Below are 111,075 nucleotides of genomic sequence, written 5' to 3' on the forward strand. Positions count from 1 at the left end.
CACGCGCTACATGGCCATGCTCTACGGCTTCGCCTTCTTCTCCCACCAGGTCGGCGGCTTCCTCGGCGTGTGGCTCGGCGGCATCCTCTACGAGAGCATGGGCTCCTACACCTTCGTCTGGTGGCTGTCCGTCGCGCTCGGCATCGCCTCGGCGATCATCAACCTGCCCATCAAGGAGCGGCCGGTGGAACGCCCGGTGCCGCAGCCGGCGTGACAAAGGGGCAACACCTCCCGCGTCATGCCCGCGCTTGTCGCGGGCATCCACGCCGCGACGCTGGCTCTAGGCGTGGATGGCCGGGGCAGCCCGGCCATGACGGGTGGGGAGGTTGTGCTCCATGGTTTCTTGTTTTCGGTTTGTCTCAACAGCATGAGCATGGCGGTGAGCGTGCTCGCTGGCTCCGCCACTTCGCGCGTCCGGCCCCCCTTAGCCCAAGGGCTGAGGCGCCGCACACTTGCCCCTTGCGGCCGCCGCCGCGAGACTGGTGGCGACCGGGTTCCAAGGAGGAGAAGCGACCATGGGTGAGATCAGGGCGATCCTCGTCGACAAGGATGCCGCCGGCGGCTACCGGGCGGCAGTGACGCGGCTCGACGAGGCCGATCTGATGGAGGGGGACGTCACCGTCCGCATCACCCATTCCACGGTCAACTACAAGGACGGCCTCGCCATCACCGGCCGCGCGCCGGTGGTGCGGCGCTTCCCCATGATCCCCGGCGTCGATTTCGCCGGCGTCGTGGAAAGGTCCGAGCACCCGGCGCTCAAGCCGGGCGACGCCGTGCTCCTCAACGGCTGGGGCTGCGGCGAGACGCATTATGGCGCCTATGCCGACAAGGCGCGGGTGAATGGCGATTGGCTCATCCCGCTGCCCGCCGGCCTCTCGGCCGCCGAGGTCATGGCGGTCGGCACGGCCGGCTTCACCGCCATGCTGTGCCTGATGGCGCTGGAGAAGCACGGCGCGACGCCGGCCGACGGACCGGCCATCGTGACGGGCGCGGCCGGCGGCGTCGGCTCCACCGCCATCAGCTTTCTTGCGAGGGCCGGCTGGCACGTCATCGCCTCCACCGGCCGGCCCGAGGAGGCCGACTACCTCAAGGGCCTCGGCGCAAGCGAGATCATCGAGCGGGCGGAACTGGCCGGGCCGGTCAAGCCGCTCGCCAGGGAGCGCTGGGCGGCGGGCATCGATTCGGTCGGCTCCACCACGCTCGCCAATGTCCTGTCCATGACGCGCTACGGCGGCGCCATCGCCGCCTGCGGCCTTGCCGGCGGCATGGACCTGCCCACCACGGTGGCGCCGTTCATCCTGCGCGGGGTGGCGCTCCTCGGGGTCGATTGCGTGCTGGCAACCCGCGAGCGCCGCATCGCCGTCTGGGACCGCATCGCCCGCGATCTCGACAAGGCGAAGCTCGCGGCGATGACCGAGACCATCGGCTTCGACGACCTCATGCGCGTCGCCCCGGAGATCCTCGCCGGCAAGGTCCGCGGCCGCCTGGTGGTGGAGATGGGGTAGGGGCAGCAGGTCTTCTCGTCGGGTAGGGCGAAGCGCGACACGCTCCCCCCGCTTGCGGTGGGGAGGCTGGGGTGGGGGGCGGTGCCGCCCGCGCGACGCGAAACGCCGCTAAGCTCTTATTTGACCGCCGCCTGCCTGCGGAGCCGCCCCCCACTCCTAACTCCTCCCCGCCACTGCGTGGGGGGAGGGGAACAGGGTGGCGCCCGGCCTCTCGGCTACTCGGCCGGCAGCAGCTTCTCGCCCTCGATGACGATGCGGCGGCGGGCGATCTCGGCGCCGCAGAAATCGAGGAAGGCGCGCACGCGCGGCGAATGGCGCAGGTCCGGATGGGTCAGCAGCCACAGTCCGGCGGCGAATTCCGGCGCCGGGGCCGTCAGCCGCACGAGGGCCGGGCGCGTATCGGCGATGAAGCAGGGCAGGTGGCCGATGCCGATGCCGGCCTCGACCGCTTCGGCGAGGCCGAGCACCGTGTTGAGCTTGTAGACGATCCTGTCCGCCGGCACCTTGTCGCGCACGTAGCGCGCGACGTGCATCGTGGAGAAGTTGTCGCCGAGCGCCACCCACGGCCGCTCGAAGAGGGAGAGGAGGTCGAGATCGCGCCCGCCGTCGGGAAAGGCCTCGCGCCGGCCGTAGAGCGCCCAGTGGATCGTGGCGAGGCGCCGGCCGACGAGCGTCTCCGGCGGGTTGTCCGTGGCGCGGATGGCGATGTCGGCATCGCGCTTGGAGAGGTTGAGCGCCTGGTTGCCGATGACGATGTCGAGCCGGATATTGGGATAGGCTTCACGGAACGCGGCGAAGACCGGTGTCAGCAGGTGCATCAGCAGCGTGTCGTTGGTGGTGACGCGCAATTCGCCGGCCGGCGAGACGGCGCAGCCGGCAAGGCGCATGGAGACGCCGGCGAGATCCTCCTCGATGCGCTCGGCGAGCGCCGTGATCTCCTCGCCCGGCGGGGTCGGCGCATAGCCGGCCCGGTGCCGCTCGAAGAGCTTGACGCCGAGCAAGTCCTCCAGCTGGCCGAGGCGGCGGAACACTGTCGAATGGTTGATGCCGAGCCGCTCGGCGGCCCCGGCCATGCCTTTCGCCTCGGCGATGGCCTTCACGAGGCGGATGTCGTCCCAGGCGATCTGATGGACGGCTGCCGTGGAGACGAGGGTGGTTTCGGTCGACATCCTTGCGCCTGTGCAATCTTCAGCTTGCGATCATACTGCTGGCTTTGCGCGGCGGGAAACCCAAAATCCCCCTCACGTTGCACTTGTGCGAAAACCCCGTGACCTGGAGCCCTTCCGTGATCGATCCCCGCACCGCGCCCTATGGGCTGTTCCTTTTGCGCGTTTCCCTCGGCCTTATGTTCATCGCCCACGCGCTCCTGAAGTATGTCGTCTTCACCATCCCCGGCTTCGCCGGCTTTCTCGGCCAGGTCGGCTTTCCCGCCTTCTTCGCCTGGCCGGTCTTCCTCGCCGAGCTCCTCGGCGGCATCGCCCTCATTCTCGGCCTTTATGCCCGCTATGTCTCGGCGGCGCTCGTGCCGGTCCTGCTCGGCGCGCTGATGGTGCACGTGCCGAACGGCTGGCTCTTCACGGCGCCGAACGGCGGCTGGGAATATCCCGCCTTCCTCGTCGTCGCCGCTGCCGTCCAGGCCCTTGCGGGTGATGGTGCCTTCGCCCTCAAGGCCTCGCCTTCCCCGATCGCGGCGCGGCCCATTGCGGCACGCTGATCCGCCCCGCGTTCAAACCCACCCGGCAATTTGAGAGGTATGTCGCCATGACCAAGGTTCTCGTTCTCTATTATTCGTCCTACGGCCACATCGAGACGATGGCGCAGGCCGTGGCCGAGGGCGCCCGGGCCGCCGGCGCCGAGGCCGTCGTCAAGCGCGTGCCCGAGCTGGTGCCGGCGGAGGTGGCTGAGAAGGCCGGCTTCAAGCTCGACCAGGCGGCGCCGGTCGCCACGGTGGAGGAACTGGCGGAGTATGACGCCATCGTCTTCGGCACGCCGACCCGCTTCGGCAACATGACGGCGCAGATGCGCAACTTCCTCGACCAGACCGGCGGCCTGTGGGCCAAGGGCGCGCTCATCGGCAAGGTCGGCTCGGTCTTCACCTCCTCCGCCACCCAGCACGGCGGCCAGGAATCGACCATCCTGACCTTCATCCCCACGCTGATGCACCACGGCATGGTCGTCGTCGGCCTGCCCTATTCCTTCGCCGGGCAGAGCGGCCTCGACGAGATCAAGGGTGGCTCGCCCTACGGCGCCTCCACCATCGCCGCCGCCGACGGCAGCCGCCAGCCCTCCGCCGTGGAGCTGGAAGGGGCCCGCTTCCAGGGCAGGCACGTGGCCGAGATCGCAGCCAAGCTCAAGGGGTGAGCGCGTCGCGCAGACCGCACGGAAAGGCCCGGCTCGTCCGGGCCTTTTTCATCGTGGCGCCGCCGCCCGCCGCAGCCGGTCGTTGATGGCCTCGCCGAGGCCGTGCGCGGGGATGGGGACGACCGCGATGGCCGGCACCCGGGCATCGTCGAGCCCGCGCAGGTGGGCGAACAGATTGGCGGCGGCCTCCACGAGGTCGCCGCTTTCGCTGAGATTGCGGATGGCGCCCGCGTTCTCGATCCCCGGCGGCCGGTTGCGGCCGAAGAGGAGGGCGCCTTCGCCCGGCCGCACCTCCTCGGCATCGAGGCGCACCTCCGCCCGCGGGGCGTAGTGGGATTCGAGCATGCCCGGCGCGAGCGGCGCCTCCTCCTCCGTCGGGGCGGCGCCGTCGAGGAGCTTGCGTCCCAGCACCTCTTCGATCGCCTCGCGCGGCACGCCGCCCGGGCGCAGCAGGCGCATCTCGCCGTCGAGGCAGGAGATGATGGTCGATTCGAGCCCGACATTGGTGCCGCCGCCGTCGATCACCGCGTCGATGCGGTCGATGAGGTCGGCGAGGACGTGGTCCGCCCGCGTCGGGCTGATGCGGCCCGAGCGGTTGGCCGAGGGCGCGGCCACCGGCCGGCCGACGAGCGTGAGCAGGTCCCGCGCCAGCGGCAGGCCCGGCACGCGCAGCGCGACCGAATCGAGCCCGGCCGTCGCAAGGTCGCAGATGCGCGACGTCTCCGCCCGCGGCACTACCAGCGTCAATGGCCCGGGCCAGAAGGCCTCGGCGAGCCGCGCCGCATCCTGTTCGAACACCCCCTCCCGCTCGGCCGCCGCGATATCCGGCAGGTGCGATATGAGCGGGTTGAAGGAGGGGCGCTCCTTGGCGGCGTAGATGCCGGCCACCGCCCGCGGGTTTGTCGCGTCCGCGCCGAGGCCGTAGACCGTCTCCGTCGGGAAGGCCACGAGGCCGCCGAGCCGCAGCAGGTCGGCGGCGCGCGACAGGCCGCCGACGTCGGCCGTCAGCAGCTCGGTGACGCGTTGCCCATGCCCGTCTTGGGACGCGACGGGCGTTGATCGATCATCGTTCACGTTTAAACTATCTCTGGTCTTGCCTGCCTGCCTTTGACGCGGCTTATGATGCGCGTCAACGGGCCGCGTGGCACGCACTAAATGCACGGCCTCAAATGGCCGCACAGACAAGATGAGGGAGCGGCGATGACCTATCGGGCACCGGTCGAGGATCTGGCCTTCACCATGCGGCACGTGGCCGGGCTCGAGGAGAGCATCGCCGAGGGGCTCTATCCCGACCTCTCCGTGGAACTCGTGGAGCAGGTGCTGGAGGAGGCCGGGCGATTCGCCTCCGAGCGCATCGCGCCGCTCAACGCGCCGGCGGACCGGACGGGTGCCCGCTTCGCCGACGGGCAGGTGACGACCGCCCCGGGCTGGAAGGAGGTCTATACGGCCTGGGCCGAGGCGGGCTGGAACGCGCTGCCCTGCGATCCCGAATGGGGCGGCCAGGGCCTGCCGACCCTGGTGCAGACCGCCTGCGTCGAATTCTGGAACGCCTCCTGCATGTCCTTCGCCCTCGGCCCGCTGCTCACGGCCGGCGCCGTCGAGGCCCTGACGGCCCACGCCAGCGAGGACCTGAAGCGGCGCTATCTCGAAAAGCTCGTCTCCGGCGAGTGGATGGGCACCATGAACCTCACGGAGCCGCAGGCGGGCTCCGATCTCAACGCCGTCAGGACGCGCGCCGAGCGGGCGGGCGACGGCACCTATCGCATCACCGGATCGAAGATCTTCATCACCTATGGCGAGCACGACCTCACCGACAATATCGTGCATCTGGTGCTCGCCCGCCTGCCGGATGCGCCGCCCGGCACGCGCGGCATCTCGCTGTTCCTCGTGCCGAAGTTCTTCGTCAACGACGACGGCTCGCTCGGCGCGCGCAACGACGTGCGCTGCCATTCCATCGAGCACAAGCTCGGCATCCACGCCTCGCCCACCTGCACCATGGTCTACGGCGATGCCGGCGGTGCCGTCGGCTGGCTCGTCGGCGAAGAGAACCGCGGCCTCGCCTGCATGTTCACCATGATGAACAACGCCCGCCTCGCGGTCGGCGCCCAGGGCGTCGCCATCGCCGACCGGGCCTATCAGCAGGCCTTGTCCTATGCCCGCGAGCGCCGGCAGGGCCGGGCGCCCGGCGCGGGGGAGGGCATGAGCCCCATCGCCGACCATCCGGACGTGCAGCGCATGCTGCTCACCATGAAGGCGACGACCCACGCCGCGCGCGGCATCTGCCTGATGACGGCGGCCGCCATCGACCGCAGCCGCCTCGCGCCGGATGCCGAGGCCCGGCGCAAGGCGCACGAGCTCGCCTCGCTGCTGACGCCGGTCGCGAAGGCCTTCTCCACCGACATCGGCTGCGAGGTCGCGTCGCTCGGCGTGCAGGTGCACGGCGGCATGGGCTTCATCGAGGAGACGGGTGCCGCCCAGCACCTGCGTGATGCGCGTATCGCGCCGATCTACGAGGGCACCAACGGCATCCAGGCCATCGACCTCGTCCTGCGCAAGCTGCCCCTGTCCGACGGCACCACCGTGCGCGGCGCCATCGCCGAGATGCGCAAGGTCGGCGCCCGGCTCGTCGCGAGCCGCGACGAGGCCTTCGGCGCCACGGCGGCACGGCTGCGCGAGGCGGTGGAGGCGCTCGACGATGCCACCTCCTTCCTCCTCAAGGCGCTTTCCGGCAACAGCCCGGCCGACGCACTCGCCGCGGCGACGCCCTATCTGCGCCTCTTCGGCATCGCCCAGGGCGGCACGGCGCTCGCGATGGCCGCGCTCGCCGCAAGCGAGGCGCGCGCCGCCGGCGACACCAACCCGGCCCACGCTGGCCGCATCGCGCTCGCCCGTTTCTTCGCCGAGAACATCGCCACCGGCGCCCGCGGCCTGGCGCAGACCGTGATGACGGGCGCATCCGCGCTCGCCGACGCCGAAGCAGCCCTCGCGGGCTGATCGGCATGGCGGGCGGGCCCCTCTCGGACCGCATCTGCGTCGTCGCCGGCGCGTCCCGCGGCGTCGGGCGCGGCATCGCCCGCGGGCTCGCGGAGGCCGGGGCGACGGTGATCGTGACCGGCCGCTCGAGCGAGGCCGGCCCGCGCACCGACGGGCGGCCCGAGACCGTCGAGGAGACGGCGCGCCTCGTCGAGGCGCTCGGCGGCCGGGGCCACCCCTATCAATGCGACCATACGGTCGAGCGTGAGGTGGACGGCCTCGCGGCGTGGACGCTGCGCCGCTTCGGCCGCGTCGATCTCGTCGTCGATGCGGTCTGGGGCGGCAACGAGGGCTACGACGGCGAGCGCTATTCCGACGGCTCGGCCTGGGGCACGCCTTTCTGGCGCCGGCCGGCGGCGCGCCTCGGCACCGTGTTCGAGACCGGCGTCTATGCACAGCTCCTCCTGGCGAAGGCCTTCGCCCCGGCCATGGTGGGCGCCGGCTCCGGCCTTCTCGTCACCGTGCTCTTCGACGACGGCGGTGCCTATCTCGGCGATGTCTTCTACGACCTCGCCAAGGCATCGATGGCGCGGCTGACGCTCGCCATGGCGAGCGAGCTCGCCCCCCATGGCGTCACTGCGCTCGCCCTGTCGCCCGGCTTCGTGCGCACGGAGCGCGTCGCGGGCTCACCCCTGGCGGCGGAGGCGGGCGAGACCCCGCTCTATGCCGGCCGTGCAGTGGCGGCGCTCGCATGCGATGCCGGCGTTGCCCGTCACGCGGGCAGGGTTCTCCATGTCGGGGATCTCGCCGGCCTCTATGGCTTCACCGATGCGGACGGCCGCCGCCCGCCGCGCTATTCCATCAAAGAGACAGCCGAAGACGGGGAGACCTGAGCCATGTCATTGTCGGGCAAGACCTTGTTCATCACCGGCGCCTCGCGCGGCATCGGGCTCGCCATTGCGCTCAAGGCCGCGCGGGACGGCGCCAATGTCGCCATCGCCGCCAAGACGGCCGCACCCCACCCCAAGCTCCCCGGCACCATCTTCACCGCCGCCGCCGAGATCGAGGCGGCGGGCGGGCGGGCGCTGCCGCTCGTCGTCGACGTGCGCAACGAGGAGGAGGTGGCGGCCGCCATCACCCGGACGGCTGAGACCTTCGGCGGCCTCGACATCGTCGTCAACAACGCGAGCGCCATCCAGCTCACCGGCACGCGCGACACCGACATGAAGCGTTTCGACCTGATGCACCAGGTCAACACGCGCGGCACCTTCATGGTGTCGAAATACGCCATTCCCCATCTCGAGAAGGCGGACAACCCGCACATCCTCATGCTGTCGCCGCCGCTCGACATGAACGAGAAGTGGTTCGCCCCGCATCTTGCCTATTCCATCGCCAAATACGGCATGAGCCTGTGCGTGCTCGGCCTTGCCGGCGAATTGCGGTCGAAGGGCATCGCCGTCAACGCGCTGTGGCCGCGCACGACCATCGCGACGAGCGCCATCCGCAACCTCCTCGGCGGCGAGGCGATGGTGGAGGCGAGCCGCACGCCCGAGATCATGGCCGACGCGGCCTATGCCGTCTTCAGCAAGCCCGCGCGCAGCTTCTCGGGCCAGTTCCTCATCGACGACCTCGTGCTCGCCGCCGAGGGCGTCACCGATTTCGAGCAGTACCGCGTCGATCCCTCGAAGCCCCTGATGCCGGATTTCTTCGTGCCGGACGACACGCCCCCGGTGCCGGGCTCGGCGCATTGATCAAAGGCGGGAAGTGTGCCTGCGCCGTCGCTGGTTCTCCCTCCCCCCGCTTGCGGTGGGGAGGGTCGGGGTGGGGGGCGGTGCCGCAGTCGCATCCGGCGCGATTTGTTGTGCAGGCTAAAGGCGCAGCACCAATTCTTGGACCGTTGCGCCCGGAACCCCCACCCCCGGCCCCTCCCCGCAAGGGGGAGGGGAGTCAGGGCGCGCGCCGGATTTCGCCTCCGCCCCGAAATGCGATAGAGAGCGCCCGTAACAGGCTTTCGGAGCGCAGGGCATGATCGTCGTCTACCGCATGGTCGATCCGATGGAGCGGGACGACACCAATGTCTGCCGGCTCGAGCGGCAGGTCCTGCCGCCGGGCGAGGCCCTTCCGGCCGATGCGGTCTGGATCGATCTCGTGGCGCCGACCCGCGAGGAGGATCGCCTCGTCGAGCAGCACCTCGGCATCGAGATCCCGACCCGCGAGGACATGGAGGACATCGAGCCCTCCGAGCTGCTCTACAGCGAGAACGGCGCGCGCTACATGACGGTGCGCCTGCTCTTCGCCGCCGACAGCGATGACCCGGACATCACGGCGGTCACCTTCATCCTCAAGGGGGCGGCCCTCGTCACCGTGCGCTACGACGAGCCGCGTGCCTTCGGCATGTTCGCCAACCGGGCCGGCAAGCAGGGCGGCTGCGGCGCGAGCGCCGAGGAGGTCTTCGCCGGCCTCATCGAGACCATCATCGACCGGCTGGCCGAGGTCCTGCAGGCGACGGGCAGCAGCATCGACAGGATCTCCCGCGCCGTCTTCGACGTGGCCGACAAGATGACCGGCCGCCATGGCGAATACCAGAAGACCCTGCGCGACCTCGGCCGCTACGGCACGCTCATCTCCATGAGCCGGGAGAGCCTCGTCTCCATCGAGCGGCTGCTGCTGTTCCTCTCGGTCGTCTATCGCGCGACGCGGGTACCGGTGGAGCTGCGCGAGCAGGTGCGCACCACCCTGCGCGACCTGCAGTCGCTGGAGGAGCACGCCACCTTCCAGTCGGGCAAGATCCAGTTCCTGCTCGATGCGACGCTCGGCCTCGTCAACCTCGAGCAGAACAACATCATCAAGCTGTTCTCGGTCATGGCCGTCGTCTTCATGCCGCCGACGCTCATCGCCTCGATCTACGGCATGAACTTCAAGGACATGCCGGAGCTCGACCTGTGGTTCGGCTATCCCTCCGCGCTCCTCGCCATGGTGGCGGCCGCCATCGCCCCCTACCTGTTCTTCCGCTGGAAGCGGTGGCTGTGAGGCGTCTCTTCCCGCTCAGTGCCGGCCCCAATGGGCCATGAGCCGGTCGATGGTGCCCTGCATCTCGGCGTGGCTGAAGCTGCGCCAGTCGCGCCCCTCGGTGCGGATGAAGCTGGCGGCGGCCTCGATCATGCGCCGCAGCAGGGAGGACGAGGCGGCGGCGATCGCCGCGCGCTCCTCGGCCTCGCCCGCCTGTTTCAGCGCGCGGATGGCGCTCGTCACCACGTCGTCCATGGCGAGGCGCAGGTTCTCGAAGGCGAGCCGGCGCTCCGGCGCCAGCGCCTCGTAGGCCCTCAGCGCGTCGTCGGCGAAACGCAGCTGCGCATGCTTGGCGAAGTGCTGCCGGTAGCTGCGCGGCTGCCATTCGTCGAGGGTCTCCATCAGCTCCGCATCGTCGGCCGCGAGCTCGATGATCATCAGCACTTCGTTGTACTGGTTGAGGAAATCGGTGGAGAGCGACGGCGCGGGCTCCGCCGCGAAGGGCATGCCGCCGTCGACGTTCCCTTTGCCCATGGACATGCCCGCTGCCACTCCCGACCCCCGTCTTCCATGTGCACAACGCCTCGTCGTGCCTGCGGCCGTCTTGCCCTTGCCGGTGCCGCCACGTGACTGTGGCAGCATCAGGCAAATAAATTCGTAACGGTCAGGATCATGTGCGGTCGCTTCGCGCTGACGCTCTTTCCCGAACAGGTGCAGTCGCAGTGCGGCTATGAGGAAGAGGTCGAATTTCCGCCGCGCTACAACATCGCCCCCACGCAGCCGATCGCCGTCGTCACGGCCGATGCCGCGGGCCGGCGGCATTTTTCCCTGATGCGCTGGGGCTTCGTGCCGGCCTGGACGAAGGACCCGGCGGCGATGCCGCTCCTCTTCAACGCCCGCGGCGAGACGATCGGCGAGAAGGCCGCCTTCCGCGCCGCCGCCCGCCATCGCCGTTGCCTCGTGCCGGCGAGCGCCTTCTACGAATGGCGCCGCGACGGCGCGAAGAGCACGCCCTTCATGATCGAGCGGGCCGATGGCGGCTTGATGCTCTTGGCCGGCATCTGGGAGACCTATGCGAGCCCGAACGGCAGCGAGATCGACACCGTCGCCATCGTGACCACCGACGCCAACGGCACGCTCGCGGCGCTGCACCCACGCATGCCCATGATCGTCGCGCCGGACGACGCCGAATTGTGGCTCGACTGCACCCAGCCGGGCCTCGCCGCGCTCGGCCTCGTGCGCCCGGCCCCGGACGACCTCCTGACCATGCGCCCCGTATCGCAGAACCTCAACGATGCCCGCCGCGACGACGCGACCGTGCAGGGCCCGGCGGGCGAGGCCGTGCCGGCCCCCGCACGCGGCCATGAAAAAGGCGGGCGCAAGCGCCCGCCTGAAGCTCAGCTGTCGCTGTTCGACGAGGATGCGTGAGGCGCGTCAGACGCGCCGGCAGACACGCTCCACCGTGCAGCGCGGCGGGCCACGGCGCACCCAGCGCACCTCCTTCTCGCAGACGCGGCGCGGGCCGACGCCCGGGCGGTGCACCATGCGGCAGTTGGTGACGACCTCGCGCACCGGCTTCGGCTGCGTGCACACGCGCTCCGACCGGCAGACGGTCCGCGCTTCGGCGGAGGTCACGGCCGGGCCGGAGAAGCTGACGAAGGCCGCGGCCGCCGCGCCGAGGACGAAGGGCAAGGAGCGTTTCAGGGAAAAGGGCTGGAAAGAAACAGACGGCATCACAAATCTCCGCATCGCGAATCATGGGGCATTTCTGCCTGTCGCCGGGGCCCATGAAACATCGGGCAAGATGAACGGAAGATGTACGCCGGCCTCTTTTCCTATCGTTCCTGCCGCATCGCCGGCTGGCGACCCGGGTCGAGCCACTTCTCCATGTAGAGGCGCGGCTGGGCCTCGAAGCCGAGCTGCTCGTAGAAGCGCTGCACTGCCTCGTTGCCGGCCCGCACGAGAAGGTTGAGCTTCCAGATGCCTCGTGCCTTGAGCCACGCCTCCGCGGCCGCCATGATGGCGCGGCCATGGCCGGCGCCCCGCTCGGCCGGGTCGACCGCGACATAGTAGACGACCCCCCGGTGCCCGTCGTGGCCCACCATGCAGGCCGCGACGATGGCGCCGTCCGCCCTGCGCAGCACCAGCACCTCGCCGTGGCCCGAGGAGCGGCAGAAGGCGATGTCCTCGGCCGGGTCGTTCCAAGGCCGCGTCAGGCCGGCCGCCTGCCACAGGGCGACGACGGCCGGCAGCTCTGCCTCGGCCATCGGGCCGGCCGCGAGCGGGGCCGTCACAGCATCGCTCCGGGATTGAGCAGGCTTTCGGGGTCGAGCGCGGCCTTGAGCTTGCGCATGAGATCGAGCGCGACGGGATCCTTGACGGCGGGCAGCAGGTCGCGCTTGAGGCGCCCGATGCCGTGCTCGGCCGAGATCGAGCCGCCGTGCCGGAGCACGACGGCGTGCACGGCCTCGTTCATCGCCTCCCAGCGGGCGAGGAAGGCCTGCTTGTCGGCGCCGACCGGCTGGCTGACGTTGAAATGCACGTTGCCGTCGCCGAGATGGCCGAAGGGCAGGGGGCGGCAGCCCGGCACCAGCGCCTCGGCGGCCGCCGCCGCTTCCTCGAGGAACTGCGGCACCAGGGCCACCGGCACGGAGATGTCGTGCTTGATCGAGCCGCCCTCGTGCCGCTGCACCTCGGAGAGCGCCTCGCGCAGCTTCCAGAAGGCGTTGCGCTGGTCGAGGCTCGCCGCGATCGCCGCGTCGTCGACGAGGCCGCGCTCGAGCGCCGCCGTCAGGATGCGCTCCATCGCGTCGTCGAGCCCGGCTTCGGCGGCCGAGGACAATTCCATCAGCACATACCAGGCGTGCGGCTCGCCGAGCGGGTCGCGCGTGCCGGGCGCGTGCCGCAGCACGAATTCGAGCCCGAGGCGGGGCAGGAACTCGAAAGTGGTCACGGCGCCGCCGGCCTCCGCCTTGGCGAGGGCGAGGAGATCGAGCGCCGCCTGCGGCGAAGAAAGTCCGCAGAAGGCGGTGGCCCGCCCCTGCGGGCGGGGAAAGAGCTTGAGCACCGCGGCGGTGACGATGCCGAGCGTGCCTTCGGACCCGATGAAGAGGTTCTTCAGGTCGTAGCCGGTGTTGTCCTTGCGCAGCTTGCCGAGGCCGTTCCAGATGCGGCCGTCCGCCAGCACCACCTCAAGCCCGATGACGAGGTCGCGCGTGTTGCCATAGGCGATGACGGCGGTGCCGCCGGCATTGCTGGCGATGTTGCCGCCGATCGTGCAGGAGCCTTCCGAGGCGAGCGACAGGGGAAAGAGCCGGTCGGCAGCCTCCGCCGCCTCCTGCGCCCTGAGCAGGGTGACGCCCGCCTCCACCGTCATCGTGTCGGTCAGCGCGTCGACCTCGCGGATCCGGTCGAGCTTCTGCAGGTTGAGCACCACCATCGGCCGGCTCGCATCCGGGATCTGCCCGCCGACGAGGCCGGTGTTGCCGCCCTGCGGCACCACCGCGATGCCGGCCGCGCGGGCGTGGCGCACCACCTCGGCCACCTCCTGCGTCGTGCCGGGCCGGACGACGGCGAGCGCCTCGCCGCGGAAGAGGTCGCGCGGCTCGCGCAGGAAGGGCAGGATGTCGTCAGGGGCGGTGAGCACGTTGCCCGGGCCGGTGACGGCGGCGAGCCCCGCCAGAAAATCCTCGTTGGTCCCCTTGCTCACGGACGCCCTCCCTTGCCTTTGTTCTTGTGCTTCGCCGGGCGCGTGAAGACGCCGACGACCTCCACATGGTGGGTGTAGCGGAACTGGTCGACCGGCACGACCCGGGTCAGCTGCATGCCGGCCTCGACCAGGATGCGGGCATCGCGTGCGAAGGTGCCGGGATCGCACGAGACGGAGATGGCGAGCGGCACCTTGGACAGTGCGATCTGCCGCGCCTGCGCCTCCGCCCCCGCGCGGGGCGGATCGAGGACGACGGCGTCGAAGCGGTCGAGCTCCAGCGGCAGCAGCGGCCGGCGGAAGAGGTCGCGCACCTCCGTGGTGAGCGGCTTCAGCCCCTGCGTGTTGCGCGCGGCGCGCTGCAGCGCGGCAAGGGCCTCGGCGCCGTTCTCCACGGCGTGCACCTTGGCCTGCCGCGCGAGGCGCAGGGCGAAGGGGCCGCAGCCCGCGAAGAGGTCCGCCACATGGCGCGCGCCGGCACAGGCCTCCGTCACGAGGGCGGCGAGCGCCTCCTCGCCGGCGGCCGTGGCCTGCAGGAAGCCGCCGGGCGGCGGCACCACGGCGGCCGGCCCCATCGTGGCAGCGGGCGGGCGGCGCTCGATGAGGATCTCGCCGTGCAGCGACAGGCGCGCGAGGTCGAGCGTGCGGGCCGCCTCGACGAGCGTCATGCGCAGCCTGTCGTCGGCCTTGCCGAGGCCGCGGATGTCCATGTCGAGCCCGCCGAGCGTCTCGGTCGCCTGGATGTCGAGCGGCTTGCCGCGCGGCAGGATGAGGGCGGCGAGCGCCCGGGCCTTGTCCGGCGCCGCGGCGAGGCCGGGCGCCAGCACCGGGCATTGGGCGATGGGAACGAGCGCATGGCTGCGCGCCGCCATGAAGCCGACGGCGGCCTTCCCCTCGATCAGGCGGGCATGGAAGGTCACGCGCCGCCGCCCGGCGCCATGCGCATCGACGAGCGGCGAAACGTCGGTCTCGATGCCGGCATGGGCGAGGGCCTGCACGACGATGTCGCGCTTCCACGCCCCATAGAGCTGCGGCGCCACGTGCTGCGCCGCGCAGCCGCCGCAATGGCCGAAGAGCGGGCATTCGGCAGCCTGCCGGTCGGCCGATGCGGTCTCGACGCTGACGAGCCGGCCGCGCTCGCCGTCCACTTCGGCCGTGACGACCTCGCCGGGCAGCGCGAAGGGCACATAGACCGGGCCGTGCGGCCCCTCGGCGATGCCGTCGCCGCGGGCGCCGAGGCGGGTGATGGTCAAGGTTTCAGCCACGGCGTGCCCCGATCAGATATTCCACGTTGCCGTCTCCCCCGGCGATGGGGGAAGCCATGGTGCCGAGGACGGTGAGCCCGAGATCGCGCACGAGCGTGGCGATATCCTCCACCACCGCCTGGCGCACGGCTTCTTCGCGCACGATGCCCTTCTTGAGATGCGCCCGGCCCGCCTCGAACTGCGGCTTGACGAGCGCGACGAGATGGCCGCCATCGGCGATGCGGTCCGTCACCGCCGGCAGGACGAGCTTCAGCGAGATGAAGCTAACATCAGCCACCATGAGGCCGGCCGCTTCCGGCACCTCGGCCGCCGTCAGGGCCCGCGCATCGACCCCTTCGAGCGAGACGACGCGCGGATCGGCGGCAAGGCGCGGGTGCAACTGGCCGTGGCCCACGTCGACCGCATAGACCTTCGCCGCGCCGCGGGCGACGAGCACCTCGGTGAAGCCGCCGGTCGAGGCGCCGATGTCGAGGCAGGTGAGCCCGGCGGGATCGATGGCGAAGGCATCGAGCGCCGCTGCGAGCTTGACGCCGGCGCGCGACACCCAGGGGTGCGGCGCTTCCGCCGCGATCGCCGCACCGACCGGCAGCGCGTCGGACGCCTTGCGCACGGGGCGCCCGTCGGCCGTCACGCCCCCGGCGGCGATGGCCGCCTGCGCCTTGGCGCGGCTGTCGAAGAAGCCACGTTCGACGAGAAGAAGATCGGCGCGTTTACGCATGGGCTGAGCTTATGCGGCGAGCGCGGAGCGCACGTCCGTCTGCGAGAAGTCGTTGCCCTTATAGAGCAGAGGCGCGTCGAGCGACATGGCGAGCGCATAGGACGCACAGTCGCCGAGGTTGAGCCGTGCCGGATGGCCGGAGCCGCGGCCGAAGCGACGGTAGGCGTCGCTCGCGAGATTGGACTGAGCCGTATCGAAGGTGTGCAGGACGACGTTGGCGCTGGTGAGCAGATTGCCAAAGGGGATGAAATAGCGAGCATCGCCTCGCCGCAGCAGGACGACCCGTGTTTCATAGACCGTTACAGCCGAGACGTAGCGGGCGCCGGCGCCATAGAGCGCCAGAGCGAGCGCTTCGGCTTCCGGCTCATTGGTGAGCATGGCGATGAAGGCCGACGTATCGACGACGATCATTCCTGTTCGCCGTCGTCAAGTTCGCCCCACAACTCGTCGAAATCACGTTTCGTGATCTTCGGCAGCGGACCGAGGCGGCGGACATCCTCCTGAATCACGCGCAAAGCGGCCATCTGGCGCGCGATTTCCTTCTCCCGCTCCTCCCGCGCCTGTTCGAGGCGCATCTCGAGCGCCTTGCGCACGGCTTCGGTGATCGTCTCGCCGGTGAGCGCCGCGACCTCGCGGGCGAGACGCTCCGTCTCGGCGGATTTGATGTTGAGGGCCATGGCCGTTTCTTCCTGTCTCAGGATAGGAAGAATAGGCGCGCAAGGAAGACGCTACAAGGGTTCTTCCTTGGCGGCAGGGCGAGCGGCGCTTGCGAAAAAGGACCGGCTTGCGATCAAGGACCGGCTTGCGCCTTGGGAGCGCACCGGCGCCGGCGCGTCATGCCCGCGCGTCGTATGCGCACCGGCCCCTCACCGTCCGGCCCGGCTCGTCGCGGGCACCCACGCCGCGACGCTCGCGCGCAGGGTCAACGGTGTGGATGGCCGGGACGGGCCCGGCCAAGACGGATGGAGAGGGCCCTCCCAGGCACCCACGCCTTGGCTCGTGGCGTAGCGGCAAGGATGTGAGTGCGCGGGCCGCCAAGGCCCGCTTGCGTCCCGGGAGTGCACCGGCCCCTCACCGTCCTGCCCGCGCTCGTCGCGGGCATCCACGCCGCGACGCCCGCGCGAGATTGAAGACCTGGATGGCCGGGACAAGCCCGGCCAGGACGCGAAAGGAAGTCGGGCGTGCTCCCGCATGGTCCTTCGCCACAGGCAGGCCCGGCCAGACGGCCGCCTTCGGCGCCATCTTGCACTGGACGCCGGATCGCCTTTCGCTTCACTTCAGGCGTCCGGCGAACGAGGGTGCTCCTGCCGTCCCGGTCTTACGCCCTCAGCGCCGCCGCGTCGGTGCCGAGCGCGGAAAAGACCGTCGCCACGATGCCGGCGGCGTCGAGGCCGGCCTCGGCATACATCCGCTCGGGCTTGTCGTGGTCGATGAAGCTGTCCGGCAGCACCATCGGGCGCACCTTGAGGCCGTGGTCGAGCGCGCCGGCGCGGGCGAGCAGATGCAGCACCTGCGTGCCGAAGCCGCCGATGGAGCCTTCCTCCACCGTGACGAGGCATTCGTGCTCGCGCGCGAGGCGCAGCACGAGTGCGGTGTCGATCGGCTTGGCGAAGCGCGCATCCGCCACGGTGGTGGCAAGGCCCCGTGCCTCGAGCTGTTCCGCCGCCTTGAGGCATTCCGCGAGCCGCGTGCCGAGGGAGAGGAGCGCGACGCGCCCGCCCTCGCGCAGGATGCGCCCCCGGCCGATGGCGAGCGGCACCCCGCGCTCGGGCATGTCGGTGCCGACGCCCTCGCCGCGCGGGTAGCGGAAGGCGATGGGGCCCTCGTCATGGGCCGCGGCCGTCGCCACCATGTGCACGAGCTCTGCCTCGTCCGCCGCGGCCATCATGACCATGTTCGGCACGCAGCCGAGGAAGGCGATGTCGAAGGAGCCGGCGTGGGTCGGCCCGTCGGCGCCGACGAGCCCGGCCCGGTCGAGCGCGAAGCGCACCGGCAGGTTCTGGATGGCGACGTCGTGCACGATCTGGTCGTAGGCGCGCTGCAGGAAGGTGGAATAGATGGCGCAGAAGGGCTTGTAGCCCTCGGCCGCGAGCCCCGCCGCGAAGGTCACCGCGTGCTGCTCGGCGATGCCGACGTCGAAGGTGCGCTGCGGAAAGGCCTTGCCGAAGAGGTCGAGACCCGTGCCCGAGGGCATGGCCGCGGTGACGGCGACGATGCGCTCGTCCTCCTCGGCCTCGCGCACGAGGCTCTCGGCGAAGACCTTCGTATAGCTCGGCGCGTTGGCCTTGGGCTTGGCCTGCGCGCCGGTGACGACGTCGAAGGTGACGACGCCGTGGTACTTGTCGGCGGCGGCTTCGGCCGGGGCATAGCCCTTGCCCTTCTGCGTCACGACATGGACGAGGATCGGCCCCGCCTCGGCATCGCGCGCGTTCTTCAGCACCGGCAGCAGATGGTCGAGGTTGTGGCCGTCGATGGGCCCGACATAGTAGAAGCCGAGCTCCTCGAAGAGCGTGCCGCCCGTCCAGAAGCCGCGGGCGAATTCCTCGGCGCGCTGCGCCTTCTCGTAGAAGAACTTCGGCAGCCGCTTGGCGAGCTGCTTGCCCGCCTCGCGCAGCGTGCGGTAGGCGCCGCCCGAGACGAGCCGGGCGAGATAGGCCGACATGGCGCCGACCGGCGGGGCGATGGACATGTCGTTGTCGTTGAGGATGACGATGAGCCGCTCGTTCATCGCCCCGGCGTTGTTCATGGCCTCGTAGGCCATGCCGGCCGACATCGCCCCGTCGCCGATGACGGCGACGACATTGCGCCGCTCGCCCTTGAGGTCGCGCGCCACCGCCATGCCGAGCCCGGCGGAGATGGAGGTGGAGGAATGGGCCGCGCCGAAGGGGTCGTACTCGCTCTCGGCGCGCTTGGTGAAGCCGGAGAGGCCGCCGCCCTTGCGCAGGGTGCGGATGCGCTCGCGCCGCCCGGTCAGGATCTTGTGCGGATAGGCCTGGTGGCCGACGTCCCAGATCAGCCGGTCGTGCGGCGTGTCGAAGACGTGATGCAGCGCCACCGTCAGCTCGACCACGCCGAGCCCGGCGCCGAGATGCCCGCCGGTGACCGAGACGGCGTCGATCGTCTCGGCGCGCAACTCGTCCGCTATCTGGCGCAGGTCCGCCTCGGGCAGGCGGCGCAGGTCCGCGGGCGTCTTGATGGTATCGAGCAGCGGCGTATCGACGGGCACGGCAATCGTCCTCGCGCGCGGGTGGTGCGGGTTGGCTGCAACCGGACATAGGGCCTTGTCCGGCGTGGGTCAAAGGCGCCGTTGCCGCGCCGCTCACATCTCGGGCAGGGGAATGAACTCGTCGTCGCCCGGCACGCCGGCGAAGCGGCCCAGCTTCCAGTCCTCCTTCGCCTCCTCGATGCGCTCCTTGCGCGAGGAGACGAAGTTCCACCAGATGTAGCGCTTGCCGTCCATCGGCGCCCCGCCGAGCATGAGGAAGCGGGCCGGCGTCAGCGCGGTGATGGTGATCGCGTCGCCCGGCTTGAAGACGAGCAGGCGGTGCGCCTCGAAACGGTCGCCGGCGATGTCGATCTCGCCGGAGACGGTGTAGATCGCCCGCTCCTCGGCGACCGGATCGAAGGGAATGCTCGCGCCCGCGGCGAGGGCGACATCGGCATAGACCGCCTCGCTCGCCGTGGCGACGGGCGAGCTGGAGCCGAACAGCGTGCCGGCGACGATGCGCACGTGCTTGCCCTCGCCGACGATGTCAGGCAGGGCGTTCTCGTCGTAATGGCTGAAGGCGGGGGTATCCTCCTCCCGTTCGGCGGGCAGGGCGACCCAGCTCTGGATGCCGGCGAGACGGCCGCCGCGGACGCGCTCCTCGAGGCCCGTGCGTTCGGAATGGACGATGCCGCGGCCGGCCGACATCAGGTTGACGGCGCCGGGGCGGATGATCTCCTCGCTGCCGAGGCTGTCGCGGTGCACGATCGCCCCCTCGAAGAGATAGGTGAGGGTGGCGAGGCCGATGTGCGGATGCGGCCGCACGTCGAGCCCGTCGCCGACGGCGAAATCGGCCGGCCCCATCTCGTCCCAGAAGATGAAGGGGCCGACCATGCGCCGCCGCACGGTCGGCAGGGCGCGGCGCACGGCAAAGCCGCCGATGTCGGAGACCCGCGGCACGACCACGAGGTCCGCCGCATCGCAGGACGGCGCGTCGCCGGCCACGGGGTCCTTGCCACGAAGCCAGCTCATCGCACCCTCCTGTCCTGAAGGCTCAGCCCTCGACGTCGAGCGGCTCGCTGCTGGGCTTGCCGTCGGGCCCCATGGTGATCTTGTCGATGCGCGCCTCTGCCTTCTTCAGGAGCGCCTCGCAGTGCTTCTTCAGCGCTTCGCCCCGTTCGTAGATCGCGATCGATTCGTCGAGCGGCACGTTGCCCTTCTCGAGCCGGTCGACGATCTCCTCGAGTTCCTTGAGCGCGCGCTCGAAAGGCAGGGACGCGATATCGGACGGCGCGTGGTCGCTCATCATGCATTCCTCAAGGGACATGTGCTCCAGATGAGGGTTATCGCGTTCCCTTCGGCGCGAGGCAACCCCATCATGGTTGAAGCAGCCGCAGGTTGCACGTCGAAGGTGGGTGCTCCTCCTGCGGCGCGCGTCACGAAACCGTGCCGTCGGCTGCCGGCGCCGTGCCTCCGCTCCGGCGCAGCAGCTTCTGGTAGGCGAGGCCGATGCCGACGAGCACGAGGCCGAGGCCGATGAACGACAGGGCCCGGAGCACGCCCTCCAGGCTCGACAGGTCGACGACGAAGACCTTGACGACGGCGATGAGGATGTAGGGCGCCGAGGCGAGGCGCGCGAAGCGCCAGTTGCGCCACAGCCCGACGGCGAGGATGGCGACGCCGATGACGACGAGCGCGGCGGAATAGGTCCACAGCTCGGCCTCGCCCGTCTGCCGCCAGAGCGCGATCTGCGGCCCCTGGAAGAGGAAGCGGATGACGTTGACGGTGAAGGCGAGGTGCAGGAGCAGCGCCAGCGCCAGCGCGCTGCGCACGTACCAGGTCGGCCGGTGCGCCCGCGCGAGCCAGGCGAGGCCGGCGGCCATGACGGCCGGCACGAGATAGGCGAGGACGAGCGTGTTGAAGACGGCGCCGCCGAGGATGGGCTCGTCCGTGAACAGCGGATTTTCGCCGAGGAGGAGGCCGATGCCGGCGACGATGAGCGTCAGCACGCCGAAGGCGAGCCCGGCGAAGTGGTAGACCGGATCGGCACGGTGCAGCTCGAGCCGCATCAGCACGATCGAGAAGGCAAGGCCCGCCGTCGCCATCAGCCCCATCTCGACGAAGCCGGAATCGGGCGCGAAGGGATCGCCGTCGTGCAGCGCGTGGCGGATCTCGAAGAAGACCAGCAAGGCGGAGAACAGGATGGCGAGGCTCTCGCACAGCTGCGTCACCCGGTCCCGCCCGCTCATGGCGAGCACCCGGGCGGCCAGCGCGAAGGCGAGCGCGGGCACGCCATAGCCCCACAGCAGCCAGTTGAAGATCGGCGTGGTGCCGAGGGCGTCGCCCGCGATGGCCGGGTCCCAGACGACACGGCCGAGGACGAGGAGGCCGGTGGCGCCGACGGCATAGCGCAGCACCGGCACCGCGATGCGTTGTGAGACGAAGGCGGTGCCGAGCGCCGACAGGGCGAAGGCGACGGTGAGCATGCCCTTTTCGAGCGCGAAGGTGAGGCCGAGCGCGAGGGCCGCGAGCGCGGCCGCCGCCATCGCCCCCGTGCCGAGCGCCGCGACCGGCCGGGCTTCGCCGTCATCCCCGTGCAGCAGCCGGGCGGCACCCGTGAAGAGAAGTGCGAGGACGGCCGCGGCAAGCGCGAAGGGCACGCTCGTATCGAAGGCGGTGACGCGCCAATAGGCGATGACGAGCAGGGCGAGGACGCCGGTCGTGCCGGCGGCCGCATGGCACGCCGCCGAGACGAGCGGCAGGTCTTCGCCGCGCATCAGGCGTCGCACGGCTGCCGCGAGGAGCGCCAGCCCCGCCGCGACGGCGAAAACGAGATAGAGGCTGAGGGCCGCCGGCTGCTCGCCCGGCGCGAACGCCGGGCCGCCGGGCAGGGAGGCGCCGCCCGGGTCGAGCATGGCGAGGCGCGCGACGGGCCAGAAGGCGAGGCAGCCGGCCGCGACGAGGGCCGCGATCAGGCCCGCGCCGGCCGCTGCGGCATAGGCGAAGCCGGTGACGAGGAGGATGGCGACCATCGCACCCGAGAAGGTCGCCCGCCCGCCGCCGCCGGCGAGATCACCCGCGAGGATGGCGAGCGCGCCGAAGGCGCTCAGCACGGCGAGGGCCGGAATGTCGAGCGGCCAGGTCCAGAAGGGCGGCTCCGCCTTGGGTTCGGCCGGCACGGCCGCTTCGGCATCGCCGCCGTCCTCGCCGGTTTCGGCCGTAGGCTCTCCCTCCGCCTCGGCCACGGGAATGCCAGCCGTGACGGGCAGAGCGCCGCCGTGCGGCAGCGCGACGAGGAACACGACCGCGAGCACCGTCTGCGCCAGCACCAGCACCATGGCGGGCAGGGCATCGGCGCTGCCGACGCTCGTCACCACGAGCCAGCCCCACAGCAGGGCGCCGCCGGCTGCCGAATAGGCAAGCCACCGCCACAGGCGCAGCCGCGCGAGGCCATAGGCCGCCGCGACCACGGCGACGAGATAGATCACCACCGGCCATGGCTGCGGATCGTCGCTCGTGACGAGGAGCGGCGCCGCGAGCGCGCCGAGAAGGCCGAGGGCAGCGAGCGCCGGCCCGTGCAGGGCCGCCGCTACCATGGTCGCGACGCCGATGAGGCCGAGCAGCACGAAGGCGAAGGCCGGGCCGATGAAGCCGTAGAGCGCATGGGCGGCGTAGACGCTGGCGAAGGCCGTCATGGTGCCGGCGGCCGTCAGCACGCTCGGCACATGCGCGGTGGAGACGCCGGCGGTGGAAAGGGCGGACGCCTCCTCGCCCCGCTCGCGCCGCCGCAGCCATTCGCCGCCGGCGATCAGCGCCAGCGCCGTGGCGAGGCCGGCGAAGATGCGCGCGGCCGGGCCGAAATAGCCTTCCTCGATGGAATAGCGCACGAGCAGGACGCCGCCGAGCGCCAGGGCGACGCCGCCGACCCACACGGCCCAGCGCGAGCCGAGCCGCTCCTCGAGCCCGGCCTGCGGCGCAGCCGTTGCAGCCGCCGCGGGCACCAGGTCGGGTGCGGGCTCTTCCGCAGGCTCGTCCGGCGGGAGCGGGCCTTCGGGTTCGGTCGCCGGCTCGGGAGGCGGCGCGGCTTGCGGCTCTTCTTCCGGGGCGGGGGCCGGCCGTTCCAGGCCGGAGAAGGCGTCGCCGGAGACAACCGGCACCACGATGCCCGCCTCGGCGAGCTTCAGCTCCAGCACCCCGAGCCGCGCCTCGAGCGCCGACGTGCGGCCACGCAGCCCGAGCGCCATGAAGAAGCCTGCTATCGCCGCGACAGGCACTGCGAGCGCGATCAGAACGATGAGCGCAATGACCGAATCGTCGCCCACGGCGGTTCCCCCCAGAAAGATCAGTGCACTTTGCCGCGGGATGGTCGTCGATGCAAAGCGGCGCCCGCTGTGCGCAGGCGCACCTCAGGCCTCGTGGCGCGTAATCCCGATCCTGGGTCAGGCCCGCGTGCCGAGGCGCAGGCCCGGCGCCGGCCGCTCCTGCAGCACCTCGCGGCGGAAGCGGAAGAGCGCGGCGGGGCGCCCCGCCGTCGGCATCATCTCCCCGGTCGGCTCGACGAGGGAGGTCGCCTCGACGAGGCGGCGGAAGTTCTGCTTGTGCAGGTGGCGGCCGGTGATGGCCTCGACGCTCGTCTGCAGAGCCGTCAGGGTGAAGCGCTCGGGCATCAGCTCGAAGACGACGGGGCGGTACTTGAGCTTGGCCCTGAGGCGGCTGATGGCCGTCGCGAGGATGCGCCGGTGGTCATAGGCGAGCGGCTTGCCGAGCGGTGGCAGGCTGGCGCGCGCCAGCGCCGCCGGCCTGCCGTCGCGCGCCGCCTCGGCGACGAGCCCGGCCTCGTAGAGGAGTTCGTAGCGCTCCAGCGCCTTTTCCTCGTCCCACGGGCTGCCGTCGCAGCCGAAGCACAGGCGCAGCCGCTCCTCGCGCGTGAGCGCGCGGATCTGCTGGCCGTCATCGGCGTGCGGCGTCCCGGCCCATTCCTTCAGCTGCGGCAGGATGTGCGCCGGCAGGATGGCGGGCTGGCCCGTGCGCCAGTCCTCCCAGGGGAAGAAGTCGTACCACGGCAGGAAGCCGGCATCGCCTGCAGGGGCTGCCGCGCCGGCGAGCCCGCGGGTGAGCGCGAGATAGCCGACGGAGACGACGTGCGGGCCGATGTCGCCGGCGGCGGCGCCGCGCCCCCGGTCGCCGAAGGTGTAGAGCTGCTCGACATAACCCAGCGCCAGGCCCGTCTGTTCCCGCACCCAGGCGCGCAGGCCGACCTCGAAGGTGCGGTGGGCGAGCGGATCGAACGGCCCCGCCGGCAGGGCCGGCACCTCCGCGTCCGGATGATGCGCGACGAGGATCTGCGGCGTCTCGCCCTCGACGGCCACGATGGCCGCGGCGAGGCCGATCTCGATGGCAGGCCGCGGGAGGGGCGGGCTGGCCTCCGTCATGGCCGTTCAGCGGTCGAGAGGGAGGGCGAAGGGCGTGCCCTCGAAGGCATCCACGCCGCGGCCGATGGCGGCGACGGCCTCGCTCATGCGGCCGCGCCGGTCGAGCAGCTTGTCGGCCGCCGCCACGAGCCGGGCATTGGGGGTCGCGCTCGGTGCCGCCTGGCGCAGGCGCTCGGCGAGGAGGAGCTCGTCGAGGTCGGGCCGCAGCGCGCACAGGCCGATGTAGGCCGCGGCGGTGGAGCGGCTGATGCCCGCATAGCAGTGCACGACCATGGGCCTTGCCCGGTCCCAGCCGCGCACGAAGCCGATGACCTGCCGGGCGTGCTCCTCGCCGGGCAGGATGTGCCCGTCCATCGCCTCGATGATGTCGCTGACGCCGATGAAGAGGTGCTGTTCCGGCCCGATTCCGTCGGGCCGCGGCACGGGCGTCGCCGCATTGATCAGCGTCAGCACGTGGCTCGCGCGCACGGCAGCCACCGTTTCGGCAAGGCGCGAGAGGGGACACACGTGAAGGGCCGGCATCGTCGTCGAACCTCCGCAAACGCTCCCTGATCTCGATGACGATAGTGGGGCGATTCGATGACGGCGGCGATTCTGAGCTGTGGATCGGCGCGGCCGATCAGGGCGGGGCGGCGAGCGCGTTGAAGCGGGCGAGAAACCGCGTCTGCGCCTCATCGGCCGACCAGGGCGCGAGGAAGCGGTCGATGGTCGGCGGCAGCGGCGCCGGGCGGCCGAAGAACGCCAGCGCTTCCTCGCGGGCAAAGCCGGCCAGGCGCGTCGCCTCGAGGAAGGCGGCGATCCTGTCGGCGCGCTTCGTTGCCCTGACGAGCGCGGCCGGCGTGGTCGCCGGCAGGCCGAAGCGCAGGTGGATCGCCGCTGCCAGCCGGTGCTCGACGTCCTTGTAATTGCCGCCGAGCACCGCCTTGAAGGGCGAGATCATGTCGCCGATGACATATTCCGCCGCATCGTGCAGCAGCACGACGAGGCGCGCACGGGCGTCGAGATCCGGATGGACGTGCTCGGCGATCGCATCGACCAGCAGCGAATGCTGCGCGACCGAGAAGATGTGCGGGCCGACGGTCTGCCCGTTCCAGCGCGCGACGCGGGCAAGGCCATGGGCGATGTCCTCGATCTCGACATCGAGCGGGGAGGGGTCGAGCAGGTCGAGCCGCCGCCCGGACAGCATGCGCTGCCAGGCGCGCGGGGGCTTGGCTGGCTTGCCGCTCATCGCCCACCACGTGCTGCGGGCACGCATTCCACGGTCGGGCGGGCCGGAGAAAACGCTCGCGACAATCCGTGCAACAGGGATCTCCTCTTCCTTCCCGTCAGGCATGCCGAAACAGGCCGGAACCGCTCGGCTCGCTCCCTACCTAGCACCATGAAGCATGCGGGCAAGACGCCGGCGGCGGCATGGCGGCGGCGCTCGGCCTTGAAGACGAACGAGAGGGCGCCGTTTGCCACCGACCGTGACGCACATTGCGAGGCGCGAATAGAAAATTATTGTAATCGTCGCGCCACTACTTTGCGGATGAACCTGATTAACCCGAGAATTGATATATCAGGGCGGTCAAGGCCGCTCGATGGGGCGCCTATGCTTCAACTCCCATAAGCAATGGTGTCTTTCTTCTCTTCTCGGGGAGAGCGGGGTCGCGCGAAGAAGCAGCGATCAGGCGAGAAACATAATGAAACTTTCAGAGATGCGTTTCCGTGGCTCGTCGCCGCGGACGATCGAATTCGTCCCGACGATGCAGGTGCTCCTGCCGAGAAGGGAGGGAATAGGGATTCGGGCAATCGCGCTCAGGTATCTTGTCGCGTCGGTCGCGATTTTATCCTGCTTGAGCCCCGGGGAATCCCGCGCGCAACTCGCCTGCACCAACGGCGCAAACTATTCATGCGAGCCGCCATCCAAGAACGGCCTCACGCTCACGGCGAATCCCGATTCCATCGTGGCCGATGAGAACATGGTATTGCGCGGCGGTGGCGTGGCGGGTCAGCCGGTGCGCAACTATTTCGTCGGCAATGCCGACAACGCCAACCAGTCGAACGTCTGGATCGGCGATGCCGGCCACACCGATTCGACCACGACGATCTATGCCAACCACTTCGCTGTCGGTGACAGCACGACCTCGGCCTCCGGCGCCAATGCGGCCGCCATCAGTCCGGGCGCGGTGGCGAGCGAGGCCGATGCGCTGGCATTCGGCGCCGGCTCGCAAGCGACGGCGGAAGGAGCGGTCGCGCTCGGCGCCGGCTCGGTGGCCGACCAGGCCAATACCGTGTCGGTCGGCGCGGTCGGGGACGAGCGGCGCGTCGTCAATGTCGCTCCGGGCGTCGACCGCACCGACGCGGTCAATGTCGGCCAGTTGCGGGACGTGGAAAGTGCATTGAACGAGCGCATGACCATCCTGCAGGGGACCGTGCTTGAGACGCGCAGGGAAGCCCGCCAGGGCGTCGCCGCCGCCATCGCCATGACGACCGCGCCCATGCCGTCGGCGCCGGGGCGCATGAGCTGGGCCATGAACCTCGCCACCTTCAAGGGCGAATATGCCTCCGGCGGCTCGCTGGCCTATCGTTTCGACGCGCCGATCCCCATCGCCCTGACCGCCGGCTACGCCTATGGCGGCGGCAAGTCCCACGCCGCGCGCGTCGGCCTGCAGGGGGAGTTCTAGGCGGAAAGGCCGCTCGGCGCGCCCGGGGTCGTCCCCCGTGGCGCGCCGGGCCGGCCGCTCACCGCGTGTCGCGGGCGGCGCATGTCCGCTCTCTGGGTTTACCTGCAGGTGACGGCAGGGAACGATTTTGTGCCCGCAGACGTAGTGCAGCTGAGCGCCAATAAGCATGTCTGGTCTGCAGGATAATTATAAAAAGCGAGCATGATTAATGCCGGCTCAGTGGAATACTCTAACAAATAAGAAATACAAACTTGTATATGGATTTTGTGCGTGTTCATATCATGCAGCCGATATAAAATTAATTAAATAAATAATAAAAAGGAAAAACTCATGGCTATTATGATAAAAAGACACGTGAATTTCTCCGGCAATTTACATACTAGAGCACCCATAGCGGTGGCATTTAACTGCATAAACTATAGTGTATTTTATCCTGAAAAAAATTGTATGATGTATATCGTCAATAACACTGCGGAAATGATTGCTATTTTGTTCCAGCGATATTTGCGGATTTTGTTGGGAGATTATCTGGTTTGCATGTCCGATATTCTAACCGGGCGGCGAGGCGACGTCAGGGGGCTTGCGGTCGTTTCCTGTTTGGCGGCGGGACTAGGGGGATTGGTTCTCTCTTCGTCCGACGCCCAGGCGCAGCTTTCCTGCGCAAATGAGCCGGGGGCCTATGCCTGTGCGGCGCCGGGACAGAACGGCCTCACTTTTACAGCGAATCCCGACTCCCACGTGGCCGATGAGAACATGGTACTGCGCGGCGGCGGCGCATCGGGTCAGCCCGTACGCAACTATTTCGTCGGCAATGCCGACAACGCCAACCAGTCGAACGTCTGGATCGGCGATGCCGGCCACACCGATTCGACCACGACGATCTATGCCAACCATTTCGCAGTCGGGGACAGCACGACCTCGGCCTCCGGCGCCAATGCGGCGGCCATCGGGCCGGGCGCGGTGGCGAGCGAGGCCGATGCCTTGGCATTCGGCGCCGGCTCGCAAGCGACGGCGGAAGGAGCGGTCGCGCTCGGCGCCGGCTCGGTGGCCGACCAGGCCAATACCGTGTCGGTCGGTGCGGTCGGGGACGAGCGGCGCATCGTCAATGTCGCCGCGGGCGTCGACCGCACCGACGCGGTCAATGTCGGCCAGCTGCGGGATGTGGAAAGTGCATTGAACGAGCGGATGAACATCCTGCAGGGGACCGTGCTCGAGACGCGCAGGGAAGCCCGCCAGGGCGTCGCAGCTGCCATCGCCATGACGACCGCGCCCATGCCGTCGGCGCCCGGTCGCATGAGCTGGGCCATGAACCTCGCCACCTTCAAGGGCGAATATGCCTTCGGCGGCTCCCTGGCCTATCGCTTCGACACGCCCGCCCCCATCGCCCTGACCGCCGGCTACGCCTACGGCGGCGGCAAGTCCCATGCCGCGCGCGTCGGCCTGCAGGGGGAGTTCTAGGCGGACAGGCTGCCTGGCGCGCCCGGGGTCGTCCCCGTGGCGCGCCGGGCCGGCCGCTCACCGCGTGTCGCGGGCGAGCGCGGCGCATTCGTCGCGACGGTAGCAGCCGACGAGATGGTCGTTCACCATGCCCACCGCCTGCATGAAGGCATAGACGATGGTGGGGCCGCAGAAGTTGAAGCCGGCTTGTTTCAGCGCCTTCGACATCGCGCGCGATTCCGCCGTCTCGGCCGGCACCTGCGCCATGGCGGAGAAGCTGTTCTGCCGCGCCCGCCCGTCGAGGAAGCCCCAGAGGAAGTTGCTGAAGCCGTCGCGCTCCATGATGGCGAGCCAGGCGCGGGCGCTCTGCACGGTGCCGGCGATCTTGGCCCGGTTGCGCACGATGCCGGCGTCCTGCATCAGCGCCGCGAGCTTCGCATCGTCATAGCGCACGATGGCCTCGGGATCGAAGCCGTCGAAGGCTCTGCGGAAATTGTCGCGCTTGCGCAGGATGGTGATCCACGACAGGCCGGCCTGGAAGCCGTCGAGGATCAGCTTTTCGAAGAGCGCGCGGTCGTCATACTCCGGCACGCCCCACTCGGTGTCGTGGTAGGTCACGTAGAGCGGGTCGACGCCCGGCCAGCGGCAGCGCCACTTGCCGTCCTCGTGCAGGATGAGATCCGCCTTCACCACGTCGTTCATGCCCCCCCTCCGTCATCCCTGCGCCGTATCCGGAGCCGATCCGCCGGGGAAGGCGAAGGTGGCAAATCCCGGCTTCTCAAGGGTGAGGGCGAGGCCGCCGGCGGTCGGCGTCATGCCCGCGGCGAGCGCATCCGCCACGCGGTCGAGCCGCAGCATGGCGAGGCCGCGCCCGCGGGCGCAGGAGCCGACGTGGCCGAGCGTCTTCTCGCCGGCGACGACCGCGGCCCCGTCCTCCGGCACGAAGCCTTCGGTGAAGACGACGGGCACGATGCGCGTGCGGGCGGTGCCGCGGTGCTGCATGCGTGACACCACCTCCTGGCCGACATAGCAGCCCTTGTCGAAGGACACGCCGCCGAGCTGGTCCATCAGCACCTCGTGCGGGAAGGCTTCGCCATAGGTGAAATCCTTGCCGCCCTCCGGCACGCCCGCCGCGATGCGCATGGCGTGGTAGTCGGCGAGCGCCGCCTCACCGAAGGCCTCGATTTCCGCCCGCGGGCCAATGACACGTCGGCCGAGAGCGGCGAGGCGCGGGTCTTCGTAGACCTGGCCGGGCGCTGCCGTCTCGTCGCCCCACAGGGCGGCGACGGCGAGCGCCTCGCTCTCGTCGGCGATCGTCACCTTGGCGCGCAGCTTGTAGAAGGCGAGGCGCTTGACGAGGTCCTGCGCAAGCGCCCGCGGCGCTTCGAGCAGATAGCCGCCGCCATCGCCCTCCGGCACGGCGAGGACGAGGAAGTCGAAGAGGATCTTGCCCTGCGGCGTCAGCAGCGCCGCCCACCGGGCCGTTCCGGGCGCAACGTCCGCGACGGCGCTGGTGACGATGCCGTCGAGGAAGGTGCGGGCGTCCTCGCCCGCCACCCTGACGACGCCCCTGTCCGGCAGAAAAGTCCTCGGCATTCAGCCCTCCGTCCGATCTCGCTGGAGAGATAGGGGGAGGGCGTGCGCCGCTCAACCCGGTTTCGAGAGGATGCCCGTCTGGCCGGTTAGGTCAGTGCTTGCTGGCGGTGGAAAAGGCACCGCCGCGGATGCGCTCCGGCAGGCGCTCCGCAAAATCCGCCACCGCTTCCTCGCCATAGGTGCTGACGAGCTCCTGGAAGGCGGCGAACAGCGCGGCATGGGCCACGCAGTCGCCGTCGAGGCCGTCGAGCTGCGCCTCGGCGAAGGCCTCGCTCAGATAGGTGAGCGCAGCGCGCTTCTCCTCGGCGGCCCCGAGGAAGTCGTCGTCGTGCTGGTTGAATTCGTCCATGTTCCTGCCGTTACGCAACCCGTGGCGCGCTGCCGCCGGTCCACACACTCTAGCAGCCCCGGGCCGGCACTCTAGCGGCTTCTTTACGCGAGGTTAACAGCGCGGGGAAAATGCCTGCAATCCACAGGGCACATGGCTGGAGCGCCCGAGCGCACCTGGCTGCGACAGCTGCATCGTGCGGTCACTGGCCGAAGCGGGTCGCCAGAGTCCGCGTCAGGCGCTGGCCCTCGGCGACGTGCAGGGCGCGCGCCGCCCGCGCCGCATCGGTGCAGCGCCGGTAGGTCAGGGCATAGCTGCGATAGCCGCGGTTGTAGGCGCCGGCGAGGCGCTCGCGCCGTTGCGGGCTCGCGCCTTCTGCATCGAGCAGGTCCGCCATTCGCTCGCGCCATTGCTGCGCATCGGCCTCTTCGCACAGCCCGTCGATGAAGGTGAGCACGCCGAGCACGCGGGCGAGGCGCTGCATGTCGGCCTCGTAGGGCGGCGGTGCCTCCACGCCGCTCTCCGGCGCCTCCGCGGGCGGGCGCGGCTGGGCGAGGGCGGCCGGGGCAAGGGCCGCCGCAGCGGCGAGGCAGGCAGCGAGGATGGCGGGTCTCATGGTGGCCCCTCGTCGAGCATGGCGGCGGCGCGGGCGACGATGGCGGCAAGGCCCGGCGTCGTGCGCAACTGCGCCACCTCGTCCGGCAGGGCCCAGCGCACCGCCCCCGCTTCGGGACCGGGGGCCGGCTCGCCGCCGCGCCAGCGGGCGGCGAAGGCGGCGATGACGAAATGATGCACGACGCCGGTCGCGTCCCGCTCGATGATCTCGACATGGTCGACGAAGGCGGCGATCTCGGCCTCGACGCCCACCTCCTCGCGCAGTTCCCGGAGGGCGGCCTCGCGGAGGTTCTCCCCCGGCTCGACGAGCCCGCCCGGCAGGCTCCAGCACGCCTCCATCGGCGGGCGGCCCCGCGTCGCGATCAGCACCCGCCCGTCGCGGAAGGTCGCCACGCTCGCGGCGAGGAAGGGGCGGGCCGGATAGCGGCGGTCTTCGGGCATGGCCGAGCGCTCTACACGTGCTGGCCGCCGTTGATGTGCAGCTCGGCGCCGTTCACGTAGGAGGAGGCCTCCGTGCACAGGAAGTAGATGGCCTTGGCCACCTCGTCGGGCGTGCCGAGCCGGCGCAGCGGGATCTGCTCGACGAGCTTCTCCGTGCCCGGCGACAGGATGGCGGTGTCGATCTCGCCCGGCGAGATGGCGTTGACGCGGATGCCGCGCTGGCCGAAATCCGCCGCCATCTCGCGCGTCAGCCCGGCGAGCGCGGATTTGGAGGTGGCGTAGGCCGCGCCCGCGAAGGGGTGGACGCGCGAGCCGGCGATGGAGGTGACGTTGACGACGGAGCCACGCGTGCGGGCGAGTTCTTCCACCAGTCCCCGCGCGAGCATGATCGGGGCGAAGAAATTCACCTGGAAGACCTGCTTCCAGTCCTCGAGGCGCGTGTTCATGGTGCCGAGCCGCGAGCCGCCCGGGCCCTTCGGCGAGATGCCGGCATTGTTGACGAGCGCGTGCAGCACGGCGCCCTCGGGCTCGAGGCGGCGCTTGATCTCCTCGATCGCCTCCATGGTGTTCTCGGGATCGGCGAGATCGACCTGGATGTGGTCTTCCGGGCCCATCTCCCACGGGCATTCCTCCGGGAAGGAATGGCGCGAGCAGGTGATGACCCGCCAGCCGGCGGCCGAGAAGCGCTTGACCGTCGCATGGCCGATGCCGCGGCTCGCCCCGGTCAGGAGCATCACGCGCCGGGTCGCATTGGTGGATGGGGGCATGGCGGTTCGTCCTGGTGATGATCGGGGCGTCGAAGGGTTCGGCCTTCAGGGATATAGGCGCTCGCGCTGCCACGCGCCATCCGGCGCCGGGCGGTGGAAGCGGATGCGGTCGTGCAGGCGGAACGGCCGGTCGTGCCAGAACTCGATGGCGACCGGCCGCACCCGGAAGCCGCGCCAGTAGGCGGGGCGCGGGATCTCGCCGACGCCGAACTTCGCCGTATAGACGGCAACCGCCTTCTCGAGGGCGAAGCGGCTCTCGAGCGGACGGGACTGCTGCGAGGCCCAGGCGCCGATGCGGCTGCCGCGCGGGCGCGAGGCGAAATAGGCATCCGCCTCGGCATCGGTGACGTTCTCCACCGGGCCGCGCACGCGCACCTGCCGGCGCAGGCTCTTCCAGTGGAAGAGGAGGGCGGCCTTCGGCACGGCGGCGAGCTCGCGCCCCTTGGCGCTCTCGGCATTGGTGTAGAAGACGAAGCCCTGCCCGTCGAAGCCCTTCAGCAGCACCATGCGCGCGTCCGGCAGGCCGTCCGCGTCCACCGTGGCGAGCGCCATGGCGTTGGGATCGTTCGGCTCGCTCGCCGTCGCGTCCTCCAGCCAGCGGGCGAAGAGCCCGAAGGGATCGGTTTCGTTGGAGAAGTCACCGCTCGTTAACGCTTCCACGGCTTAAATTCCTGACGGATTCGGATGGATCGGCGAGGCGGCTCGTGACCCGGGGCGATATGCGCAGCTCTTATAAGAGAACAGCGTCGTTGTGCGAAGGCATTCACGCAGGTCGTGGCGTCGCACTCGCTGCCGCGCTCGCGGCGGCGCTGGCTGCGGGCGGCTGCAGCATCTCCTTTCCGCTCGGCTCCCTCGTCGGTGACGACGTGGCGACGACGAGTTCGGTCTCGCCCGCTCCCTCGCCCCTGTCGCCCGAGCTGACGACGGAGGACTGGCGGCGCGCCAGGAGCGCCCTCGAGGTCGCGCTCGACCCCTTCGGCAACGGCACGAGCGCCTCGTGGGACAACCCGGAGACCGGCGCCAAGGGGGCTTTCCTGCCGCTCGGACAGCCCTATGTGAAGGACGGCGACGTGTGCCGCGCCTTCCTCGCCGACCTGTCGCTGCAGGTCGGGGCCCAGGCCATGCAGGGCACCGCCTGCCGGCCGTCCGGCGGCGGCTGGTCCATCACCGAGGTGAAGCCCTGGCGCAAGCCTGCCTGAGGCTGCCCGGAAGCGCGCAATAACCGTTGCAGCCGTGCAACAGTTGCCCCATATGGGAGGGGATTGGTTGCGGTACCCCGCTCCCTGACAGGATATCCATGCGCGATCCATACAGCATTCTCGGTATTGCCAGATCGGCGAGCGACACGGACGTCAAGAAGGCGTTCCGCAAGCTCGCCAAGGCCTATCATCCCGACCAGAACAAGGATGATCCCAAGGCCCAGGAGAAGTTCGCCGAGGTCAATGCCGCCTACGAGATCCTCGGCGACAAGGAGAAGCGCGCCCAGTTCGACCGCGGCGAGATCGACGCCGAGGGCAAGCCGCGCTTCCACGGCTTCGACGGGTTCTCGGGTGCCGGCGCCGGGCGTGGCCAGCACGGCGGCTTCGACTTCCGCCGCTCCGGGCCGGGCGCAGGCGCCGGCTTCGACCCGCAGGACTTCTTCTCGGATCTCTTCGGCGAGGCGATGCGCAACGCCGGCCGGGCAGGGGACACCGGTCGCGGCCGCGCCCACCATCCGCGCGGCGAGGACGTGAAGGCCGACATCACCGTCACGCTCGAGGAGGCGGTGCACGGCGGCAAGCGGCGCATCAACTTCACCACCGGCCGCGAGGTCGAGGTCAACCTGCCCAAGGGCGTCAGCGACGGCAAGACCATCCGCCTGCGCGGCCTCGGCGAGCCGAGCCCCTTCGGCGGCGAGCCGGGCGACGTCCTGCTCACGGTGCACGTGGCGCCGCACCCGCAGTTCCGGGTGGAGGGCAAGAACCTGCGCCTGCGCCTGCCGGTGCCGCTGGCCGATGCGGTGCTCGGCGCCAAGGTGCGCGTGCCGACCCTCGACGGCGCCGTCAACATGACGATCCCGCCGATGTCGAGCGGTGGCAAGAGCTTCCGCCTGCGCGGCAAGGGCATCCCGGAGAAGGACGGGCCGGGCGACATCATCGTCACGCTCGACATCGTCCTGCCGGATGCCGCCGACCCGGCGCTCGACGCGCTCATGCGCAAGTGGCGCGAGGCGGCCTCGGCCAAGAGCTGAGCGGCACGGGCGAGCCTGCGGCTCGGCTTCTTGTGCTGGTTCCCGGCTCTCGCCTGCGCTTCGCGCATGCGGGCCGGGAAACGAGGGTGTTCGTCGAAAGAAACTCGTTCCCCGGACGCGTGCAGCGAAGCGGAATGCGAGCCGGGACCCAGCGCAAGACCCCGATGCCCGTAGGGCATCGCCACTTCTCCTGCCCACCCGAATCAGCCCGGCGCGCGCTGCCCGTCGCTCTGCCGCTTATGCCCAGGCGAAAGGCTTGCCACATCGAAGTCGCGCGCCGAGGCTTCCGTCCGCCGTCGCTCTCGGCTAATGATGCGCGTCCGCTCCGGACCATCCGGCTTTCAGACAGATCAGATTTCGAACGGCCATGGCAGACAACTCAGCGACACGCCCGTCCATCATGTCCGGCAAGCGCGGGCTCATCATGGGAGTGGCCAACAACCGCTCCATTGCCTGGGGCATCGCCAAGGCCGCGCACGCCCATGGGGCCGAGCTCGCCTTCACCTATCAGGGCGATGCGCTGAAGAAGCGCGTCGAGCCGCTGGCGGCGGAGCTCGGCGCCGAAGTGGTCGGGCACTGCGACGTCACCGACGGGGCGACGATCGACGCCGTCTTCGCCGAGGTGGAGAAGCGCTGGGGCAAGCTCGACTTCCTCGTCCACGCCATCGCCTTCTCGGACAAGGACGAGCTCACCGGCCGCTATGTCGACACGACGCCGGAGAATTTTTCAAAGAGCCTGCTCATCTCCTGCTACTCGCTGACGGCCATCGCCCAGCGTGCCGAGAAGCTGATGAAGGACGGCGGCTCGCTGCTGACGCTCACCTATTACGGCGCCGAGAAGTGGATGCCGCACTACAACGTCATGGGCGTCGCCAAGGCTGCGCTCGAGGCGAGCGTGCGCTATCTCGCGGCCGACCTCGGCCCGCAGGGCATCCGCGTCAACGCCATCTCGGCCGGGCCGATCAAGACGCTCGCGGCCTCGGGCATCGGCGACTTCCGCTACATCCTCAAGTGGAACGAGTACAACTCGCCGTTGCGTCGCACGGTGACCATCGAGGAAGTGGGCGAGACGGCCGCCTATCTCCTGTCCGACATGTCGCGCGGCGTGACCGGCGAGATCCACCATGTCGACGCCGGCTACCATGTCGTCGGCATGAAGAACCCCGACGCGCCCGACATCGTGCTCGGCAAGGAATGACGGCAAGGCCGCGTCTCTTCTTCGTCCGCCACGGCGAGACGGACTGGAACGCCGAGGGGCGCCTGCAGGGCAAGCGCGACACGGCGCTCAACGACGTCGGCCGCGGCCAGGCGCAGACGGTGGGGCGCCTCCTGCGCGATCTCGTGCCCGGTTGCGAGGGCCTCGACTTCATCGCGAGCCCGCTCGCCCGCACGCGCGAGACGATGGAGCTGCTGCGCCACGCCATCGGCCTGCCGCGGCAGGGCTACCACCTCGAGCCGCGCCTCGCCGAGATCTCCTTCGGCGAATGGGAAGGGCGGACGTGGAAGGAGCTGCGCACGAGCGAGCCCGACCTCTATGCCGCCCGCAAGCGCGACTGCTGGCACTTCACGCCGCCGGGCGGCGAGAGCTACGCCGCGGTCGCGGCGCGCGTGCGCCCGCTCCTCGAGGGCCTGACCCGCGACACGCTCGTCGTCTCGCACGGCGGCGTCGCCCGCGCCGTGCTGACGCTCCTCTCCCGCGTCGCGACGCACGAGGCGCCGCACATCGACATCTGGCAGGGCCGCATCCTCGTCTTCGACGCCGGCGCCCACCGCTGGGAGCCGGTCTGAGCGGGCTGGCATCTAGGCCAACGCGTCTGAAGCCGTGCTGATGGTTAGGCGCGTCGCGAAACGATGAGCCGCGAAACGATGAACCGTCGGCTCCCTCTTCTCCCTCCCCCCACGAAGTGGCGGGGAGGGGCAGAGGTGGGGGGCGGTGCCGCAGGCAGGCGTTCAGTCGCTGCCCGCCGAAAGATCCGAAACGCCATCGAGGGTGGTGAGGCCCCCACCCCCACCCCCCCCCGCCGCAGGCGGGGGGAGGGAGGCCCGGCCGCGCCGGTGGTCCGGACCGGGCCGTTTGACGATGCGTCCCCGCGCGCGTAAGACGCGGCGAGCATCAGCGCGGCGAGATCATGTCCCACAACAGCTTTGGCCACCTCTTCCGTGTCACCACCTTCGGCGAGAGCCACGGGCCTGCCATCGGCTGCGTCGTCGACGGCTGCCCGCCGCGCATTCCGCTGACCGAGACCGATATCCAGCACGACCTCGACCGCCGCCGGCCGGGCCAGTCCCGCTATACGACGCAGCGGCAGGAGCCGGACCAGGTGCGCATCCTCTCCGGCGTCTTCACCGACGAGAAGACCGGCGTGCAGATGACGACGGGCACGCCCATCGGCCTCCTCATCGAGAACGTCGACCAGCGCTCGAAGGATTACGGCGAGATCCGGAACAAGTATCGACCGGGCCACGCCGACTACACCTATGACGTGAAATACGGCATCCGCGACTATCGCGGCGGCGGCCGCTCCTCGGCGCGCGAGACGGCGATGCGCGTCGCCGCCGGCGCCGTTGCCCGCAAGGTCGTGCCGGGGCTCGTCGTGCGCGGCGCGCTCGTGCAGATGGGCCCGCACAGGATCGACCGGTCCCGCTGGGACTGGGACGAGATCGGCCGCAATCCCTTCTTCTGCCCCGACGCCGAGGCGGCGGCCTTCTTCGCCGACTATCTCGACGGCATCCGCAAGAAGGGCTCCTCCATCGGCGCCGTCATCGAGATCGTGGCCGAGGGCGTGCCGCCCGGCCTCGGCGCGCCGATCTACGGCAAGCTCGATGCCGACCTCGCCGCGGCGCTGATGAGCATCAACGCGGTCAAGGGCGTCGAGATCGGCGCCGGCTTCGAGGCGGCCTCCCTCACGGGCGAGGAGAACGCCGACGAGATGCGCCTCGGCAATGACGGCAAGCCGCTCTTCCTCTCCAACCATGCCGGCGGCGTCGTCGGCGGCATCTCGACGGGCCAGGCGGTGGTGGCGCGCTTCGCCGTCAAGCCGACCTCCTCGATCCTGCAGCCGCGCCTGTCGGTCGACCGCTTCGGCGCGGAGACGGATGTGGTGACCAAGGGCCGGCACGATCCCTGCGTCGGCATCCGCGCCGTCCCCGTGGGCGAGGCCATGGTCGCCTGCGTCATCGCCGACCATTTCCTGCGCCACCGCGGCCAGGTGGGCGAGACGACGCCCTGGCCGATGGGCGGTTGAGTGAAACTAAATAGTTCGGGCCCGTTTCCCGACGTCATGCCCCCGCTCGTCGCGGGCATCCACGCCGTGACGCTCGCGCAGGGGTGAAAGGCGTGGATGGCCGGGACAAGCCCGGCCATGACGCGGGAAGGTTGCGCTCCGCGGTACTCGAACAGCCGTGCGACGAGAACCGACAGGACGGCGAGCAGGGGCGGGAGCCAAGTCGGCGCCACCCTGCAACTCGGCGATTTTAGTTGAACTAAAATCCCGCCGGGTTTAGCGTCGCCCTCATGAGACTGGCCGACTGGCTTATCCGCGAGAACATGACGCGCGTGGATTTTGCGCGCCGCATCGGCGTCACGCCCGGTGCGGTCACGCAGCTGTGCCGCGACGATGGCGCCTGGCTGTCGCGCGAGACGGCGCGCCTCATCCTCGAGGTGACCCGCGGCGCCGTCACCCCCAACGATTTCATCGACGCCCGGACTGGGCGCGAGGAGGCTTTCATGACCCAGACGGTGACCGAGGCGATCGAGGCCTTCGCCCGCGGCGAGATCGTCATCGTGACAGATGACGACGACCGGGAGAACGAGGGCGACCTCGTCGTCGCCGCCTCGCTCTGCACGCCGGAGAAGATGGCCTTCATCATCCGCCACACCTGCGGCATCGTCTGCGCGCCGCTGACCGGGTCCGACGCACGGCGCCTCAGGCTCGACCCCATGGTCGCGGCCAACGACGCGCCGCTCGGCACGGCCTTCACGGTCTCGGTCGACGTGCGCCACGGCCTCACCACCGGCATCTCGGCCGAGCAGCGCAGCAACACGGTGCGTGCCCTCGCCAACAACAACATGGGAGCGGGCGATTTCGTGCGCCCCGGCCATGTCTTCCCGCTCATCGCCAAGGACGGCGGCGTGCTCATCCGCTCGGGCCATACCGAGGCGGCGGTGGATCTCTGCCGCCTCGCCGGGCTGCCCGAGGTCGGCGTCATCTGCGAGCTCGCCAACGACGACGGCACGGTGATGAAGGGCCCGCAGATCGACGATTTCGCCAAGGCGCACGGCCTGAAGCGCATTTCGGTGGCCGACCTCATCGCCTATCGCCAGGCTCGTGAAAAGCTTGTCGAGCGCGTCGCCACCTTCCCCGTGTCGACCGAGATCGGCGAGCTGACCGGCCATGCTTATGTGACGCCGTTCGACACGGTGAACCACTTCGCCTTCGTCTACGGCAACATCGGTGACGGTCGCGGCGTGCCGGCGCGCCTGCACCGGGCCAATGTGGTGGCCGATGTCTTCGGTGGCGGCAAGACGTTGAACAAGGTGCTCGGCCAGTTTGCGCAGGAGGGGCGGGGCGTGATCGTCTACCTGCGCGACGGTACGGCCGGCGTGCCCCTCACCGTCGTCAGCGAGGATGCGACCGGCTCCGAATTCACCCGCACCCAGCAGTGGCGCGAGGTCGGCCTCGGCGCGCAGATCCTGCGCGACCTCGGCGTCACCTCGATCCGCAACCTCGCTTCCAGCTCGCGCGCCTATGTCGGCCTCAGCGGCTTCGGCATCGAGATCGCGGATACGGTGATCCTGGAGGGGTGAGGGGCCTGGCAGGGCTCCGTCGCTTCATCCCCGTGATTGGCGATAACGACACACCGTTCCCCTGCGTCATGGCCGGGCTCGTCCCGGCCATCCACGCTTTTCCGCCTTGCGTAACGTCAGGGCGTGGATGCCCGCGACAGGCGCGGGCATGACGGGCCTGCTTCATGACGGGCCTGCTTTCTGTGACCGTCGGAAAAGGTCTGGCACCGCTCTTCTCCCTCCCCACCACGAGGGGGAGGGGAGGCAGCTCGCTCCGACAGCCGTCCCCTGCGATCGCGAAACTCACCCCCGCATCAGGCACTGCACGTGGGCGGCCACGGAGGCGGCGAGGCCCTGCAGGTCGTAGCCGCCCTCGAGCAGCGAGACGATGCGCCCGCCGCACTGCCGGTCGGCGATGTCCATGAGCTCGCGCGTCGCCCAGGCGAAGTCGTTTTCCGTCAGGTTGATGTTGGCGAGCGGGTCGCGCCAGTGGGCGTCGAAGCCGGCGGAGATGATGATGAGGTCCGGCCGGAAGGCGGAGATGCGCGGGAAGATGGCGATTTCGAGCGCCTCGCGGAAGCTCTCGCCGCCGTCGCCCGCGTGCAGCACCGCATTGACGATATTGTCGTGCGCCCCGCGCTCGGAGGCGGCGCCGGTGCCGGGATAGAGCGGCATCTCGTGCGTGGAGCAGTAGAGCACGCTCGCGTCGTCCCAGAAGATGTCCTGCGTGCCGTTGCCGTGGTGCACGTCCCAGTCGAGGATGGCGACGCGCCCGAGGCCGTGCCGCTTCTGCGCGTGCCGCGCGGCGATGGCCGCATTGTTGAAGAAGCAGAAGCCCATCGCCGTCGCCTTCTCGGCGTGATGGCCGGGCGGGCGCACGGCGCAGAAGGCATTGTCGGCCGAGCCGCCCACCACCTCGTCCACCGCGAGGATGGCCGCGCCGGCGGCGTGCACGGCCGCCTCCAGCGTGCCCGCCGACATCGTCGTGTCGGCGTCGATCATGACCAGCCCCTCGCGCGGCGCGGCGGCGATCAGCGCATCCACATGCACCGGCGGATGCGCGCGGCAGATGGCATCGCGATCGGCAGCCGGCGCGTCGCGGAGGCGCACGAGATCGGCGAACTTCTCCTGCTCCAGCGCCTGCTCGATGGCGCGCAGGCGCTCGGGCCGTTCCGGATGGCCCGGTGGCGTCGCGTGGGCGATCGAGGAAGGGTGGGAGATAAGGAGCGTCGTCACGGCGATATCCCAGGAGAGGATGCAGCTTTGCAGGCGGCGGGCGTTGTGTCTATGTCACGCTTGGCGAGTATTTGCCACGCGAGGCGGTTTTCTTGTCGGCGGCTGTTGCTCCGCCATTCTCATGTGCCATACAGCACGGCGAATCGGGCCATTGAGTCGCATTTTACGCCCGATTGATGATCGTTTTGGGGGCGATTGGCATGTTCTTGAGGATGTTGGGGGCCGTGGTGGTGATCGGCCTTTCGCTGGCCGGCTGCAATTTCAAGGGTGTGCCCGACCCGGACGTCTCGACGCGCGACCGCGAGTGGATGTCCCTTGTTCCCCAGGCGGATGTCGATCCCCAATACGGCCGCTACATGATCGACGATCCGACCGGCGAAGCGCCCGGCACCATCGTCGTCGACCAGAAGTCGCGCCTGCTTTACTTCGTTTTGCCCGACCGCAAGGCGATCCGCTACGGCGTCGCCGTCGGCGACGAGGCCTATGGCTGGACCGGGACGGCCGAGGTCGCCCGCAAGGCCGAGTGGCCCAACTGGCACCCGCCGGCCGAGATGCAGGCACGCTGGCCGCACGTGCGCTTCACCGAAGGCGGCCCGAACAACCCGCTCGGCGCCCGCGCGCTCTATCTCTACGAGAACGGCCGCGACACGCTCTACCGCATCCACGGCACCAACGAGCCGGAGAAGATCGGCCAGGCGGTGTCCTCCGGCTGCATCCGCATGCGCAACATCGACGTGATCGACCTCTACAACCGCACCAAGGTCGGCGCGCGCGTCGTCGTCAAGTAACGGCGCTCATGTGAGCGGCCCCGGCTGGCCGCCGAGGTGGACGAGCACGATCTCCGGCGGCACGCCGAGGCGCACGGGCACGATGCTCGTGCCGAGCCCGCCGGAGACGATCATCGTGCGGCCGCGCTCGGCCACGAGGCCGTAGGCGTAGCGGTTGCCGTAGGCCGACGGCACCACCGGTGAATAGCCCATCATACGCACCTGGCCGCCATGGGTATGGCCGGCCAGCGTCAGGCTGACGCGTGCCGGCACCGTGGGGAAGATGTCCGGCTCGTGCGCCAGCAGGATCACGGGCGCGGCGTCGTCGACCTGGGCGAGGGACGCCGGCAGGTCGTCGACCCCGCGGAACCTGTCCGGCCCGAGGATGTGGGCGATCTGGTCGCCGAGGCCGATCAGCCAGAAGCCGCGGCCGTCCTTCTTCAGCCGGACGGCGTCGTTCTCCAGCACCGGGATGCCGACGCCCTGGAGCGTGCGCCGCATGGTGCGCGCCCCGTCTGCCGGTATGCCGGGCGCGATCGCGTGCCACCAGTCGTGGTTGCCGAGGATGGAATAGACGCCGAGCGGCGCCGTGAGCCGGCCGAGGGGCTCGGCCCATTCTTGCGGTGCGAGACGCCGCGTGACGAAGCGGTGCGTGCCGATATAGTCCCCGAGCAGCACCGTCACGTCCGGCTTGAGCGCATTGGTCGCGGCGACGATCTCGGCGACGCGGGCGGCCGGCATGTGCGGTTCGCAGACGTGCAGGTCGGCGAGGGCGGCCAGCGTCAGCTCCATGTCCGACGGCCAGCCGCGCGGCGTGATCCAGTAGCGCTTGACGATGAGCCGCATGCCCGGCTCGACGGCGAAGGCGTAGGAGGCGAACCCTGCACCTGCAAGGACCGTCCCGGCGAATGCTTTGAGAAGAGTTCGCCGGGTCGGCATATTTCAGGAGGGTCCTGTCGGTCAGCTGGCGAATGGTCCGTCGCGCAGATAGTCGGGCAGCCGCTCGGCCTTCCTCTGCCTGCCACGGCGGAATTGCTCCACCGCGGCCGCCACCGCCGGAATCCCGATGGCACGAAACGTTGGCGCATCCGCCTTGCCTTGGCAAGCGGGGGTGATCCGGGCGGTGGCCACGGCCGTCTTCTCGGCCTTGTCTTCGGAACGTGAAGGGATCTCGGTCATCTGCTCGGTCTCATGGCTCTGCCGGCGGCCGGCCGGCTGGGTGCGCCGCCTGCCGTGCGGCGCGACGTTCGTCACCATCGCGCCCGATCGCGTCGGGCGCTTGGCGGCACTGCGGCAAAGGCGTGTTATATCGCGCTCGACTCCGCGACAGGGTTAACAGCCGTGCGGGTTGGGACGGTAGTGAACCGTCGCCTCGCGCGATGTGCGCTGGCGCTCCGACGGGCCGGAACTTGCCTTCAGGCGGTCCGCCCCGGCGGCACGAAGCGGCAGCCGCGCTCCTCCAGGAGGCGCGCCACCGCGATGGCCGTCGCATCGGCCCATTCCGCCGCCATGATCTGCACCCCGGTCGGCAGGCCGGCGGCCGTGCGCATGACGGGCGCCACCGCCGCCGGCAGGTGCGCGGCGCTCGCGAGCGAGGACCACAGGAGGAAGTCGAAGTAGGGGCGCTCCGTACCGTTGACGGCGATCGTGCGGGCATGGATGTCCGGCGCCTGATCGTGCGGGATGGCCGCCACCGGCGCTGGCGGCATCAGCACCACGTCCCAGTCCCTGAAGAAAGCGGCCCAGTGCTCCTTGAGGGCACGCCGGCGCTCCAGCAGCCGCTGCCAGGTGGCGACGTCGAGCCGCGCGCCGCGCGCCTGCAGGGCCCGGTGCGACAGGTCGCCGGGAGCGTAGTTGGCGGCATCGGCCGCCAGCCTGTCGCGCACCTTCTGCGGCAGGCCGGCCGCCACGATGGCGTGGTTGAGGAGCGCATAGACCTCGAAGGCTTCGGCGAAGGAAAAGCCCGGCCGCGCCCACTCGTCGACGATGGCTCCGGCCTCGGCCAGCAGGGATGCGGCATGGGCGACCCCGGCCGCCACCTCGGCATCGACCGGCGCCAGGGGCTCATCGAGCCAGACGGCGACCCTGAGGCCGCGCCCGTCGAGACGCGGCACGTCGATCGGCCGGCCGTCGCGCGCGATGACGGGCAGGATCAGCGCGAGGTCTTCCGCCGAGCGGGCGAGGGGGCCGGCGACGACGAGGTCGCCCTCCTTCGGCGTGCCGGGCGCCGGCGGCACGTGGCCGAGCGTCGAGACGAGAGACCACGTCGGCTTGAGGGCGAAGACGCCGCAGGCATGCGCCGGCCAGCGCAGCGAGCCGCCGAGGTCCGACCCGAGCTCGAAGGCGCTCATGCCGGTCGCGACGGCGGCCGCCGCCCCGCCCGACGAGCCTCCCGTGGAGCGCGTGACGTCCCAGGGATTGTTGGTGGTGCCGTGGACCGGGTTGTAGGTCTGGAAATCGCCGGAGAACAGCGGCACGTTCGACTTGCCGAGGATGACGCAACCCGCGTCGCGCAGCCGGGCGACGGCTGCCGCATCCGTCTCGGGCATCCGGTCGCGGAAGCTCGGCGCCCCCGCTGTCGAGACCATGCCGGCGACGTCGAAGGCATCCTTGATGGTGATGACGAGCCCGTCGAGCGCGCGGGCCTCGCCCGCGGCCCGGCGGGCGTCGCTTTCTTCGGCGGCGCCGCGTGCCGCGATCGTGTCGAGCGTCACGATGGCGTTCAGCGCCGGGTTCTCGGCGGCGATGCGCGCGAGCGTCATGTCGAGCAGCGCGACGCTCGACAATTCGCCGCGCTGGAGGGAGGCGAGGATGGCATGCGCGGGTTGCGTCAGGAGATCCACGGCCCCTCCCAGGGTTCATGCGTTCTTGTCTTGCGGCCCGTTCATTCGGCCGCGGGCGAGCGGATGCGCCCCGGCCTGCCGGCAGGGCCGCTCCGGTCCTCCTCGTCGCGGCGCAGGATATCGCGCCAGGCGAGGAGCACACGTTCCAATTCCGCGATATCGGTGTGCGGAAGAACGCCCAGGGTCCGCTCCACATAGGCGCGCTGGGCGGCGATGCCGCGCTCGGCGAGCGCGCGCCCCTTCTCCGTCAGGTGGAGCGCATAGGAGCGGCGGTCGCCGGCGATGGGCTGGCGCACGACGAGGCCGCTCGCGGTGAGCCGATCGACGAGGCCGGAGACATTGCCCTTCGTCACGTAGAGGCGCTCGGCCAGCTCCTGCTGCGTGATGCCCTCGCGCTCGGTCAGCGTGGACAGCACGTCGAACTGGGGAATCGACAGGTCGAGCCGGCGCAGCTCCTGGTTCATGGCCGCATAGAGCCGCTGGTTCATGCGGACGAAGCGCAGCCAGGTTCGCATCAGCGCGTCGCCCTGCTGAACGCCTTCAGTCATCAGTGTCGGCCCGTCCCCTTGCTTGCACCAAGGCCTTAAACCATCTGCGCGGCAATGGAAACACCGCGGGCGTGCGGCTGCCGATGATGCCGCCGCGGCGCCGATGCCGTTGCGCCCGCCGCCGTGCGATGCCATCCATGGCATCGCGGTCGTCCCGACCGTTCCCGCCGTCGTCTCCCCTGCCGCGAGCCTTCCCATGCGCCGCCTGATCGTCGAGGAGCCTTTGTCGCAAGCGGCCGTCTGGAGCCGCAGGCTCGGATGGTTCGCCCTGCTCGTGGCGGCGGCGGGCGTGCTGCTGACGCGCCTTCAGCTCGTCGAATGGTTCGCCGGCCTGTCGGTCATCGCGAGTGCCGTCGCGCTGGCGCTCCTTGCCCTCGCCCTGTCGGTCACGGCCCTCGTCTTCATCTGGCAGGAGGGACAGCAGGGGCTCGCGCTCGCCGTGCGGGGCGGCGTCCTCGCCCTCGTCGTGCTCGGCTGGCCGGCATTCCTCGGCTTCAAGGCCGTCGTCCTGCCGCGGATGAACGACATCAGCACCGATGTCGTCGACCCGCCGGCCTTCTCGCGCTCGGCGCAGGTGCTCGCGGCCCGCGCGGGCCACGTGCCCCGCGAGATCGCGACGGACGAGCGCCTGCCGCAGCGCGACGCCTATGCGGATGTCGTGCCGATCTATGCCGAACTGTCGCCCGAGGATGCGCTGTCCGTCGCCGAGAGGACGGCGCGCACGCTCGGCTGGGAGATCGCGGAGGTGCGCCAGCCCGGTGGGCGCACCGGCCGCGGCCAGATCGACGCCGTCGACCACACCCTGCTGCTGCGCTTTCCCGACGACATCGCGATCCGGGTGACGCCGCGCGCGGAGGGGACGAAGGTCGATGTGCGCTCGGTCTCGCGCTACGGCGTGCACGATTTCGGCGTCAACGCCGAGCGCATCGCCCGTTTCATCGCCGAGTTCGAGCTGCAGGCGAGGGCGGCCCAGTTCTGATCGTCAGGCCGGCCTGTAACGGGCCGTGAGCGTCGGCGCGCTGTCTGAGACGACGAGCCCGCGCGCCACGAGGTCTTCGAGATGGGCGAAGACGGAGAGGCCCGCGGCGCCGTAGAGCGCCGGCGCCAGCCCCTCGTAGAGCGGCGGGACGATCTCGGCGATGGTCTCGTCCCCGGCAGCGAGCCGGTTGAGGATCGCCGCCTCGCGCTGGCGGCGGTGGTGGACGAGCGCGCGCAGGAAACGCTGCGGCTCGCGCACGGGGCCGCCGTGGCCGGGCCGGTAGATCGCCTCCTCGCGCCCCCTCAGCTTCGCGAGCGAGGCCATGTAGGCCTGCATCGACCCGTCCGGCGGCGCGACGATGGTCGTGGACCACGCCATGACGTGGTCGCCCGAGAACAGGGTGTTCTCCTCCGGCAGGGCGAAGGCGAGGTGATTGGCCGTGTGGCCGGGCGTCGCGAGGGCCTGCAGCGTCCATTGCGGGCCGGTCACGGCCTCGCCCTCCTGGAGGACGACATCGGGCGCATAGGCGTGGTCCGCGGAGGCATCGAGCGCATTGGCCTCGCCGAGCGCCAGTGCGCGCGATGCGACATGGGGGCTGCAGCCGACGACGAGGGCGCCGGTGGCCGCGCGCACCGCGGCCGCGGCCGGGGAGTGGTCCCGGTGGGTGTGGGTGACGACGACATGCGTCACCGTCTCGCCGCCTACCGCCTCGAGCAGCCGCGCCACATGGGTGGCATCGTCCGGGCCCGGATCGATGATCGCCACCCGGCCGCGGCCGACGATGTAGCTGCAGGTCCCGCGATAGGTGAAGGGCCCGCCGTTCGGTGCGATGAGCCGGCGCACGAGCGGCGTGAGCGCCTCGGCCCGGCCTGTCGGAGCCTCCGTCTCCTGCTCGAAGGGAATGGATTGCGTCATTGATTCGGCTCCCCGGGGGCGCGAGGACCGGCCTTTGCACCACCCGAAGCGCTCTTGTAGCACGAGCGGTTGGCAAGGCGACCACCGACCATCAGCCGGTCTACAAACGGTATGCGAATGGCGCTGGAGATCGCTCGCATTCTATGCAAAGTTGCATAAATTGCTATTATTAGCGCAGTGGTTGCATTGCTGTATGAGCATTTGATGGTCAGTTTTGAGGGGTGACTTTTCGCTACGACGCCAGTCGAGAGAAATAAAATGATAAAACAAAATGAATTAAATGATGGCAATGTCGTAATTAGAACCACTTATAATAAAATAGATGGTGAGTTTCAGTCTGATATATCAACGCTTGTCGGTGTCGACAGGTGCGAATTTATGCTTGATGGCGAGTTCAGGGCGGGCATCGATTGGATCAAGTATAACGACATGCGCGTCTGCAGCATGGTGCTGCCGCCCGGGCGTCTCCTGCGCGAGGCTGCGCATGCTGCGAGCAAGACGCCATGCATCGTCATGGCGGCCGTGCAGAACGGTGCGATGCGGCTGGCGCTGGAGCACGGCTCCCTCGATGTCGGCGGCGAGCGCATCGTCGTCTTCGACGCACGGGCGCTGTCCTCGATCGACCTCATGGCGGGCGAGGACGGGCGGTGCACCTTCCAGTGGCTCGAACTGTCCTCGATGACGGATTTCGCCGGCGCGCTGAAGGGGGAGGCGGCGAGCATCGAATCCGTTTCCCTGCGCGAGTACATGCAGTTCTTCTCCCGCTTCCTGCTGAAGTACGGCAATTCGCACATCTCGGATTACGTCGACGTTTCGATCCGCCAGAACATCGTCGAGATGCTCAAGACGTTCCTGCGTGACCAGACGGCGCGCAGCGATGGCGGCAACAAGGCGCGCCTCGCCAACGACATCATCGAATACATCAAGAAGAACATCGACAACCACGATCTCGGCGCCGGGCGCATCGCACGCCAGTTCAACATTTCCCAGCGCAAGCTGTACAAGATCTTCGAGGAATCGGGCCTGTCCCTGCGCGACACCATCCTGCACTACAGGCTCGAGGCGGCGCGCAAGGAGCTGGCGTCGTCGTCCGAGAAGAAGATCATCAACATCGCCTTCGACAGCGGCTTCAACGACGTCTCGACCTTCTACCGCAACTTCAAGCGCAAATACGGCTACTCGCCACGCAGTTCCCAGTAGCGGAGGGGTCGACAGGGCGGCGTGGGGGGCGCGGCTTCCCACGCCAGAGCTGTCGCAACTGGCGCGGCATATCCAAATTTGCTAATTGTGTCTCATGAAAGAGAACAATTCGCGATTTTTGGAGATCGGCCTGCGCCTGCGCGCCTATCGCCTGGGGCGCGGCATCACAGCCGAGCAGGTCGCGGACCGTCTCGAGATGTCACGCGCGGCCATCTACCGCCTGGAGAAGGGGGAGGTGGTCAAGATCGAGACCATCCAGCGCATCGCCGACCTCCTCGATGTCTCGGTCGCCTCGCTGCTGGGCGTCAGCGTCGAGTATTACGACAATGCGGTGGCCTATTTCGAGCGCATGCGCCAGCTGGAGGAGGGCGCCGAGCAGATCCTCGCCCATTTCGCGCCCTTCTCCTACCTGCTGTCGTCGGACGAATATGCGCACGCCGTCGAGCTCGCCATCCGCGAGACCGTCATCGGCGATGTCGAGGAGGGCGAGGTCGCTCCGGAGGTCGAGGCGCTGGTGCGCATCCTGCGCGAGCGGCGGGGCCACGCCAGCCGCCGGCGGCCCGGCATCGTCAGCATCGTCGGGCTGCAGGACATCGAGCGGCTGCTGCGCAGCGGTGTCATCGGCCGCTTCGACCTGCCAGAGGAGGAGGCCGTCGAGCGGCGGGCGATCGCGCGCCGCGAGATCCTGCGTCTCGCCGATCTCCTCGAGGAGGAGCCCATCGGCATCCAGATCGGCATCGTCGAGGAAACCCTGCCGCAGCAGACCTTCCAGATCTTCCGGCAGAAGGAGCGCACCTTCGTCGCCATGAGCCCCTTCCGCTTCGCCGACCATCCCAACATCCGCAACGGCGTCGCCATGGTCACGGAGGCGCCGGACGCGGTGCAGCTCTTCGACAACCTCATCGCCTCCCTGTGGCGCAGGGCCGCGAAGGGCCGCGAGGGCGCCGAGCGCCTGCGGCAGGTTGTCGAGCGCGTGGAAGCCGGCGCGCGCGACGCGTAAAAAAAATTAGACAACACTCAAAAAAGCGATATCGTTTCGGCTTCCGTATAGCCGGAGGAAGAAACGGATGCTCACGCGCAGAGTCGTTCTGCTCGCGGCCGGGCTGGTCATTGCGGGGACCTTCGCCGCCCAGGCACAGCAGGCCAAGTACGTCGCCAAGATCGGCCATCTCGAGGCCGCCACCCAGCCGCGCCACAAGGGGCTCGAAAAGGTCGCCGCGCTCGTCAAGGAGCGCACCAACGGCGAGGTCGAATTCCAGCTCTATCCCGCCTCGCAGCTCGGCAATGCCCGCCAGATGGTCGAGGGCGCCCAGCTTGGCTCGTCCGAGGGCACGGTGATGCCGGCCGCCTTCCTCGGCGGCTTCAACCCCGTCGTCTCGGTGCTCGACATCCCCTTCATCATGCCCGAGGACCGCGCCAAGTCGCAGGCCCTGCGTGATGGCCCCTTCGGCCAGGCGATCCTCGATTCGTTCACCAAGCGCGGCCTCGTCGCCATCGCCATCTGGCCGAACGGGCGCAAGAGCGTCACCTCCGCCAAGCCGCTCGCCGGCGTCGACAGCTTCAAGGGCCAGAAGTTCCGCGTCATGGATTCGCGGATCCTCATCCAGCAGTTCGCGGGCGTCGGCGCCGCCGCCATCGCCATTCCCTTCGGCGAGCTCTACACGGCGCTGCAGACCGGCGTCGTCGACGGGCAGGAGAACCCGCTCGATACGATCTCGACCATGAAGTACTACGAGGTGCAGAAGGACCTCGTGGTCTCCAACCACGGCGCCATGGAGGACCTCGTCCTCTTCAACCCCGCCTGGTGGAACGGCCTGCCGGAAGGCCACCGCGACGTCATCGTCAAGGCCTTCCTCGAGGTGCGCCCGCAGGTCGAGGCGCTGAAGGAAGAGGTGCAGGCGCTCGCCTTCAACCAGATCAAGGAAGCGGGCGTGAACGTGCGCGTCCTCGGCGATCAGGAGCGGGCCGACTGGCGCACCAAGATGTTCCCGCCGGCCCGTGACGCCTATCTCGAGCGCGCCGGCGCCGAGGGCAAGGCCGTGATGGAGGCCTACGAGGCGGAAGCCAAGAAGCTCGGCCTCGCCAACTGAGCCTTGTGACGAAACCCGAGGGCGCGACCCCATGCTCCGCACCGCAATGACCGTCCTGCGCACCTTCGAGCGCAACATCATCGGCCTTCTGCTCATCGCCATGTCGGCCGGCTATGTGGTCAACGTGCTGGTGCGTGTCTTCGCGCCCTCGCAGTCCCTCCATTTCGCCTGGATGGAGGAGGCGACGCTGTTCATGCTCGCCTGGCTCGTCTTCCTCGGCCTCGGCCTGACGCTGGAGAAGGGCCGCCACATCGCCATGACGGCGCTCTACGGACGCATGCCGGCGGGCGTGCAGCGGGTCGTGGCCTTCGTCATCAATGCCGTCGGCCTCGTCTTCTGCGCCTATCTGACGAAGGTCGGCTACGATTTCGCGCGGTTCATCGTCAATTCCGGCCAGACGAGCCCGACGCTCGATGTGTCGATGGTCTGGCTCTATGCGGCCCTGCCGGTCGGCTTCGTGCTGCTGGGCCTGCGCTACCTGCTTGAGCTCGTCGGCGTCGAGAACCGCTTCGCGCTCGCCGACCGCGGCCAGGATCACTGAACCCAACCACCGCGGCAGACGGTCCGACGTTTCGAAGAGGGCGCTTTTCCCGTGTTGATCCTGCTCTGCATACTGGCTGCCCTGCTTCTCGTCCTCGGGTTCGAGATGCTGCTCGTCATGGGCGTGCCGAGCATCCTCGCCCGTCTGACCGAATTCCCGAACCTGCCGGACATCGTCATCGCGCAGAAGATGGTCGGCGGCGTCAATGTCGGCACGCTGCTCGCCATCCCGTTCTTCATCTTCGCCGCCGATCTCATGGCCCACGGCACCATCGCCGAGCGGCTCATGAACCTCGTCAAGAGGAACCTCGGTCACCGCTCCGGCGGCATCGGCCACACCACGGTCGTCTCGTGCATGGCCTTCGGTTCGGTCTGCGGCTCGGCGCCGGCCACCGTTGCGGCGCTCGGGCGCTTCCTCCATCCCGAGCTGGTGCGCGCCGGCTACAAGGAACGCTTCTCGCTCGGCCTCATCGCCGCGAGCGCGGAATGCGCGCTGCTCATCCCGCCCAGCATCACTCTCCTCGTCTATGCCTGGCTCACCGGCACCTCCGTCGCGGCGCTCTTTGCCGGCGGCCTTGCGGTCGGCGTGGTGCTCGCCCTCGCCTTCATGCTCTACGTGGCCTTCGTCACGCGGCGTGCGGGCATCGAGCCTGCCCCGCGGGCGAGCGCGGCGGAGCGCTTCGAGGCGGTGAAGGCCTCGCTGCTCGCGCTCGGCATGCCGGTGATCATCCTCGGGGGGATCTACTCCGGCTTCTTCACGGCGACCGAGGCCGCAGCGGTTGCCGTCGCCTACGCTCTCCTCGTGGAGATGGTCATCTACCGCCAGCTCGGCTGGCGGGACGTGATGCACGTCGCCGAGCAGAGCGCGCTCACCATCGTCGCCATCTTCATCCTGCTCGCGGTCGGCTCGCTGCTCGCCTATTTCGTCACGCTGGCGCGCCTGCCGGACCAGCTCCTGATGCTGCTCAACGACTGGCAGGTGAACTGGGTCGTCTTCCTGCTGATCATCAATGTCGTGCTGCTGATCGCCGGGATGTTCATCGATCCCAACTCCATCATGGTCATCCTGCTGCCCGCCATCTTCCCGGTGGCGACGGCGCTCGGCATCGATCCCATCCATTTCGGGCTCGTGGTCTGCCTCAACATCTGCATCGGCATGATCACGCCGCCCTTCGGCCTCGACCTCTTCGTGACGTCGTCGGCCTTGCGCAAACCGGTTGAGACGGTGATCGCGGGCATCTGGCCGTTCGTGCTGACGAACATCGCCGTGCTGCTCGTGATCTCCTACGTGCCGTCCATATCGACGGCGCTGCCGCGGCTGCTGGGCTACTGACCCGGCAAGCCAGGGAGAAAGACATGCTGCAAAGCTGTGAGACGCGGTCTGCATGGACCGCGAACGATGCCCCCGTTGCCGATGCCGAGACCATCGTCTCGAGCCACACGGCCGTCAACGACGAGTACCGGCATCTCGTGCTGCGCGCCGGCAGGCCGGCGACGCTCGCCGCCCCGGGCCAGTTCTTCCACCTCCTGTGCCCCGCGAGCAGCGAGGACAAGCCCTACCTGCGCCGGCCGATGAGTACCTACAAGGCCGATCCGGAGGCGGGCACGCTCGAATTCCTCTACAAGGTCGCCGGCCTCGGCACCCGCGCCCTCGCGACCTTGAAGCCGGGCGATCCCTTCCGCGTGCTCGGGCCGCTCGGCGTCGGCTTCACGCTCGACGACGGCTGGCGCCACATCGTGGTGCTCGGCCGCGGCGTCGGCCTCGCGACGCTCGCCCCGCTCGCCGAGGCCGCGGCCCGGAAGGGCATCGGCGTCACCGCCATCCTGAGCGCCCGCCGGCCGGATCTCATCATGTCCGCCGACCGCTTCGGCGCCATCGGGGCGGACGTACGCCCCGTCCTCGACACCGACGGCTCGAGCGCGCCCGAGAATGTACGGGAGATCCTCGCCGGGCTGGCCCGCGAGGGAAGGGCGGACGCCATCTTCACCTGCGGCTCCAACCGCCTGTTCCGCCTCGCCAAGGACTTTGCCCGGGAGACGGGCATCGCCGGCCAGGTCGCGCTCGAACAGCAGATGGCCTGCGGCATCGGCATGTGCTTCTGCTGCGTGCGCAAGTTCGAGGTCGACGGCGAACTCGTCGACAAGCGCGTGTGCTGGGACGGGCCCGTCTTCGACCTGAAGGAGGCCACCTCATGGTAACGGCCGTGTCTTCTCCCGCCGGTTCGTCCGTCTCCCTCGCCGTCGACGTCGGCGGGCTGCGGCTCGCGAACCCCGTCATGCCGGCCTCGGGCACCTTTGCCGAGGGGCTCGACAAGGTCATGGACCTCAATCGCCTCGGCGCCTTCGTGACGAAGACGATCACGCGCGAGTTCCGCGCCGGCAATCCCGTGCCGCGGGTGTGCGAGACCACCGAGGGGCTGATCAACTCCATCGGCATCCCCTCCAAGGGGCTCGATTATTTCCGCGACAACGTGGTGCCCTTCTACGGGGCCTTCTCGCCGCCGCTCGTCGTCTCGATCTCGGCCCCGACGGTGGACGACTTCGCCGCCATGGCGCGCGACCTGACCGTGGCCGGCGTCGCCGCCATCGAGGCCAACATCTCCTGCCCCAATATCGAGGAGGACGGGCGCTCCTTCGCCATGGAGCCGCGCCTGACCGAGACGGTGACGGCCGCCATGCGCAAGGCGACGCCCCTGCCGTTGTGGGTGAAGCTGACGCCGAACACCGGCGACATCGTCGCCGTCGCTCGCGCCGCGGAGGCAGGCGGGGCCGATGCGGTGGTGGTCGCCAACACCATCCTCGCCATGCGCATCGACACCGAGACCTTCCGGCCCAAGCTCGGCAACGTGCTCGGCGGCCTCTCGGGGCCGGCGGTGAAGCCCATCGCCCTGCGCATGGTCTACCAATGCGCCGACAAGCTCACCATTCCCGTCATCGGCTGCGGCGGCATCGCCACGCCGGAGGACGCGGTGGAGTTCATGCTCGCCGGCGCCCGCGCCGTGCAGGTGGGCACGACCACCTTCGTGCGTCCGACGGCGATGATCGACGTCATCGAGGGGCTCTCGGCCTTCTGCGCCCGCCGTGGCATCGCCGATGTCAACGAACTCGTCGGCGCGGTCGTCGACGGCAACACGGCCCCGGAAGAGGCGGAGGCCGTGCTGTGAAGCCGCTCGCCCATCCGATGCGCAACGAGCGCGACTGGGAGGCGCTGGCCGGGGAGGTCTTCGCCGAACTGCGCCAGCTCGGCTTCGACGGCGTCGGCATCACCCGCCAGGCCTTCGCCGAGGGCGAGGCGGCAGCGATGGCCGTGATGGAGCGCCTTGCCGGGCGCGAGGGCCTTCTCGCCGCGCGCGATGCCGGCGACAATCTCGTCGTCTCGCTGCCCGACGAGGCGCCCGGGCCCTACATCCTCGTCGGCTCGCATCTCGATTCCGTGCCGCGCGGCGGCAATTTCGACGGTGCGGCGGGCGTGCTCGCCGGGCTCATGGTGCTGGCGCGCATGAAGAGCGAGGGCGTCACGCCGCCGCGGCCCGTGCGCGTCATCGGCCTGCGCGGCGAGGAATCGCCCTGGTTCGGCAAGCCCTACATCGGCTCCTCCGCCCTGCTCGGGGCGCTGAAGCCGCAGGACCTCGACCTCAGGCAGCGTGACGGCGCGCGCAGCCTCGCCGAGGCGCTCGCGGGTGTCGGCATCGACGTCGAGAAGGTGAGGGAGGGCGCGCCCCTCGTCGACAAGCGCGACATCGCCGCCTTCCTCGAGCTGCACATCGAGCAGGGCCCGGTGATGGTCGCCCGCGAATGGCCGACGGCGGTCGTCACCGGCATCCGCGGCAACATCCGCCACCAGCGCATCCTGTGCCAGGGGCAGGCCGGCCATTCCGGCGCCGTGCCGCGCTGGCTGCGCAAGGATGCGGTCTTCGCCCTCGCCGAGCTCGTCTCGCGGCTCGACGAGCACTGGCGCGTGCTCTTGGAGCGCGGCCTCGATCTCGTCGTCACCGTCGGCATCGTCGCGACGGACCCCGAGGACCACGCGACGACGCGCATTCCGGGCGAGGTCGCCTTCTCCTTCGAGATCCGCAGCCAGAGCCGCGAGACGCTCGAAGCCTTCTACGTGCTCTTCGAGACGGAATGCGCCAATATCGCCCGGGAGCGGGGCGTGAAGTTCGTCTTCGACCGGCGGCAGGACGCTGCGCCCGGGCGCATGGACGAAGGCTGGGTGAAGCGCCTCGTCGAGGCCTCGCGCCGCCTCGGCCTGCCGGCCGAGACCATCGCGAGCGGGGCGGGGCACGACGCCGCCGTCTTCGCCAATGCCGGCATCCCGGCGGCCATGGTCTTCGTGCGCAACGAGCATGGCTCGCACAATCCGGACGAGGCGATGGAGATTGCCGATTTCCTTGCCGGCGTCGATCTGCTCTATGAGGCCCTGACGAAGGAGCCGTAAGATGACCGAGACCATCACCATCCGCCGCCCGGACGACTGGCACGTGCACCTGCGCGACGGCGCCATGCTGAAGGCGGTGCTGCCCTTCACCGCCGCGCAGTTCGGCCGCGCCATCATCATGCCGAACCTGGTGCCGCCGGTGACGACGACGGCGATGGCCGATGCCTATCGCGCGCGCATCATGGCCGCCCTGCCGGCGGGCAGCCGCTTCGAGCCGCTGATGACGCTCTACATGACGGACGACACCGACCCGGCCGATGTCGTCTCCGGCTACGAGAACGGGCGCATCGCCGCGGTGAAGCTCTACCCGCAGCACGCGACGACGAACTCGCATTTCGGCGTCACCGATATCGAGAAGATCCATCCCGTGCTCGCCGCCATGGAGAAGGCGGGGGTGCCGCTGCTCATCCACGGCGAGGTGACGCGGCCGGACGTCGACATCTTCGACCGCGAGGCGGTGTTCATCGACACGGTGCTCGACCCGCTGGTGCAGCGCTTTGCCGGCCTCAGGGTCACGCTCGAGCACGTGACGACGAAGGAGGGCGTGGACTACGTGACCGGGGCGCGCGAGCGCGTCGGCGCCACCATCACGCCGCACCACCTCATCTTCAACCGCAACGCCATCTTCCAGGGCGGCATCCGCCCGCACTACTACTGCCTGCCCATCGCCAAGCGCGAGGTGCATCGGCAGGCGCTGCGGCAGGCGGCGACGTCGGGCAATGCGCGCTTCTTCCTCGGCACCGACACCGCCCCGCACACCCGCGCCGCCAAGGAAGCGGCCTGTGGATGCGCGGGCCTGTTCGTGGCGCCCGTCGCGCTTGCGTGCTATGCGCAGGTTTTTGAGGAGGAGGGCGCTCTCGACAGGTTCGAGGCTTTCGCGAGCCTCAACGGCCCGCGCCACTACGGCCTGCCCGTCAACGAGGGAACGATCACCCTCGTGCGCCGGCCGCGGATGGTCGCCGAGGACGTCTCTCTTCCCGCAGGCGAGGCGGTGCACGTCTTCCGTGGCGGCGAGACGGTATCGTGGGCGGTCGCCGACGCGGACAGCGCCGTGGCCGCCGTCGCCTGATTGGACAACCGAACCGGGGGCCGAGGGACCATGGACAAGTCATTCATCGCTTCACAGACGGCCCGCATGATGCTGGAGGTCCAGGCCATCCAGTTCAACGCCGAGAAGCCCTTCATCTTCACCTCGGGCTGGGCGAGCCCGGTCTATGTCGACTGCCGCAAGCTCATCTCCTTCCCGCGCCTGCGCCGGCGGCTGATGGACTTCGCCGCCGAGCAGATCCTGTCCGAGATCGGCACCGAATCATTGGACGCTGTGGCCGGCGGCGAGACGGCGGGCATCCCCTTCTCCGCCTGGCTGGCGGACCGGCTGATGCTGCCGATGCTCTACGTGCGCAAGAAGGCCAAGGGCTTCGGCCGCAACGCGCAGATCGAGGGTGACATCAAGGAGGGCGCGCGCGTCCTGCTCGTCGAGGACCTGACGACGGACGGGCGCTCCAAGCTCGCCTTCGCCGAGGCCCTGCGCCGCGCCGGCGCCGACGTGCAGCACACCTTCGTCGTCTTCCACTACGGCATCTTCAAGGAGAGCACGGCGACGCTCGCCGAGCACGGCATCAAGATGCACGCCCTCGCCACCTGGTGGGACGTGCTCGCCGAGGCGCGCGAGCGCGGCTACTTCGCCACGAGCACCCTCGACGAGGTGGAGAAGTTCCTGCACGCCCCGGCCGAATGGTCGGCCAAGCACGGCGGCAAGTCGGATTTCTGAGAAGAGCGGCAGTGGGGAGGTGGGCAGTCGGGAGTGGGCAGTCGGGCAAGCGGCAGTCGGCAATAGGCGGTCTGGCGATCGGTAGTTGGGCGACCGGCGGTCGGGCGATCGGCAGGCCCCGCATGCAGCACGCCATGCGCAGTCCCTAGCGCGTCATGGCCGGGCTTGTCCCGGCCATCCACGCCTTTCCAGCTCGGGTGCCGGCGTGGGGGCATGGGATGGCCGTGACAAGCCCGGCCATGACGCTGGAAAGGCTCAGCCCGGGCGATTGGGGATGCTGCGCATGCGTCCTGGCCGATTGCCGATTGCCGTCTAAAAAATTTGATCCGTGTCGTCTTTTGGGATAGCGTCCCTTTTTAACGTGCACTGTGAGGGAGCGATGGACACGCGCGCGTTGCTTGAGTGGTTCCGCCAGCAGAACGAGGGTCTGCGCACCTATTCGTCCCTGCGAGAATTGTGCGCCAAGGACATGGCCCCGGGCGCTCCCGATGCGGCGGTGCGACAGCTCCTCGTCTGCGCGCTCGACGGTTTCATCGACCGCTATTTCGGCGAGCCCTTCACCAGCGAGGTGGCCCGCACGGCGCGCGAGAACACGCTCAAGATGCTCGAGGAAGCAGCGGCGGCGAGCGATGCGGATGCGGCCGGCAAGGTCGCCGCGCTCGACAAGCTGGCCTTCCGCCAGATCGCCGACTGAGCGCACCCGGCCACCACCTTCGGCTGAAGCCGTGACCGCTGCCGCGGTCGCGGCTTTTTGCGTTTTGGCGCCGCCGCCGCAAGGGAGACGATGCCCACCCAAGAGGCTGCGATTTTTGCGAAAGTCGCTTGAACACGACCTCGGGCCTCCCCTATTGTAACGATTTAAAGAACCAATTCGCCAGAAGGCGATGGACAAGGGCGAGCCGATGAACGGTCGCTCCAACGGGACCGGAAACATTCGAGAGAGGAGACCTTGATGCGCAGGACCTTCCTGAAAACGCTTGTTGCCGCGGCGGCCGCGGCGACGCTCGCCCTGCCGGGCGCGGCGCTGGCGGCCTATCCGGAGCGGCCGATCACCATGATCGTGCCGTGGGGTGCTGGCGGCGGTACCGATGCGACGGCCCGCATCGTCGGCTCGCTCCTCGAGAAGGAACTCGGCCAGCCGGTCAATGTCGTCAACCGCACGGGCGGCTCGGGCGTGGTGGGGCACGCGGCCATCGCCGACGCTGCGCCGGACGGCTACACCCTCGGCATCATCACCGTCGAGATCGGCATGATGCACTGGCAGGGGCTGACGCAGCTCACCTACGAGAGCTACACGCCGCTCGCCCTCATGAACATCGACCCCGCCGGCGTGCAGGTGCGTGCCGACGCGCCCTACAAGGACGTCAAGGAGCTGCTCGCCGCCATCAAGGCGAACCCGGGCAAGTTCAAGGCCTCGGGCACCGGCCAGGGCGGCATCTGGCACCTCGCCCTCGCCGGCATGCTGGCGATGGACAGCATCCCGCCGAACGCGGCGCCGTGGGTGCCGTCGAACGGTGCGGCCCCGGGCCTGCAGGATCTCGTGGCCGGGGGCGTCGAGGTCGTCACCTGCTCCGTGCCGGAGGCGCGCTCGCTCATCGACGCAGGCCGCGTCAAGAGCCTCGCCATCATGGCCGACAAGCGCAGCGACGCCTTCCCTGACCTGCCGACCCTGAAGGAAGCGGCCGGCATCGACTGGACGCTCGGCGCCTGGCGCGGTTTTGCCGCTCCGAAGGGCCTGCCGGCCGACATCCAGGACCAGCTCATCGCCGCGCTCGACAAGATCTACAAGAGCGCCGAGTTCCAGGACTTCATGAAGGGCCGCGGCTTCGGCGTGTCCTGGGCCCCCAAGGATGAGTTCGTCGACTTCATGAAGCAGAGCAACGAATCGCTCGGCACCGTCATGAAGGAACTCGGGCTCGCCAAGTAAGGCGCCCGACGGGTCAGGCGCCTCACCACTCAGGCGCGTCATCGAGGTCGCCCGTGGCACGGCTCGCCCATGCCACGGGCCACCGCATCGATCCGCCCCGGACCGTTCATCAGGCGCCGCGAGACGCAGTTCATGGTCAAATCGGACATCATCATCGGCCTCATCCTGACGGTGCTCGGGGTGACGGTCATCCTTCACGCCCAGTCCTTCCCCGCCATCCCCGGCCAGGAATACGGCGCCGCCGTCTTCCCTGTGCTGATCGCGAGCGCGCTCGCGGCCTGCGGCGTCCTTCTCGCCTTCGGCGCCTGGCGGCGCAGGGCCTCGCTCGCGGCGGTCGATGTCGAGCACAGGATGGCCGGCATCACGCCCGCCGGCTGGATGAAGGGGCTGGCGACGATCGCGCTCGTCGTCGCCTATTGCCTGTTCGCCGACCGCATCGGCTTCATCCCCGTGATGGCCGTGGTGCTGGTCGGGGGCATGCTCATGCTGGGCGTGCGCTGGTGGGTGGCGCTCCTCGTCAGCGCGGCAACGATCTTCGTGATCTACCAGCTCTTCGTCGTCCTGATGCGGGTTCCGCTGCCGCGCGGATTGCTCGCACCGTTCCTCTGAGGCGCCCATGCAAGCCATCGAGAAAGCCTTCGGGCTCGTCGCCACGCCGGGCGTGCTCATATCCGTTCTGCTCGCCTCGGCCTTCGGCATGGTCATCGGCGCCATCCCGGGCCTGACGGCGACCATGGCGATCGCGCTGCTCGTGCCGATCACCTTCTTCATGGATCCGCTGCCGGCCGTCGGCGCCATGATCGCCTGCTCGGCCATGGCCATCTTCGCCGGCGACATTCCGAGCACCTTGCTGCGCATCCCCGGCACGCCCGCCTCCGCCGCCTATACGGACGAGGCCTATGCCATGACGCGCAAGGGCGAGGCGGAGACGGCGCTCGGCGCCAACCTCCTGTTCTCGGCCATCGGCGGCCTGTTCGGCACGGCCGTCCTCATCGTCGCCGCGCCGGCCCTTGCCGAGGTAGCGCTCCGGTTCTCGTCCTTCGAATATTTCTGGCTCGCGGTGCTGGGCCTGACCTGCGCCATCTTCATCGGCGCGGTCTCGCCCCTGAAGGGCCTTATCAGCCTCTTCATCGGCCTGCTCGTCGCCACCGTCGGGCTCAACAACCCCGCCGGCGTGCCGCGCTTCACCTTCGGCTATACGGAGCTGATGGGCGGCGTCGATTTCATCCCGGCGATGATCGGCCTCTTCGCCGTCTCCGAGGTGCTGCGCGCCATGGTGCACGGCGCCACCGACCTCAAGGTGACGCAGAGCCGCGTGGGCAACCTCTTCCGCAACTGGGGCGGAATGGTGCGCACCTACTGGCGCCAGCAGGTGCGCGGCAACGCGCTCGGCACGGCCGTCGGCATCCTGCCCGGCGCGGGCGCCGACATCGCCGCCTGGGTTGCCTATGCGATGTCGAAGAAGTTCTCGAAGACGCCCGAGAAATTCGGCAAGGGCCATGTCGAGGGCATCGTCGAGAGCACCTCGGCCAACAATGCGGCGCTCGGCGGCGCGTGGGTGCCGGCGCTCGTCTTCGGCATCCCGGGCGATTCCATCACCGCCGTCGTCATCGGCGTGCTCTTCATCAAGGGGCTCAACCCCGGGCCGACGCTCTTCATCAACAATCCCGAGAGCATCTACGCCGTCTTCCTCATCTTCATCCTCGCCAATCTCTTCATGATCCCGCTCGGCTGGGCGGTCATGAAGGGGGCCACCGTCATCCTGCGCGTGCCGCGGCGCGTGCTGATGCCGCTCATCCTCGGCTTCTCGATGATCGGCGCCTTCGCCGTCAACAACACGGCCTACGGCATCGTCATCATGCTCGCCTTCGGCGTGCTCGGCTTCCTCATGGAGGAGAACGACATCCCCGTCGCGCCCTGCATCCTCGGCATCGTGCTCGGGCCGATGATCGAGGAGAATTTCGTGACCTCGATGATCAAGTCGGACGGCAGCTTCATTGCCTTCTTCGAGCGGCCGATCGCCGGCGTGCTGGGCGTCTTCACCATCCTCGTGGTGCTGAGCCCCCTCATCGGCATGGCGCTGCGGCGCATGCGGCGCCCGGCGGCGAACGCGGCGTGACGGGGAGGGGCCACGGCTCCCCAGCAGAAGAACCCTGTGCCCCGGACGCGCTGCAGCACGAAATGATGCGGCGCAGATCCGGGGCCCGTTCATTTGGAGCCTTCGGCAGGTTCTTGCGCTGGTTCCCGGCGCGCATTCCGCTTCGCTGCATGCGTCCCGGAAACGCGGTTGCGCGACTGCGGGTCGCCCCTCGGTCGTCACGGCCGGGCTCGTTGTTCAGCCCGGAGACATCGCCGAAGGCTGTTCGGGAAGATGAAGATCATCATCGCATCGATTGGGCTTGAGGGAGGCCATCCACGCCTTTCAACCCCGCTGCGCGAGCGTCGGCGGCGTGGATGCCCGCGACGAGCGCGGGCATGACGGCGGAAACAGCTGCGCAAATAGAACGGGAAGAGTGTGGCACAACCTCTCCACCCGTCTTGGCCGGGCTTGTCCCGGCCATCCACGCCTTTCAATCCTGCGCGCGTGTCACGGCGGGGATGCCCGCGACGAGCGCGGGCATGACGTGGAGACGGCTGCGCAAACGGAGCGGGGAGCGTGGCACAACCTCTCCACCCGTCTTGGCCGGGCTTTTCCCGGCCATCCACGCCTTTCAATCCCGCGCGAGCGTCACGGCCTGGATGCCCGCGACAGGCGCGGGCATCACGCGGCGGCGGCTCCTGGCTGGTTGCCTCACACCGGCGGCGTCTTGCCCGTGCCGAGGTCCCAGTAGAGCCCGGCCATGAGGCCGAGCGCCTCGCGGGCGATCGCGACCGGCAGGTGCTCGTTCGGCGCATGCTGCGAGCAGCCGGGATAGGAGTGCGGCACCCAGATGGTGCGCAGGCCGAGCACCTCCGAAAAGATGTCGTTGGGCAGCGAGCCGCCGAGATTGGGCAGGATCGCCGGCTTCTTGCCGGTGGTCTGCGCGATGGAGCCGACCGCCCAGGTCACCCACGGGTCCTCCGGGTCGAGCCGGGTGGCGTGGAAGATCTCGTCGCGGCTCTTCTCGACCTTGACCATCGCGAAGCCGTGCCGGGCGAGGTGACGGCGCAGGGCCGGCAGCACCTCCTCGGGGTCGACGCCGACGACGAAGCGCAGCTGGCAGCGCGCCCAGGCCTTGGGCGGCACGGCATTGACCGGCGTCTCCGGATTGCCGGCCTTCATGGCGAGCACGTCGAAGGAGCACCAGCCGAAGACCTGCTCGGCCGGGCTGAGGCCGGGCTCGCCCCAGTCGGGATCGATGGTCGGACCGTCCGGCCCGCCGTCCACCTCGCAATCGGCGAGCACGCGGCGCACGCCCTCGGACAGCTCCTTCGGCACCCACTCGTGGATGCGGATCTGCCCGGTCGGCGACACGATGGTCGCGATCGCGTGGGCGAGCTGGATGGCGGGATCCGACAGGAGGCCGCCCCAGTTGCCGGAATGGTGGCCGCCCTCGCGGGCATCGATCGTCATGTCGAAGGTCACGCCGCCACGCGAGCCGAGGAAGACCGTCGGCCGCTCGGCATTGAGCCGCGGCCCGTCGGAGCCGATGAGCACATCGGCCTTGAGCAGCTCCTTCTGCTCGGCGCAGAGCTCGCGCAGGCCGGGCGAGCCCATCTCCTCGCCCATCTCGATGAGGTACTTGGCGTTGAAGCCGAGCTTGCCGCGCGTCTCCAGCACGGCCTTCAGCGCCGCGATGTTGATGACGTGCTGACCCTTGTTGTCGACGACGCCGCGGCCGTACCAGCGGTCGCCCACCTCGGTCAGCTGCCAGGGCGAGAGACCCTCTTTCCAGTCCCTGTCGAGGCCGCGGATGACGTCGCCGTGGCCGTAGCCGAAGATGGTCGGCAGGGCGGGATTCTCGATGCGCTCGGCATAGAGGAAGGGGGCGCGCGCCTTCGGGTGTTCGAGGAGGCGGCAGGCGAAGCCGAGCGCCTCGAGCGCGGGTACCATCTCCTTGACGAGGTAGTCGCGCAGCACGGGCGCGCGGTCCGGGTTCTGGCTCTCGGTCGGCATGGCGACGAGGCGCGTCAGGTCGGTCTTGAGGGCTCCGGAATCGAAGTAGTCTTCGGCGCGGGCGATGGCCGCTTCACGGGTCATGGTGGCTGAAACTCCTTGCGGGTAGACGGCGGGGCTCAGGGCGCCACCGCCGGGAAGGGAGAGACCTGCTCGTAGGCGCGCACGAGCTGCAGCACGGAGAGGTCGTCGCGCGGCCGCCCCACGAGCTGCATGCCCATGGGCAGGCCGGCCGCATTGAAGCCGACGGGGACGGAGACGGCAGGGCAGCCGGAGAGGGTGACGGGCGCCACCACCTCCATCCAGCGGTGGTAGCTGTCCATCGCGCGGCCGGCGATCGCCTTCGGCCATTCCTCCTCGATCGGGAAGGGGAAGACCTGCGCCGTCGGCAGGGCGAGATAGTCGAAGCGCTCGAAGAGCCTGAGCACGCTCGCGTACCACGCCGAGCGCACGGTGCTCGCCTCGTAGAGCGCGTAGGCGCTCAGCCGCCGGCCGCCCTCGATCTCCCAGCGCACGGCGAACTTGAGCTGCTCGCGCTTCGCCGGATCGTCGTAGAGCGCCTTCAGCTTGCCGCCGACCATGAAATGGCGCAGCGCGACGAATGCCTGCCACAGGGCTTCGAAGTCGAAGGCCGGCACATGCGGCTCGACGATGAGGCCGGCGTCGGCGAGATGCCGCAGGCCGCCCTCGCACAGGGCGAGGATGCCGTCCTCCATGGCAAGGTGCCCGCCGAGGTCGCCGAGCCAGGCGATGCGCCTGCCCTTGAGGTCGGCATCGAGCGCGGCTTCGTAGTCGGGCCCGCCGCCGTCGAGCGACAGCGGAGCGCGCGGATCGTGCCCCGCCTGTACGGAAAGGAGCCGCGCGAGGTCCGCCGCATTGCGCGCCATCGGCCCCTCGGTGCCGAGCTGGGTGAAGAAGCCTTCCGGCGCCGGCAGGCTCGGCACGCGGCCCTGGGACGGGCGGAAGCCGAAGATGTTGTTGTAGGCGGCCGGGTTGCGCAGCGAGCCGCCGAAGTCGCTGCCGTCGGCGACGGGCAGCATGCGCGTGGCGAGCGCCACGGCCGCCCCGCCGCTCGATCCGCCGGCCGTGCGGGCGGGCGCATAGGCATTGCGCGTCGCGCCGAAGACGGGGTTGTAGGTGTGGGAGCCGAGGCCGAATTCCGGCGTGTTCGTCTTGCCGATGATGATGGCGCCGGCGGCGCGCATGCGGGCGACCGCGATGGCATCGGCCAGCGGCACGAAATCGGCGAAGAGCGGCGAGCCGAAGGTGGTGGTGAGGCCCTTCGTCGGCGCGAGGTCCTTGATGGCCTGGGGCAGCCCGTGCAGCGGACCCGCCGCCTCGCCCCGGGCGAGCGCGGCGTCCGCCGCATCCGCCTCGGCGAGGATGTCCTCGCGTGGGCGCAGGGACACGATGGCGTTGTAGGTCGGGTTGATCGCCGCGATATGGTCGAGGAAGGCGCCGACCACCTCGCGCGCCGAGACGTCGCGCCGCGCGATGAGGCGGGCGAGCGTCCCGGCGTCGAGGCGGCACAGCTCCGGCGCCTTGCCGGTGACGTCGCCCGTGGGGTTCGCTGCAGCAAGGCGCATGGCGCTTCTCCTTCAGTGGGGCGCCGGGGCCTGCCCGTGGAGATGGCAGGCGACGGCGCCGTTCTCGTCGCGCAGGATCTGCGGCACCACGCTCCCGCATTGCGGCAGCCGCTCGGGGCAGCGCGGGTGGAAGGGGCAGCCCGAGGGCGGGTTGAGCGGATCGGGAAAGGCGATGCCGAGCCCCGTGTCCGGGATGCCGAGCCCGGGCTCCGGCGTCAGCACCGAGGCGAGCAGCGCCTTGGTGTAGGGATGGCGCGGGGCCTTGAAGAGCGCCTCCGTCTCGGCGAGCTCGACGACGCGGCCGAGGTACATCACCGCGACGCGCGTCGCGATGTGCTCGACGACGGCGAGGTTGTGGCTGATGAAGACATAGGTGAGGTTGAGCTCGCGCCTGAGGTCCATCAAGAGGTTGAGGATCTGCGACTGCACCGACACGTCGAGCGCCGAGGTCGGCTCGTCGCAGACGACCACCTCGGGCTTCATGACGAGCGCGCGCGCGATGGCGACGCGCTGGCGCTGGCCGCCGGACAGCTCGCGCGGGTAGCGGTCGGCGAAGCGCTGCGGCAGGCCGACCTTGTCGAGCATCTCGATCGTCATCTTCCGCCGCTCGGCCGCCGTGCCGATGCCGTGCACCTCGAGCGGCAGGGCGACGATGGAGGCGATGGTGCGGCGCGGATTGAGCGAGGAATAGGGATCCTGGAACACCGGCTGCACGCGCCGGGCCATGCCCTTGCGGCCGAGGCTGCGGATGTCCTGCCCCTCGAGCGTGATCGCGCCGGCACTCGGCGGCAGGAGGCCGAGCAGCATGCGCGCGAGGGTGGACTTGCCGCAGCCGGATTCGCCGACGATGGCGAGCACCTCGCCCTGGCGGATGTCGAGCGAGATGCCGTTCACGGCATGGAGCGTGCGCTTGCCCTTGAACATGCCACGACTCACCTCGAAGGAGCGGGTGAGGTCGTGCGCTTCGATGAGAGCCGTCATGCCGCGTTCTCCAGGATGCAGCGCCAGCGGTGGCCGTCCGCGGTCTCGCGCACGGGCGGGGCGTCGAGGCAGGCCTGTTGGGCCTTGGTGCAGCGATCACGGAAGCTGCAGCCGCGCACCTCCCCGACGAGCGAGGGCACGACGCCCGGAATGACGCCGAGGCGCCCGCCGGGCTCGGTACGGCCGGGCACCGGGATGCACTCGATCAGCCCCTGCGTGTAGGGATGGCGCGGGGCGTTGAAGAGGGAGGTCGTCGGGCCCTCCTCGACGATCTGGCCCGCATACATCACCGCCACCCGGTCGGCGATGCGCGCCACGATGCCGAGGTCGTGCGTGATCAGCACCATGGCGATGCCGAGCTCCTGCTGCAGGTCGGCGAGCAGGCGCAGGATCTGCGCCTGGATGGTGACGTCGAGCGCCGTCGTCGGCTCGTCCGCGATGAGCAGTTCCGGCCCGCACATCAGCGCCATGGCGATCATGACGCGCTGGCGCAGGCCGCCCGACAGCTGGTGCGGATATTGCCCGAGGCGCTCGGCGGCATTGGCGATGCCCACCTTGCCGAGGAGGAACACGGCCCGCTCGCGCGCCTCAGCCTCCGAGGCCTTCTTGTGCAGGCAATAGGCTTCGACGAGCTGGTTGCCGATGGTGTAGGCGGGGTTGAGCGCCGTCATCGGCTCCTGGAAGATCATCGACATGCGGTTGCCGCGCAGCGCGTTGATACGGCTCTTGCCGGCGCGCGACAGGTCCTCGCCCGCGAAGGCGAGGCGCCGCGCGCTCTTCGTCGCGGCCTTCGGCAGGAGGTCCATGATCGCGAGCGAGGTCATGGACTTGCCGCAGCCCGATTCACCGACGAGGCAGAGCGTCTCGCCGCGCTTCACGGAAAAGGAGATGTCGCGCACGGCGTGCAGCGTGCCGCCCGCGGTCCTGATGTCGACGCTGAGGCCGTCGATCTCGAGAACGATGTCGCTGGAATTGGCCATGCCGTCAGCTCCGTCCTTCGGGGGCGATGATGTCGCGCAGGCCGTCGCCGGCGAGGTTGATGGCGAAGATGAGCAGCGCCAGCGCCGTGCCGGGGATGGCGATGAGCCAGAAGGAGAAGAACATGTAGGCCTTCGCCTCCGAGATCATCAGGCCCCAGGAGGGCAGGGGCGGCTGCACGCCGAGGCCGAGGAAGGAGAGGGCGGCTTCGAGCAGGATGGCGCTCGCCGCCTCCAGCGTCGCGACGACGATGAGGTGCGGGGCGATGTTGGGCAGCACTTCGCGCAGGACGATGCGCGTCGTCGAGGCGCCGGCCGCCTCCGCCGCCGCCACATAGTCGAGCGAGCGCACCTGTTGCGTCGCGCTGCGCATGACGACGGCGAAGCGGTCCCATTTCAGGAAGCCGAGCACCAGGATGACGATCCACAGCGAGCCGCCGATCATGGCGACGACGGCGAGCGCCACGAGGATCACCGGCATCGACAGGCGCGTGGTGACGAGGAAGGTGACGAGCATGTCGACCTTGCCGCCGAAATAGCCGGCCGCGAGCCCGAGCGTCGTGCCGATGAGGCCGGAGATGATGACGACGCTGATGCCGATGAGCAGCGAGATGCGTGCCCCGTAGATGACGCGCGAGAGATAGTCGCGCCCGAGCTGGTCGGTGCCCAGCGGGTGGACCCAGGAGCCCTTGGCGTACCAGAAGGGCGGCACGTTGCGGGCGCTGAGGTTCTGCAGATAGGGATCGTGCGGCGCGAGCACCGGCGCAAGGAGCGCGATGAGCACGATGACGGCGAGGATGCCGACGCCGATGACGAAGGCCTTCTGCCCCAGCACGCGGCGCATGAGGCGGGAGAAGGCGGTGGGCTCTGCCGCGGCGGGCAGGGAAAGCGGTTCGCTCGTCATGTCATGCCACCCGGATGCGCGGGTCGAGCCAGGCGTTCGCGATATCCGCCGCGAGCGTCAGCAGGACGTAGAGGACGGAGAGCATGAGGACGATCACCTGCATCACGGGAAAATCCTTGAAGGTGATGCTCTGGTAGGCGAGGTAGCCGAGCCCATCGAGGGCGAAGATGGTCTCGATGACCACCGAGCCGCCGAGCAGGAAGCCGAGCTGCACGGCCGTGAGGGCGACGACCGGCACCACCGCGTTGCGCAGGGCGTGCTTGAAGATGACCTTGCGCGTCGGCAGGCCCTTGGCGCGGGCGGTGCGGATGTAGTCCGCCGACAGCACCTCGATCATGCCGGCGCGGATGAGCCGCATGAAGGCCGGCGCGACGTAATAGCCGAGCGCGATGGTCGGCATGATGAAGTTCGCCCATGTCTTCGAGCCCGAGACCGGCAGCCAGCGCAGCGTGATGGAGAACAGCATCACGAGGATGAGGGCGAAGAAGAAGTTGGGCAGCGCCTGCCCGACGACGGCGATGGCGAGCGCCAGGCGGTCGATCCAGCTGTTGGCATAGACGGCGGCGAGCACGCCGAGCGGGATCGAGACGAGGAGCGCGAAGCCGAGGGAGAGGACGCCGAGCAGCAGCGTCGTCGGCAGCTTGGCGAAGACGAGCGTGGCGACATCGGTCTTGAAGTAGATCGACGTGCCGAAGTCACCCCGGAGCGTGTTCCACAGCCACTCGACATATTGCACCACGAGGGGCCGGTCGAGGCCGTAGGTGCGCCGCACGAGCTCGATGTCCTCCTGTCGCGCGCCCTCGCCGGCGATCGCGATGGCGACATCGCCCGACATGCGCAAGAGGAAGAAGGCGATGGCCGAGACGGCGAGCGCAACGAGCAGCGCCAGCCCCAGCCGTTTCAGAATATAGCCGATCATGGGCCGTTCTCCGGGCTCTTGCTCCGGTTGGGCGCCAACTCCCCTCCCCCTTGTGGGGAGGAGTAGGGGTGGGGGTCGTCACCGGCGAGTGTGCCGCCGTTCGTTTGGCACCACCCCCCTCCCTAACCCTCCCCCACAAGGGGGGAGGGAACAGGGCGCGCACGCTCCGACGTTCAGCTGGAATAGTCCCCAGCTACTCGGGCGGTCCTTACTTCTTCCAGGTCATTTCCCAGAAGCGCGGCATCTCGTCCGGATAGGCGCGGAAGTCGAGGTCCGCCGTGGCGACGTAATAGACCGGCAGCGAATAGAGCGGCACGGCATAGGCCTTCTCGGCGATGCGGGTCAGCGCTTCCTTGTAGGAGGCGTTGCGCACGGCCGGGTCGACCGAGTTGTCGCCCTTGTTCAGCGCGTCGCGCACTTCAGGATCGCGCGAGATGTCGTCGTCGCCCATGGCGAAATAGACCGGCGTCGAGGCCGAGACGTCGTTGACCGAGAACGAGCCCCAGGTCTGGTGCGTCAGCATCGCCTTGTTGCCGCGGATCTGCTCGCGCATCGCGGCATATTGCAGGAAGCGCAGGTTGGCCTTGATGCCGACCGCCTGCAGGTAGCCGATGATGGCTTCCGTCTGGTTGCGCTCGCGATAGGCGACGATGTCGAGCTCGAGCCCGTTGGGGAAGCCCGCTTCCGCCAGGAGCGACTTGGCCTTCTCCGGGTCGTACGGATACTTCGGCGCGCCGTGGTCGGTGCAGCCGAACTGCGAGGGGAAGCAGATCGTGTTGAGCACGCGCGAGCCCTTGCCGACGATCTCCTTCACCATCGTCTCGCGGTCGATGGCGTGGATGATGGCCTTGCGCACGCGCTCGTCCTTGAGCGCGGGGGCGGGCGTGCCCTCCTGCGAATTCATCTGCATGAAGACGATGCGCATCGTCTCGCCCGAGACGACCTGCAGGTGGGGCGCGGCCTCGAGCTGCTCGGCCTGGTCCTTCGGCACGTGCATGATGAAGTCGACGCCGCCCGAGATGGCCTCGGCCATCTGCGTCTGCCGGTCCGGGATGAAGCGGATCTCGACCTTCCCGATTGTGGGCTTCGGCTTCGGCGAATCGGCGAAATAATCCGGGTTCGTCTCGAGCACGATCGACTTGCCGGGGACGTATTCCGTCACCTTGTAGGGGCCGGAGCCGACCGGCTTGTCGTTCTGGCCGGCCGGGCCGACCTTCTCGTAATATTCGTTCGGGTGGATCACGACCGGCCCGGCGAGATATTCGATGGCCGCGGGGAAGACCTTCTTGGTGGTGATGCGCACCTTGTGCTTGTCGACCTTCTCGGCCTTCTCGATCCAGCTGACGTTCTGCTGGGTGGTGACCTTGTTCTCGGGCTTCGAGACGAAATTCAGCGTGTAGACGACGTCGTCGGCGTCGAATTCCTCGCCGTTGTGGAACTTGATGCCCTCGCGCAGCTCGACCTCGAGCGTGCGGTCGTCGACCCATTTCCAGCTCTTGGCGAGCTGGCCCTTGTAGTCGTTCGTGATGGGATCGCGGTAGATCAGCGTGTCCCAGACGTGCTGACCGATGATCACGCCGATGCGGACGTTGTTGAAGAACGGATCGACGCTTTCCGGCGCCTGGTCATAGGCCATGACGACGGAATTGTCGCTCTTGCCGGCGAAGGCCGGCGCGGAGAGCGCCAGGGCGCTGACCGCGGCAAGGGTCGTGAGCTTGATCAGGTTGCGCATGTTCACCCTCTTTCTGGCGGAACGTGGCAACCCCGACGCCAACCATGACGCAGCGCCTGCGCCCTCGCGCGGCGGCTCCGTCACCGGCTCTGACCGGCTGTTCCCCGTTCCCTTGGCTGGAGGGGGCATTTTCGCCCTCCTCCGTTGCGAGCCGGCCAGGCCGGTCCGAGTGCATATTTTCAGAACACGGCTACACTTTCTGCAATTATATTGTTTGGAAACTTTCATTGCCGATTTGGCAAGGCAGAGGATGAGGCATCATGCAAGGCACGGCCCTGCGCTATTTTCTCGAGGTCGTGCGCACCGGCTCGGTGAGCGAGGCGTCGAGCCGGCTCAACGTGGCGGCCTCGGCCGTCTCGCGGCAGATCGCCAAGCTGGAGCGTGACCTCGGCAGCCGCCTGTTCGAGCGGCGGCCGCGCGGCATGGTGCTGAGCGAGGCCGGCCGCCTGCTCGCCACCTATGCGCGGCGCATGACGCTGGAAGGCGAGCGGGTCGTGGGCCGCATCCGCGAGCTCGAGGGGCTCGCCCGCGGCGAGGTGCGGATCGCAACGACCGAGGGCTTCGCGCTCGACATGATGCCCGAGGCGATCGTCGCCTTCCGCCGCCGCTACGAGGGCATCCGATTCGACCTCGCGGTGGTGCCGTTCACGGCGGTGACGCGCCTCGTGCAGAACGGCGATGTCGACATCGGCGTCACCTTCGGTCTCGCACCGTCGCCGGATGTCAAGGTGCAGCGCGCCTGGCCGGCGCCGATCCTCGCCGTGATGACGCCGGACCATCCGCTCGCCGCCCGCGAGAGCCTGACGCTGCAGGACCTGCGCGACCATCCCATCACCTTGTCGGAGGCGAACACGACGCTGCGCCAGCTCGTCGACATGGCCTGCGCCGACGAGGGAGTGGCGCTGGAGCCGGTGCTCATCACCAATTTCGTCTCCGCGCAGCGCCGCTTCGTCGAGACGAAGGGCGGCATGCTCGTCGCTTCGCCCTTGTCGATGGTCTCGGGCCTCGTTTCGGGCCGGCTCGTCGCCCGACCGGTGCGCTCCGAGCTCCTCCACCGCCGCCGCTTCGAGATCCAGACGATGCTGGACCGCACGCTGCCGACGGCGGCCGAGGCCTTCGTCGCCTTCCTCAGCGAACATATCGACAACGACCTTGCCGCGCTGTCGCAGGTGCTCGGCTTCCTCGTCTATCTCGCGCATACGGAGGCGGAAGCCGAGATTTGATCGACCGCAAGGACGTCCGCCCGGGCTGCCGTCATGGTCGGGGCAACGCCGGGCCTTCGCGCCGGCTGGTCGTTCGAGAGGTTTGTCGATGAACGAGGACAAGGCGTCCGCCTATGGCGACGAGCGCCTGCCGCGCTATACGAGCTATCCCACCGCCCCGCATTTCTCCGATGCCGTGACATCGGACGTCTATGCGCGCTGGCTGGGCGAATTGTCGCCCGATCTGTCGGCCTCGCTCTATCTGCACGTGCCGTTCTGCCGGCAGATGTGCTGGTATTGCGGCTGCAACACCACCGTAATGCGCTCGGATGCGCCGATCTCGGCCTATGTCGCCGAGCTCTGCCGCGAGATCGACACGGTGGCCGGCTGCGTGCCGCATCCGCTCAAGGTCGGCCACGTGCATTTCGGCGGCGGCACGCCGACGATCGTCGCCCCGCACGAGTTCCTGGCGCTGATGGCGCTGCTGCGCCGGCGCTTCGATCTCGGCCCCGATGCGGAAATCGCCGTCGAGATCGATCCGCGGCGCCTCGAGCGGCCGATGGCGCAGGCCCTCGGCGAGGGCGGCGTCAACCGCGCCAGCCTCGGCGTGCAGAGCTTCGATCCCGTGGTCCAGCAGGCCATCAACCGCGTGCAGAGCTATGCCGTCACGGCCGCCGCGGTCGAGATGCTGCACGAGGCGGGCATTACGGCCGTCAATTTCGACCTGATCTACGGCCTGCCGCACCAGTCCGTCCAATCCTGCCGCGAGACGGCGCGCCAGTGCCTGGCCTTGCGGCCGGCGCGGCTCTCCGTCTTCGGCTATGCGCATGTGCCCGCCTTCAAGCCGCACCAGCGGCTCATCGACGAGGCGGCGCTGCCGGACGGTGCCGAGCGGCGGCTGCAGGCGGAGGCAATCGCCGAGGTGCTCTCAACCGGCGGCTACCGCCGCATCGGCTTCGACCATTATGCCCTGCCGGGCGACGAGCTTTCCATCGCCGAGCGGGAAGGGCGTCTGCACCGCAATTTCCAGGGCTATACGAGCGACGCCTGCGACGTGCTCGTCGGCTTCGGCGCCTCTGCCATCGGCCGCCTTCCCCAGGGTTATGTGCAGAACGAGCCGCTGCCGCGCCGCTATTCCAAGCTGATCGGGGAGGGGGGCCTCGCCACCGTCAAGGGCTACACCCTGACGGCCGACGACCGGCTGCGGGCCGACATCATCGAGCGTCTCATGTGCGACCTCGTGGTCGACGTGGGCGAGATCTGCGCCCGGCACGGCACGGATCCGGCGCCGCTCATGAACGCGCCGCGGCTGGGCGACGTCGTCCGCGACGGCCTCGCCCGCATCGAGGGCCACGTCGTGCGCGTGCCCGACGAGTCCCGTTTCCTCGTGCGCAACATCGCCGCCGCCTTCGACGCCTATCTCGGCCAGGGCGGCCGCACCCACAGCCGCGCGGTGTGAGGCGCGGGACGATCCCGCACACACGCGTTCCCCGGACGCGTTGATCGAAGCGCCGTGCGGGTGGGCCCCGGCTCAGCACCGCAACATTTCATGCTGCGGTGCGTCCCGGGCACGAGGGTGTGCTGTGGTGGAAGGCGACCCTTCGGCCAGACCATGCGCGGCCCATGCCGCACAACCCCGTTTCCCGGACGCATGCAGCGAAAGCGGAATGCGATCCGGGAACCAGCGCGACAACTCGCCGAAGGCACAAACATAGGGCCTGCGTTGCGCGCTGCCAGCCGTCCGAAAAGAAAAATCGTCCGAAAGGGTCTGCCACCTTTCGGACGATCAAGGGTCGGCCCGGCAGGACCGAGAGGGACTGGAGGTCAGCCGTTGAGGCGGGCGAGGGCGGCCTTGTCGCGCAGCACGATGGTGCGGCGGCTGGCCGGTACGTCGATGACGCCCTTGCGCTCCAGCTCGGTCAGCGAGCGCGACACGGTCTCGATGGTGAGGCCCAGGTGGTCGGCGATGTCGAGCCGCGACATGGGGAGCTCGACGGCATCGGCGCCGGCGAGCCGCTCGGCCATGTCGACGAGGAAGGTCGCGATCTTCTCGATGGCGGACTTGCGGCCGAGCAGCAGCATGTGGCGCTGGGCCCGCTCGAGCGCGTGCATCATCGCGCCGAGCACCTCGCGCGAGAAGGTCTCGTCGAAGAGGAGGTCGTCGAGATCGCGCCGGCGGTAGGCGATGACGGTGGCGGCGCTGGCCGCCTCGGCGCTGAAGCGGTGCTCGGCGCCGGCCTCGACGCCGAAGACGTCGCCCGGGAAGTGGAAGGCGTCGATCTGCCGCCGGCCGTCGCTGAGGAGCTTCGACGTGCGCACGACCCCCTGGGTGACCCGGTAGAAGGACACGGCCGGATCGCCCTCGGCGAACAGCTCCTCGTCCTTGTCGAGGGTCCGCACGGAGCCGACGCCGGCCGGGCGCCGGCCCTGCGCGACCGCGGCGCGGGACAGGACGGCTGCATCGAAGTGCCTGGCGGCCGGGGCGTTCATCACGATCTGCATCTGCACCTCCTCGAGGGCACCCAAATGATTTGTTGCATGATGGGTAGCCCGGACGCGGCATGCGGAAAATTCCGCTCGATACCTAAGGGAAACCCCTGATGACCGCCTGTCGCAGCCCAATGGCGCGCGCAGGCCGGCGCCACGCGGGCACCGGCCTCGCGCAGGGAATGAAGGAGGATCAGGGCGCGTCGGCGAGGGCCGTGCGGATACCGTCGAGCAGCTGGCTGTCTTCGAGCGGCTTCTCCAGCACCTGGCGGAAGCCGTGGCGCTCCGCCTGGCGGCGCAGGTCGTCGTTGACCTTGCCGGAGATGAGGATGGCGGGCAGGCCGATGTGGCGCAGGCGCAGGGCGTCGATGAGTTCGAGGCCGCTCATGCCGGGCATCGAATAGTCGACCACGATGCAGCCGTGCGGCGGAAGCGCCTTCTCCGCCAGAAGCTGCGGGGCGCTTTCGTAGAGGCGCACATCGAGCCCTTCGAGCTCCAGCGCGAACTTGAGCGAGGCGCGGACCGCCGCATCGTCATCGACGATGAGGACAGGCCCCCCAACCAGCGACATCAACACGTCCCGTATGGTCTTGGCGATTGGGAACACCCTACGCCGTCGACGCGAGCAACGGCTTGATGTGCCTCAAGACCGGGCCATGCTCCAATTACGGAAATCTACCTACTCGCCGCCTCGCCGGCGGCGCGGCTCACGCTTCCCGGCGCTCGCCGGCGCCCTCGCCGACGAGGACCATGCGCACGAGTTGGGACAGGCTCGCCGCCTGCATCTTGGCCATCACGTTGGCGCGATAGATCTCGACCGTGCGCGGGCTGATGCCGAGCTCGAAGGCGATGACCTTGTTGGCCTTGCCGTCGACGAGTCCCGCGAGCACCTGCCGCTCGCGCTCGCTGAGCGCCGAGAGGCGCTCGTTGAGCGCGCTGGCCTCCGCCACGCGGCGCGCCTCCTCGGCATTGCGGTCGAGCGCGGTGCGGACCGCGGCGAGGAACAGGTCGTCGTCGAACGGCTTCTCGAGGAAGTCGACGGCACCCGCCTTCATGGCGGATATCGCGAGCGGCACGTCCGCGTGACCGGTCATGACGATGACCGGCAGGGTGCTGCCGCGGCGCCTGAGCTCCTGCAGGAAGGCGATGCCGTCGAGCCCGGGCATGCGCACGTCGGTGACGATGCAGCCCGCCGGCGCCTGAACGGCGCTCGCGAGGAAGGCGGTCGCCGATTCGTGCAGGCGCACCGGCAGGCCGTCCGAGGCGAGCAGGAAGGACAGCGACTGGCGCACGGCGAGATCGTCGTCGACGACGTGGACCACCGCCTCAGGTGCCATGGGTGATTTCCTCCTCTCCGGCCGTCCGCAACGTGAAATGGAAGGTGGTGCCGGCGCCCGCCTCGGTCTCGGCCCAGATGCGGCCCCCATGGGCCGCGACGATCGTGCGGCAGATCGACAGGCCGACGCCCATCCCGTGCTGCTTGGTCGTCACGAAGGGCTCGAAGAGGCGGTTGCGCACCTCCTCCGACAGGCCCGTGCCCGTGTCGGACACCGCGATCTCGACGAGGTGCTCGTCGGGCAGCGCGCGGGTCGTGACCGAAAGCTCGCGCACGGGGGCATCCTGCATCGCCTCGATGGCGTTGCGGATGAGATTGAGCAGGATCTGCTGGATCTGGATGCGGTCGGCGAAGACCTCGGGGGCCTCCGGGTCGAGGCCGAAGGTCACGCGCACGCCCTTTTCCCGGGCGCCGACGAGGGCGAGGGCGCTCGCCTCCTCGATGAGCTTGGGCAGGCTCTCCAGCCGGTGCTCGCTCTCGCCGCGGGCGACGAACTCGCGCAGGTGGCGGATGATCTGCCCCGCCCTCAGCGCCTGCTCGGCGGCCTCGTTCACGCCGTCGCGCAGAAGCACGATGCGCTCGCCCTCCAGCTGCCCGAGCAGGCGGTGGCAGCCCTTGAGATAGTTGGTGATGGCGGTGAGCGGCTGGTTGATCTCGTGCGCCAGCGTCGAGGCCATCTCGCCGAGGGCCGTGTAGCGGGACATGTGGACGAGCTCGGCCTGCAGCTCCTGCAGCCGTGTCTCGGTCTTCTGCCGTTCGGTCAGGTCCCGGATGAAGCCCGTGAAATAGCGCGCCCCGCCCGACACCATCTCGCCCACGGCGAGCTCCATCGGGAAGGTCGAGCCGTCGCTGCGCTGGCCGACGACGACGCGGCCGATGCCGATGATGCGCCGCTCGCCGGTGGTCAGGTAGCGCTCGAGATAGCCGTCGTGCCGCTCGCGGTAGGGCGAGGGCATCAGCAAGCTGACGTTGCGGCCGATGACGTTGGCCGCCGACAGGCCGAAGAGGCGCTCCGCCGCGACGCTGAAGGACTGCATCAGGCCCTGCTCGTCGATGACGATCATCGCGTCGGGCACGGTATCGAGGATCGAGCGCAGATGGGCTTCGCGCGCCTTGAGCGTCTGCTCGGCCATGGCGCTGGCGGAAACGTCGCGGATGACGAGGGCGAAGCCCATCGGCGCGCCCTTGTCGCCGAGCGGCGTCAGGCTGGCCTGCGCGGCGAAGGTGCCGCCGTCCTTGCGCTGCATGGGCCGGCGCAGTTCATGCCGGCCTTCGGCGGCCGCGGCGGCGAGCGCCTGTGCGGACAGGCCGGCGGCCACCTCGTCGGGGGGAAGCAGTTTCGCCCAGTTCTCGTCGAGCAGCTCGTCCTCGCGCCAGCCGGTGATGGCGCGAGCGCCGGCGTTCACCGTCGTGATCACGCCTTCGGGGTCGAGCACGAAGAGCGCGATATCGGCGACGGCGTCGATCAAGAGTTCGGCGCGCTGGCCGCGCGAGGCGGCGAGCACCGGTTGGGCGCTGGCGTCGGTCAAGCGATCCCCCGGATGATCGGTCACGCCGATTGTATAACGCCCTGCGGTGCCGGGGGCCACCGTCCCGCGTGCGTGGCAGCCTTGCGGCGGCGCGTCGCACGCGTGGCGCGGGTCAGAGCCTGACCGACTGGCCGGACGCGAGCGATTTCACCGCCGCATCCGCCAGCCTGAGCGCGGCAAGGCCGTCCTCGCCCGTCGGCACCGCGATGTCCTCGCCGGCCGCCAGCCGGCAGAACGCCGCGAGCTCGAGCCGATAGGCCTCCGCATAGCGCTGCATGAAGAAGTCGAGCAGCGGGTCGCTGGTGAAGCCGGACGCATTGGCGCGCGTCAGCGTCGTCGCCGTCTCGTTGCCCGCCTGGATCATGCCCTTCTCGCCATGCACCTCGAGGCGCTGGTCATAGCCGTAGGTCGCCCGGCGCGAATTGGTGATGACGGCGATGCGCCCGCTCGCCGTCTTCAGCGTCGCGGTCGCCGTGTCGACGTCGCCCGCCGCGCCGATCGCCGCGTCGACGAGGGCAGCACCCGTGGCGAAGACCTCCGTCACCTCCTCGCCGAGGAGGAAGCGCGCCATGTCGAAGTCGTGGATCATCATGTCGCGGAAGAGCCCGCCCGAGCGCTTGATGTAGTCGACCGGCGGCGGGGCGGGGTCGCGGCTCGTGATCTGCACGAGCTCGACCTTGCCCACCGCGCCGGCCTCGACCTCCGCCTTGAGGCGGGCGAAGCTCGGGTCGAAGCGGCGGTTGAAGCCGAGCATGAGCCTGGCGTTGTGCTCGCGCACCACGGCGAGGCAGGCCTCGGCGCGGGCGCTGGAGAGGTCGATCGGCTTCTCGCAGAAGATTGCCTTGCCCGCGCGCGCCGCCTCTTCCACCTGCGTCGCATGCAGGTCCGTCGGCGTCGCCACGATGACGGCGGCGATGTCCTTGTCCGCCATGATCTCCTCGACGCTGGCGCGCCGCGCCCCCGTCAGCGCCTGCGCCGCCGCGGCGGCCGCGTCGACGGGATCGAAGACGGCGGTGATGCGCGCGTCGGGGAGGGCGGTCACGGCCCGGGCGTGGGTGATGCCGATGCGGCCTGCGCCGAGCAGTCCGATATTGAGCATGGGTGTCGTCCTTGGGTCGGGGGCTTCTATCTTGGCGGCGCGCCGCCACACCAACGGCCCTGTTTCCCCACCGTCATGCCCGCGCTTGTCGCGGGCATCCACGCCCTGAAGCCTGAGCTATGTCAGAGGCGTGGATGGCCGGGACAAGCCCGGCCATGACGGTGGAGGCGAGGGCCGTTTGCATCACTTGTCGCGCTGGAAAATCCAGTCGTGGTCCGGGTGGTTTTGGAAACGCCATTTGCGGATCGGGCCCGCCATGACGTTGAGGTAGTACATCTCGTAGCCGTAGGGCGTGCCGCAGGGATGGTGGCCGCGCGGCACCAGCACCACGTCGCCGTCGCTCACCGCCATGGTCTCGTCGAGCGTGCCGTCCTCGGTGAAGACGCGCTGGATGCCGAAGCCCTGCGCCGGGTTGAGGCGGTGGTAATAGGTCTCCTCGAGATAGGTCATCTCGGGATAGCGGTCCTCGTCGTGCCGGTGCGGCGGGTAGCTCGACCAGTTGCCCTGCGGCGTGAACACCTCCGTCACCAGCAGGCTGTCGGCGACGTCGCTGTCCTCCATGGCGATGGGATGGATGTAGCGCGTGTTGGCGCCCTTGCCGCGCGTGACCTTCTCGATGCCGGTCAGCACGCGGGCCTCGTGGCCGCCCTTGCCGGGCGCCGTGCAGACGGCGAGCGTGCACGGCGTCGTCGCCCGCGCCGACCAGGTGGCGCCGTTCGGCGCATAGACGCAATGCGGCGGGGTGCCCTCGAAGACGTTCATGCGCTGGCCGAGCTCGCCGAAGCTCTTGTCGCCGACGCCGATCTCGGCTCTGCCCTCGACGAGCACCAGGATCACCTCGGTGTCGCCCGTCGGCTCCGCCGCCGTCTCGCCGGGCACGAGCCTGTAGAGGCCGAAGCCGACATAGCCCCATCCGGCGCTGGTCGGCGTGATGTCGTGCACCTTGCCCGTGGTGCCGGTGGGCTTGCGCAAGAGCTGGGTCATCTCATGTCCTCCGGCTCACTTGGTGTTCCTCGATGATCGGGGATAAGGCACGTCAGATCCCTCCCCGTGAGGGGAGGGTGGGTCGGTCCGAAGAACCGAGACGGGTGGGGTTCGGCCTGGAGCAAGGCTCACGAGGTCCGCCGCGTCACCCCCTCCGTCACCGCTTCGCGGCGCCACCTCCCTCTGAAGGGGGAGGATCGGGCCGTACCAAACCCTTGGCCGCTTGTCCGTCGCCATCACGCCTTGTCCAGCCCCGCCTCGCGCGCCATGGCCTTCAGCGCCTTCAGCCCCATCGACTGGTATTCGTAAGGGTTGCGCACGGCCGGGTCCTGCTCGGCCTCGATGACGAGCCATCCCTGATAGCCGTGCTCTGCGGCGATCTTGAGCACGGGCGGGAAATCGACGCCCCCCTCCGGGTCGCCCGGCACGGTGAAGACGCCGCGGCGCACGCCCTCGAGGAAGGAGAGGCCTTGGCTCTCGACCTCGGCGCGGATGGCGGGCCTCACGTTCTTGGCGTGGATATGGGCGACGCGGCCCATGTATTTCTTCGCGACGCGCGTCGGGTCGCCGCCGCCGAACCAGCAATGGCCGGTATCGAGCAGGAGATGCGTCGCCGGCCCCGTATGCGCCATCAGGGCGTCGATCTCTTCCTCGGCCTGCACCACGGTGCCCATGTGGTGGTGATAGACGAGGGTGATGCCCTCATCGGCGCAATATTGCGCGATCTGTTCCACGGCGGCGCCGAAGGCGGGCCAGTCACCGGCCGGCAGCACCGGCCGGTCCCGCAGCGCCACCGCGTCGTTGCCGTGGATGGCGTTCGACGTCTCGCAGACGATGCAGACCTTGCATCCCATGGCTTTCAGCAGGTCGAGATGCGGCCTGATCGCCTTCTTCTCCTCCTCCACCGAATGGGCGAGCAGGTTGAGCGAGTGCCAGCCGGAGACGAAGGAAAGCCCGTGCGGCGCGAGCGCGGCCTTCAGCGCCGCAGGCTCGGTGGGCATCTTGTGGCCCTTCTCGATACCGTCGAAGCCGATCTGGCCGGCTTCGCTCAGGCACTGCTCGAGGCTGATGTTGGCGCCGAGGCTCTGGTCGTCGTCGTTGGACCAGGCGATGGGATTGGTGCCGTAGAGGATCATTGCGCTATCCGCGTGGGGGCTGGGTTGGCTGACGGTGATTGCGGCGATGCCCTCTCGGGCATCGGGTTGTCCGCTGGTTCCCGGCTCTCGCCTGCGCCTCGCGCATGCGGGCCGGGAAACGAGGGTGTGGTTTGAGAAGAGCCTTGTTCCCCGGACGCATTGAGCGAAGCGGAACGCGAGCTGGGGCCCAGCGCAAGAAGCGAGCCGGAGGCTCGCCGCCACGCCCGATCGGTCTCGATCTTGCTCCGCCCATCTCAGGCTCCGGGAAAGGCCCGGCGTCAATCCGCCGGGCGCTGGTTCTTCAGGCTCTTTTCGTAGGCCGCGCGGGCGGCGTTGACCTCCGGCCGCACGGAGACCTCCGGCACCGCCACGTCCCACCAGTGGCCGCCGGCCTCCGTCGCCGGCATCGGGTCCGTGTCGATGACGATGGCGCTCGGCCTGTCCGCCTTGCGGGCGCGGGCGATCGCCTCTTCCAGCTCGGCGATGTTCGCCACCTTCTGTGCATCAGCGCCCATGGAGGCGGCATGGGCGGCGAAGTCGATGGCGGAGGGCACCGCGTGGCGGGCGGTATCGAGCAGGTTGTTGAAGCTCTCGCCGCCGGTGGCGCGCTGCAGGCGGTTGATGCAGCCGTAGCCGCGGTTGTCGAGCACGACGACGATGATCTTCTGGCCGAGCATCACCGCCGTGGCGAGCTCCGAATTCGCCATCATGTAGCTGCCGTCGCCGACCATGACCACGACCTCCCGGTCGGGCCGCGCCATCTTGACGCCGAGCCCGCCGGCGATCTCGTAGCCCATGCAGGAGAAGCCGTATTCGAGGTGGTAGCCGTTCGGCCGGCCTGCCTTCCACAGCTTGTGCAATTCGCCCGGCAGGCCGCCGGCGGCACAGACGAGGATGGCGTCGTCACCGAGGCTGCGCTGCACGGCGCCGATGACCTGCGCGTCGGAAGGCAACGCGTTGTCGCCGGGAGCGGCGGTGGCGGCATCGACCGCCTTCAGCCAATCGGCCTTCAGCTGCGGCTCGGGCGCCGCCGCCTTGTGCCCGCCGAGCGCCGCGGAGAGTGCCTCGAGCGCCACTTTGGCATCGGCGACGAGCGGGATCGCCCGGTGCTTGCCGGCGTCGTAGGGCGCGACGTTGACGGCGAGGATGCGCCGGTCGGGATTGCGGAACAGGGCCCAGCTGCCGGTGGTGAAGTCCTGCAGCCGGGTGCCCACGGCGATGACGAGGTCGGCATCCTCCGCAACCGCATTGGCCGCCGAGGATCCGGTGACGCCGATGGAGCCGAGGTTGAGCGGGTGATCCCACGGCAGGGACGACTTGCCCGCCTGCGTCTCGGCGACCGGGATCTGGTGCGTCTCGGCGAAGGTGGTGAGCGTCTCCGTGGCGAGCGAATAGAGCACGCCGCCGCCGGCGATGATCAGCGGCTTGCGCGCACCGCGGATCGCCTCCGCCGCCTCGATGAGTTCGCGCGCATCCGGCTGCGGGCGGCGGATGTGCCAGATGCGCGGGGTAAAGAACGTCTCCGGCCAGTCATAGGCCTCGGCCTGCACGTCCTGGCAGAAGGCGAGCGTCACCGGGCCGCAGTCGACGGGGTCGGTCATGGTCGCCATGGCGCGGGGCAGAGCGGTGAGCAGCTGCTCCGGCCGGGCGATCCGGTCGAAATAGCGGCTGACCGGCTTGAAGCAGTCGTTGGCGCTCACCGTGCCGTCGCCGAAATCCTCCACCTGCTGCAGCACCGGGTCTGGCGCCCGGTTGGCGAAGACGTCTCCGGGCACCAGCAGCACCGGCAGGCGGTTGACATGGGCGAGCGCCGCGGCGGTGACGAGGTTGAGGGCGCCGGGGCCGATGGAGGTCGTCACCATCATCGCCCGCTGGCGGTTGAGCGCCTTGGCATAGGCGATGGCCGCATGCGCCATGGTTTGCTCGTTGTGGCCGCGCCACGTCGGCAGGGCATCGCCCGCCCCGTGGAGGGCCTCGCCGATGCCGGCGACGTTGCCGTGGCCGAAGATGGCCCAGCAGCCGGCGATGAAGGGCTCGCCGTCGGCCGTCTTCTGGGCGGCGAGCCAGCGGACCATGGCCTGGGCGGCCGTGAGGCGGATGGTGCTCATGACGCTTGTCCCTCTTGCGTGCGGACGCGGTCCCAGATGTCGCAGAGCATGCGGTATTTTTCGGCCATCTCCGTGACGGCGTCCTCGTCGCCGGTCTCGCCGGCGAGCCAGCGCCGCGCCACGTCGCCGAAGATGGTGCGGCCGACGGCGAAGCCCTTCACGAGATCGAAGGCCGCCGCCATGCCGAGGCTCGCCGACAGCTCCTCGATGGGCGCATCGAGCCCGAGGACGACGATGCCGCGCGTATGGGGATCGTTGCGCGAGACGGCCTCGACCGCGTTGCGCCAGGCGGCTTCGCTGCGCAGCGGCTCGAGCTTCCACCAGTCGGGGAAGACGCCGATCTCGTAGAAGCGCTCGATGACGCGGGCCGTGGTCGTGTCGTCCACCGGCCCTGCCTTCGAGGCGATGATCTCGAGCAGCAATTCGAGGTTGTTGCGCCGCGCCGCCTCGGCAAGGCGCTTCACCGTCTCCTCCTGCCGCGCCTTGAGGCCGGCGTCGTCGTCCGGATGGTAGAAGCACAGTACCTTGACGACATGCTCCACCGGCCATTCGGCGAGCGCCGTGCCGTAGTCGAGCCCCAGCTCCGCTTCGAGTTCGAGCGGCCGCGACCCCGGCCGTTCCACGGGGCGGCCGATCCACAGGCCGGTGCCGGCGGCGGCATAGAGCGCATCGCGCCCGAGGCGGCCGTCGCACAGGATGCCGTAGCCCGCCTGGCCGTCGGCGACGCGCTGCGCCGCCTTGAGGCACAGGGACTTGAAGGGGCCGATGCGCTCGTGCGGCACGCCCGCCTGGTCGGCCATGTCCTCGAGCTGCATGCGGTGATCGAAGGCGAAGACGCGCATGTGCGGCCACTTGCCCTTGCGCGTCGTCGCCCAGTGCACTTGTTCGAGCGCGCCGTCGTGGCGCAGCGCCGGGGTGACGATGCCGCGCTTGAGGAAGAACTGCAGCTCCTCCCAGCTCGGATAGGCCGGCGTGCAGCCGTGGCGCGAGACGGCGAAGGCGCCGCAGGCATTGGCATAGGTGAGGCTCGTCACCCAGTCCTCGTCGCGAAGCCAGCCGCGCAGCAGCCCCGACATGAAGCCGTCGCCGGCGCCGAGCACGTTGAAGACCTCGATCGGGAAGCCGGGGCCTGAGATGCCGTCGTCGAGGCTGTCCGGGATGTCGCCCTCGAAGGCCGCGGCCCCCATCGGCCCGCGCTTGCACACGAGCGTGGCTTTCGAGACGGCGCGCACGGCGCGGAGCGCGGCGATCGTGTCCGTCGTACCGCCGGCGATGTGGAATTCCTCCTCCGTGCCGACGATGAGGTCGAAGAGGGAGAGGGTCGATTGCAGCTTCTTCGTCACCGCCTCTGAGGCGATGTAGCGGCTCTCGCCGGCGCCGTGGCCGGCAAGGCCCCAGAGATTGGGGCGGTAGTCGATGTCGAGCGCCGTCTTCGCCCCGTTCTCCCGGGCAAGCCGCACGGCTTTCAGCACGGCCGCCTCCGTGCGCGGATGCGACAGGTGCGTGCCGGTCGCCGTCACGCAGCGGGTGCGGGCGATATAAGCGGGGTCGATGTCCTCCTCGCTCAGCGCCATGTCGGCGCAGTTCTCGCGATAGAAGATGAGCGGGAACTGGTGCTGGTCGCGGATGCCGAGGATGACGAGGGCGGTGAGCCGCTCCGGATCCGTCTTGACGCCCGTGACGTCGACGCCCTCGGCGATCAGCTGCTCGCGGATGAAGCGGCCCATGTGCTCGTCGCCGACGCGGGTGATGAGGCCGGACTTGAGGCCGAGCCGCGCCGTGCCTGCGGCCATGTTGGTGGGCGAGCCACCGATATATTTGCGGAAGCTCGCCATGTCCTCCAGCCGCCCGCCGACCTGGGCGCCGTAGAGGTCGACCGACGAGCGGCCGATGGTGATGACGTCGAGCATCACACGGTCCCTCCGAGCGAGCTTTCCAGCACCGCGAGTTCCTGGCCGCCGGCCATCAGGTCCTGCAGCGCCTCGGCCGTGATCTCGCCGCGCACGGCCGTGCCCAACGTCTTGCCGCGGTTGAGCACGGTGAAGCGGTCGCCGACGGCCATGGCATGGCGCACGTTGTGGGTGATGAAGACGATGCCGATGCCCGCCTTGCGCACCCGGTCGATGGTGGCGAGCACGTTGGCCGTCTGGCGCACGCCGAGCGCCGAGGTCGGCTCGTCGAGGATGAGCACCTTGGCGCCGAAATAGACCGCGCGGGCGATGGCGACCGTCTGGCGCTCGCCGCCCGACAGGGTGCCGACCGCCTGCTCCGGCTCGCGCAGGTTGATGCCCATGCGCGCCATCTCCCGCATCGTCACCTCGTTCGCCTTGGCGAAGTCGATGGTCTTGAACGGGCCGAAGCCCTTTTCCGGCTCGCGGCCCATCCAGAAATTGCGCGTCACGCTCATGAGCGGGATCATCGCCAGATCCTGATAGACCGTCGCGATGCCGGCCGCCATGGCGTCGCGCGGGCTGTCGAAGACGACCTCCTGGCCCTCCACCACCATGGTGCCGTGCGAGGGCTTGTGCACGCCCGACATGGTCTTGATGAAGGTGGACTTGCCGGCGCCGTTGTCGCCGAGCAGGCAATGGCACTCGCCGGAGCGCACGTCGAAGGAGACGCCGCCGAGCGCGATCACCGGGCCGAAGTGCTTCTCGATGTTGCGCATCTCGATGATGGGAGCGGACATCAGCGTTCTCCCGTGATGAGGCGGCGGATGTAGGTGTTCATGATCACGGCGAGGATCAGGATCGTGCCGAGGAAGACGCGGAACAGCGAGCTTTCGGCCCCGGCGAAGAACAGGCCCTGCTGCACCACGCCGAAGATGAGCGCCCCGAGCGCCGCCCCGATCACCGAGCCGTAGCCCCCGGTGAGCAGCGCCCCGCCGATGACGACGCAGATGATGGCCTCGAACTCCTTGAGGAGGCCGCGGTCGGCGGCGGCGGAGCCGAACTCCATCACCTGGCACATGGCGAACACCGTGGCGCAGAAGGCGGTGAACATGAACATCAGCACCTTCACGCGGTTGACCGGCACGCCGACGTAGCGCGCGGCCTGCGCATCGCCGCCCGAGGCGAAGATCCAGTTGCCGAAGCGCGTCCTGGCGAGGAGCCAGTGGCCGAAGATGATGAGGCCGATCGCCCAGACGATGAGCATCGGCACGCCCTCGACCACCGGCTGGCCGGCGCGCGCACCACGCGTGAAGGTGGTGAGCAGGCCGATGTCGCCGAGCCACTGGAAGAAGCCCTTGAAGATGACGCCGCCGAAGAGGGCGGCGATCCAGTCGCCCTCCGCCGCCTCGCGCACGCCGCCGATGATGGTCTGCCGCGTGGTCAGGATCGACAGCCAGATGGTGAGGCCGCGCAGGATGTAGAGGAAGGCGAGGGTGACGATGAAGCTCGGCAGCCCGGTGCGGATGACGAGCAGGCCGTTGATCGCGCCGAGCCCGATGCACACGGCGAAGGTGACGAGGATGGCGAGCCACGCCGGCAAGCCCCACTGCACGGTGAGGATGGCGGCGATGACGCCGGCAAAGCCGATCATGGAGCCGACGGAGAGGTCGAACTCGCCCGCGATCATCAGGAGGCAGGCGCCGACCGCGATGATGGCGAACTGCGCGGAGACGACGAGCCAGTTCTGGAAGCCGGCGGGCGCGAACATGCCGCTGTCGCCCGCGACCATCAGGAAGAAGGCAAAGACCAGGATGACCCCGCAGATCGCCCCGAGCTCCGGCCGGATCATGGCGCGGCGAAGCGAAGAGACGGGCATGAGCCGCTCGTCCGTCATGACGTTTCCCCGTTTTCGATGTTGCTTGGCATGCGGGGCGCGAGGCGCGCCCCGCCGCAGTCCTTAACCTCCGGGGCGCCCGGCGCCCCGTCGCAGTCTTGGCCATGCGGGGCGCTGGGTGCGCCCCGCGGTATCGGCAGCCGCCTCAGCGGTATTCGCCGGCGAGCTTCTCGACGAGCGCGATGTTGTCCTTGGTGATGAAGCCCGGACCCGAGTTGATCGCGTTCGGCGGAATGACGCCGTAACGGGCGTGGTTCGTCAGCAGGACGACGGGCAGGTAGCCCTGCAGGTAGGGCTGCTGGTCGATGGCGAATTCGATCGTGCCGTCCTTGATGGCGGCGGAGATGCCGGCCGACAGGTCGAAGGTGCCGAAGAAGACCTGCCCCGCCATGCCGTTTTCCTTGAGCGCGGCGATGGTCGGCTCGGCCGAGTTGGGTCCGAGGGCGATGATGCCGTCGGTCTCGGGATTGGCGCGCAGATAGGCCGAGACCTTGTTCTTGACCTCGGAAGGGTCGAGGCCGGTGTCGATCATCTGGTTGCCGAGATCGACGCCCAGCGCCTCGGCAAAGCCCTGGCAGCGTTCGACCGAGGCCGGATTGGTGATGTAGTGGTTGACGCACAGGAACTTCTTGACGCCGGCGGCCTTGGCGCGTTCGCCGGCGGCGAAGCCCGCGTCCTTCTCGGGCTGGCCGACATGCAGCAGCGCGCCGATCTCCTTCGACTGCTCGATGGTGCCGGAGTTGACGGTGATGACCGGGATGCCCTGCTCGATCGCCTTGGTGAGCGGCCCCTTGAGGACGTTGAAGTCGGCGATGGTCGAGATGATCCCCGCCGGGTTCGAGGCGGTCGCCTGCTCGACGATGCGGGCCATGTCGGCGAGGTCGCCGGTCGGCGGGTTGCGGTATTCCACCGTCACGCCCATCTGGCTGCTCGCCACCTTGAGCGCGTTCTTGATGGTGTTCCACCAGCTGTCGCTGTCCGGCGCGTGGCTGACGAAGACGAAACGCTCACCCTCCGCGTGAGCCGGCACTGCCAGGCCGCCCGCGAGCGCAAGGGACGCGACGGCGAGCGCCGCAAGTGTCTTTCTCATGGTTCCTCTCCCAGACTTTAGAAGCCTCAGTCCGTCGAGCTTGCGCGGGAAGACCCCGCCCGGCGCAGCCCCGCTTGGCGCGGCGTCTACGTGCGTCCGGGAGCTGCGGCCGCCATTCGTGACGGGCCGGCTCGCAGGCTCTTGGATAGAAATTTTGTTCCAAAAAAATCAGAATGCAATAAAAAAATTCCATATCATCGCGATTGCCGCGTGGCGCCCACGGCCACCGCGAGCGCGATGGCGAGCGACAGCGTGGCCGACAGCGCCCGGAACGAGCCGACATCCACCTCCGAGACGTTGAGGGCATGGACGCCGAGGCGCCTGAGCGGGCTGGTGACGGTGTCGGTGATGGCAACGACCTCGTTGCCGCGCTCGCGCGCATAGACGGCGAGGTCGATCGTCTCCTGCGTATAGGGCGCGAAGGAAATGGCGATCACGACGTCGCCCGGGCGGATGGCGTGGCGCCGCCCCAGCTTGCCGACGCCGTCGTGCAGGATGGAGGGGATGTCCATCTTCTCGAAGGCGTAGCTGAGATAGGTGGCGACGGGGAAAGCCCGGCGCATGCCCATGACGTGGATGGTGGGGGCGGCGGCGAGGGCGGCCACCGCGGCGTCGAGCGCTTCCGAATCGACGGTCGAGGCCAGACGCTCCAGTGACAGCCGGCCCGCCTCGATGAATTCGGCGAGCAGCGCCGCCGGGCTCTGCCCGCCCTCCGAGCGCAGGTTGTCGAGCCGCGTGGCATAATCGGGCCAGCGCTGGCCGTAGCTGTCGCGGAACAGGCGCTGCATGTCGCTGAAGCCGGCAAAGCCGAGCAGCTGGCAGAAGCGCATGAAGGCGGATGGCTGCACGCCGGCGCCCGCCGCCAGCTCTGCGACGGTCGAGAGGGCGATCTTGTCCGTGTTGTGCGCCACGAAGTCGGCACACTGGCGCAGGCGCTTGGGCAGCGTGTCCGCGATCTGGACGAGCCGCTCCTGGAACTCGTCGACGGAGGCGGGCGCGGCGGGCTTCTTCATGACATTGTCCCTTGACAGAACCGGCGTTCTATAATCATCGATTGAATAGAATATATATTCCATTTCCTCGGGAGGGGAGCCTGAAAATGGAGAGCCTGGGCATCGGCCTCATCGGCACGGGTTTCATGGGCAAGTGCCACGCACTCGCCTTCGGCGCGGTCAAGGCGGTGATGGGGGACGTGCCGACGCCGCGGCTGGAGCTCCTGTGCGAGACGCCGGCCGACAAGGCGGCGGCCATGGCCGGGCAGTTCGGCTTCGCCCGCGCGACCGACGACTGGCGCGCGCTCGTCGCCGATCCCGCCGTCGACATCGTCTCGATCACGACGCCGAACCGTCTGCACCACGAGATCGCCATGGCGGCCATCGCGGCCGGCAAGCACGTCTATTGCGAAAAGCCCATGGCGCTGACGCTGCACCAGGCCGAGGAGATGGCGGCGGCGGCACGCGCAGCCGGCGTCAAGACCATCGTCGGCTACAACTACATCAAGAACCCCACCTTCATGCATGCGCAGCGCCTCGTGCAGGAGGGTGCCATCGGCCGCATCGTCCACTTCCGCGGCTGGGTCGACGAGGACTATCAGGCCGATCCCGACCTGCCGTGGACCTGGCGCGCGCGCCATGCCGAGGCCGGGCTCGGGGCGCTCGGCGACCTCGGCTGCCATCTCGTCTCCATGGCCTACGTCCTCGCCGGCCCGATCGACAGCCTCGTCGCCGACATGCAGACCATCCACCGCACGCGCCCGCTCGCCGACGGGTCGGGCGAGGCGGCGGTGGAGAACGAGGACGTCGCCACCGCGCTCGTGCGCTTCAAGGCCGGCTTTCACGGCAGCCTCGCCACCTCGCGCAGCGCCTTCGGCCGCAAGAACCGGCTCGGCTGGGAGGTGCACGGCACCAGGGGCATGCTGATCTTCGACCAGGAGCGCATGAACGAGCTGCAGCTCTACGAGAACGAAGGCCCGGGCGCGCAGCAGGGCTTCAAGACCATCCTGACCGGCCCCGCCCATCCGCCCTTCGGCGCCTTCGTGCCGGCGGCCGGCCACCAGCTCGGCTTCAACGACCTCAAGGTCATCGAGGCCGCCACCCTGCTGCGCGCCATCGCCGAAGGCGGCCGCCCGGAGCCGGATTTCGTCGCCGCGCTCGCCTTCGAGCGCGTGATCCACGCCATCGCGGAAGCGGCCCACACCGACCGGCGCGTGATGCTGTAGGAGCGGCGGCAAGGTCCTGGATTTTTCGCCCCACAGGGGGGCAGAGCGTCCGCCGATCGTGAACGAAAGCGGAACATGGAGTCGGGAAAATGTGGACGTGCGGGGCGTCGTATGTTGACGAATGCCCCGATGTGGCGCCCTATAACCCTTGTCGGTTTCGAATCATCATTTTGGTGAGAGGACCGACTTGTGAAGACCGACCCCCCTCAAATTGCCGTTAAGATTATTGGTATTGTCGAAGCCCACGCATCAGGGTGGTTCGGCGTTGCCGCCGTTCTTGTAATCGTTATTGCGGTGCTGGTGTTGTTGACTGCAGCCAGTGAAGCGTCACGATCAGCGCGGCGAACACGACGATGAAACCTCGCGTCTTTCGAGCGTGCTTCGTTGGTCAAAACCCTTCAGCCGATCAAATGCTATGTCGTTCCGAGATTCGATAAATATACGGGTTTGTTTCGCCTGACGTCGGCCGACAGACACCGTCGGCCTGGATACACCGAAGCGGCGTCGGCGGCGCTGCTGACAGAAACCGTCAGCATCGATGCTATGCTGGCGCCATGTCGCGCACGCACCGCCTGTTCGATCTGCTGCAGATGCTCCGCCGTCACCGCCGGCCGGTGAGCGGGGCGGCGCTCGCCGAGGAAGCCGGCGTCAGCCTGCGCACGCTCTATCGCGACATCGCCGCGCTGCAGGCCATGGGCGCCGAGATCGATGGCGAGCCGGGCGTCGGCTATGTCCTGAAGCCGGGCTTCCTGCTGCCGCCGCTCATGTTCTCCGCCGAGGAGATCGAGGCGCTGGCGCTCGGCCTCAAATGGGTGGCGCAGCGCACGGACGAGGGCATGGGCGCGGCGGCGCGCGATGCGATGGCCAAGCTCGCCGCGGTCCTTCCGCGTGACCTCGGTGAACGCATGGAGGACGATGCGCTCGTCATCGGCCCCGGCTGGGAACGCCCGAAAAGCGTCGCGCTCTCGCTGCTGCGGCAGGCGCTCAATGCCGAGCGCAAGCTGGCGCTCACCTATGTCGACGAAGCCGGCGCGAAATCCGAGCGCGTCGTGTGGCCCGTGACGCTCGGCTTCTTCGAGACGAAGCGAGTGCTGGTGGCCTGGTGCGAGCTGCGCAACGCCTACCGCAGCTTCCGCGCCGATCGCATGCTCGCCGCTGAGATCCTCGCCGACCGGTCGCCGCGGCCGCGCCGGCAGATGATGAAGGAATGGCGGCAAACGCTGCTGACAAAAACTGTCAGTAAGCCGTCCTATCGTGGGGCTACGTCAACCGACGTCACCAGAGACCGCGAGGAGGTCCCCATGAGCAAGGAATTGATTTTCTACACGAATCCGCAGTCGCGCGGCTATATCGTCCACTGGATGCTGGAGGAGGTCGGCTGCCCCTACACCGTCAGGGTGCTCGATTTCGGCACGACCATGAAGGCGCCGGACTATCTGTCCATCAATCCCATGGGCAAGGTGCCGGCGATCGTCCACGGCGATGAGGTCGTCACGGAAGCGGCCGCGATCTGCGCCTATCTCGCCGATGCGTTTCCGGAGGCGGGCCTCCTGCCGTCGCCCGAGCATCGCGGCGCCTATTTCCGCTGGCTGTTCTTCACCGCCGCCTGCCTCGAGCCCGCAGTTTCCAACCATTCCGAGGGATGGGACCCCTCGCCGGAAAAGCAGCGCGGCTTCGGCTACGGCTCCTACGAGATGGTTCTCGACACGCTGGCGGGCGCGCTCAAGGGGCGGCGCTATATCGCCGGCGATCGCTTCAGCGCGGCCGACCTCTATCTCGCGAGCCACCTGCAGTGGGGCATGATGGTCGGCATGATCGAGAGGCGTCCCGAGTTCGAGGCCTATTGCGGACCGCTTGCCAGCCGCCCGGCCGCGCAGCGCGCCGAGGCCGAGGTCAAGAAGCTCGAAGCGCAGAAGGCGTGGTCCGCAGCCTGAGGACAGATGCCCACGCGAGTCCCTGGGTCCCGCCGTCCGGCGGCGGGACCTGCTGCGGTTTGGCCCGCGTTCCTCATGCTCCGGGAAGCTTTTGCGCCTCGCGTCGGCGACATGAAATGCGCAGGACGAGATGCGAGAGAAGGCGTCGCATATCGACCGTGATTGATAACCACGGTTGACACCCTGAGAGGTGATAACTACAGTTCACATATGATCGAGTTGATCAAGAGCGCCACGTTCGATCGCTGGCTCCGTAGCTTGCGCGACAGACGGACCGTGGCACGCATCCAGGCGAGACTTGATCGACTTGCAGGTGGAAATCCCGGCGATGTCAAACCCGTCGGAGGCGGCATTTCCGAGATGCGGATCGATTATGGACCTGGCTATCGAGTCTATTACATGCAGAGAGGGCCAATTGTTGTCATCCTGCTTTCCGGCGGTGACAAGTCTTCGCAAAGAGCTGACATCGCCAAGGCTATGGAAATGGCCGCGCAGTGGAAGGATTGAAGGCCGCGTCTTGGGTGATCAGAGACTGGAGAAATAAGATGCTTTCCGGAAAAAGCGAGACCTTCAGCCGATATGATACGGCAGACTATCTCAAGAACGACGAAGATATCCTTGCTTACCTGGAAGCGGTGATGGAGGAAGGTGGCGACGATCCCGCCTATATCGCGCGTGCGCTCGGCGTCGTTGCCCGCGCGCGCAACATGAGCCAGCTCGCGCGCGATACCGGGTTGAGCCGCGAGGGGCTCTACAAGGCTCTTTCAGAAGACGGCAATCCCACCTTTGCCACGATTGTGAAAGTCGCGCACGCGCTGGGATTGCGGGTAAGCTTCAGACCGGCCGCATAATCACGCTTCAGCGCCTATTTGATTGCAGATCTGGCTGGGGCGGCAGGATTCGAACCTGCGAATGGCGGTACCAAAAACCGCTGCCTTACCACTTGGCGACGCCCCAACAGCGCTCAGGCGGGGCGGACCATAATTCGAGCGACGGCGTGACGCAACGCCGATGCGGCGGCCGGGCCGGGCGGATGGCGCCGGCCGGGCGTTGTCCACAAGCGGCTGGCGAAGCGGAAAAGCGGCCGCGGCCGCGCCCGCTTAGCGGCCTTTGCAGCGCTTGCCCCACTGCAGCATGTGGATGCGTGAAAAGAAGTTGCGCAAGGACGCTTGCCGGCCGCAGGCGTCGAGTCTATAAGACCGCCTGCCGACGGGCACATGTCGGAGTGTAGCGCAGTCTGGTAGCGCACCTCGTTCGGGACGAGGGGGTCGCAGGTTCAAATCCTGCCACTCCGACCATTCTTCCAAAAGCCTTGGCTTGATTGCGGCTGCGTGCACGGCAGCATCGGCCTGCCCGCGGGTTTCCGGCCCCGGCGGCGCTGAAAGCAGCCGCCCTGATGGAGCCGGTGTTTTTCTCCATCATCTCCACGCGTCTGACATCTCCACACGTCTGAGCGAGCCGTCACCGGCTCCTGCTCGCTTTTCGGGGCGGGCAGGGGGAACCGGCCGCCGCCTAAGCGCGGGGCCCGACGCCCAGGATGCGGCGCCAGATCGTTCCGCCCAGGAACCTGTTGAAGATGATGAAGTAACCGAAGAAGAGCAGGAAAAAGACCACAGCCGACAGTCCGGAGAGATTGAAATTGAAGCTGGCCCCTTCGGTCTCGACGCCGCGGCCGCTGAACAGGGCGACGGCGATGCCGAGGCCGAAGAAGGCGGTCAGGAAATCCAGAAGAAACGAGAAGACGCAGCGCCAATAGGGCAGCCCGCTTGCCTGTTCGTTCATCAAGTTCCCCCACAGCCGGAATCGCCGGGAAGAGGTTCTCCCGGTCGCGCGCAATCTTCAATCCCGGCGAACAGGCTGCGCGTCCGCCGGAGCTTCGATCGAGCGGCGGCTCGTCACGCGCCCGGCGTTTCGTGCGGCGCCCCCGTCTGCAGGATGGCGAAGGCATAGAGCCGCGCCACCTCTTCCAGCCGTTCGAAGCGCCCGGCGGCGCCGCCGTGGCCGGCTTCCATGTTGGTGTGGAGGACGATGGGGCCGCCGCCGGTCATGCGCTCGCGCAGGCGCGCCACCCATTTGGCCGGCTCCCAATAGGTGACGCGCGGGTCCGACAGGCCGGCGACGGCGAGGATGGCGGGATAGGCCTGCGCCTGCACCTGGTCGTACGGCGAATAGGAGAGGATGCGCCGGAAGGCCGCCTCGTCCCGAATCGGATCGCCCCACTCCGGCCATTCGGGCGGCGTCAGCGGCAGGCTGTCGTCGAGCATGGTGTTGAGCACGTCGACGAAGGGCACCTCGGCGAGGATGGCGCGGAACAGGTCCGGCGCGTCGTTGGCGACGGCGCCCATCAGCATGCCGCCGGCGCTGCCGCCATGGGCGACGAGCCGCCGCGGCGCCGTGTAACCGAGTGCCGCGAGGTGCCGGCCGGCGGCGATGAAGTCGCTGAAGCTGTTGGTCTTCTTTTCGCGCTTGCCATCCGTGTACCAGCGCCAGCCCTTCTCGGTGCCGCCGCGGATATGGGCGATCGCATAGACGAAGCCGCGGTCGACCAGCGACAGCCGGTTGGTTTCGAAATCGGCGGGAATGGCGATGCCGTAGGCGCCATAGCCGTAGAGCAGGCACGGCGCCGTGCCGTCGAGCGCGAGGTCGCGGCGGTGCAGCACCGAGATCGGCACGGTTTCGCCGTCCGCGGCGGTGGCGAAGAGGCGCTTCGTCACGTAGCGGGCCGGATCGTGGCCGGACGGCACCTCGCGGCGCTTGATGAGCTGCCGCTCGCGGCTCGCCATGTCGTAGGCATAGGTCTCCGCCGGCGTCGTCATCGAGGAATAGGTGAAGCGCACGACCGACGTGTCGTATTCGTGGCCCGCTTCGTAGCGCAGGCCGTAGGCCGGCTCGTCGAAGGCGATGGCGTGTTCCTCGCCCGTGGCGAGCGCGCGCACGACGAGGCGCGGATTGGCGTCCTCGCGCTCGAGCCGCACCAGGAAATCGCGGAAGGCCGTGTGCTTCAGCAGCATGATGCCCGGCCGATGCGGCACCAGTTCGCGCCAGTTCTCACGCCGGGGCGCGGCGAGCGGCGTCGTGACCAGCTTGAAGTCCTCCGCCCCGTCCGCGTTGGTCGAGATGACGAGGTCCTCGCCCGCGTGCTCCACGCTGTAGCGGTGGCCCGTCTCGCGGGCGACGACGAGGCGCGGCCGGGCGGAAGGATCGGCGAGGTCGATGAGATGCACCTCGCTCGTCTCGTGATCGGAGACGCTGATGAGGCCGAACGCGCCGGACTGGGTGCGCGACAGGTGCACGAACCAGCCAGCGTCATCCTCGCGGTAGATCTCCTCGTCACCTGCCGGATCCGTCCCGAGGATGTGGCGGAAGACGCGCGAGGGCCGGTGGTTCTCGTCGAGGCGCACATAGTAGAAGCTGCGCGAATCGCCGGCCCAGACCACTTCGCCGGTGGTCTGCTCGACGGCGGCATCGCCGTCCGTGCCGGTCTCGAGGTCCCGCAGGCGGATGGTGTGCAGTTCGCCGCCCGTCTCGTCGGCGCTCCAGGCGAGCAAGCGGTGGTTCGGCGAATGCTGCGCCTCGGCGAGGTCGAAGAAGGCCTTGCCCGCCGCCAGCGCATCGGCGTCGAGCAGGACCGCCTCCTCGCCGCCGTCGCGCGGTTGGCGGCAGACGAGCGGATGCTGCCCGCCCTCCCGGAAGCGCACGTAGTAGCTGTAGGGGCCGTCCGGGCTCGGAACGGACGAATCATCCTCTTTGATGCGCCCGCGCATCTCGGCCACGAGCCGCCGCCGCAGGTCCTCGACCGGGGCGAGGATCGCATCGGCATAGGCATTCTCCGCGACGAGGTGGTCATGGATGTCCGCCGGCAGGAGGGCGGGGTCGCGCAGCACGTCGCGCCAGTTCTCGGCGCGCAGCCAGCCGTAATCGTCGGTGACATCGGTGCCGTGGATGGTCCGGGTGACGGGGCGGGCCTGTGCGCGGGGCGGGAGGGGCTGTGTCATCGCTCGTTCCATATCGTCTCGTCGGCCCCTCTGTCGTCCCCTTCGGGCTCGAAGGCAAGCGCGCCGCCGTTGGTGCGACAGCGCTGGCCCGTCGGCTGAGGTCCGTCCGGGACGACGGGCCGGAGACGGCCGCCGCACCGGGCGCATCGGGTCTCGCTGCGCGACATCGCAAGCTTGTGATCAAGTGCCTCGGCGACGGCGGAGCCTGACGCATACTTGGCATTGCTGGCGAACAACACCTCGCCACAGCAGACGCAGCGGTAGAAACCCGGCCGCTTCTCGTCGTCGTGGGGGCCCGAGAACGGCGGTTCCGTGCCGCCGAGACGAGCGATGCGGTACCGCTCCGGCGAGAATTTGGCGCGCCATTGCGCCGCACTCTTCTCCATCTTGCCGCCGCGGGCCAGTGCTGGCATGGGTTTTCCCTTCCTGTTTGCGCTGACGATATGTTCAGAGGCCAAGGCCGGCGCAAGCCGGCGCGCGCAAAGATCGCAATGCTCGGAGGCAGGATAGCGCACGCGCGGGGCGCGCGCGCATTCGGGAGCTTCAGCTATTCAGGGTTGTTCACGCAGGTGCGCCTGATTACGAGAATTTCGAAGAAGTGAAAAACTTGTCTTGCGAAATTCTCAACTTTGCCATACTTCATGAGTGTGATTGGAACACGAAGATGCCAGTGTTCGCGGGGCGACTGTTCAACTCTCGCCGGCGCCACGGTGGGCGGTTTGGTGTTGTCACCGGTTACCTGCCGCACTTGGCTGGTATCCGGACGATCGGGATAAAAAGAGGAATTCGGGTTCAATGAACGACAATGCAGCGTCAGCGAACTATATCGAGCTCGCGGCCGATATCGTTTCCGCCTACGTGAGTAACAATTCTGTCGCCTCCGCAGACCTGCCCGGGCTGATCGGCGAAGTGCACGGCGCGCTGATGCGCGTCGCCGGCGGTATCGTCGAGGCGCCGGTCGAGGCGCCCAAGCCGGCCGTTCCGATCAAGAAGTCGGTTACGCCTGACTTCATCATCTGCCTGGAAGACGGCAAGAAGTTCAAGTCGCTCAAGCGTCACCTGCGCACGCAGTACAACATGACGCCGGAGCAGTACCGCGAGAAGTGGGGCCTGCCGGCCGACTATCCGATGGTGGCGCCGAACTACGCCAAGGCGCGTTCGCAACTCGCCAAGGAGATGGGCCTCGGCCAGCAGCGCCGCAAGCGCCGCACCTCGAGCCGCGGCTGATCAGGCTCCGCCTCGCCGCGGGCCGGTCGGGAGAACGAATGACGGGGCAGCCGCAGGCTGCCCCGTTTTCTTTTGGCGCCCGTGTTCTCCTGTCCGCCGGAGGCGGGCCACGGCCCGCCTTCAGGCCCCATGCTCCTGGGCGATGGGATGATTGCCCATCACCCGGTCCCGGCCCTGCCGCTTCGCTTCGTAGAGATGCCCGTCGGCATGGGCGACGAGGTCGCGAATGGTGCTCGCATCGTCGGGAAAGGTCGCGATGCCGAAGCTGACCGTCGGCGCAGCCGCAAATTCCCGCGCCAGCGTCTGGTGCAGCGAGAGGCGCATGCGTTCGGCCGAGGCCAGGGCCGCCGCATGCGGCATGTTTTCCCAGAGGATCACGAATTCCTCGCCGCCGTAGCGGAAGATGAGGTCCTCGGTCCGGATTTCCGTCCGCAGGCACGCGACCACACGCCGCAGCACCTCGTCGCCGGTGACATGCCCGTAGCGGTCGTTGATGCTCTTGAAATGGTCGACGTCGAGAATGGCCAGGCTGACGGGCCGCCGGGCTGCCGCGTTGCGACCGAGGATCACCTGCCCCAGGGTCTCGAATCGCTCCCGCGTCAGCGCGCCGGTCAGGGCGTCGTAGCGGGTCTTGCCGAGGAGCTCCTCGTATTTGTGGCGATAGGTCAGCTTGTCGAAGATGTCCGATATCGCCTGGGGCGCCAGGCTCCGCGCATTCCGCTCGAAGAAGGCGAGGTATAGCCCGATCAGGCCGCTGTAGACGACGGCCGCCCCCATCTTCGCGATCCAGCCGCCGATCAGCGCGTCGAAGGGCGTGCCCGTCACGAAACGAAGCCCGATGAAGAAGAAGATCTGGTCGAAGGTCAGGATCACCGCCAGGGTGGCGCAGGCGCGCAGGACGACCGCGTTCTTCAGCAGCGAGCGCAGTTTCTCGTAAAGCAGGATGAGCGCGATCGCATCGATGAAGAGCAGCGTCGTTCCCCAGATCATCAGCGCCCCCATCTGGTCGATCAGCACCAGATCGGGGTTGTAGCCGGGCAGGGGCACGGGCGGGCCGGCAAGGCGCAGCGTCGCCACGAGGGCGACCATCAGGAAGTTGCCGATCAGGAGACCGTAGATCGGCTGGCGAACCGTCTCGGCGTCCTCGCGGATGTAGAACAGCAGGATGATCGCCAGCTTGCCCGAGAACAGGACCGTCGAGCCCGGCGACAGGAGGCCGAAGGGCAGCTCGATGAAGAAGACGGCCGCGAGATAGGTCTCGAGGAAGTGCATGACGCCGAGGGCGCACAGGAAGGCGCCGAGGCCCATCCGGTGACGCAGCCGGAACAGGGCCGCCATCACGCCGAAATAGATCAGCGCCTGAGAGAGAAGAAGAACGGTGCCCGGCATGAGGTGCGGCTGCTGGAGGGATGACGTCCCCTACAGCACGCCCGCGAGCGGACCTGTCAACTGCCTGCGGCAGTGCCCGGCGAATTCGCTGGCGCTCTGTGCTGCACGAGGCACGGTTCGCGCCGCCTTGCGGACGATGGAAGCGCGCCCGCAAGCAGCCCCTGGTCAGGCTGGCGATGAGCGCCGTTTCCTGCACGGCGCCCTTGCCTTGGCGATAATAGGAATATATACCTTATATCCGGCCTCGGGCGGGCGGCGGCGATGGTCGGTTATGAGAACATATAGTGAACATGAATGGTGGATCGCGCAATGCCCGGTGTCGCGGCTCCGGTCGTTGCACGCGCCGCCGGCTCCTGGCGAAAGGATGGATCATGCCTCGACACGATGAGAACCTGGGCGCCGCCGGCCGGCGGCTGCTCCTGCACCTGGCCACGGCGGAGGCCTTCGCCCGGGCGAGCACGGACGATCCCGGCCACGTCGCGCTCTATGCCCGGCGCGGCAGGACCACGCTCGGGGCGGGCCGCGTGCCCATCGCGGCGGCCGAGCGGCTGGTGGCAGAAGACCTGGCCTGCTGGGAGCGGCCGTCGCGCGGGTACCGTCTGCTCGTCGCGACGGAGGCCGGCCGTGCCCGCGTCGCGCGCCTGCGCGCCGGCGGCGGCGCCGAGGGGTTCCAGGCCCAGCACCGCGACATGGTCGAGATGGTCGAACGGTCGCCCGGGGCGGGCGAGGCACGCCGGCTGCGCGTGAACGCGGCCGAAAGCCCCCTGCAGGCCCTGGCGCGAAGGCGCGGTCGCGGTGGCGCGCCGCTCGTCGATGCCGCCGGGCTGGAGGCGGGTGAGCGTCTGCGGCGTGACATCACCATGGGCCAGATCCTGCCGAGCGTCACCGCACGCTGGGATCCGGTCGGCGGGCAAGGGGCAGGGGGCATGCGCGATCCGGCCAGCGCCAGCGACGCCGTCATCGCCGCCCGCCAGCGCGTTCAGCGCGCCATGAAGGCGGTGGGGCCGGAATTCGCCGATCTGCTCCTCGACGTCTGCGGCTTTCTCAAGGGGCTCGAGACGGTGGAGCGCGAGCGTGGCTGGCCGGCCCGTTCCGCCAAGCTCGTGCTCGGCATGGCCCTCGTCCGGCTTGCGGAGCATTACGGCCTCGCCGCCGAAGTGCGCGGCGCGGCACGGGCGCGCTCCCTGCGGCTGTGGCGTGACGACGGTGCGCGGATCTAGGCCGCTATGCGTCAGGCCGTCGCCAGCGCGGCGCGGGCCTCGCTCTTGATGCGCTCGACCATGGAGCGCAGGCCGTTCGAACGCTGCGGCGTCAGGTGCTCCGACAGGCCGAGCCGCTTGAAGATGGCGAGTGCATCCGTGTCGATGATCGTCGTGGCCGGGCGGCCGGAGAAGATCGCGAAGGCAAGCGCGACGAGGCCGCGCACGATATGGGCGTCGCTGTCGCCGTGAAAGTCGAGCACCGGCTCGCGGCCCGGCTCGCGCACCACGTGGGTGTCGAGCCAGACCTGGCTGGCGCAGCCGCGCACCTTGTTGGCGTCGGTGCGCGCCGCCTCCGGCAGGGGCTCGAGCGTGCGGCCGAGTTCGATCAGATAGCGATAGCGGTCGTCCCACTCGTCGAGCAGTTCGAAATTGTCCAGGATCTCGTCGAGAGGAGGCTGCATCACCAATCGTCCATCGCCCGGTCCGTCACAATGCGGCGCCGGCTTTCTGTCATCGAGACTTATATAGACGATCGGCGGCGGATTGCACGGTGCGCAGGGTCGCGCGCGGCGACAACGGCCGCAGGATCAGCCCCGGCCGGCATCGGGGCCGCGCCACGGAACGCCGCGGTCACCCTCGTTCAGGGTGTCGCGGCTGTCGGGCCCGGCAGCCGGCGGAGCCTTCGTGGCCGACTGGCCGGTCAGGGCCTCGACGAGGCGGCGGCGGGTGTCGTCGTCGAGCATCTGCCACAAGGCGAGCGCCCGCTGTGCCGCATCGGCGGATTTCGCAAACTCTCCGGTCAGGGCTTCGGCGATGGCGGGGGAGGGAAGCTCGGAGCCCGGCGTTGCGGCGGAACGTCCGTCATCAGCTCCCTCGCGCACGGGGGAGAGAAAGAAGATCACGCCGATGACGAGCGCGCTGCGCAGCAGGAAGGTCATGGGATCGTGCGTCCGTCGCCGTGGGTCCGTCATCTCGCGCGGCTGATCCGCCGAGCCTGCCGCCGCGCCCGCAAGGGCGGGTGAACGGGATTGCTACAATTTGAATGATCCTGGGCCGCGCTGCGGCGGCATGCCTTGCAACGGGCTGCGCGGCGCCGGCCAATCCTTTGTCGGGCAGGGCCTCACGCATCTTCACCCTTCGTTAACGGCGATGTGAGCCCGCAACCGATTCATGGTTTCCTCCGCCGGAAAAGCGTGACGCGGCCAGCCGTCGCGGCGGCGCATTTTCGGCTCGGCCTTTAGGGTTCGCTTAATCGCGGGGTGGCAAGCTGCGGGCACGAGTTGGAGGAGCGCGCGAGGGGCCTCGTGCGGACGTGTGTAGAGTGGCTGCAGCGCAGATCCTGTCGATCCTTCGGGCGCGCATCGGCGTCCTCGTCCACCCGGCGGTCGAGGACGAGGCCGCGCGTCTGCGCCATGTCGACTTCATGCTGACGCGCCTTGCCGCCGGCCTTGCCGCCCTTGCGCTCGTGCCGGTCTATCTCGTCGTCTGGGGTGCGCCGGGGGCCCTGGCGGCGCTCGCCCTGTCCAGCCTCGCCCTGCCGGTCGTCGCGGCCGCGGTCCTCTCCCGCACCGGGCGACTGCTGCCCGCCCATGCCATTTCGTCGCTGGCGCTCGCCGGCCTCATCCTGACCGTCAGCCGCGGCACGGGTGGGATGGCCTCGCCGGCGCTCATTTTCCTGCCGCTGATGCCCCTCGGGGCGCTCGCCTGGGGCGAGCGGGGCGCCGCCCTCGCCGCCGCGGCGATCGCGGCAGCGACGGCCGGCGTCGTGCTCGCCGCCGAATCGCTCGCCGGTCCCGCCGCCAGCATCCTGTCCCCGCTGGTCGGATGGCCCTTCGCGGCCGCCGTGGCGATCGCCTACACCACCGCCCTCGTGCTCCTTGCCCAGCGACGCGACAGGGAGGGGCGGCGGCGCGAGATGGCGCGCCACGTGCGCGACCGGGCCGTCCTCGGCGCGCTGAACGATCTCGTCACCTGGCATGACACGGCCGGGCAGGTCGTGTTCGCCAGCGAGGCGGCCTGCGCCCTTCTCGGCGAGGCGCCGGAAGGCCTCGGCGGCCGTGGCCTGTTCGAGCGCGTGCACGTGGCGGACCGGCCCGCCTTCCTCAAGGCATTGGCGGATGCGCGCCACACGGCCCGGCCGGTGGAGGTCCGCTATCGCCTGATGACGCCATCGCCCGAGGGGCGCGGCGCGCCCACGGTGCGCTGGGTCGAGATGCGAGCCGCGCCGGCGGATGCGCAGGCGCCCGACGGCTGTGCCGTGATCGCGGTGACGCGCGACGTGAGCGACCAGCGCCAGCGCGAGCTCGAGCTCGAGGAAGCGCGTCGCGCGGCCGTTTCGGCGAGCGAGGCGAAGGACCGCTTCCTGGCCGTCGTCAGCCACGAGCTGCGTACGCCGCTCAATGCCATCATCGGCTTTTCGGAGATGCTGGCGAGCGATTCGCTGTGCCCGGCGGACGAGGCGCGCCGGCGCGAATATGCCGGCATCATCGCCGGGTCCGGCCGGCACCTGCTGGACGTGGTCAATTCCCTGCTCGACGTCTCGCGCATCGAATCGGGCAACTTCACCATCGCGCCGGAGCCGTTCGACCTCGCCGCGCTCGCGCGCGACTGCTGCGACCTCATGGAGGTCAAGGCCCGGGCGGCCGGGGTGTGCATCCGCCGCGAGATCGGCACGGATGCGTGCATGATCGTGGCCGACCCGCGCGCCTGCCGGCAGATCCTCCTCAATCTTCTCGCCAATGCGCTCAAGTTCACCCCGCAGGGGGAGGTCGCGGTGCGGCTCGCCCATCGCGGCGCGCAGGTCGCGCTCGTCGTCAGCGATACCGGCATCGGCATCGCGGAGAGCGACCTGCCGCAGCTCGGCAAGCCTTTCTTTCAGGCGCATTCGTCCTATGATCGGCCGCACGAGGGAGCCGGCCTCGGCTTCTCCGTGGTGCAGGGGCTTGCGGCCCTGCACGGCGGCTCGGTCGAGGTGGCGAGCCGCAGCGGCGAAGGCACGACGGTGACCGTCTCGCTGCCGCGCGACGGCCACTGCGCCCGGCCGACGCCGGCGGCTGCCGTCGAGACCATCGCCCGCCCGCGCGGCACGGTTCACCCCTTCAAGGAAGAGATGAAGAAAAGTGCGTGAAGCCCTCGCCCGTTCGGACCACGATTTCGTGCTCTATGAGCGCCCGCAGGGGCGGACGCAGCAGCGCGGGCGGATCGTTGCCGCCTCGCGGCGAAACGCCTTCGCCAGCCGCCTGATGGGGCTCGTGCTGCACCGCCCGAGCCGCACCCTCGGTGTCGTGCTGGCGGGTGGCTTTGCCGTCGCCGTCGCGGTCAATGCGCTCGTCCTGCAGCCGCGCCCTCATCCCGCGCCGCTCTTCACGGCGCGGGGAAGCGAAGGGCCTGTGCGCACGGCGCCGCCCGCACGGACCGCGCCGCAGCCCGCGGCCGTCGTCGACACGGCCGCGCCGGCGCCCCCCGCGGTGGCGGAGCCCGCGCCGCCGTCGCGCCCCTCGGCCCTCACGCAGCATCTCATGGAAGGAACCGGCGAGGTGATGCCGCGCCCGCGGCCGGCCGACCCGATCGGCGATCTCATCCGCACGGGCCTCGGCGGCGGTGGGGGCGACAAGGCCGTTCTCGACGCGCAGAAGGCGCTCGCCAAGCTCGGCTACGGCGTGACGCCGGACGGCCTGTGGGGTCCCCAGACCCGCCAGGCCATCGAGCAGTTCGAGCGCGACCGCGGCCTGCCCGTGGCCGGCGAGCTCACCGACAAGATGCGCTCCCTGCTCGCGGCGGCAGCCGGCAACGCCGGCCGGTGAGCGGCGTGCGGCTGCGCAGCGACATCTGGGTCTCGGCCTATATGCGCCGCTGCCGCATCGAGGGGGCCTTTGCCTATCTGCGCCGCCGCGGTGCGGAGGAGGCCGGCGCCATCTTCATCAAGCTCGATGCGCTCGACGGCTCGGTGCGGCTCTTCGGCCCGGCGCCGCAATATGCCGTCGAGGACAGGGGCGCGGACCGGCTCTTCATCGAGCTGCCGCTCAAGGGCGACATCCCGGCGCTGGCGGCGGAGGAGAAGCTGCAGCGCGAGATCTCCTTCGATCCCGACCTGTGGGTGGTCGAGGTCGAGGACCGGGCCGGGCGCCATTTCCTGAACGTCGTCGAAGTCTGAGGCCTTCGCCGGGCGCCGCGAGGCCGGTCAGCCCTGCCGACGCACCGGTTCCCTTTCGACCTTCGCGGGCTGCGAGGCGTCCGTCGCCGCGCGCTCCGGCGATCCCGACGGCGCCATCGCCGGCACGTGGCTCGTGCCGCGGCCGCCTGCACGGTCGAGGCGCCTGCCGAGGCAGGCTTCGAGCGCGAGGAGGGCGGTTTCGGCATCGGTGGTGCGGACGCGCTCCGTGAGGGTGAAGACCGTCTCCACCGAACGGGCGATGGTGGGTTCGAGGGTGAGGAAGATGCGCACCGCCTCGTCCGGCGTCAGGCCGGCGACGATGAGTGCCAGCGCCAGAAGCTCGCCGGACGGGTCCGTCAGCACCCGCGCGGCCCCTTCCGCATCGAGCCCGATCGTCGTCGCGATGACGACGCCGAAGCCGAGCCGGTCGTGATCGGAGGCATGGCCGATGAGCGCCCGGGTCACGGCCGACCCGGCGGGGCGCGTACGGCGCGGCGCGACGCGGGCCTGTTCGGCAAGCCGCGCGAGAATATCCTTGCGCTGCCCGGCCGGAGCGAAGGGCAGAAGAGCCGCCGCGTCCAGTGCGGGCAGGTCGGGGCGGGCGAGCAGGGCGCAGGCGAGGGGGGCGTGCTGCCGCGCCCGCGTGGTCAGGTCGCGCAAGACCTCGTCGGGTACGGGGGCGGCGGTATTGCGCGCGATCGCCAGCATGATCGCTTCGTCGCCCAGCGCGGCGAGTTCCCGGACAGTAGCGGCCGGCAGGTCGGCGCGCGTCGCCAGAGCGGGAAGAAGCTGCCGGTCTCCTGACGCCAGCACCTCCCCGCGCCACCGGTCCGGCAGGGTAGGCATCGCCGCGATGACGGCCGCCGCCGCATCGCCGCCGCTGCGCAGGAGTGTCTCGAGCACCGCCCTTGGCGCAGCCGGATGGCCGGCAAGCGCCTGCGCCACGAAGGCGCGGGTATCGGCATCGACGAGGGGGATGAGGCCGCACGCCAATGTGGTGAAGGTCACGATGTCGTCGCCCGAATGGGAGGCGGCGTCGAGAAACAGCCGTGTATGGACGCGCAGCAGCGTCGGGCGAGCCTCGGCCGCGCCCGAGCCGGCGAGGTCGGCCAGGCCCGACAGATCACGATCGCGCAGCGAAGACTCGTCCATGAGGGTGAAACAAAACTGTGAACGCGGCGTTCGATAATGGCAGCCCCTGCTTAGCGTCGGGTTAACCATCGCGGGCCGGGCCGTCGCGCAGGACGCGTCAACGATTTGTTAACCTTGACGAATGCTTAATGCCGACGATGTCGGCGTGGGGATTCTCGAACCGGCTTGGAGGGCGAAATGAGCGACATCGCCGGCCACAGTGGAGACAATCTCGTCGCCTTTCCGATGGCACGCCGCCTCGAACGCGCACCGGCTCCGCCGGAGGAGTGCGGCACGATCCTGCTGTTCACGGGCGTGCGCTACAGCCGCTGGGGCAGCGACGATGCCGATCCCGCCGGCCGCTCTGGCGGCGGCGCGACGCCGGGACGCTCGCAGCGGACCGGGCGCAGCCTCGTCCGCGGATCCTGAGCCCGGCTAGTCGGCTTCGCCCATGCACTCCATCGCCGCCGCGCGCTCGCGCGCCTCGGGCAGGCCGCTCGGGTAGGCGGCGAGCGCCCGCACCACCACCAGCCCCTGCATTCGCGGCGAGACGAAGCGCAGCTCCTGGCTCGCCTCGTCACCGCGCCCCGTGGCCAGCGCCTCGTCGTGCTGCTGGCGGGTCATCACGATGAGGGACACGACGCCGTCCACCGCCGTGCGATCGGTGACGGAATAGAGGACGGTGCCGTCGCGCCCGTGGACGGAGAGGGAGCCGAAGCCCTCCGGCATCGGCGCCGAGACGCGCAGCGGCGCATCGGTGATGTCGAATGCACACACCGCCATCGCCACAGCGGGGTCGGCAAACGGTACGCCCCCATCATCCGCCTGCTCGGTGAGAAGCCGCGTCTCGCCGGGAGCGAGCGCCGCGGCATGGCGGTCGTAGGCGCTGTTGCCGGCCAGCGTCGGCATGGCGAGGACGATGGCGAGATGCGTCATGCCGCCGAGCACGAGGCCGGCGGCGAGCGCGATCGCGAAGGAGCCGACAAGGCGTCTCACGTGCAGTCTCCGCGGACGATGCGCGGCATGGCCGCCGGCTCGATGGCCGCCGCATCGGCCGACTGGGGCGAATCATAGAGCCGCAGGGCGAGGACAAAGCGGCCGGCGGGCGGCAGAGGCAGCCAGTTTCCCGGCGATACGCGACGCGAGAGCGCGATCTGCGCTTCGCCGCTCGGCGCCCGCAGCACCTCCGCCGAGGTGAGGCCGGCACGCGGACCGTGCATCCTTCCGGCGGTGTCGTAGACGGTGAGCGTCCAGGCGCGGGCGGCCGGCATGGCGCCGCCGACCCTGTAGCTGCACGCGGCCTGTAGCGGTCGCCCTGCGTCATCCCAGGCGGCGAGGAACTCGAGGCCTTCGCCGGTGCCGAGCGGCAGCGCCCCCGAGCGCACCGTGATCGCGCGTGCGTAAGGATCGACGTCGCGCCCGCCGAGGGCAGGCCACGTGACCCAGGAGCCGACCGACAAGGCGCCGAGCGGTGGGCGGCCGGATGTCGCCCAGTCCGCACTCAGGACGCCGGTGAGGGCGCCGATGGCGAAGGTCATGAGGATGCACAGGATCGCAGGCACGGATCTCGTCGCGTGAGGCCGCCGGGGGAGGGGGGCATACCAGCCCGCCGAGGCCCCCCTCGTCAACCGCTCCGCAGGCGCCTTTCCGGCATCGGCTTGGGTGATCACTGCAGCGTCTCAGGGAAGGGCGATGCGCCCGCCGAGCGCCCGCACGCCGTCCTGCGCCATCTGGGCCGATCCCCCGGCCCGGGCGTCGGTGGCTTGCCGGTCCGGACGCGCCGGCTGGCGCAGGAGGTTGCCGATGCTCTCGATGACTTCGAACGAGCGCCGGGAGAGATTGCCGCCGCTCGACGGGGTGGCGCCGGCATCCTTGTTGTCGCCGGCCTGGGCGACGGCGCCGGCCCCGCCGTCGAGGCCGGGCAGCAGGCCGGTTTCGGCTTCGGAGCCCTGATGCGCGAAGGCCATCACTTCGCGCCAGGTCATCGCCGGCAGGGTGCCGCCGGTCATCCGGTTGGTCGAGGTGTAATCGTCGTTGCCGAACCATACGGCCGTGACGAGACGCCGCGAGTAGCCGACGAACCAGGCGTCGCGATAGGCGTTGGTCGTGCCGGTCTTGCCGGCGGCCTGCAGGCCCTCGATGATGGCGCGGCGGCCGGTGCCGGCCTCCACCACCTTGTTCAGCATGAAATTCATGTCCGCGACCACGGAGGTCGCCACCACCTGCTCGGCCGGCTTCGCATTGGCGTCGTGGCGCCAGATCGTCTCGCCGTGGTTGTTGCGCACGTCGAGCGCGACATAGGGCCGGGCGCGCCGCCCCCCGTTGGCGAGGACGGCATAGCCGGCCGCCATGTCGAGGACCGTCACCTCGGCGGCGCCGATCGGCAGGGAGGTCGTATCCTTCAGCTCGGTCGTCAGCCCCATGGCCCGGCACATCTCGATGATCTTGGCGCGCCCGGCCTTGGCATTGCCCTTGCCGAGCGCCAGCGACATGCGCACCGGAATGGTGTTGATCGAGCGCGCCAGGGCCGAGGTGAGCGGCATCGCCCCGGCATAGGAGCGGGTGTAGTTGTTGGGGCACCAGTTGCCGATGCACACCGGCGCGTCGACGACGGTGCTGTTCGGCTTGTAGAGCCCCGCGGCGAGCGCCGCGGTATAGACGAAGGGCTTGAAGGCGGACCCGGGCTGGCGAAGGGCATCCGTCGCCCGGTTGAACTGGCTCGTGCCGTAGTCGCGGCCGCCAACCATGGCGCGCGCCGCCCCGTCCGGGTCGAGCACGACGATGGCGCCCTGCTTCGCGCCATAGGTCTTGCCGTGCTGGCGCAGGCCGTTTTCGAGGGCTTCCTCCGCGCGCTTCTGGATGGCCGGGTCGAGCGGCGTCTTGACGGTGAGCACGCGTTCGGGGCCGAACAGGCCGTCGCGCGCCATCTTCTGCACCTCGCCGAAGGCCCAGTCGAGATAATAGTCGGGGCTGAGGTCGCGATGCCGGTCCACGGGCGTCGCCGGGTTGCGCCGCGCCGACAGCATCTGGCCTTCGGAGATGAAGCCGGCCTCGACCATGTTGGCGAGCACGTCGTTGGCGCGGGCGCGCGCCGCCGGCAGGTTGACGTGCGGTGCAAAGCGCGTCGGCGCCTTGAAGAGGCCGGCCAGCATCGCCGCCTCCGCGATGCTGATGTCCTTGACGTTCTTGCCGAAGTAGAACTCCGCCGCCGCCGCGACGCCGAAGGTGCCGCCGCCCATATAGGCCCGGTCGAGATACAGCTTGAGGATCTCGTTCTTGGTGAGGCGCGTCTCGAGCCAGACGGCGAGGAAGGCTTCCTTGACCTTGCGCTCGATGGAGCGCTCGTTGTTGAGGAAGAGGTTCTTGGCGAGCTGCTGCGTGATGGACGAGCCGCCCTGCACCACGCCCGAGGCGCGGGCGTTCGCCGACAGGGCGCGCATGGTGCCGATGAAGTCGATGCCGAAATGGCTGTAGAAGCGGCGGTCCTCGGTCGCCAGAACCGCCTTGATCAGGTGGTCGGGCAATTCCTCGAGCTTGAGGGAATCGTCGTGCAGGATGCCCCGCTTGCCGACTTCGTTGCCGTAGCGATCGAGGAAGGTGACGGCCAGCTCCTGCTGCTTCAGCCAGTCCTCGCTCGTCTCGCGGAAGGCGGGCAGGGCGAGCGCCAGCATGACGACGCAACCGGCCGTGCCGATGTTCACGGCCTCGCTGGCGCCTTCGAACGCAAGACGCCAGCCGCCGCGCACGGCGAAACGGTCGAACAGGCTGGAAAAATTCACCCACGCCTCGCCCGCGCGCTGGCCGGCGGTGTAGAGGGAGGCATCGATCCACGAATCGACTGCGAGCGCGGCGCGCTTGATGCGCATCAGAAGCGTCGTCTCGCCGAAGAATGCCACGGTGGTCTACTCTTAAGTCCGGACGCGAATATAAGACGCCGATCCGGCGCCTCATTCTGCTGATAGCAGCACTTATCGTATTGCGCGACGGAGGCTAAAGCAAAAGGTGCATTCGCACATTCAGGACAACGAAAGGGGCGGCCAGAGGCCGGCCGGGCACGCATGAAGGACGACACGCCGTTCTGGCGCCTCAAGACGCTGGAGGAGATGACGGCCGGCGAATGGGAGAGCCTGTGCGACGGCTGCGGCCGCTGCTGCCTCGTCAAGCTGGAGGACGAGGACAGCGGCGACATCCTCTTCACCGACGTCGGCTGCACGCTGCTCGACGGCGAGAGCTGCCGGTGCCGCAACTACCCCGAGCGCCAGGGCATCGTCCCCGATTGCGTGCGCCTGACGCCGGACGTGGTGCGCACGCTCACCTGGCTGCCGCCGACCTGCGCCTATCGCCTGGTGCGCGAGGGAAGCGACCTCTACTGGTGGCATCCGCTCGTCTCGGGCGATCCGGAGACGGTGCACATGGCCGGCGTCTCCGTGCGCGGCCGCGTCTCGGCCAGCGAGGACGACGTCAGCCTCGACGACATCGTCGATTACATCGTGACCTGGCCGATGCGCGTGCCCAAGGCGGCCCGAAGGTCCGGGCCGCGCTAGCTGGGCTGGGGCTTCGCCGTCCGGGCTGGGCGCCCGGACAGGAAACGGGACGAAGAAAACCTTCGCGTCGCTCACCGGCCCTCGAGGCAATGCTGCCCGCTGCCGAAAAGTACCTTGAACGTCAGGCCGGATGCGCGGGGGCTCCTTGCCTACCCCGCCCATTCCGCATAGGCCTTCACCAGTCCTTCATACTGGTCCATTTCCGGGAAGGTCTCGAAGCTCTCCACAGCGCCCGTCTCCGCGAACGGCAGCTTCGCCGATGTGTAGGTTTCCATGAACGGCCGGAACCAGCTGGTATCGTCGAACAGCGTCGGCCGCACGTTGACGAACCAGTCCATGCCCTCCGGCTTCGTGAACATCCACGTCATGCAGTGGCCGCAGAAATAGTGGTGGACATCGGGCCCGTGCAGGCCGCCGATCACCGGATCGCCCTTCGTCACCGCGAAGCCGTCGGCGGGAATGATCGCCGTCAGCGAATAGGCCGAGGACGACATCTTCTGGCAGCCCCGGCAGTGGCAGGCGCTGGTCGCGAGCGGCGGCTTCGTCACGCGGATCTCCACGCGCCCGCAGCGGCACGATCCTGAAAGCGGCAACGGAATCGGTTTCATGGCAATCTCCCGATGTGGGCGACCGGTATAGCCTATCGGGCAGCCTTGTGCCTCCGCCCCGCATGCCGCTTCATCGTATTTCTTCCGTCCTTGCAGAGGCATCAACGCCAGACGGCGATCTGCGCCTGGCCGTCGATCTCGGGAATGTCGGTGACCGCGAGGTCGGGGTTGACGCCATCGTCGCCCGGGAAGGGAGCCACCGCGTCGTTCGATGCCACCCGCGGGCTGCCGGAGCTGAGCACCGTGACCCGCGTGCCGATGGGGACGCGGCGGTGGAGGTCGATGATGTCCTGGTTGATGAGGCGGATGCAGCCGCTCGATACGGACTGGCCGATCGACCACGGCTCGTTGGTGCCGTGGATGCGGTAGAGCGTGTCACGGTCCCCCTGGTACAGATAGAGCGCGCGGGCGCCGAGCGGGTTGTCCATGCCGCCGGGCATGCCGGCCGCCCATTCGGCGAGCTCCGGCTGACGGCGAATCATCGAGGCGGGCGGCGTCCAGGTGGGCCAGGCGGCCTTGCGGCGGATGGTGGCATTGCCGCTCCAGCCGAAGCCCTCGCGTCCCACGCCGACGCCGTAGCGCATGGCCTGTCCGCCCTCCATCACGAGGTAGAGGAAATGGCGGTAGGGATCGACGACGATCGTGCCGGCTTCCTGAGGGCCGGCGAAGGACACCACCTGGCGCAGGAAGGTGGGATTGATCTGCGTGAGGTCGACCGCCGGGACCGAGTAGGGTTCGGTGGTGATCTCGTCATACATGTCGAAGTACATCGGGTCGATGCTGGGCCCCTGCGCTACCGGGGGCGGAGCCGTCGTCGTGCAGGCGGCCAGCGCTGCCGGCGCGCCGATCAGGAACGAGCGGCGGCTGATGGAATGCATGTGATGTCACCTCGATCGTTGCTTTCGGTTCGTATCGAACGTGAAAATGCCGACAATGGGGCCGGGGTGCAGACCCAGCCGGAATGGTGAATGGCCCACGCCGCGCGAAAGTTCCAGGCCGTGGCGGGCCGGACCATGCCCCTGATCGCCTGCCGCGACATTGCACCGAACGCTGAAGACATTTGAACGCCGTGCATTGACCGAACCTTGCGAGGCGCCGGTCGCGCAAGCCCGAACCGTGCTGGATTCACCCGAACGTGAATGCGCGATCGCTTATTAGGAATTTAATCATTGACTTGCGGGCGGTCATAGGATAGTGTTCATGCATGCTCCGGATCTGCGCCCGATGGGCCCCTCCGGTCGGTTCATTCCTTTCCCATCGCCGATGCCGCTTCGCTGCCCTCCGGGGTCGGTCGGAGCATCGTTGCGAACGAGGCAGAACCCGCATGACGACAGATGATGGTGACGCCGCCGGCCGGATGAGCGCCGGCAGAAGCCGCTGCGCCGGCGAGGCGAAGCGGCGCTCGACGCTCGTGGCACGCCTGTGGCGCGCTGCCGAGCGGCAGGTGCGCGAGATCGAGGCGCGGGCGAAGACGGTGCGCGGCGATGCCGCCGGGGCCGAGCGCGATGCCCGGGCGCTGGCGACGCTGGCCCGCACCCTGCGCGAACTGACGGAATTCTCCGCCGAGGCCGGCGGCAAGGCGGCCGGGCGGGAGGGAGACGAGGATGGCGGCGCATTCCGCGAGCTCGATGATTTCCGACGCGAGCTTGCGCGCAAGCTTGATCGACTGCGCGAGGAGCGGGGCGCTGCCGACCCTGCTCAGCCGTTGTGACGAGCCGCTGCTGCGCTGGATCGCGCATCACTGGCCCTTCTTCGCCCGGCCGGACCAGATGCCGCCGCCCGGCGAATGGACGGTCTGGCTGGTGCTCGGCGGGCGCGGCGCGGGCAAGACGCGCACGGGCGCCGAATGGGTGAGGGCGCAGGCCCTCGGCTGCGACGGGGCTCCCGTCTCGCCGATCGCCCTCGTCGGCGAGACGATGGCAGACGTCCGCGACGTCATGGTCGAGGGCGTCTCCGGCCTGCTCGCGGTGCATCCGCGCGACGAGCGGCCGCAATGGATCCCCACCCGCCGCCGGCTCGAATGGCCGAACGGAGCGGTGGCCATGGTCTTCTCGGCGGAGGATCCGGACGCGCTGCGCGGACCGCAGTTCGCCGCGGCCTGGGCGGACGAATTGTGCAAATGGCGCCATGCCGAGGAGACGTGGGACATGCTGCAGTTCGGCCTGCGCCTCGGGACACGCCCGCGCGAGGTCGTCACCACGACGCCCCGTGCCATGCCGCTCCTGAAGCGGCTGATGGGCGATGCGCGCACGGCGCTCTCCCGCGCGGCGACGCACGAAAACGCACTGAACCTGGCGCCCGCCTTCCTCGAGGCGGTGGTCGGCCGCTACGCCGGCACCCGCCTCGGACGGCAGGAACTCGACGGTGAACTCATCGAGGAGAGGGCCGACGCCCTCTGGTCGCGGGCCATGATCGAGGCCGCGCGCAT

Annotated in this window: 109 protein-coding genes, 2 tRNA genes and 1 pseudogene (2 of these 112 cut by a window edge); 49 read left to right on the top strand and 63 right to left on the bottom strand. The window is 69.2% G+C overall.

Features of this window, described 5'->3' with window-relative positions:
- Together GGR16_RS01650 and acuI are read left to right on the top strand one after the other, a co-directional pair.
- Positions 1-214, top strand: the 3' portion of a protein-coding gene (locus tag GGR16_RS01650; RefSeq protein ID WP_019401158.1) for an MFS transporter. The gene continues 1,031 nt to the left of window position 1, outside the view; the window shows 214 of its 1,245 coding nt (coding positions 1,032-1,245); its start codon lies off the left edge, out of view; it ends in the stop codon at positions 212-214.
- 301 nt (positions 215-515) lie between these two features.
- A complete protein-coding gene (gene acuI, locus GGR16_RS01655) occupies positions 516-1,505 on the top strand; it encodes an acrylyl-CoA reductase (NADPH) (protein WP_183315526.1) in 990 nt (329 codons plus the stop codon).
- 215 nt (positions 1,506-1,720) lie between these two features.
- Here the strand turns inward: acuI and GGR16_RS01660 are convergent, their stop codons facing one another.
- The gene (locus GGR16_RS01660) at positions 1,721-2,674 is read right to left on the bottom strand and encodes a LysR family transcriptional regulator (RefSeq protein WP_183315527.1); all 954 of its coding nucleotides are present in this window, start codon (positions 2,672-2,674) and stop codon (positions 1,721-1,723) included.
- A 116-nt stretch (positions 2,675-2,790) separates the two neighbouring features.
- Here GGR16_RS01660 and GGR16_RS01665 point away from each other — a divergent pair, with 116 nt between their 5' ends.
- Positions 2,791-3,219 carry a DoxX family membrane protein gene (locus GGR16_RS01665; RefSeq protein ID WP_183315528.1) on the top strand — a complete coding sequence of 143 codons (429 nt, stop codon included), beginning with the start codon at positions 2,791-2,793 and terminating at the stop codon, positions 3,217-3,219.
- 47 nt (positions 3,220-3,266) lie between these two features.
- Positions 3,267-3,866, top strand: a complete 600-nt coding sequence (wrbA, locus tag GGR16_RS01670) for an NAD(P)H:quinone oxidoreductase (RefSeq protein WP_183315529.1) — start codon at positions 3,267-3,269, stop codon at positions 3,864-3,866.
- Between the two features lie 48 nt (positions 3,867-3,914).
- On the opposite strand, the gene GGR16_RS01675 is transcribed toward wrbA, so the two are convergent.
- On the bottom strand, positions 3,915-4,940 hold the full coding sequence (locus GGR16_RS01675; protein ID WP_425486550.1) for an L-threonylcarbamoyladenylate synthase: 1,026 nt from the start codon (positions 4,938-4,940) through the stop codon (positions 3,915-3,917).
- Positions 4,941-5,066: 126 nt separating this feature from the next.
- Between GGR16_RS01675 and GGR16_RS01680 the strand changes: the two genes are divergently transcribed.
- The 4 genes from GGR16_RS01680 to GGR16_RS01695 all read left to right on the top strand — a co-directional run bounded on the left by GGR16_RS01680 (position 5,067) and on the right by GGR16_RS01695 (position 9,869).
- On the top strand, positions 5,067-6,860 hold the full coding sequence (locus GGR16_RS01680; RefSeq protein ID WP_183315530.1) for an acyl-CoA dehydrogenase family protein: 1,794 nt from the start codon (positions 5,067-5,069) through the stop codon (positions 6,858-6,860).
- A gap of 5 nt (positions 6,861-6,865) precedes the next feature.
- The gene (locus GGR16_RS01685) at positions 6,866-7,732 is read left to right on the top strand and encodes an SDR family NAD(P)-dependent oxidoreductase (RefSeq protein WP_019401738.1); all 867 of its coding nucleotides are present in this window, start codon (positions 6,866-6,868) and stop codon (positions 7,730-7,732) included.
- 3 nt (positions 7,733-7,735) lie between these two features.
- On the top strand, positions 7,736-8,590 hold the full coding sequence (locus GGR16_RS01690; RefSeq protein ID WP_026015062.1) for an SDR family oxidoreductase: 855 nt from the start codon (positions 7,736-7,738) through the stop codon (positions 8,588-8,590).
- Between the two features lie 274 nt (positions 8,591-8,864).
- Positions 8,865-9,869 (top strand): magnesium transporter CorA family protein, encoded by a 1,005-nt coding sequence (locus GGR16_RS01695; protein WP_183315531.1) that lies wholly within the window; start codon positions 8,865-8,867, stop codon positions 9,867-9,869.
- A 15-nt stretch (positions 9,870-9,884) separates the two neighbouring features.
- Here GGR16_RS01695 and GGR16_RS01700 read toward each other — a convergent pair whose 3' ends face one another.
- A complete protein-coding gene (locus GGR16_RS01700) occupies positions 9,885-10,388 on the bottom strand; it encodes a hypothetical protein (RefSeq protein WP_156332754.1) in 504 nt (167 codons plus the stop codon).
- Positions 10,389-10,520: 132 nt separating this feature from the next.
- On the opposite strand from GGR16_RS01700, the gene GGR16_RS01705 reads away from it, so the two are divergent.
- Positions 10,521-11,276, top strand: a complete 756-nt coding sequence (locus tag GGR16_RS01705) for an SOS response-associated peptidase (protein ID WP_183315532.1) — start codon at positions 10,521-10,523, stop codon at positions 11,274-11,276.
- A gap of 6 nt (positions 11,277-11,282) precedes the next feature.
- On the opposite strand, the gene GGR16_RS01710 is transcribed toward GGR16_RS01705, so the two are convergent.
- From GGR16_RS01710 to GGR16_RS01775, 14 genes and pseudogenes are all read right to left on the bottom strand, one after another.
- A complete protein-coding gene (locus tag GGR16_RS01710; RefSeq protein WP_183315533.1) occupies positions 11,283-11,582 on the bottom strand; it encodes a hypothetical protein in 300 nt (99 codons plus the stop codon).
- A 101-nt stretch (positions 11,583-11,683) separates the two neighbouring features.
- Positions 11,684-12,172, bottom strand: a pseudogene (locus GGR16_RS01715) (GNAT family acetyltransferase); the annotation flags it as partial.
- A complete protein-coding gene (locus GGR16_RS01720) occupies positions 12,139-13,557 on the bottom strand; it encodes an FAD-linked oxidase C-terminal domain-containing protein (RefSeq protein WP_183315535.1) in 1,419 nt (472 codons plus the stop codon). The pseudogene GGR16_RS01715 and the gene GGR16_RS01720, both read right to left, overlap by 34 nt.
- On the bottom strand, positions 13,554-14,819 hold the full coding sequence (locus GGR16_RS01725) for a class I SAM-dependent RNA methyltransferase (RefSeq protein ID WP_343059488.1): 1,266 nt from the start codon (positions 14,817-14,819) through the stop codon (positions 13,554-13,556). Before GGR16_RS01725 ends, GGR16_RS01720 begins: the two co-directional genes overlap by 4 nt.
- The gene (locus GGR16_RS01730; protein WP_183315536.1) at positions 14,812-15,537 is read right to left on the bottom strand and encodes a TlyA family RNA methyltransferase; all 726 of its coding nucleotides are present in this window, start codon (positions 15,535-15,537) and stop codon (positions 14,812-14,814) included. The genes GGR16_RS01725 and GGR16_RS01730 overlap by 8 nt, the downstream gene beginning before the upstream one ends.
- 9 nt (positions 15,538-15,546) lie before the next feature.
- Positions 15,547-15,948 carry a type II toxin-antitoxin system VapC family toxin gene (locus tag GGR16_RS01735; RefSeq protein WP_183315537.1) on the bottom strand — a complete coding sequence of 134 codons (402 nt, stop codon included), beginning with the start codon at positions 15,946-15,948 and terminating at the stop codon, positions 15,547-15,549.
- Positions 15,945-16,214 carry a type II toxin-antitoxin system VapB family antitoxin gene (locus GGR16_RS01740; RefSeq protein WP_019401460.1) on the bottom strand — a complete coding sequence of 90 codons (270 nt, stop codon included), beginning with the start codon at positions 16,212-16,214 and terminating at the stop codon, positions 15,945-15,947. Before GGR16_RS01740 ends, GGR16_RS01735 begins: the two co-directional genes overlap by 4 nt.
- Positions 16,215-16,855: 641 nt before the next feature.
- Positions 16,856-18,763, bottom strand: a complete 1,908-nt coding sequence (gene dxs, locus GGR16_RS01745) for a 1-deoxy-D-xylulose-5-phosphate synthase (RefSeq protein ID WP_183315538.1) — start codon at positions 18,761-18,763, stop codon at positions 16,856-16,858.
- Between the two features lie 93 nt (positions 18,764-18,856).
- Entirely contained in the window at positions 18,857-19,774 is a 918-nt protein-coding gene (locus GGR16_RS01750) for a pirin family protein (protein ID WP_183315539.1), read from the bottom strand.
- A gap of 22 nt (positions 19,775-19,796) precedes the next feature.
- The gene (locus tag GGR16_RS01755; protein ID WP_019401463.1) at positions 19,797-20,051 is read right to left on the bottom strand and encodes an exodeoxyribonuclease VII small subunit; all 255 of its coding nucleotides are present in this window, start codon (positions 20,049-20,051) and stop codon (positions 19,797-19,799) included.
- A gap of 127 nt (positions 20,052-20,178) precedes the next feature.
- A complete protein-coding gene (locus GGR16_RS01760) occupies positions 20,179-23,064 on the bottom strand; it encodes a DUF2339 domain-containing protein (protein WP_183315540.1) in 2,886 nt (961 codons plus the stop codon).
- A 117-nt stretch (positions 23,065-23,181) separates the two neighbouring features.
- The gene (locus GGR16_RS01765) at positions 23,182-24,174 is read right to left on the bottom strand and encodes an NUDIX hydrolase (protein ID WP_183315541.1); all 993 of its coding nucleotides are present in this window, start codon (positions 24,172-24,174) and stop codon (positions 23,182-23,184) included.
- Positions 24,175-24,180: 6 nt separating this feature from the next.
- A complete protein-coding gene (locus GGR16_RS01770; protein ID WP_183315542.1) occupies positions 24,181-24,696 on the bottom strand; it encodes a tyrosine phosphatase family protein in 516 nt (171 codons plus the stop codon).
- A 97-nt stretch (positions 24,697-24,793) separates the two neighbouring features.
- Positions 24,794-25,402, bottom strand: coding sequence for a YfbR-like 5'-deoxynucleotidase (locus GGR16_RS01775; RefSeq protein ID WP_183315543.1), 609 nt, complete (start codon positions 25,400-25,402; stop codon positions 24,794-24,796).
- A 718-nt stretch (positions 25,403-26,120) separates the two neighbouring features.
- Here GGR16_RS01775 and GGR16_RS01780 point away from each other — a divergent pair.
- Both GGR16_RS01780 and GGR16_RS26370 read left to right on the top strand, forming a co-directional pair.
- Positions 26,121-26,840, top strand: a complete 720-nt coding sequence (locus tag GGR16_RS01780; protein ID WP_343059489.1) for a YadA family autotransporter adhesin — start codon at positions 26,121-26,123, stop codon at positions 26,838-26,840.
- 447 nt (positions 26,841-27,287) lie between these two features.
- Positions 27,288-28,298, top strand: coding sequence for a YadA family autotransporter adhesin (locus GGR16_RS26370; protein WP_281380516.1), 1,011 nt, complete (start codon positions 27,288-27,290; stop codon positions 28,296-28,298).
- Between the two features lie 57 nt (positions 28,299-28,355).
- On the opposite strand, the gene GGR16_RS01790 is transcribed toward GGR16_RS26370, so the two are convergent.
- The 7 genes from GGR16_RS01790 to pdxH form a co-directional block, all read right to left on the bottom strand.
- Complete coding sequence (locus GGR16_RS01790) at positions 28,356-28,979, bottom strand: DNA-3-methyladenine glycosylase I (RefSeq protein ID WP_183315544.1); 624 nt, start codon at positions 28,977-28,979, stop codon at positions 28,356-28,358.
- 12 nt (positions 28,980-28,991) lie between these two features.
- Positions 28,992-29,873, bottom strand: coding sequence for a CAF17-like 4Fe-4S cluster assembly/insertion protein YgfZ (gene ygfZ, locus GGR16_RS01795; protein ID WP_183315545.1), 882 nt, complete (start codon positions 29,871-29,873; stop codon positions 28,992-28,994).
- Positions 29,874-29,964: 91 nt separating this feature from the next.
- A complete protein-coding gene (locus tag GGR16_RS01800; protein WP_019401472.1) occupies positions 29,965-30,222 on the bottom strand; it encodes a hypothetical protein in 258 nt (85 codons plus the stop codon).
- A gap of 181 nt (positions 30,223-30,403) precedes the next feature.
- A complete protein-coding gene (locus GGR16_RS01805; RefSeq protein ID WP_183315546.1) occupies positions 30,404-30,817 on the bottom strand; it encodes a TIGR02301 family protein in 414 nt (137 codons plus the stop codon).
- Positions 30,814-31,257: an NUDIX hydrolase gene (locus tag GGR16_RS01810; RefSeq protein WP_183315547.1), complete on the bottom strand. Its 444-nt coding sequence runs from the start codon at positions 31,255-31,257 to the stop codon at positions 30,814-30,816. The genes GGR16_RS01805 and GGR16_RS01810 overlap by 4 nt, the downstream gene beginning before the upstream one ends.
- An 11-nt stretch (positions 31,258-31,268) precedes the next feature.
- Entirely contained in the window at positions 31,269-32,024 is a 756-nt protein-coding gene (locus GGR16_RS01815; RefSeq protein ID WP_183315548.1) for an SDR family NAD(P)-dependent oxidoreductase, read from the bottom strand.
- Positions 32,025-32,069: 45 nt separating this feature from the next.
- Positions 32,070-32,684: a pyridoxamine 5'-phosphate oxidase gene (gene pdxH, locus GGR16_RS01820; protein WP_183315549.1), complete on the bottom strand. Its 615-nt coding sequence runs from the start codon at positions 32,682-32,684 to the stop codon at positions 32,070-32,072.
- Positions 32,685-32,773: 89 nt separating this feature from the next.
- Between pdxH and GGR16_RS01825 the strand changes: the two genes are divergently transcribed.
- The 6 genes from GGR16_RS01825 to ribB all read left to right on the top strand — a co-directional run bounded on the left by GGR16_RS01825 (position 32,774) and on the right by ribB (position 39,061).
- The gene (locus GGR16_RS01825; protein ID WP_019401477.1) at positions 32,774-33,223 is read left to right on the top strand and encodes an RT0821/Lpp0805 family surface protein; all 450 of its coding nucleotides are present in this window, start codon (positions 32,774-32,776) and stop codon (positions 33,221-33,223) included.
- 98 nt (positions 33,224-33,321) lie between these two features.
- On the top strand, positions 33,322-34,254 hold the full coding sequence (locus GGR16_RS01830; RefSeq protein WP_183315550.1) for a DnaJ C-terminal domain-containing protein: 933 nt from the start codon (positions 33,322-33,324) through the stop codon (positions 34,252-34,254).
- 400 nt (positions 34,255-34,654) lie between these two features.
- The gene (fabI, locus tag GGR16_RS01835; protein ID WP_425486568.1) at positions 34,655-35,452 is read left to right on the top strand and encodes an enoyl-ACP reductase FabI; all 798 of its coding nucleotides are present in this window, start codon (positions 34,655-34,657) and stop codon (positions 35,450-35,452) included.
- Entirely contained in the window at positions 35,449-36,042 is a 594-nt protein-coding gene (locus GGR16_RS01840) for a histidine phosphatase family protein (protein ID WP_183315552.1), read from the top strand. Before fabI ends, GGR16_RS01840 begins: the two co-directional genes overlap by 4 nt.
- A gap of 341 nt (positions 36,043-36,383) precedes the next feature.
- Complete coding sequence (gene aroC, locus GGR16_RS01845) at positions 36,384-37,499, top strand: chorismate synthase (protein WP_019404303.1); 1,116 nt, start codon at positions 36,384-36,386, stop codon at positions 37,497-37,499.
- Positions 37,500-37,768: 269 nt separating this feature from the next.
- The gene (gene ribB, locus GGR16_RS01850) at positions 37,769-39,061 is read left to right on the top strand and encodes a 3,4-dihydroxy-2-butanone-4-phosphate synthase (protein ID WP_019400613.1); all 1,293 of its coding nucleotides are present in this window, start codon (positions 37,769-37,771) and stop codon (positions 39,059-39,061) included.
- A gap of 282 nt (positions 39,062-39,343) precedes the next feature.
- On the opposite strand, the gene GGR16_RS01855 is transcribed toward ribB, so the two are convergent.
- Positions 39,344-40,276, bottom strand: coding sequence for an arginase family protein (locus GGR16_RS01855; RefSeq protein WP_183315553.1), 933 nt, complete (start codon positions 40,274-40,276; stop codon positions 39,344-39,346).
- A gap of 200 nt (positions 40,277-40,476) precedes the next feature.
- Here GGR16_RS01855 and GGR16_RS01860 point away from each other — a divergent pair, with 200 nt between their 5' ends.
- Positions 40,477-41,064 carry a L,D-transpeptidase gene (locus tag GGR16_RS01860; RefSeq protein WP_040403531.1) on the top strand — a complete coding sequence of 196 codons (588 nt, stop codon included), beginning with the start codon at positions 40,477-40,479 and terminating at the stop codon, positions 41,062-41,064.
- 6 nt (positions 41,065-41,070) lie between these two features.
- On the opposite strand, the gene GGR16_RS01865 is transcribed toward GGR16_RS01860, so the two are convergent.
- The 4 genes from GGR16_RS01865 to GGR16_RS01880 form a co-directional block, all read right to left on the bottom strand.
- A complete protein-coding gene (locus GGR16_RS01865; protein WP_183315554.1) occupies positions 41,071-41,982 on the bottom strand; it encodes a metallophosphoesterase in 912 nt (303 codons plus the stop codon).
- A gap of 21 nt (positions 41,983-42,003) precedes the next feature.
- Positions 42,004-42,300: a hypothetical protein gene (locus tag GGR16_RS01870; RefSeq protein WP_019400617.1), complete on the bottom strand. Its 297-nt coding sequence runs from the start codon at positions 42,298-42,300 to the stop codon at positions 42,004-42,006.
- 158 nt (positions 42,301-42,458) lie between these two features.
- Positions 42,459-43,886, bottom strand: a complete 1,428-nt coding sequence (locus tag GGR16_RS01875) for an amidase family protein (RefSeq protein WP_183315555.1) — start codon at positions 43,884-43,886, stop codon at positions 42,459-42,461.
- A gap of 41 nt (positions 43,887-43,927) precedes the next feature.
- Positions 43,928-44,434, bottom strand: a complete 507-nt coding sequence (locus tag GGR16_RS01880) for a MarR family winged helix-turn-helix transcriptional regulator (protein WP_019400619.1) — start codon at positions 44,432-44,434, stop codon at positions 43,928-43,930.
- A gap of 196 nt (positions 44,435-44,630) precedes the next feature.
- On the opposite strand from GGR16_RS01880, the gene GGR16_RS01885 reads away from it, so the two are divergent.
- On the top strand, positions 44,631-45,413 hold the full coding sequence (locus GGR16_RS01885; RefSeq protein ID WP_026014852.1) for a DUF1499 domain-containing protein: 783 nt from the start codon (positions 44,631-44,633) through the stop codon (positions 45,411-45,413).
- A 3-nt stretch (positions 45,414-45,416) separates the two neighbouring features.
- Here the strand turns inward: GGR16_RS01885 and GGR16_RS01890 are convergent, their stop codons facing one another.
- Positions 45,417-46,328 carry an MBL fold metallo-hydrolase gene (locus tag GGR16_RS01890; RefSeq protein WP_019400621.1) on the bottom strand — a complete coding sequence of 304 codons (912 nt, stop codon included), beginning with the start codon at positions 46,326-46,328 and terminating at the stop codon, positions 45,417-45,419.
- A gap of 378 nt (positions 46,329-46,706) precedes the next feature.
- On the opposite strand from GGR16_RS01890, the gene GGR16_RS01895 reads away from it, so the two are divergent.
- From GGR16_RS01895 to GGR16_RS01960, 14 genes are all read left to right on the top strand, one after another.
- Positions 46,707-47,528, top strand: coding sequence for a helix-turn-helix domain-containing protein (locus GGR16_RS01895; protein ID WP_019400622.1), 822 nt, complete (start codon positions 46,707-46,709; stop codon positions 47,526-47,528).
- 94 nt (positions 47,529-47,622) lie between these two features.
- Positions 47,623-48,528 (top strand): helix-turn-helix domain-containing protein, encoded by a 906-nt coding sequence (locus GGR16_RS01900; RefSeq protein WP_246372775.1) that lies wholly within the window; start codon positions 47,623-47,625, stop codon positions 48,526-48,528.
- 67 nt (positions 48,529-48,595) lie between these two features.
- Positions 48,596-49,618 (top strand): TRAP transporter substrate-binding protein, encoded by a 1,023-nt coding sequence (locus GGR16_RS01905; protein ID WP_019400624.1) that lies wholly within the window; start codon positions 48,596-48,598, stop codon positions 49,616-49,618.
- A gap of 31 nt (positions 49,619-49,649) precedes the next feature.
- Positions 49,650-50,159: a TRAP transporter small permease gene (locus tag GGR16_RS01910; RefSeq protein ID WP_183315556.1), complete on the top strand. Its 510-nt coding sequence runs from the start codon at positions 49,650-49,652 to the stop codon at positions 50,157-50,159.
- Positions 50,160-50,210: 51 nt separating this feature from the next.
- On the top strand, positions 50,211-51,491 hold the full coding sequence (locus tag GGR16_RS01915) for a TRAP transporter large permease (protein WP_343059491.1): 1,281 nt from the start codon (positions 50,211-50,213) through the stop codon (positions 51,489-51,491).
- A gap of 23 nt (positions 51,492-51,514) precedes the next feature.
- The gene (locus GGR16_RS01920) at positions 51,515-52,357 is read left to right on the top strand and encodes a dihydroorotate dehydrogenase electron transfer subunit (RefSeq protein WP_183315557.1); all 843 of its coding nucleotides are present in this window, start codon (positions 51,515-51,517) and stop codon (positions 52,355-52,357) included.
- Complete coding sequence (locus GGR16_RS01925) at positions 52,351-53,322, top strand: dihydroorotate dehydrogenase (RefSeq protein WP_183315558.1); 972 nt, start codon at positions 52,351-52,353, stop codon at positions 53,320-53,322. The genes GGR16_RS01920 and GGR16_RS01925 overlap by 7 nt, the downstream gene beginning before the upstream one ends.
- Complete coding sequence (locus GGR16_RS01930) at positions 53,319-54,596, top strand: hydantoinase/carbamoylase family amidase (RefSeq protein WP_343059492.1); 1,278 nt, start codon at positions 53,319-53,321, stop codon at positions 54,594-54,596. The genes GGR16_RS01925 and GGR16_RS01930 overlap by 4 nt, the downstream gene beginning before the upstream one ends.
- A 1-nt stretch (position 54,597) precedes the next feature.
- Entirely contained in the window at positions 54,598-55,665 is a 1,068-nt protein-coding gene (pyrC, locus tag GGR16_RS01935) for a dihydroorotase (RefSeq protein ID WP_183315559.1), read from the top strand.
- Between the two features lie 30 nt (positions 55,666-55,695).
- Positions 55,696-56,367: an orotate phosphoribosyltransferase gene (locus GGR16_RS01940; RefSeq protein WP_019400631.1), complete on the top strand. Its 672-nt coding sequence runs from the start codon at positions 55,696-55,698 to the stop codon at positions 56,365-56,367.
- A 379-nt stretch (positions 56,368-56,746) separates the two neighbouring features.
- Complete coding sequence (locus tag GGR16_RS01945) at positions 56,747-57,061, top strand: hypothetical protein (RefSeq protein WP_019402438.1); 315 nt, start codon at positions 56,747-56,749, stop codon at positions 57,059-57,061.
- 258 nt (positions 57,062-57,319) lie between these two features.
- Positions 57,320-58,294, top strand: coding sequence for a tripartite tricarboxylate transporter substrate binding protein (locus tag GGR16_RS01950; RefSeq protein ID WP_019402437.1), 975 nt, complete (start codon positions 57,320-57,322; stop codon positions 58,292-58,294).
- 132 nt (positions 58,295-58,426) lie between these two features.
- Positions 58,427-58,903, top strand: coding sequence for a tripartite tricarboxylate transporter TctB family protein (locus GGR16_RS01955; RefSeq protein ID WP_183315560.1), 477 nt, complete (start codon positions 58,427-58,429; stop codon positions 58,901-58,903).
- 7 nt (positions 58,904-58,910) lie between these two features.
- Positions 58,911-60,413, top strand: coding sequence for a tripartite tricarboxylate transporter permease (locus tag GGR16_RS01960; protein WP_019402435.1), 1,503 nt, complete (start codon positions 58,911-58,913; stop codon positions 60,411-60,413).
- Between the two features lie 672 nt (positions 60,414-61,085).
- Here the strand turns inward: GGR16_RS01960 and GGR16_RS01965 are convergent.
- The 7 genes from GGR16_RS01965 to GGR16_RS01995 all read right to left on the bottom strand — a co-directional run bounded on the left by GGR16_RS01965 (position 61,086) and on the right by GGR16_RS01995 (position 69,489).
- Positions 61,086-62,474 (bottom strand): M20 family metallopeptidase, encoded by a 1,389-nt coding sequence (locus tag GGR16_RS01965; protein ID WP_183315561.1) that lies wholly within the window; start codon positions 62,472-62,474, stop codon positions 61,086-61,088.
- A gap of 35 nt (positions 62,475-62,509) precedes the next feature.
- Positions 62,510-63,976: an amidase gene (locus tag GGR16_RS01970; RefSeq protein ID WP_183315562.1), complete on the bottom strand. Its 1,467-nt coding sequence runs from the start codon at positions 63,974-63,976 to the stop codon at positions 62,510-62,512.
- Between the two features lie 12 nt (positions 63,977-63,988).
- Positions 63,989-64,957 (bottom strand): ABC transporter ATP-binding protein, encoded by a 969-nt coding sequence (locus tag GGR16_RS01975; RefSeq protein WP_183315563.1) that lies wholly within the window; start codon positions 64,955-64,957, stop codon positions 63,989-63,991.
- On the bottom strand, positions 64,954-65,937 hold the full coding sequence (locus GGR16_RS01980) for an ABC transporter ATP-binding protein (protein ID WP_183315564.1): 984 nt from the start codon (positions 65,935-65,937) through the stop codon (positions 64,954-64,956). The genes GGR16_RS01975 and GGR16_RS01980 overlap by 4 nt, the downstream gene beginning before the upstream one ends.
- A 4-nt stretch (positions 65,938-65,941) precedes the next feature.
- Positions 65,942-66,838 (bottom strand): ABC transporter permease, encoded by an 897-nt coding sequence (locus GGR16_RS01985; protein ID WP_019402430.1) that lies wholly within the window; start codon positions 66,836-66,838, stop codon positions 65,942-65,944.
- A gap of 1 nt (position 66,839) precedes the next feature.
- Entirely contained in the window at positions 66,840-67,757 is a 918-nt protein-coding gene (locus GGR16_RS01990; protein WP_019402429.1) for an ABC transporter permease, read from the bottom strand.
- Positions 67,758-67,965: 208 nt separating this feature from the next.
- A complete protein-coding gene (locus GGR16_RS01995) occupies positions 67,966-69,489 on the bottom strand; it encodes an ABC transporter substrate-binding protein (RefSeq protein ID WP_019402428.1) in 1,524 nt (507 codons plus the stop codon).
- A gap of 260 nt (positions 69,490-69,749) precedes the next feature.
- Here GGR16_RS01995 and GGR16_RS02000 point away from each other — a divergent pair, with 260 nt between their 5' ends.
- Positions 69,750-70,712 (top strand): LysR family transcriptional regulator, encoded by a 963-nt coding sequence (locus GGR16_RS02000; RefSeq protein ID WP_183315565.1) that lies wholly within the window; start codon positions 69,750-69,752, stop codon positions 70,710-70,712.
- Between the two features lie 88 nt (positions 70,713-70,800).
- Positions 70,801-72,150, top strand: coding sequence for an oxygen-independent coproporphyrinogen III oxidase (gene hemN / locus GGR16_RS02005; protein ID WP_183315566.1), 1,350 nt, complete (start codon positions 70,801-70,803; stop codon positions 72,148-72,150).
- A gap of 365 nt (positions 72,151-72,515) precedes the next feature.
- Here the strand turns inward: hemN and GGR16_RS02010 are convergent, their stop codons facing one another.
- The 13 genes from GGR16_RS02010 to GGR16_RS02070 all read right to left on the bottom strand — a co-directional run bounded on the left by GGR16_RS02010 (position 72,516) and on the right by GGR16_RS02070 (position 87,259).
- Positions 72,516-73,193: a helix-turn-helix domain-containing protein gene (locus tag GGR16_RS02010; protein ID WP_245258896.1), complete on the bottom strand. Its 678-nt coding sequence runs from the start codon at positions 73,191-73,193 to the stop codon at positions 72,516-72,518.
- Between the two features lie 178 nt (positions 73,194-73,371).
- The gene (locus tag GGR16_RS02015; protein ID WP_019402424.1) at positions 73,372-73,749 is read right to left on the bottom strand and encodes a response regulator transcription factor; all 378 of its coding nucleotides are present in this window, start codon (positions 73,747-73,749) and stop codon (positions 73,372-73,374) included.
- Positions 73,750-73,885: 136 nt separating this feature from the next.
- Positions 73,886-74,515: a response regulator FixJ gene (gene fixJ / locus GGR16_RS02020; RefSeq protein WP_019402423.1), complete on the bottom strand. Its 630-nt coding sequence runs from the start codon at positions 74,513-74,515 to the stop codon at positions 73,886-73,888.
- Positions 74,505-76,043 (bottom strand): PAS domain-containing sensor histidine kinase, encoded by a 1,539-nt coding sequence (locus GGR16_RS02025; RefSeq protein WP_183315567.1) that lies wholly within the window; start codon positions 76,041-76,043, stop codon positions 74,505-74,507. The genes fixJ and GGR16_RS02025 overlap by 11 nt, the downstream gene beginning before the upstream one ends.
- A gap of 112 nt (positions 76,044-76,155) precedes the next feature.
- Complete coding sequence (gene iolG, locus GGR16_RS02030; RefSeq protein ID WP_019402421.1) at positions 76,156-77,142, bottom strand: inositol 2-dehydrogenase; 987 nt, start codon at positions 77,140-77,142, stop codon at positions 76,156-76,158.
- Positions 77,143-77,325: 183 nt separating this feature from the next.
- A complete protein-coding gene (iolB, locus tag GGR16_RS02035) occupies positions 77,326-78,126 on the bottom strand; it encodes a 5-deoxy-glucuronate isomerase (protein ID WP_183315568.1) in 801 nt (266 codons plus the stop codon).
- Between the two features lie 236 nt (positions 78,127-78,362).
- Positions 78,363-79,262: a myo-inosose-2 dehydratase gene (gene iolE, locus GGR16_RS02040; RefSeq protein WP_183315569.1), complete on the bottom strand. Its 900-nt coding sequence runs from the start codon at positions 79,260-79,262 to the stop codon at positions 78,363-78,365.
- Between the two features lie 278 nt (positions 79,263-79,540).
- The gene (iolD, locus tag GGR16_RS02045) at positions 79,541-81,370 is read right to left on the bottom strand and encodes a 3D-(3,5/4)-trihydroxycyclohexane-1,2-dione acylhydrolase (decyclizing) (RefSeq protein WP_183315570.1); all 1,830 of its coding nucleotides are present in this window, start codon (positions 81,368-81,370) and stop codon (positions 79,541-79,543) included.
- Positions 81,367-83,280, bottom strand: a complete 1,914-nt coding sequence (locus tag GGR16_RS02050) for a bifunctional 5-dehydro-2-deoxygluconokinase/5-dehydro-2-deoxyphosphogluconate aldolase (RefSeq protein WP_183315571.1) — start codon at positions 83,278-83,280, stop codon at positions 81,367-81,369. Before GGR16_RS02050 ends, iolD begins: the two co-directional genes overlap by 4 nt.
- The gene (locus GGR16_RS02055; RefSeq protein WP_019400449.1) at positions 83,280-84,059 is read right to left on the bottom strand and encodes an ATP-binding cassette domain-containing protein; all 780 of its coding nucleotides are present in this window, start codon (positions 84,057-84,059) and stop codon (positions 83,280-83,282) included. Before GGR16_RS02055 ends, GGR16_RS02050 begins: the two co-directional genes overlap by 1 nt.
- Positions 84,059-85,156, bottom strand: coding sequence for an ABC transporter permease (locus GGR16_RS02060; protein ID WP_019400448.1), 1,098 nt, complete (start codon positions 85,154-85,156; stop codon positions 84,059-84,061). Before GGR16_RS02060 ends, GGR16_RS02055 begins: the two co-directional genes overlap by 1 nt.
- A gap of 145 nt (positions 85,157-85,301) precedes the next feature.
- Complete coding sequence (locus tag GGR16_RS02065; protein WP_053193775.1) at positions 85,302-86,246, bottom strand: sugar ABC transporter substrate-binding protein; 945 nt, start codon at positions 86,244-86,246, stop codon at positions 85,302-85,304.
- Between the two features lie 194 nt (positions 86,247-86,440).
- On the bottom strand, positions 86,441-87,259 hold the full coding sequence (locus GGR16_RS02070) for a MurR/RpiR family transcriptional regulator (protein ID WP_183315572.1): 819 nt from the start codon (positions 87,257-87,259) through the stop codon (positions 86,441-86,443).
- Between the two features lie 86 nt (positions 87,260-87,345).
- Between GGR16_RS02070 and GGR16_RS02075 the strand changes: the two genes are divergently transcribed.
- The 4 genes from GGR16_RS02075 to GGR16_RS02090 all read left to right on the top strand — a co-directional run bounded on the left by GGR16_RS02075 (position 87,346) and on the right by GGR16_RS02090 (position 91,249).
- A complete protein-coding gene (locus tag GGR16_RS02075; protein ID WP_183315573.1) occupies positions 87,346-88,464 on the top strand; it encodes a Gfo/Idh/MocA family protein in 1,119 nt (372 codons plus the stop codon).
- A gap of 554 nt (positions 88,465-89,018) precedes the next feature.
- On the top strand, positions 89,019-90,398 hold the full coding sequence (locus GGR16_RS02080; RefSeq protein WP_183315574.1) for an HTH domain-containing protein: 1,380 nt from the start codon (positions 89,019-89,021) through the stop codon (positions 90,396-90,398).
- Positions 90,399-90,608: 210 nt separating this feature from the next.
- A complete protein-coding gene (locus GGR16_RS02085; RefSeq protein ID WP_026014823.1) occupies positions 90,609-90,905 on the top strand; it encodes a type II toxin-antitoxin system RelE/ParE family toxin in 297 nt (98 codons plus the stop codon).
- Positions 90,906-90,943: 38 nt separating this feature from the next.
- Positions 90,944-91,249, top strand: a complete 306-nt coding sequence (locus GGR16_RS02090) for an addiction module antidote protein (protein WP_019400443.1) — start codon at positions 90,944-90,946, stop codon at positions 91,247-91,249.
- A 31-nt stretch (positions 91,250-91,280) separates the two neighbouring features.
- Here GGR16_RS02090 and GGR16_RS02095 read toward each other — a convergent pair.
- Positions 91,281-91,355 (bottom strand) — tRNA-Gln (locus tag GGR16_RS02095).
- Positions 91,356-91,619: 264 nt separating this feature from the next.
- On the opposite strand from GGR16_RS02095, the gene GGR16_RS02100 reads away from it, so the two are divergent.
- A tRNA-Pro gene (locus tag GGR16_RS02100) sits at positions 91,620-91,696 on the top strand.
- Positions 91,697-91,910: 214 nt separating this feature from the next.
- Here GGR16_RS02100 and GGR16_RS02105 read toward each other — a convergent pair.
- The 3 genes from GGR16_RS02105 to msrB all read right to left on the bottom strand — a co-directional run bounded on the left by GGR16_RS02105 (position 91,911) and on the right by msrB (position 94,806).
- A complete protein-coding gene (locus GGR16_RS02105) occupies positions 91,911-92,180 on the bottom strand; it encodes a hypothetical protein (protein WP_183315575.1) in 270 nt (89 codons plus the stop codon).
- 113 nt (positions 92,181-92,293) lie between these two features.
- A complete protein-coding gene (locus GGR16_RS02110; RefSeq protein ID WP_183315576.1) occupies positions 92,294-94,393 on the bottom strand; it encodes a S9 family peptidase in 2,100 nt (699 codons plus the stop codon).
- A complete protein-coding gene (gene msrB / locus GGR16_RS02115; RefSeq protein WP_183315577.1) occupies positions 94,390-94,806 on the bottom strand; it encodes a peptide-methionine (R)-S-oxide reductase in 417 nt (138 codons plus the stop codon). Before msrB ends, GGR16_RS02110 begins: the two co-directional genes overlap by 4 nt.
- Positions 94,807-95,188: 382 nt before the next feature.
- Between msrB and GGR16_RS02120 the strand changes: the two genes are divergently transcribed.
- Positions 95,189-95,620, top strand: a complete 432-nt coding sequence (locus GGR16_RS02120; protein ID WP_019400439.1) for a Ros/MucR family transcriptional regulator — start codon at positions 95,189-95,191, stop codon at positions 95,618-95,620.
- Positions 95,621-95,740: 120 nt separating this feature from the next.
- On the opposite strand, the gene GGR16_RS02125 is transcribed toward GGR16_RS02120, so the two are convergent.
- Positions 95,741-97,009, bottom strand: a complete 1,269-nt coding sequence (locus tag GGR16_RS02125) for a GGDEF domain-containing protein (protein WP_183315578.1) — start codon at positions 97,007-97,009, stop codon at positions 95,741-95,743.
- A gap of 371 nt (positions 97,010-97,380) precedes the next feature.
- On the opposite strand from GGR16_RS02125, the gene GGR16_RS02130 reads away from it, so the two are divergent.
- Positions 97,381-98,229 (top strand): DUF6456 domain-containing protein, encoded by an 849-nt coding sequence (locus tag GGR16_RS02130; RefSeq protein WP_019400437.1) that lies wholly within the window; start codon positions 97,381-97,383, stop codon positions 98,227-98,229.
- 11 nt (positions 98,230-98,240) lie between these two features.
- Here the strand turns inward: GGR16_RS02130 and GGR16_RS02135 are convergent, their stop codons facing one another.
- Both GGR16_RS02135 and GGR16_RS02140 read right to left on the bottom strand, forming a co-directional pair.
- Positions 98,241-98,672: a SufE family protein gene (locus GGR16_RS02135; RefSeq protein ID WP_183315579.1), complete on the bottom strand. Its 432-nt coding sequence runs from the start codon at positions 98,670-98,672 to the stop codon at positions 98,241-98,243.
- 126 nt (positions 98,673-98,798) lie between these two features.
- Positions 98,799-99,149 carry a hypothetical protein gene (locus tag GGR16_RS02140; RefSeq protein WP_183315580.1) on the bottom strand — a complete coding sequence of 117 codons (351 nt, stop codon included), beginning with the start codon at positions 99,147-99,149 and terminating at the stop codon, positions 98,799-98,801.
- Between the two features lie 383 nt (positions 99,150-99,532).
- Between GGR16_RS02140 and GGR16_RS02145 the strand changes: the two genes are divergently transcribed.
- Genes GGR16_RS02145 through GGR16_RS02155 form a run of 3 tightly spaced genes read left to right on the top strand, consistent with a single transcriptional unit; the run spans position 99,533 to position 102,364 of the window.
- The gene (locus GGR16_RS02145) at positions 99,533-101,338 is read left to right on the top strand and encodes an ATP-binding protein (protein WP_183315581.1); all 1,806 of its coding nucleotides are present in this window, start codon (positions 99,533-99,535) and stop codon (positions 101,336-101,338) included.
- A complete protein-coding gene (locus tag GGR16_RS26485) occupies positions 101,331-102,014 on the top strand; it encodes a peptidoglycan-binding protein (protein WP_183315582.1) in 684 nt (227 codons plus the stop codon). The genes GGR16_RS02145 and GGR16_RS26485 overlap by 8 nt, the downstream gene beginning before the upstream one ends.
- 5 nt (positions 102,015-102,019) lie before the next feature.
- Positions 102,020-102,364: a DUF1491 family protein gene (locus GGR16_RS02155; protein WP_026014821.1), complete on the top strand. Its 345-nt coding sequence runs from the start codon at positions 102,020-102,022 to the stop codon at positions 102,362-102,364.
- 27 nt (positions 102,365-102,391) lie between these two features.
- On the opposite strand, the gene GGR16_RS02160 is transcribed toward GGR16_RS02155, so the two are convergent.
- The gene (locus GGR16_RS02160) at positions 102,392-103,516 is read right to left on the bottom strand and encodes a DUF2336 domain-containing protein (RefSeq protein WP_183315583.1); all 1,125 of its coding nucleotides are present in this window, start codon (positions 103,514-103,516) and stop codon (positions 102,392-102,394) included.
- A gap of 177 nt (positions 103,517-103,693) precedes the next feature.
- On the opposite strand from GGR16_RS02160, the gene GGR16_RS02165 reads away from it, so the two are divergent.
- Positions 103,694-103,924 (top strand): hypothetical protein, encoded by a 231-nt coding sequence (locus GGR16_RS02165; RefSeq protein ID WP_026014820.1) that lies wholly within the window; start codon positions 103,694-103,696, stop codon positions 103,922-103,924.
- Positions 103,925-103,930: 6 nt separating this feature from the next.
- Here the strand turns inward: GGR16_RS02165 and GGR16_RS02170 are convergent, their stop codons facing one another.
- From GGR16_RS02170 to GGR16_RS02180, 3 genes are all read right to left on the bottom strand, one after another.
- Positions 103,931-104,491, bottom strand: a complete 561-nt coding sequence (locus tag GGR16_RS02170) for a DUF1254 domain-containing protein (protein ID WP_019400429.1) — start codon at positions 104,489-104,491, stop codon at positions 103,931-103,933.
- A complete protein-coding gene (locus GGR16_RS02175; RefSeq protein ID WP_183315584.1) occupies positions 104,488-105,057 on the bottom strand; it encodes a DUF1214 domain-containing protein in 570 nt (189 codons plus the stop codon). The genes GGR16_RS02170 and GGR16_RS02175 overlap by 4 nt, the downstream gene beginning before the upstream one ends.
- A gap of 117 nt (positions 105,058-105,174) precedes the next feature.
- Entirely contained in the window at positions 105,175-107,361 is a 2,187-nt protein-coding gene (locus GGR16_RS02180) for a transglycosylase domain-containing protein (RefSeq protein WP_210289447.1), read from the bottom strand.
- Positions 107,362-107,553: 192 nt separating this feature from the next.
- Between GGR16_RS02180 and GGR16_RS02185 the strand changes: the two genes are divergently transcribed.
- Entirely contained in the window at positions 107,554-108,039 is a 486-nt protein-coding gene (locus GGR16_RS02185; protein ID WP_019400426.1) for a YcgN family cysteine cluster protein, read from the top strand.
- A 149-nt stretch (positions 108,040-108,188) separates the two neighbouring features.
- Here the strand turns inward: GGR16_RS02185 and GGR16_RS02190 are convergent, their stop codons facing one another.
- Positions 108,189-108,647 carry a GFA family protein gene (locus GGR16_RS02190; protein WP_183315586.1) on the bottom strand — a complete coding sequence of 153 codons (459 nt, stop codon included), beginning with the start codon at positions 108,645-108,647 and terminating at the stop codon, positions 108,189-108,191.
- 101 nt (positions 108,648-108,748) lie between these two features.
- Positions 108,749-109,525, bottom strand: a complete 777-nt coding sequence (locus GGR16_RS02195; protein ID WP_019400424.1) for a L,D-transpeptidase — start codon at positions 109,523-109,525, stop codon at positions 108,749-108,751.
- 446 nt (positions 109,526-109,971) lie between these two features.
- Between GGR16_RS02195 and GGR16_RS02200 the strand changes: the two genes are divergently transcribed.
- The gene (locus GGR16_RS02200) at positions 109,972-110,358 is read left to right on the top strand and encodes a hypothetical protein (RefSeq protein ID WP_083861181.1); all 387 of its coding nucleotides are present in this window, start codon (positions 109,972-109,974) and stop codon (positions 110,356-110,358) included.
- Positions 110,276-111,075 carry the 5' portion of a DNA-packaging protein gene (locus GGR16_RS02205; protein ID WP_053193783.1) on the top strand. Its footprint extends 523 nt past the window's final position, so the window shows 800 of its 1,323 coding nt (coding positions 1-800); it begins with the start codon at positions 110,276-110,278; the stop codon falls past the right edge of the window. Before GGR16_RS02200 ends, GGR16_RS02205 begins: the two co-directional genes overlap by 83 nt.

Source organism: Chelatococcus caeni (genome assembly GCF_014196925.1).
Lineage (GTDB): Bacteria > Pseudomonadota > Alphaproteobacteria > Rhizobiales > Beijerinckiaceae > Chelatococcus_A > Chelatococcus_A caeni.

Excerpts from the sequence above, each read along its gene's own strand:
- acuI (WP_183315526.1), top strand. The coding sequence starts at position 516 with ATGGGTGAGATCAGGGCGATCCTCGTCGACAAGGATGCCGCCGGCGGC.
- GGR16_RS01660 (WP_183315527.1), bottom strand. The coding sequence starts at position 2,674 with ATGTCGACCGAAACCACCCTCGTCTCCACGGCAGCCGTCCATCAGATC.
- wrbA (WP_183315529.1), top strand. The coding sequence starts at position 3,267 with ATGACCAAGGTTCTCGTTCTCTATTATTCGTCCTACGGCCACATCGAG.
- GGR16_RS01680 (WP_183315530.1), top strand. The coding sequence starts at position 5,067 with ATGACCTATCGGGCACCGGTCGAGGATCTGGCCTTCACCATGCGGCAC.
- GGR16_RS01685 (WP_019401738.1), top strand. The coding sequence starts at position 6,866 with ATGGCGGGCGGGCCCCTCTCGGACCGCATCTGCGTCGTCGCCGGCGCG.
- GGR16_RS01690 (WP_026015062.1), top strand. The coding sequence starts at position 7,736 with ATGTCATTGTCGGGCAAGACCTTGTTCATCACCGGCGCCTCGCGCGGC.
- GGR16_RS01695 (WP_183315531.1), top strand. The coding sequence starts at position 8,865 with ATGATCGTCGTCTACCGCATGGTCGATCCGATGGAGCGGGACGACACC.
- GGR16_RS01700 (WP_156332754.1), bottom strand. The coding sequence starts at position 10,388 with ATGTCCATGGGCAAAGGGAACGTCGACGGCGGCATGCCCTTCGCGGCG.
- GGR16_RS01705 (WP_183315532.1), top strand. The coding sequence starts at position 10,521 with ATGTGCGGTCGCTTCGCGCTGACGCTCTTTCCCGAACAGGTGCAGTCG.
- GGR16_RS01710 (WP_183315533.1), bottom strand. The coding sequence starts at position 11,582 with ATGCCGTCTGTTTCTTTCCAGCCCTTTTCCCTGAAACGCTCCTTGCCC.
- GGR16_RS01730 (WP_183315536.1), bottom strand. The coding sequence starts at position 15,537 with ATGCGTAAACGCGCCGATCTTCTTCTCGTCGAACGTGGCTTCTTCGAC.
- GGR16_RS01735 (WP_183315537.1), bottom strand. The coding sequence starts at position 15,948 with ATGATCGTCGTCGATACGTCGGCCTTCATCGCCATGCTCACCAATGAG.
- GGR16_RS01740 (WP_019401460.1), bottom strand. The coding sequence starts at position 16,214 with ATGGCCCTCAACATCAAATCCGCCGAGACGGAGCGTCTCGCCCGCGAG.
- GGR16_RS01750 (WP_183315539.1), bottom strand. The coding sequence starts at position 19,774 with ATGAGCTGGCTTCGTGGCAAGGACCCCGTGGCCGGCGACGCGCCGTCC.
- GGR16_RS01755 (WP_019401463.1), bottom strand. The coding sequence starts at position 20,051 with ATGATGAGCGACCACGCGCCGTCCGATATCGCGTCCCTGCCTTTCGAG.
- GGR16_RS01765 (WP_183315541.1), bottom strand. The coding sequence starts at position 24,174 with ATGACGGAGGCCAGCCCGCCCCTCCCGCGGCCTGCCATCGAGATCGGC.
- GGR16_RS01770 (WP_183315542.1), bottom strand. The coding sequence starts at position 24,696 with ATGCCGGCCCTTCACGTGTGTCCCCTCTCGCGCCTTGCCGAAACGGTG.
- GGR16_RS01775 (WP_183315543.1), bottom strand. The coding sequence starts at position 25,402 with ATGAGCGGCAAGCCAGCCAAGCCCCCGCGCGCCTGGCAGCGCATGCTG.
- GGR16_RS26370 (WP_281380516.1), top strand. The coding sequence starts at position 27,288 with ATGATGTATATCGTCAATAACACTGCGGAAATGATTGCTATTTTGTTC.
- GGR16_RS01790 (WP_183315544.1), bottom strand. The coding sequence starts at position 28,979 with ATGAACGACGTGGTGAAGGCGGATCTCATCCTGCACGAGGACGGCAAG.
- ygfZ (WP_183315545.1), bottom strand. The coding sequence starts at position 29,873 with ATGCCGAGGACTTTTCTGCCGGACAGGGGCGTCGTCAGGGTGGCGGGC.
- GGR16_RS01800 (WP_019401472.1), bottom strand. The coding sequence starts at position 30,222 with ATGGACGAATTCAACCAGCACGACGACGACTTCCTCGGGGCCGCCGAG.
- GGR16_RS01805 (WP_183315546.1), bottom strand. The coding sequence starts at position 30,817 with ATGAGACCCGCCATCCTCGCTGCCTGCCTCGCCGCTGCGGCGGCCCTT.
- GGR16_RS01810 (WP_183315547.1), bottom strand. The coding sequence starts at position 31,257 with ATGCCCGAAGACCGCCGCTATCCGGCCCGCCCCTTCCTCGCCGCGAGC.
- GGR16_RS01815 (WP_183315548.1), bottom strand. The coding sequence starts at position 32,024 with ATGCCCCCATCCACCAATGCGACCCGGCGCGTGATGCTCCTGACCGGG.
- GGR16_RS01830 (WP_183315550.1), top strand. The coding sequence starts at position 33,322 with ATGCGCGATCCATACAGCATTCTCGGTATTGCCAGATCGGCGAGCGAC.
- fabI (WP_425486568.1), top strand. The coding sequence starts at position 34,655 with ATGTCCGGCAAGCGCGGGCTCATCATGGGAGTGGCCAACAACCGCTCC.
- GGR16_RS01840 (WP_183315552.1), top strand. The coding sequence starts at position 35,449 with ATGACGGCAAGGCCGCGTCTCTTCTTCGTCCGCCACGGCGAGACGGAC.
- aroC (WP_019404303.1), top strand. The coding sequence starts at position 36,384 with ATGTCCCACAACAGCTTTGGCCACCTCTTCCGTGTCACCACCTTCGGC.
- ribB (WP_019400613.1), top strand. The coding sequence starts at position 37,769 with ATGAGACTGGCCGACTGGCTTATCCGCGAGAACATGACGCGCGTGGAT.
- GGR16_RS01860 (WP_040403531.1), top strand. The coding sequence starts at position 40,477 with ATGTTCTTGAGGATGTTGGGGGCCGTGGTGGTGATCGGCCTTTCGCTG.
- GGR16_RS01865 (WP_183315554.1), bottom strand. The coding sequence starts at position 41,982 with ATGCCGACCCGGCGAACTCTTCTCAAAGCATTCGCCGGGACGGTCCTT.
- GGR16_RS01870 (WP_019400617.1), bottom strand. The coding sequence starts at position 42,300 with ATGGTGACGAACGTCGCGCCGCACGGCAGGCGGCGCACCCAGCCGGCC.
- GGR16_RS01880 (WP_019400619.1), bottom strand. The coding sequence starts at position 44,434 with ATGACTGAAGGCGTTCAGCAGGGCGACGCGCTGATGCGAACCTGGCTG.
- GGR16_RS01885 (WP_026014852.1), top strand. The coding sequence starts at position 44,631 with ATGCGCCGCCTGATCGTCGAGGAGCCTTTGTCGCAAGCGGCCGTCTGG.
- GGR16_RS01890 (WP_019400621.1), bottom strand. The coding sequence starts at position 46,328 with ATGACGCAATCCATTCCCTTCGAGCAGGAGACGGAGGCTCCGACAGGC.
- GGR16_RS01895 (WP_019400622.1), top strand. The coding sequence starts at position 46,707 with ATGCTTGATGGCGAGTTCAGGGCGGGCATCGATTGGATCAAGTATAAC.
- GGR16_RS01900 (WP_246372775.1), top strand. The coding sequence starts at position 47,623 with ATGAAAGAGAACAATTCGCGATTTTTGGAGATCGGCCTGCGCCTGCGC.
- GGR16_RS01905 (WP_019400624.1), top strand. The coding sequence starts at position 48,596 with ATGCTCACGCGCAGAGTCGTTCTGCTCGCGGCCGGGCTGGTCATTGCG.
- GGR16_RS01910 (WP_183315556.1), top strand. The coding sequence starts at position 49,650 with ATGCTCCGCACCGCAATGACCGTCCTGCGCACCTTCGAGCGCAACATC.
- GGR16_RS01920 (WP_183315557.1), top strand. The coding sequence starts at position 51,515 with ATGCTGCAAAGCTGTGAGACGCGGTCTGCATGGACCGCGAACGATGCC.
- GGR16_RS01925 (WP_183315558.1), top strand. The coding sequence starts at position 52,351 with ATGGTAACGGCCGTGTCTTCTCCCGCCGGTTCGTCCGTCTCCCTCGCC.
- pyrC (WP_183315559.1), top strand. The coding sequence starts at position 54,598 with ATGACCGAGACCATCACCATCCGCCGCCCGGACGACTGGCACGTGCAC.
- GGR16_RS01940 (WP_019400631.1), top strand. The coding sequence starts at position 55,696 with ATGGACAAGTCATTCATCGCTTCACAGACGGCCCGCATGATGCTGGAG.
- GGR16_RS01945 (WP_019402438.1), top strand. The coding sequence starts at position 56,747 with ATGGACACGCGCGCGTTGCTTGAGTGGTTCCGCCAGCAGAACGAGGGT.
- GGR16_RS01950 (WP_019402437.1), top strand. The coding sequence starts at position 57,320 with ATGCGCAGGACCTTCCTGAAAACGCTTGTTGCCGCGGCGGCCGCGGCG.
- GGR16_RS01955 (WP_183315560.1), top strand. The coding sequence starts at position 58,427 with ATGGTCAAATCGGACATCATCATCGGCCTCATCCTGACGGTGCTCGGG.
- GGR16_RS01960 (WP_019402435.1), top strand. The coding sequence starts at position 58,911 with ATGCAAGCCATCGAGAAAGCCTTCGGGCTCGTCGCCACGCCGGGCGTG.
- GGR16_RS01965 (WP_183315561.1), bottom strand. The coding sequence starts at position 62,474 with ATGACCCGTGAAGCGGCCATCGCCCGCGCCGAAGACTACTTCGATTCC.
- GGR16_RS01970 (WP_183315562.1), bottom strand. The coding sequence starts at position 63,976 with ATGCGCCTTGCTGCAGCGAACCCCACGGGCGACGTCACCGGCAAGGCG.
- GGR16_RS01975 (WP_183315563.1), bottom strand. The coding sequence starts at position 64,957 with ATGACGGCTCTCATCGAAGCGCACGACCTCACCCGCTCCTTCGAGGTG.
- GGR16_RS01980 (WP_183315564.1), bottom strand. The coding sequence starts at position 65,937 with ATGGCCAATTCCAGCGACATCGTTCTCGAGATCGACGGCCTCAGCGTC.
- GGR16_RS01985 (WP_019402430.1), bottom strand. The coding sequence starts at position 66,838 with ATGACGAGCGAACCGCTTTCCCTGCCCGCCGCGGCAGAGCCCACCGCC.
- GGR16_RS01990 (WP_019402429.1), bottom strand. The coding sequence starts at position 67,757 with ATGATCGGCTATATTCTGAAACGGCTGGGGCTGGCGCTGCTCGTTGCG.
- GGR16_RS01995 (WP_019402428.1), bottom strand. The coding sequence starts at position 69,489 with ATGCGCAACCTGATCAAGCTCACGACCCTTGCCGCGGTCAGCGCCCTG.
- GGR16_RS02000 (WP_183315565.1), top strand. The coding sequence starts at position 69,750 with ATGCAAGGCACGGCCCTGCGCTATTTTCTCGAGGTCGTGCGCACCGGC.
- hemN (WP_183315566.1), top strand. The coding sequence starts at position 70,801 with ATGAACGAGGACAAGGCGTCCGCCTATGGCGACGAGCGCCTGCCGCGC.
- GGR16_RS02010 (WP_245258896.1), bottom strand. The coding sequence starts at position 73,193 with ATGCAGATCGTGATGAACGCCCCGGCCGCCAGGCACTTCGATGCAGCC.
- GGR16_RS02015 (WP_019402424.1), bottom strand. The coding sequence starts at position 73,749 with ATGTCGCTGGTTGGGGGGCCTGTCCTCATCGTCGATGACGATGCGGCG.
- fixJ (WP_019402423.1), bottom strand. The coding sequence starts at position 74,515 with ATGGCACCTGAGGCGGTGGTCCACGTCGTCGACGACGATCTCGCCGTG.
- iolG (WP_019402421.1), bottom strand. The coding sequence starts at position 77,142 with ATGCTCAATATCGGACTGCTCGGCGCAGGCCGCATCGGCATCACCCAC.
- iolB (WP_183315568.1), bottom strand. The coding sequence starts at position 78,126 with ATGACCCAGCTCTTGCGCAAGCCCACCGGCACCACGGGCAAGGTGCAC.
- iolE (WP_183315569.1), bottom strand. The coding sequence starts at position 79,262 with ATGATCCTCTACGGCACCAATCCCATCGCCTGGTCCAACGACGACGAC.
- iolD (WP_183315570.1), bottom strand. The coding sequence starts at position 81,370 with ATGAGCACCATCCGCCTCACGGCCGCCCAGGCCATGGTCCGCTGGCTC.
- GGR16_RS02050 (WP_183315571.1), bottom strand. The coding sequence starts at position 83,280 with ATGCTCGACGTCATCACCATCGGCCGCTCGTCGGTCGACCTCTACGGC.
- GGR16_RS02055 (WP_019400449.1), bottom strand. The coding sequence starts at position 84,059 with ATGTCCGCTCCCATCATCGAGATGCGCAACATCGAGAAGCACTTCGGC.
- GGR16_RS02060 (WP_019400448.1), bottom strand. The coding sequence starts at position 85,156 with ATGACGGACGAGCGGCTCATGCCCGTCTCTTCGCTTCGCCGCGCCATG.
- GGR16_RS02065 (WP_053193775.1), bottom strand. The coding sequence starts at position 86,246 with ATGAGAAAGACACTTGCGGCGCTCGCCGTCGCGTCCCTTGCGCTCGCG.
- GGR16_RS02070 (WP_183315572.1), bottom strand. The coding sequence starts at position 87,259 with ATGAAGAAGCCCGCCGCGCCCGCCTCCGTCGACGAGTTCCAGGAGCGG.
- GGR16_RS02075 (WP_183315573.1), top strand. The coding sequence starts at position 87,346 with ATGGAGAGCCTGGGCATCGGCCTCATCGGCACGGGTTTCATGGGCAAG.
- GGR16_RS02080 (WP_183315574.1), top strand. The coding sequence starts at position 89,019 with ATGTCGCGCACGCACCGCCTGTTCGATCTGCTGCAGATGCTCCGCCGT.
- GGR16_RS02085 (WP_026014823.1), top strand. The coding sequence starts at position 90,609 with ATGATCGAGTTGATCAAGAGCGCCACGTTCGATCGCTGGCTCCGTAGC.
- GGR16_RS02090 (WP_019400443.1), top strand. The coding sequence starts at position 90,944 with ATGCTTTCCGGAAAAAGCGAGACCTTCAGCCGATATGATACGGCAGAC.
- GGR16_RS02105 (WP_183315575.1), bottom strand. The coding sequence starts at position 92,180 with ATGAACGAACAGGCAAGCGGGCTGCCCTATTGGCGCTGCGTCTTCTCG.
- GGR16_RS02110 (WP_183315576.1), bottom strand. The coding sequence starts at position 94,393 with ATGACACAGCCCCTCCCGCCCCGCGCACAGGCCCGCCCCGTCACCCGG.
- msrB (WP_183315577.1), bottom strand. The coding sequence starts at position 94,806 with ATGCCAGCACTGGCCCGCGGCGGCAAGATGGAGAAGAGTGCGGCGCAA.
- GGR16_RS02120 (WP_019400439.1), top strand. The coding sequence starts at position 95,189 with ATGAACGACAATGCAGCGTCAGCGAACTATATCGAGCTCGCGGCCGAT.
- GGR16_RS02125 (WP_183315578.1), bottom strand. The coding sequence starts at position 97,009 with ATGCCGGGCACCGTTCTTCTTCTCTCTCAGGCGCTGATCTATTTCGGC.
- GGR16_RS02130 (WP_019400437.1), top strand. The coding sequence starts at position 97,381 with ATGCCTCGACACGATGAGAACCTGGGCGCCGCCGGCCGGCGGCTGCTC.
- GGR16_RS02135 (WP_183315579.1), bottom strand. The coding sequence starts at position 98,672 with ATGCAGCCTCCTCTCGACGAGATCCTGGACAATTTCGAACTGCTCGAC.
- GGR16_RS02140 (WP_183315580.1), bottom strand. The coding sequence starts at position 99,149 with ATGACCTTCCTGCTGCGCAGCGCGCTCGTCATCGGCGTGATCTTCTTT.
- GGR16_RS02160 (WP_183315583.1), bottom strand. The coding sequence starts at position 103,516 with ATGGACGAGTCTTCGCTGCGCGATCGTGATCTGTCGGGCCTGGCCGAC.
- GGR16_RS02165 (WP_026014820.1), top strand. The coding sequence starts at position 103,694 with ATGAGCGACATCGCCGGCCACAGTGGAGACAATCTCGTCGCCTTTCCG.
- GGR16_RS02180 (WP_210289447.1), bottom strand. The coding sequence starts at position 107,361 with ATGCGCATCAAGCGCGCCGCGCTCGCAGTCGATTCGTGGATCGATGCC.
- GGR16_RS02185 (WP_019400426.1), top strand. The coding sequence starts at position 107,554 with ATGAAGGACGACACGCCGTTCTGGCGCCTCAAGACGCTGGAGGAGATG.
- GGR16_RS02190 (WP_183315586.1), bottom strand. The coding sequence starts at position 108,647 with ATGAAACCGATTCCGTTGCCGCTTTCAGGATCGTGCCGCTGCGGGCGC.
- GGR16_RS02195 (WP_019400424.1), bottom strand. The coding sequence starts at position 109,525 with ATGCATTCCATCAGCCGCCGCTCGTTCCTGATCGGCGCGCCGGCAGCG.
- GGR16_RS02200 (WP_083861181.1), top strand. The coding sequence starts at position 109,972 with ATGACGACAGATGATGGTGACGCCGCCGGCCGGATGAGCGCCGGCAGA.